The following is a 110,588-nucleotide window of genomic DNA, read 5'->3' on the forward strand; positions in this document are numbered from 1 at the left end:
AGCGCAATGCGCTGGGTATTCCCGCGTTTGGTCATGTGCAGTGGACGCCAGAGATGCTGGTGGCACTCGGCACAGACAGCGATGCCGCACTGGCCAAACGCTGGGGCATGAGCAAAGCCAGTGTGGTGGCCAAGCGCAAGGAGCTGGGGATTGCCTGCACTTCAGAGCAGCAAGGCGGTGCATTTGACTGGACCCCTGAAGCCGTAGCACTGCTGGGCACGGCATCGGACGCCAAGGTGGCTGAGCAGCTGGGCCTGAGCCGCCTGACGGTCTATAACGCGCGCATGGCGCGAGGCATTCCTGCCGCCGGGCGCAGGAAGGCTGCCGCGCCCGACAGCGGGCAGCTTACTTCCCGAACTGATACGTAAGGGCCAGGCCGTATCGCAGCTTGCGCGCAGGGTTTTGCGGGCTGCGGTCCCCCTGTGGCTTGGAGACGGAGAGGTCCAGGCTGTAGTAGCGCTGGTCGCCAAAGCGCACGCCCAGGCTGGTGGATCGCAAAGTCTGGTCGCGATAGGCCGACTCATGGAACCAGGTGCGCGCCTCTTCAAACAGCAGGTAGGGCTCCAGCGTCTTGATCCAGCGATTGCTGGGGGAGCTGAACATGCGGTTCATTTCCCGCTCCAATTTATGATCTACAGACATCCACTTAAGTCTGTAAGTCGTTGAAAACAGGGCCGAAAGGCCCTTTTTTCATTCCAGCAACGTCCACTGAAATCCACCTGTATCCGCGACTTTTTAGTCCATAATTTAGTCCATAAATACGGGTGAGCGTGGTTCCGCATTGGTGTGTCGTTTCGTCTCGCGTCCGGCATGAGAAACCCTCTTCATCTCCGTTTACCCTTGGGATTCCCCGGTACCGCGCCTGGGCGCATCACCCAGGCCCCTTATCGAACCTCCGTCAGCAAATGCCGGTTGAGCACCAGCACGTCTTCTTCCGAGAACCTGCCGGCGTAGAACTGCAACTTGGCGTAGGCCTGGACCCATTCCACGTAGGTGCGCAGCAAGGCCTGCCGGGCCTGGTAGGACTGGCGTTCGGCCTGCAAGGCGTCGGTGTTGGTGCGTTCCCCGCCGGCCACGCTCTTGCGCATGGCGTCCACCAGCGCCGTGGCGTCGCTCACGTTCTGGCGCAAGGTGCGTATGCGCTCGGCGCTGGTGCTGAACACGCGGTAGTACTGCTCCAGCGTGGTGATGGTGGTGCTGGCGGTGTGTTCGAGTTCGTAGCGCGCCTGTTCCAGCCGGTTGTAGGCCTGGCGCGTGCTGTAGTAGCTGGAGCCGCCGCTGAACAGCGGGATGGTGACCTGCAGACCGATGGTGTTGGTCTTGTAGTCCCGGCCGCGGTTGTTGGCGGTGTCCGAAACGATGCGCTCATGCGCCGCGTACAGCGACACGCGCGGCATGAACTGGCCCTTCTCGCGCTCCACCGTGAGGTCGTTGTAGCGCACCGCCAGGCGCGCGGCCTGAACCTCCGGGTTCTGCTCGCGGGAATCGGCCAGCAGCCGCTCCAGCTCGCCGTCCGGCAGCGGCGCAAGCATGGCCTGCTGATCGATGGCCAGCAGTTCGCCGGCGTGAACCGGCTGCCCCAGCAGCGCGGACAATTCGCGCAGCCGATCCGCCAGGTCGTTCTCGTAGCCCACCAGCTCCGACTGCGTGGCGCTCACCTGGCTGCGGGTTTCCAGGATGTCGATGCGCGTGCCTTCGCCTTGGGCCATCATGCGTTCGTTGCCGCGCAGCATGTCCTGGTACGCCCGCAACTGGTGCCGGGCCAGATCCAGCGAATCGCGCGCCAGCAGCGCGTTCAGATAGGCATCGATCAGCGCCACGGCCTGTTGCTGCAGTTGCAGCCGGTACTGCACCTCGGCGTACTCGGCCTGGGTCTTGCCCATGCGATAGGTGCTGATGGCGGAATAGTCGAACAACGTCTGTTCGATGGTCAGGCCCGCACGGCGGCCGAAGTAGCGGTAGTCGACGCTCTGCTGTCCGGCCGTCGTGCTGTCGTAATACTCGGTCTGGTTGGTGCGGTTGCGCAGGTAGTTGATCGAGGCTTGTGGCAACAAGGCGGCACGGGCAATGTTGCCGCTATCCCGCCCAGCGTCACGGGCCGCGCGGGCACTCAACACCTGCGGGTCGTTGAGCAGCATGCGCTCGTAAGCCTGAACCAGATCGAGCGATGGCGATTGGCTGGCCAAGGCGGTTGAGGCCTGCCCAACCCCTTGCGGTGGTGATGCCATTTGCAATTGATGCAAAGGCGAAACCGTAGCGGGTGTGGCCTGGGCCAATACCGTGGGCATGCCATCGACGTACAGATAGAAAGCCAGAGGCGCGACAATGATCAGCTTGAATGTGTGGCTGCGGCTCATCATTCCTCCGTCAGTGCCAGGCGAGCACGGTCGCGCAGCGGCTTGAGCAGGTAGCTTATCAAGGTGCGTTCGCCGGTCTTGACGAAAGCCGTCACCGGCATGCCCGGCTGCAACTGCAAGCCCGGCTGCACCTCGCGGCCCTTCAGGTCATCCACCGCGATCTCGACGTGGTAGTAGGGCATGCCCTGTTCGTCTTCCAGGCGGTCGGCGGAAACGGTCTTGACCGTGCCCGGCAGCTTGGGCGTGGAGGCGCGGTTGAAGGCCATGAACTCCAGCTCCACCGGCTGGCCGGCCTGCACCTTGTCCACTTCCTGCACCGGCAGGCGGCCTTCCACCAGCAAGGGCTGGTCCAGCGGCACGATGTCCATCAGCTTGTCGCCTGCGCTGACCACGCCGCCCTGGGTAAAGACCGCCAGGCCCGCCACGATGCCCTCGGTGGGGGCGACGATCTGCATGTTGTTCACTTCGTACTGCGCGCTGTCCAGGCGCGACCCAAGGTCGGCGGTGCGTGTGCGGGTTTCGGCCAGGGCCGTGCGCAGTTCCTTCTGGTAATCCTCACGCTGCTGAATCAGGCGCAGCTGGTACTCCTGCACCTGGCCCTGCAACTGCGCCAGGCGGCCCTGGTCATCGGCCACGGAACCGGCCAGTTGCAGGTATTGGCGTTCGGACTCCAGCAGGCGGTTGCGTGCCAGCAGGCCGTCATCGGCCAAGGAACGCTGCCCGGCCAGTTGATGCTCAAAGGTCTCGCGCTGGCTGCGGCGCGACTGCAGGATGCGTTGCAGGCTGTCGCTTTGCTCGCGCAGGCCGCGCAACGTGGCTTCCAGGCCGCCCAGGGTAGCCTGCTGGGCACTGCGGCGGCTGTCGAACAACTGCCGCTGCGCCTGGATGATCTCCGCGGCCTGCAAGTTGCCCTCGCGCTCGGCTTGCAGCAGGCGTTCATCGAAGCGGATGTCGTTCAGGCCGTCCCGCTCCGCCATCAGGCGGTTTTCCGTCGCCAGGCTGCTGAGAAACTGGAACTGCAAGGAATCCAGTTGGTTGCTTGCCACGTTCGGCTCCAGCACTACCAGCACCTGGCCTTCCTGCACCCGCTGGCCCTCAGTGACCAGAATCCGTTGCACCTTGCCGCCGCTGATGGGCTGCACCGCCTTGCGGTTGCCGCTGACCACCACCTTGGCATCGACTGGCACACCGGCATCAAGTGGTGCCAGCATGGCCCAGCCCAGAAAACCCACTACACCGACCAGAACGATCAGCCAGCCCAGCCGCACATAGTGGCGGTCATCCACCGACAGCAGATCATCCTTGGGGTCGATCAGGTCGGCATCCAGTGAAGAGGCGTCCATATTCATCGTCGTGCTCATGCTCCCTCCTTGCGTTGCGCAAAGTTCATCGCGGCCCCATAGGTGGGAATGGGCATGACCCGTTGCTGTGGTTGGGGTTGCCCGGACGTTGGCCTTGGCTGGGCACCGCGTTGCATGCGCTGCATCACCTCGGCCATTGGGCCGAAGTCGGCCTGGGCACCGGCGTGCAGGATCAGCAGCTTGTCGGCCTGCTTGAGGATGTTGGGCTTGTGGGTGATCAGCACCAGCGTGATGCCGGCCTGCTTGATACGGCCGATGGCCTCGGCCAGCATGGCGTCGCCGGCTTCGTCCAGATTGGCGTTGGGTTCGTCCAGCACCACCAGGCACGGCTCGCCATACAGCGCACGGGCCAGGCCCACGCGCTGGCGTTGGCCGCCGGACAGGCCCATGCCGTTTTCGCCCAGGCGGGTCTGGTAGCCCTCGGGCAGTTGCAGGATCAGCTCATGCACGCCGGCCATCTGCGCGGCGGCGATCACCTTGGCCTCATTCACCTCACCGAAGCGGGCGATGTTCTCGGCCACGGTACCGGCGAACAACTGCACGTCCTGCGGCAGGTAGCCAATCAGCGCACCCAGCGCTTCTGGCCGCCATTGGTCGAGCGGGGCGCTGTCCAGCCGCACCTTGCCGCGCAGCGGCGGCCAGGCGTTGACCAGGCAGCGCGCCAGCGTGGTCTTGCCCGCGCCCGAGGGGCCAATCACCACCAGGGTCTCGCCAGCGGCCAGCTTGAAGTTGATGCCGTGCAGCACCGGCTGTGTCTGGCTGGGCGGGGCGGCCAGCAACTGCTCCACCGCCAGGTGGCCGGCGGGCCGGGGAAAGTCCATGCCCTTGGCCAGCGGCGGGAACTCCTCCAGCAACTGGCTCAGGCGCCGCTCGGCTTCCTTCACCTGCGTCCATTGACGGGATGCGCCAATGATCTGGTCGATGGGCGCCAGGGCGCGGCCCAGCAGGATGGAGCCGGCAATCATCATGCCCGCCGTCATCTGGTGTTCCAGCACCAGCCAGGCCCCCAGGCCCAGGGCCAGCGACTGCACCGCCATGCGCAGCGCCTTGTTCCAGCCCTGAATTTTTGCCATGCGGGCACTGGCCAGGTTCTGCTCGCGCACGTAGGCCAGGTGCTGCTCGGCCCAGCGGCGGCGCAGGTTGGCCAGCATGCCCATACCGGCAATCACCTCGGCATTGCGCAGGTTGGCCCCGGCATCGCGGCGGGAATTGATCGCCAGTTCCCCTGCTTTTTTCAGGTGCGGGCGGCTGACCCGTTCGTTGATCCAGCCCACCAGCATCAAGAGCGCCGTGCCGCCCAGGGCGAACCAGCCCAGCGCCGGGTGGAAATAGAACATCACCAGCACATACACCGGGAACCACGGCGCATCGAACAGCGCGAATAGTGACTGGCCGGTGGCAAATTGGCGCAATTGCTGGAGATCGTCCAGTGGCTGGGCGGCATTGAGCTTGCCGGTCTTGAGGTTGGCGCTGAAGGCGGCATCGTAGATGCGCGGCGACAGCTTGCGGTCAAAGCCCGTGCCCAGGCGCAGCACGACCAGTGAGCGCACCCATTCCAGCCCGCCCATGAAGGCATACATGCCCAGTAGCATGACCGTGAGCATCAGCAGCGTCATTTCGTTGCCGGAGGCCAGTACCCGGTCATACACTTGCAGCATGTACAGCGCCGGGGCCAGCATCAGGATATTGATGACGCCCGAGAACACGCCAATGTGTACGAAACTGCGCTTGTAGGTCAGCAGAGCACCGGCCAATTCGCCGCGCGCACCCCCTGCCGGCCGGGATTTGCCTGCCGTCATCACATCACCAGCCCTTTTTACGGAAAAAAGAATCCCCCTCCCCACAAAGGCGGGGAAGCCGAAAAGTTGCCTGCAAGTTGCTTTTGCAGGTTTTCCCGCAAACCGCTAGAATTGACGGCTTCCGGAAAACGGAGCCTGGCCAAAACGCACCAGGCCCCGGTACTGCCCCGGTCGGGCGGTGGCTCTTCCCGTCAGAAAATCACCACCGTCTTTCCGGTAGACCTCCATGCATTTCTGGAATGGCTGCTTACGCGGCCAGCAGGAGGTCGCTTTCGACTTCTGCGAACGCAGTCGACGCCTCGACCGAGGAGAGGCTGCTCGGTGCGGTAGCGTAGTAGTCGAACGACACGCTGCTGCCGTTGGCACTCAAGTAGCTGTTGATGACGCTGATGTCGCTTGCGCTGGTGATTGCGCCACCGGAGAAACCACTCAGGTATGCATCCAGTACATACTCGAAAGTCGAGGTGGCAGCCGCCGCTTCATCGAACGTCAAGTCGTAGATGATGGCGGAGTTCAGCGTGACCTTGTCGTAGTACTGCGGGTAGCTGAAGAGGTTTTGATTGCCAGCATTCACCGTGATCTGCGCATTACCGTCTGCGACGCCGAAGGTGTTGAGCGCCACGTAGTCAACAACCACGTTGAAGTTGTTTACCACCAACAGCGGTTCAGCGGTGTCGAATGCGGTCAGCGTAGCCTGTGCCGGAGAGTAACCGCCATCGGCGGCGTAACCCAGCTTCAGGGTATTCAGGCTACCGCTGGTCTCGAAACTGTACTTTCCGCCCCCTGCATTCACCGTATCCCACGAAAAGCCATTCGTGGATTCCAGCACGAACTTGGAACCGAAGGCACCAGCACCGACGGAATCCAGCCCTTGCCCCGCATATACCTTGAAATCGTAGATTTCATACGGGAGGCTGCTATTGGGAACGTAGATGCTGTTGGGCTCTCCCGCTCCGCCGGTGTGGTAGTCATTCGCCACCGTCAGAATGGAGCCAATGCTTTTCGTGGCATTGGGGCCGGTCTGGTTACTGTTGTCATAGTCACCCAACCACGCAGTGACATTGCTTTTCAAAGACATGATGTCTTCTCCTTTTCACAAGCCGGTCGCCACACCGGCGAAATATGCTCTGGTCACCATGACCAAAGCGGCAAACCGTCAGAAACGGTATTCCAGATTGGCCGTCAAAGTGCGACCAGGGTAGAAGTTGTACCCCCATGCTGTGGGTGTGGCTTCCATTTTGTTGGTCACATTGGCCAGATAAATTCCGGCTCTTAACTGGTCGTTGAATTGGTAATTGACAAACAAGTCGAACTTGATGACTTTGGGCCAGAGATAGGTCTCAATAAACTGGCTTTGGCTTGGTATGGGCTGGGTTTGTCCTGCCTGCGTCCCAAGGTGATAATTATTCTGGACATCTCTGTCATACCAGTAGGCAGCGCGTTGCCTACCGCGATAATGCATCGTGCCTCCTAGCTCCAGCCTTCCCTGCATTGGGGTCAGTGCAGCAGTCAGGCTACCCCGAATGGGTTCAATCGTGCCTGCTTCCATCCAGTTCCAGCTCGAATAGCAAAGGCGTTCTCCTTTGCCAATATCGGTGTAGGAGTTTCCTCCATCACTTGTGGTCCCTGTTTGGTAGGCTCTACCACTAGGCACTTGCCAAGAGCAAAGCTTGTTGTCGTGTCGAATAGGCAGAGTCAGATTAGTCCGCACATAAAACAAAGGCTGCCGATACGCCAGATTCAGCTCAACGCCTTGACGAACAAAGGGATTGAGATTATTGACGCTGGCCTGATCATTGCCTATGCCTGGCCAAGGGTAGCCTTCAGCAACCATGGGCCCCCATGTGATGTAGTTGCGGATGCGATTGCGGTAGAAGTTCACCCCTACATCCAGGCGATCACTTGTGGAAAGCCAACCTTCCTTCTTGTAGTTCATCCCCAGTTGCAGCGAGAGATTTTTTTCTGGCTCAAGATAGGGGTTTGCATAGAAATCTGCCCGGTTGAGTTCTCCATGCATATACATTTCATTGCTGGTAGGCGCACGTTCGCTATATCCCGCTTGTGTATAGAAAGTCAGGCCAGTTCCAGGGGGACTATATGAAACGCCCACATTGGCAGACTTGAGGTCCCACTGATGATCTCGCCGTCCTCTAACGGTCCGGAGATTACCGTACTGTGGGTCAGTCTTAATTTTGGCTCCGCTTTCTGCTGTGGCTGCTGCCGCAAGTTCTTTTAACTCATTTCCGGAGTAACCCAAGCCGCGGTAGTATTTTCGCCAATACGATACGCCATAAACAACACCCTCTTGACTAATGTTCCCTTCCGTAAACACCGGGTTCAACACATCAAGCCAAACCCGTTGAAAGCCGATCCCTGCACTCGCTTGCCACGGGCCAGGGCCTTCCGTGCTCAATGAAAGGGCCAATCCCAGAGTGTCTGTACGTGAGTCAGGGTCAAATCGCATTATGTCGACATCACGCCCCTGCGTCTCTAACAGATATCTTTCGTAATACTCTGACTCTGTTTCGCTATCGACCTTTTTTCTGGCTTGCCTAAACTCCAATCCAGCATCTAGACGAAAAGGGCCGATAACTTCTGATTCCAAGCGACTTGTATTACTTAGTTTTATCCCTGTTGAGCCGACATCGGTGAAATAGTGAAGCGGTTGGTTTGCGGAAAAACCATCACTAGCTCCAGTCCAGTTTTGTTTGCGATCCTGTCTTTCATGGAAGATTTGCACTTCAGGATTGAATATCTCTGAAAAGCTACCTTTCCATTTTAAGCTGGCCACTTGATTTCTCAGCTGCGTTCGGACAGACCAAGGATAGTCATGCCAAGAAGCCTCACCATCAACCCACCAGTTATCCTTGGTAGAGTTTTCATTGACGGGAACCCAGATGGACGGCTGTTGGTCTGTTTCGTATTTGGCTTTGCTTGAGAATACAAATAACTCCAGACTCTGGTCATGGTCATCATTGAAATAATGCCGCAGCCTTAACATCTGCGAGTCGGTTTCTTTTTGCGTTCCCTTTAATGGATTTTTGGCGGCTTGTTTAAGCCACTTTGCTTGATCTGTAGTTAGGCCACAATTGCTCATCCCTACATATCCATTCGCATGGTAACGGCAAGGACCGTGCTGATTAATATCGTGAATTGAAGAATCTGCACCGTGGTAAAACCACAGATTTCTACCGTGAATGCCATGCATTAGCTCGTCGTTGCTAATGTTGTCGCCAATTTTATAAAAGTCGTTTTTGCTGTGCGACGCACCGACCATTGCCTCCCAGCGCTCATTGCGCCCACCAAGGAAAAACGACCCAGATGGTTCTTGACCATTGCTATATTTACTGAAGCCGGTTGAACCCCGAACCATGCCACCAAAATCTTTGCCTGGGCGCAGAATATCTTCCAGATCGAGATACTTGAAATCTACCGAACTTCCCAGGCTACCCAATGCACCAGTTCCTGAACTTCCGCCTCTTGTGACCTCAATGCTCTTCAGAAACTGCGGATCAATAAAAATGGAGCCGGTCTGGCCGATGTCACGGGTGAATGCATGAAAATTCTGGTTAATACCTTCAAGCGACTGAGAAACACGCCCATGCCCCGCAATCCCCTGCACCCCTACAGACACTTCCGGCCTGGCATACAAACTGTTGACCGACGTCCCTGATATCTGGTCAATCAGGTCGCTCATGTGGCTGGCACCGCGCCGCTCTACATCTTCCTTGCTGGCCCCGGTGGTATTGCCGATCTTCTTTTCCTGTTCTTCAGCGGTGCCGGTGACGGTAACCGTATCCAGGGTGATGGCTGCACTACCTGGGTTTTCGTGAGAGCTGTTCTCTTCGCTGGTACTTGTGGTTGTCGCCAGGCCTGATGACGAGGGTAGAGCGGTCTGCGCAAGTGCGGCTTGGCTCCCCAATGCCAGGGCCATCGCCAAGCACAAGCGCTTGGGCCGGAAACGCATGGTGTCTCCGTTAGACACGCGCTCTGACCGAACCTTCTGAGGCTGATTGCGCCTCCCCATCTCCAACCGCAAAGCCATTGACTTTCTCCCTTTTAATGCTAATAAAAGTGCGAATGAGAAGCAATTACCTCGATAAAAAAAGAAACCTGCGAACCGGCCAAGACCGGCCCCCCCAAGTCACGCGCTCCTTCAGGAGTGGTGATGGGTCAAAACATGCAAGTTGAAGTTGCGTTTCGCGCAGGAGCTTACAGTCCGCTGTAATCCCACTTCTCTGGCTAAATCATCCCCAGATTCCGCAAACCTTGCTAACGGGTTCCGGAAAAAATTTGACATATCGAGGATTTTTGTTGCAGTGCGATCTTCGTGGCGAGAAGACGCTTCACAGCACGTCGTGCTGGCCATCGTCGTTGCCCGCCATGAGGGTGCCTGCGCAACGCACGGCGCCCTGCGGTATGGCTCGACGGATCAGAGCAAAAACGGGGGAGCGTCTTGCTGAACAATGCGCGGGCTGATGCCCAGGGCGCATTGCTTGGGCGAGATGCCGGTGTGGCCGCGGAACATGCGGCTGAAATGGCTGAGGTTGGCGAAACCGCAGCAAGCGGCGGTCTCGGTGACACTAGTGCCGCGTTTGAGCATGGCGACCGCAGCGTTGAGCCGGATGCGCGTCAGGCAGGCATGTACCGAGCAGCCGTAGAGCGCAATGCGCTGGGTATTCCCGCGTTTGGTCATGTGCAGTGGACGCCAGAGATGCTGGTGGCACTCGGCACAGACAGCGATGCCGCACTGGCCAAACGCTGGGGCATGAGCAAAGCCAGTGTGGTGGCCAAGCGCAAGGAGCTGGGGATTGCCTGCACTTCAGAGCAGCAAGGCGGTGCATTTGACTGGACCCCTGAAGCCGTAGCACTGCTGGGCACGGCATCGGACGCCAAGGTGGCTGAGCAGCTGGGCCTGAGCCGCCTGACGGTCTATAACGCGCGCATGGCGCGAGGCATTCCTGCCGCCGGGCGCAGCAAGGCTGCCGCGCCCGACAGCGGGCAGCTTACTTCCCGAACTGATACGTAAGGGCCAGGCCGTATCGCAGCTTGCGCGCAGGGTTTTGCGGGCTGCGGTCCCCCTGTGGCTTGGAGACGGAGAGGTCCAGGCTGTAGTAGCGCTGGTCGCCAAAGCGCACGCCCAGGCTGGTGGATCGCAAAGTCTGGTCGCGATAGGCCGACTCATGGAACCAGGTGCGCGCCTCTTCAAACAGCAGGTAGGGCTCCAGCGTCTTGATCCAGCGATTGCTGGGGGAGCTGAACATGCGGTTCATTTCCAGACTCACGCCTACGCCCTGATCGCCAGCCGCTTCACCCGCCAGATAGCCGCGGCCAAAGCGCCAGCTGCCATAGCTGACGCGTTCGGATGTGGGGACGGTGTCAGGCGACATCTGGCCGTTGATGGCAAAGCCTGCCCCCCACAGGCTTTGGGTGCGCCAGCGTGCTTCATAGTCCAGATTCAGGCGGCTGAAGTTGAACTTGGCCGTGCTCGGCAGCAGGCCTGCTGTCTCGGAGCTGCCTGCTCCCAGCGCGTTCAGGCCCTGGGTGAAGGCCAGTCTGGCATTGTGAGCCATGTATGTGCTGGAGCGTTGCCAGTGGATGTGGGCTTGCAGCGCGCGGACTTTTTCTTCATAGCCCAATTCCTCGTCAAACGCCTGAAAGTAGTAGGCCTTGCGGTAGTTCAGCCCGTACAGATTGGCCCCAATGATGGTGCTGCCCTGTGCAGACAGTTGCCATGGGTGGCTGATGCCCAGATCCAGCTTGCGCTGGTAGGTGGTGTCGTCATATGCATACTGAAAGTAAGAGGAGTTGTCGCTGCCCTTGAAGTCTGAAAAGCTCAGGCGCATGGTCGTGCCCTTGGCGTTGAGCCACTGGTTCCAGGCGGCAGAGATAAAGCGCTCCTTGTCTGGATTGTCGAGCAGGGCAGCAAACTGCAGCTGTGAACCAGTCCACAGCGGTTCGTTCAGGGTCAGATTGGCAATCGCTTTGGGGTCATCCTTGTCGACGTCTGCACTCAGGTTAAACACCACAGGCTCACGCTCGACTTCCAGCACCAGGGGTGTGCGCCATCGGTGTTCTGAGGCAGATTGGCCTGAGCCTTGACCTTCAGGTGTGACATGCGTGACATCAGCAATGTCTGGCGGGTAAAGACTTCGCCTTGCAGCGGCTTGTCGTCCAGAATGGGCTGTGCCATGGCCTGCAGCATGTCTGCAGACCTCCCTGGGTCGCCTTCGATGCGCACTTGCTGTACATAGCCCTCGACCGCAATCACGCGCACGATGCCGTTTTCAAAAGTCTGCGTGGGCAGATAGACAAAGGACAGGGGGTACCCCGCCTTCTGGTACAGCTGAGTGGCAGCCTGAGCTGCCAGCGCCAGATGGGCAATGCTGACCGGCTTGCCTGCCAGTGGCTGAAACAGGGCAGCAACTTCTGCAAAGGCAATGGCATTGACGCCGGAAATATCAATGCGCTGTGGAGTGATCAGTGTGGATAGCTGCAGCTGTCGTGCATTGAGCTGCTTTTCAGTTTGCAGCGCGGTATCAGGGGCGATGGTGGCAGGCTGTGGTGCTGGCTGCGGTGAATGAATGGGGGGTAAGGTGTTGAGAGGGTTGCCGCCAGTGCTTTGCGCAAAGCTGAGAACGGGAAGCGCCAAGGTGCTCAGTCCGACGATAAATCGCACCTGGTGGGTATGCATAGGCTGATCCTTCAAAAAAATATGGATAGCGGCTCCGATGAAGGGCATCGGTCGCTATCCATAAATGATTGCAATATTTAGTTACAACTCTTGTCAGTCAATGGATGATTTGCATCCTTTTTCTGATCGAGTAATGGGGCAGTGGCTGACAGCCGGATCAACGGCGGCTGAGCAGGCCTCCCAGCAGGCCGCCTAGCAAGCCACCATTTTGTGTGGTGGTTGTGTTGCCGCTAGGTGCGGAAGTCGCAGGGGCGCTACCTGTAGCAGTTTGGCCACCGCTGGTCAGGCCGGAGGTCAGGGGCGTGAGCACACCGGCGAGCAGGCCACCAGCAGGGGCTGTGGCGCCTGCCTGGCTGCCACCGAGTACACCGCCAAGCAGCCCACCATTGCCGCCGAGCAAACCACCGACCAAGCCTGCATTGGGATCGAGCAGTCCACCCACCAGACCGCTCACAGGTGCAGTTGCGCTACCAGCTTGGTCGCCACCGAGCACACCGCCGAGCAGGCCACCATTGCCGCCGAGCAAACCACCGACCAGACCGGCATTGGGATCCAGCAGCCCGCCCAGCAGACCACCTGCGGGTGCAGCGGTGCCGTCTTGGCCACCACCTAGGACTCCACCAAGCAAGCCACCGTTGGCGCCACCGAGCAAGCCGCTGGAGCTGCCTGCTGCGTCACCGCCTGCAATGCCGCCTAGCGCGCTGACCACATGGCCCAGCTGGCCTGTCAGAGAGCCAACAGGTGCAACAACTGGCAGACCTGTGCTCTGGACGGTGTCGCCCACGTTGGTGACCAGGCCGCCCACCGTGGTGAGCAGGTTGTTCACGGGCTGTGCCAGGCCTGTGGTGGTGCCTACGTTCTGCACTACGCCCAGCACTGTGCCGGCGACGGGTGTCACGGTATTGCTGAGGGTAGAGGTCAGGCCGGCTACAGGGGCGCTGGTGATGATGTCACCCGCGGTGTAGCCCACATTGGTGACCAGTTGACCCACGCCACCAACCAGGTTGCCAGTCAGGTCTGTCACTGCGCCGACAGGGCCCAGCTGAGAGCCAAGGGCCTGTACCAGGCCGCCAGCTTCAGTAACGGCATGGCCTGTATGCACGAGCAGGCCTTCTGCGCCAGTCAGCGTGGTGCCAATGGGGTCTTCAGCTGTTCCCAGCTGACCAAGGCCTGCGCCAATGCTCATTGCCAGCGAATCTACGCCATCACCCAGTTCGGATAGTACGGGCGTGACACCGTGCCCTTCGGGCAGGAGTGTGGATGTCAGCAGCCCATCGGCTACACCACCCAGATCGGTAAGTGCGGTGGGAAGCGCACGAACACCCGTGGCAGTTTCTTGTACGGCGTTTTCTACAGGCGTAAAAGCAGTAGGTGTCGGCTGTGCAGGAAGGTTGGGATTTGTTCCTGGATTTGTGCCTGTTCCGGGGCCAGTCCCTGTGCCAGGGTTTGTGGGGGTGGAACCGCTTGTATCGCCCATGGATGTTTTGACAGATCCATTGCTGCCGCATGCAGCAAGACTCAGAACCAGGCTGGAAACCGCTACCATCTGGATAGTTTTCCGCCAGGGAGATGGGTCAGAAAATTTGCTCATGATTAACTCCGTATGAAAGTTCGTACGGAATGGTCACATTTTGAAAATATTCTGCCTAATTAGCTTTTTTAAATGGATAGTCAATACGATTGAAGGTTAGAAAGAATAGAAAAATATTTTTATAAGAGATTAAATGTTTGATAGAAGAAATTTAAATATATAAGCGAATTGGTGCTTATTGAGTGATTTTTCGCGAATGCTATCACCGTAGAAAAAGCTTGCTTGTCAGACAGCGCCTATTTGCAAGAAGGTTAAATTAGGTTCGTATAATTCGAAACGAAAGGTAATTTTTATGGATTTCGCACAACGTTTGGACAATGTGGAAACCTCCGCCATCCGTGAGCTGTTCAAGCTGCTGGGCAAGCCCGGCATCATCAGCTTTGCGGGTGGCTTTCCGGACAGCGCCATGTTTGATGTGGATGGCATTACGCAATCCTCACAGAAAGCACTGCAGGAAAATGCCGGCATGGCGCTGCAATACGGCGCGACCGAAGGTTTTGGTCCACTGCGTGAGCAGCTGGCGGCTTTCATGGCCACCAAAGGTGCCAAGGATGTCGCGCCCGAGCAGCTCATCGTCACCACAGGTAGCCAGCAGGCGCTGGATCTGCTGGGCAAGTGCATGGTCAGCCCTGGCGACAAGGTGATTGTGGAAGGGCCTACCTTCCTGGCCACCATCCAGTGCTTCCGTCTGTATGGTGCAGAAGTCATCAGCGCCCCGGTAGATGGCAACGGCGTGATCGTCGAAGCGTTGGAGAAGCTGATCGCTGAGCACCAGCCCAAGCTGGTCTACCTGATTCCCACCTTCGGCAACCCCAGCGGTGCCACACTGAGCCTGGAGCGTCGCAAGCGCGTGCTGGAGCTGGCCGTGAAGTACCAGACACTGGTGGTCGAGGACGACCCCTATGGTGATCTGTACTTTGATGCGCCGCCTCCTGCCAGCCTGCTGGCGCTGTCGCCGGAGGTGCCCGGCAGCCGCGAATGGCTGGCGCACTGCGGTTCGCTCTCCAAGGTGCTCAGCCCCGGTCTGCGCATTGGCTGGCTGATTGCCAACCCTGAGCTGCTGGCCAAGGCCGTGATGTGCAAGCAGTTCAGCGATGCCCACACCAGCACCTTTGCCCAGGCTACGGCAGCGCAATACCTGCAGGCAGGCCATATGCCAGCGACCTTGGCCAAGGTGCGCAAGGTCTACGCATCGCGCGCCAAGGCCATGATGGATGCGCTGCGCAGCGAGCTGGGCGATGCCGTGGAATTCACCGAACCCCAGGGTGGTCTGTTCCTGTGGGTGCACCTGACAGGTAAGGGCGGCAAGCTGGCCGATGCCAACGAGCTGGCCAAGCGCGCTATCGAGCAGGGCGTGGCTTTCGTGCCCGGTGCTCCGTTTTTCAGCCAGAACCCTGATGTGTCCACGCTGCGCCTGTCGTTTGCGACGGCCGATGAGGACAAGATCCGCGAAGGCGTAGCCCGTCTGGCAAAGGCTTTGAACGCATGAGTGACACTGCCTTGGAAGCGCTGGAGGCGCGCGTGATGGAGCTGGAGGTCAAGGCCAGCTACACGGACGATCTGCTGGAGCAGCTGAACATGACGATTTATCGCCAGCAAAAGCAGATCGATGTGCTGGTCGATGAATTGCGTGAACTGCGCAAGCGCACGCCAGAGGCTGCGCCCGGCGCTGGCGTCAGCATGCGCGACGAAATTCCGCCGCATTATTGACGGCTGCTTCCATAGAAAGAGCGCCTTGCGCTGATATATAAAGGGTTTCAGATAGAAAACTATTTGAAACCCTTGCATATCAAGCGCTGGGCGCTCTTTTTTTATGCAGACTTATTCCTGCAGCATCTGAATCAGCTGCTTTTCAATCTGCAGCTGTTTGGCGCTGTTGCTCAGGTGCTCGCCCTGCACCAGAAAGCTGTCTTCCACCCGCTCACCCAGTGTGGAGACCTTGGCCAGCTGCACATCCAGCCCATGCTCGGCCAGGATGCGTGCCACGGAATACAGCAGCCCTGCGCGGTCGCTGGCAGAAATGCTGAGCACCCAGTTCTGCGCTTTTTCATCGGGCGTGAGCGAGACGCGCGGCACCATGGGGAAGCTGCGCACACGGCGCGACAGGCGGCGCTTGATGGGCGCTGGCAGTGGCTCCTGGCTCTGGATGGCCTGTGGCAGGCCGTTTTCAATCAGCGTGGTCAGCTCCCGGTAGTGGGTCTGCAGCTGTTCATAGGCAATCTGGAAGGTATCCAGCGCATAGCCATTGCGGGCCGTGTGGATGCGCGCGTCCAGAATCGTCATGCCAGCGCGGTCAAAGTAGCCGCAGATGCGGGCGAACAGATCGGGCTGGTCCGGGGTGTAGACCACGACCTGCACCCCTTCGCCCAGCAGCGACTGGCGTGCACGCACAATCGGCTCCTTGGTGCCCACATGGCGCGAGAGCTGGCGGGTGTGCCAGGCAATGTCTTCGGGCTCATGCCGCATGAAGTAGCTCACATTCAGCGTGTCCCACAGCGCCTGGTGCGAGGCATAGGGCTGCGCCGTCAGCGCCAGCAGTCGCAGCGCATCGCGCTTGCGAGCTTCTACGGTGGACTCCGCATCGGGCGCACGGCCGCCCAGCACGCGCAGGGCGTTGTGGAACAGGTCTTCGAGCAGCTTGCCCTTCCACGCATTCCACACCTTGGGGCTGGTGCCGCGAATATCGGCAACGGTGAGCAGGTACAGGGCCGTCAGACGCCGCTCATTGCCGACTTTCTCGGCAAAGGCGCGGATGACGTCGGGGTCAGAGGTGTCCTGCTTTTGCGCCACCGTACTCATCAGAAGGTGGGTGCGCACCAGAAACTCCACCAGCTCAGCGTCGTCCTTGCTCATCTTGTGCTGGCGTGCAAAGCGCTTGACCTCAATGGCGCCAATTTCAGAGTGGTCCCCCCCGCGGCCCTTGCCAATGTCGTGGAACAGGCAGGCCAGGTACAGCAGCCAGGGCTTGTCCCAGCCGCTGGCCAGCTGCGAGCACAGCGGGTATTCGTGCGCGTGCTCGGCCATGAAGAAACGCCGCATATTGCGCAGCACCATGAGTGTGTGCTGGTCCACGGTGTAGACGTGGAACAGGTCGTGCTGCATCTGCCCCACGATGCGGCGGAACGACCACAGATAGCGCCCCAGCACCGAGGTGGCATTCATCAGGCGGAAGGCATGCGTCTGCCCGCTGGGGGCCTGCAGAATCTGCATGAAGGTCTGGTGGTTAACCGGGTCCTGGCGGAAGCTGTTGTCCATCAGATCACGGGCACTGTAGAGCGCGCGCAGTGTGCGTGCAGACAGATCGCGCAAGCCGGGCGAGCGCTGGTAGGTCAAAAAGGTGGCCAGAATGGCGTGTGGGTCGCGCTGGTAGAGATCGTCGCTGGAGACTTCGACCAGTCCGTCCTTGTCATAAAAGCGCTCGTCGATATATTTGAGTCCGGCGTTGTTCGGGTAGAGGTATTCCTGAATATTGAGTAGCAGAATCTGCTGCAGCTGCATGACCGCCTTGGCGGCCCAGTAGTAGCGGCGCATCAGCACCTCACTGGCACGCACGGGAATGGTCTTGCCCGCAGGTGTGTGGTTCTGAATGCCAAAGGATTCGGCCAGCGTGGTCTGCAGGTCAAACACCAGGCGGTCTTCGTGGCGGCCTGCAATGGCGTGCAGCTTGGCGCGGATCAGGCTGATGGTTGCCTCATTGCGCTCCAGCTGCATGGCTTCATAGTCCGTGGCAATACCGCTGGCAGCCAGCTCGCGCCAGCTATTGCCCAGGCCTGCAGCCTGCGCCACCCACAAGATGGTGTGCAAGTCTCGCAGACCGCCGGGTGACTCCTTGCAGTTGGGCTCCAGCGAGTAGGGCGTGCCTTCATGCTTGATGTGGCGCTGGCGCAGCTCCAGGGTCTTGGCCGTGAAAAAGTCCCGTGGGTTCAGCGCTGCGCGAAACTGCTGCTGAAACTCGGCAAACAGGGCGGCATCGCCATCAATCAGGCGCGCTTCCAGCAGCGAAGTCTGCACCGTCACATCGTTTCTGGCTTCGGCCACGCATTCGCTGACCGTGCGCACGCTGGAGCCAATTTCCAGCCCCGCATCCCAGCAGTTGCCAATAAAACGCTCCAGATCTGCCTTGAGGTGCGGGTGGGCTTCGGTATGCTCACCGGGCAAAAGCAGCAGCACATCGACGTCTGAGGCGGGGAACAGCTGTTCACGCCCGTAGCCGCCCACGGCAATCAGGCTGACTTCCGCAGGCAGCTGCGCCGTCTCACGCAGGGCGCGCAGGTGCTGGTCCGTCAGGCGCGAGAGTTTTTGCAGCAGCGAACGAATGCCACGGGTGTTGGCAGCAGGGGTGCGCAGCACATCAGTGATGGCCGCTTTTTCCTGGCGATAGGCTGTGCGCAGAGCGCCGATTTCAGAGTTCATGGGTGATTACAGACAGTTTCAGCAGACGCACAGACAAGCAAGAAATATGCGCATTCCTGCACCTGGCAGGCTGCCCGAGGATGCTACCCCAAGCCCTGACAGCGCAAAGCCAGTGCTGTTTTGCCAGATGCCGTCTACCTGCGCTGCAGGAAGCCTGCGCGATGTCGCCATCTTTTTGGCTGAAGGCTGGAACTCGTTGCACAATCTGCGCTATGACCGATTCGATCAATGTGGATCCAGCCGAGCTGGAAAAATTTTCAAGCCTTGCGCATCACTGGTGGGATCTCAACAGTGAGTTCAAGCCCTTGCACATGATCAATCCACTGCGTCTGGCGTGGATTGATGAGTACGCTGCGCTGCAGGGCAAAGACGTGCTGGATGTGGGCTGTGGCGGCGGCATTCTGGCCGATTCCATGGCGCGCAAAGGTGCCAAGGTCATGGGTATTGATCTGGCCACCAAATCACTGCGCGTGGCGCAGCTGCACGCGCTGGAGACCGGCACGCCCAGTATTCAGTACCGCGAGGTGGCTGTGGAAGCACTGGCGCAGGAGTGCCCCGCCAGCTTTGACGTGGTGACCTGCATGGAAATGCTGGAGCACGTGCCCGATCCTGCCTCCGTGGTGCGTGCCTGTGCAACCCTGGTCAAGCCCGGCGGCTGGGTGTTCTTCTCCACCATCAACCGCAATCCCAAGTCCTACGCATTGGCGATTGTGGCGGCGGAATATGTACTCAAGATGCTGCCTCAGGGCACGCATGAGTTTGACAAGTTCATTCGCCCCAGCGAACTGGCCGCTTTCTGCCGTGAGGCCGGTTTGGTCGTCAAACACTCCAAGGGCCTGCAGCACAACCCGCTGACGGGCCGCTACTGGCTCAATGACGACTGCAGCGTGAACTACATGATTGCTACGCAGCGCCCCGCCTGATGTCGAGCCAGATTCTGAATGCAGATGCCGTGCTGTTCGACCTGGACGGCACGTTGCTCGACAGTGCGCCTGACCTGGGCTTTGCCGCCAACCAGCTGCGCATTGCGCGTGGCATGGAGCCACTGCCGCAGGCCAGCTACCGACCCTTTGTGGGCACAGGCGCGCGCGGCATGCTGCGCATTGCGCTGGGCGTGACGCCCGAGGCACCAGACTTTGAGCAGCTCAAGGAAGCCTTCTTCGTCGCCTACGAACAATGCATGGGCCAGCACTCCCAGCTGTTTGCGCAGGTACCGCAACTTGTCGCGGCCTTGCAGGCGCAGGGCATCGCCTGGGGCATTGTCACCAACAAGTCAGAACGCTTTACCTTACCCATTGTGCAAAGCCAGCCCGTGCTGGCTGCAGCGCATGCCGTGGTCTGTGGTGATACGACGGCGCATTCCAAGCCCCATCCAGAACCCTTGCTGGAAGCCGCACGGCGTGCAGGCATTGCACCCGCACGCTGCATCTACGTGGGTGATGATGAGCGAGACATGATTGCCGCCCGCGCCGCAGGCATGCAGGCCATTGCTGCAGCCTATGGTTATCTGGGGGGTGTGGACAGTGTGACGGCCTGGAAGCCAGATTTCAGCATCAATTCACCGCTTGAGCTCACACAGCTGCTGGGATTGGCATAGAATAGACAGCTACGGGGCTGTCCTGGTTTCGACGTGGGTTCGGGATCAGTGTGGTGCATGTCGAGCTTGAGTCACGCTCGTAAATCTCGGTTCACAAAACTAACTGCAAACGACGAACGTTTCGCACTCGCCGCTTAAATCCGGTGAGCCTTGCAACAGCACGCTGATGGGCTGGGCAAAGGGGTAGCAATACCTCTCGGCTGCAAGGGAATTCACATCAGCTGGCTTGGCACTGGGTACCTTAGTGTTGGGCAAGATCCAAGGGTACTGGCCTTGTCTGCAGCGTGTGTCTGCGCGGCGTACAGGGTGAGATTCAAATCAGAACACTAAACATGTAGATCTGCCTGACGAAGGCTTGCGGACGCGGGTTCAATTCCCGCCAGCTCCACCACCCACCACAAGGCCACACAATGAGAAATCACTGTGCGGCCTTATTTTTTGCTCTTTTTATTGTGTGTCGTTGTGCTGAAATTCACACCGATTTCACACCGAATTCACACCGATGCTATTTCACGGCTTTCAGCGTCGCCCTGGGCTTCTGGAAGTCTTCGCGGATGAACTTGCCGTAGGTCTTGAAGACCATGGTCACATCGGCGTGCCCCATCTGGTCTGCGATGTACCAGGGGTTCGCCCCAGCGGTCAGGCGCGTTGAGGCGTAGGTGTGCCGGATCTGATAGGGGTTGCGGTACTTGATGCCGGCACGCTTCATCAGCGGCAGCCAAGCTGTTTTGCGCACCTGGGCATCTGTCTCCCACGGCTCCAGCGTGCGCTGGTTGAGCCACACCCGTTTCCCGCGCATGAAGCTGATGGGCTTTTGTGCCTTGAGGGCTTCCAGGGCATCTGGGCTGAGATCTACGGTGCGCCTGCCGGATTCAGTCTTTGGACCCTTGATAACGCCAGCGACCTGGTTCTGCTCAATACGCACGATGGCATGCTCAAAATCAATATGCTGCCACTCCAGCGCCTGCAACTCTCCGGGGCGCAGGCCTGTTTCAAACCAAAATTGAAACATCGGCCATTCATCAGCACGGCAGGATTGCAATATGGCAGCACGTTCTTCGTGCGTGAATGGGTCAACCACATAATCGCTGGCTTTGCTGGTTTGTCGAATCAGTTTCGATAATGCAATACGCTCAAATGGATTTACTGTGATCAGCCCATCGTTGAGTGCATCCTCAAATATCGATCGCAGCGGGATCAGCATATTGCGGATGGCCTTGCTTGTGCAGTCCATGTCGCTAACCCAGTCACGCAGGGCGGAAGGTGTAACGTCTCCCAGTTTCCAGCCGTGCCAGTGGCGCATGCGCTCGCCGGTGATGCTCTTGTAGTAGCCACGGTAGGTAGAGGGCGACATCTGGCCGTTGGCAACCTGCTTCTCATAGAGGTGCAGCTGGTTGTTCAGCATGTCCTCCATGAGGCAGAGTTCTTTTTTCTGCACCTGAGCTTTGGGACTTTCAGGGAAGTAGGCAGCATACTCAAAACTACCATCTGCGATTTTTCTCCTGATTTCGTTTCTCAGGTTTTCTGCATAGGTAATCGCTGCTTTGTTGATGGTGCAAGGTGGCAATAATTCCCGGCACTGCTGCCCGTTCCATGAAAAGGCAATCTGAATTCGTGGACCTGAAACAAGCTCACGAATCAAAATGCCCGGCGGGGTTTTGATATTTGGCTTTTTATCCATTCGTCGGCCTTTTTGACATTTACATAAAGGCGGCGGCCTATGACAGCGCAGTGTGTGCCATCAAGCCATTTGCCTTCTTTCCTGCGTTGATGAATGGCCATGGGGGTGACGCCAGTCAGCTCCTGGTACTTGCTTGCCAACACCCATTCCGGTTCGATAGAGGTCTGCACAGTAGTGCTCAGTGGCGTTTCACTTGTTTCTGTGTGTTTCATGGTTTGGGCAATAAAAAAGCCCCTTTTGGGGCGGTTCAGTCTTCGTCGCTGGGCTCATTCCAGCGGTCGCGCTTATCTCCGCGCTCACGGGCGCGGCGGCTGGCTTGGGTCATGTGCTTAGCTCCTGGGTGGTGCGCAGTGGATTGCCTGCAAGCCCTTTGCGCTTAAGGTAGTCCAGTGCTTTCTCTGCAGACTCATTGCCTGGTGAGGCTTTGCGCAGCTGTTGGACTAGCTTGCGCGTGAGCATGGCCAGTTCGTCCAGTGTGAATTGCTGCGCAGCGAGTAGCGGGCGCACTTGGTGCTCTGTGTAGAGCGCAGTCCATCCCATGCCAATGCGGTCGCTAGGGTAGAAGCTAGTTGCCGTGGAGCCGTATTCTTCAGTTTCAAACCGGAATGCAACAGCGACAGGCTCCGGCATCTGCACAGGCGCTGCCTCTGTTGAATCAACAGCTTGCGCCATGTCGGCGACATCAATGTCATCGAGTTGCGCTGCCACTGGCGGCTGGGGTGCTGCGGCAAGCATGGCTGCGTAAATGTCCCGCGTTTGGTGCTGGCGTGTTACATGCTTCAGTGCTGCTTGCTGCATAGTCACCGTCGGCTCCACTGGCACCAGCTTCCATCCTTCTGGCGCACCCTGCTGCGCTGCTGCCAGCTGCTTGATGGCCTCCACGGCGCGCTGGGTCGTTGTGCCGATGGCGCGGTCTTGCCAGCCTTGCGCAACATCTTCCAGCGCGTTGCACACCTCGGCAAAGAACTGGCACAGGTTTGCTTGCCCCTGCTTCAGTCGTTCGTTTTCCGCCTGCACCGCGCGCAGCATGTCGTCCTTGCTGGCGTATTGGCTCATGCTGTGGCTGGGTTCACTGATCTGATACACCCCATCCTTGGGCACATCGCAGCCTTGGCACTGCAGGGCTTGACGGACGCTGACCAGGGCCTTGGCTTCGCTCGTGACTTCAACGTGGTGGCCTGGGTCGCGCTTCAGGATGCGCTTGATTGCCAGCTCGAGTGCTGCTTCTGCTTCGCGCAGGGCTTCAATTACGTTGGGTTGTGTGCACACATCTCTCTCCAGATAAAACAAAACCCGCGCTCAGGCGGGTTGCAGGTGTGGTGGGTTCAGGCCGTGCCAGGCGTCACCCCGTAGCAATGGACTCGGCGCTGGCCGTGGGTCGTGCTCCCATGGCTTTTCCAGCTCCTCAGCCTTGATGACTTCCAGAGCCTCGCGCCTGCCCATGGTCTTGAGTAGCTGCTCGATGCGCTCGCAGCGCCAGCGGATGTAGGCTGGGGTCATGGTCAGGCCTTGATGGCTGGAAGCTGCTTGTTGCCCATCTGCTTGAGCAGCACCTTGCGCACGACTTCAGCGGCCATCTGCATCTGCTTGGGGCTGCTCTTTTGCACAATCTCGTCATGTGCCTCGATGGCGTAATCCATGGCTTGGATGCCGATGCCATCGAAGCCGAAGCGCCCGCGCTTGAGGTAACGCTCGCGGCAGCGGTTCATGGCGTCCTGGGCTTTCTCGATTTCATTGGCAAGAAACTCGCTGATTTCCATGGCCCGAACCTTGGCCATATTGATGGCCAGGCCAACAAGCAGAAAGTCGTCTTCGTCTGCAGTGCCATCTTTCAGGCGGTCATAGGCAAAGCGGACCTTCACGATGTCCAGATCCACCTCACCCTCGCGGAATGGGCGGCAGTCATTGAGCAAAACAATGGGCTTGAGCAAGTGTGCATAAGCTTCTTTCTGGCTGGCAAAGCGTTTGGTCGCTGCCGGTGGCTTGCGCTTGGCTGCCTTTTCAGCAGCACGGCGCTGGGCACGGTTCATAGGGATCTGTTCTTGTGCAGGTGCAAGCATGTCGGTCTCCGTTGTCAGGGGGATCAGGACAGCACCCGGCTGGGCGCTGTGCTCATGCCTCTGGAATGCAAGCCATTCTTTGTGTAACCTTGTTAATTTCTAAATCAAAGATTTTGAAATGAAAAAACACAAGGTAAATATTTCTTCAATGACCTCGAATCAGTCTTTTCTTGCCGCGACATTGTTTGTTGCGGCACTTTTTTTAATAATATTAATTACAGCAATTGGAGATAAATTGCTTTGCTGGATTAATGAGAATTCAGGACTCGCTTCATGGGTCCAAGCAATAGGCTCTGTTGCTGCAATCGGTGGAATTTGGTGGCAAACCAAGGAGAATTATAAAAATAACCAAAAAGATAGAAAGGTGGATCTGTATGGCGTGCAGCTTGAAGTTATGGCGGGAATTACTATGCTAAATAAGAGATTTAACAAATTTCTTTATGATTTTGATGCTGGGTTGCTAAAGATATGCGACTCTAGTGGAAATATAGATTTAAATAATATTAATTTTTTTGTTTTAGAGAGAAATGTTGCAAGCTATTTTCGTGAATTCTCTAAGTTTGCCAATAGCTCATCCGGTGCTATAAATGCTGAGGCGTTTATTGGGGAAATATGTTTTGAATTAGATGTTATGGCTGTGAAGATCAACAAAAGATTTCCTGTTGATGAAGTTAGAAAGAGTATTAAGATGCTTAAGGAAAAATCAGAGGGGTTGAACTATTGGGTACCTCTTGAAATAAGGCAGCTGAAGGATCTATTAGGATATAAATAATCAGTTTTTACGCATCTGCCCGCACAAGGCGGGCCGCTGTTGAGTTGATGGAAATCAGTGCACAGCCTCAGCCGCACACGCATCGGCCAGCGCCTGCTCAGGCGTCAGCGCCGATGGGAATGGGTTCTCCTTGCCGGCTCGAGAGATTCATGGATTCATTGCCAAAAAAACGGGCTATCGCCAGATGCTTCTAAAAGGCAAGAAGGTGAGTGTGCATCGTCTGGTGGCTGCGGCATTTTGCGAAAAGCCAGAGGGCTGTGATGTTGTCAATCATCTGGATGGCAACCCGCAGAACAACATGGCTACCAATTTGGAGTGGACGACTTTTGCTGGCAACAACTTGCACGCATTCCGGGTCCTTGGCCGCAAAGGCACGTCGCTTGGCAAGTTTGGTAGCGAGCACCATACAAGCAAGCCTGTTGTGGCCAAGTGCTTGCTGACTGGTCGAGAGGTGTTCTATGCCGCAGCAATGGACGCTGTGCGCCAAGGCTTCTGTAGCGCAGGCATTACTCACTGTTGCAGAGGGCGGCAAAAGTCGCACAAGGGCTATGCGTGGCGTTATGCAACTGAGCACGAAGTCGCCTTCATGGCTTACAGGGAGGACGCATGACCACTTGCGTGCACTGCAAGCACTGGAACCCCAAGGCTACGGACACCAACATGCTGCGCTTTGGCTTTGCCCGCTGCGACAGGAAGGCACTGCCCGGGCACACATTGAGCGCCAAGGCCCAGGCCTGCGGTGAGTTCAAACCTCTGGAGGCAGAGAAGGTGCAGGCCCGTGTGGCCTGGCTGAAGCAGCGAAAGGCCATTGCATGAACAACCAGCTGACCAAAGCCGAACGCGAGCACCTTGCCCGCATCAAATCCTTACCCTGCGCAGTATGCGGGGCAGGAGGCGAATCAGAGGCGCACCACATCGAGCAGCACAAGCAGTACCTGTGCATTCCACTCTGCGAGAGCTGCCACCGGAGCAATTTCAACGGTATCCACGGGCAGGCACGCATCTGGAAGGTGCTCAAAAAGACAGAGCAATCCTGCCTAAACGACACCCTGGCAAAGCTTTTCAACTATTAAAACTGGAGCAGTAATTGATCGAAACCCAAAGCATCGACACCACAGTCAACGAAATCCTGAAGGAGTGGCACGTCTGGTCTGCTGCAGATGGGTGGGGCAAGGGCTACGGCAGCCGCTCCGCATCGTGCAATGACGGCACGGGCGGCACGACCGAGTGGGAGATTGCCGACATGCAGACGGTGGACGCGGTGATCGACGCCATCCCGCAGCCGCACCGCACGGCCATCGCGTTCATTGCACGCAACCTGGCCACGGGCGCGAAGGTCTGGTCAAGCCCACGCCTGCCCAGCAACCAGGCAGAGCTGCAGGTGCTGAACCTTGAAGCGCGCAACATGCTCACGCGGGGCTTGATTGAAAAGGGCGTTCTGTGATATTGACGCACTCGAGATTTTTGGCACAATAGCCACCGGGTCGGGATAGCCGCGCCCAAAATTTCCAAAGCCTCAGCCACACCGCTGGGGCTTTTTTGTTTCCAGTGCTGTGGAGCAGCAGGTAGCTCGCCAGCCTCATAAGCTGGAGGTCGCAGGTTCGAGTCCTGCCGGCGCATCCAGTTGTCTCCTGACTGATCTTGGTCAGCACCTGCCCACTCCGGTGGGCTTTTTTCATTCTTGGAGTCGATATGCCCAAACGCAAATCCCGCAATCAATCACTGAAGCAGCGAGTGAAGACGCTGGAGATGCGCTTAGGCGTGAGCAAGCTCAATTCCAAGCACAGCCTGAAAATGGGCCGGACTGGGGAAATCGAAGGCTTTGGTATGGCTTATGGTGCCCTTGCTGCTGGGGCAATTGAATGTGAGATAGCTGCGCGGGCGGCTGATGATGCCGAGTTATCCAAGAGCTGAGCGCGCATTGGGTGATACCAAGTCGCGGATGGTTTTGTTGTATTCATCAATGCTGGCATCGGACATTGTGGAGTTCGTATAGTTTGAGTCGCGTAGGTTGTGCAGCTTTTTGAGAGCTTCTATGAAAGCGGGGTTTGAGTCATTCGCATCGGCAAGCGCTCTAATGACGGCATGCTGAGCTTGAATGTTCGCAATGATCCATTGCTCACGACCTTCTGCTGTACTGATGTCCACCATTTCATCTCCTCAATAGGTTGGTTGTGTAGGAGCTTCCAATCCTACTGAGGCGATGTTGTGAATATCTGACGCCACCTTCGGGTGGTTTTTTGTTTCTGCCACCCCCAAGCCCACCCGGCAAAGCATACCCATCGGCATGGGGTGCAGTCCTTGGTGGTGGCTCCCGCATTCCTCCCCCGAGTCAGCCGGGGTCGCGCCTGAGTGGCCTGATGGCGCGAAAAATCGGCCGCGAGCTGTCGCGGAGCTGGCACACAGCGAACAGGCAGCACCCTGCGCTTCGGCGTAAGACCTCAAGGGCGCCCAGATTCTTTTACGCCAGCCACACCGAGCAACGCCCACACGCCTCAAAGCGCCCAAGGGTTCACGCTTGGCTGTGGCTGGCACCAATATTCGAGGACGTTCATGGCCCGCACAGACATCATCTGCATGGATACCGGCGAAAAGCTGCAGCACGTCACCAGCGTGGATGTCGAGGCTGGCATTGTGTGGCGCGCATATCAGCCCATACGCATAAGCCTCAGAGACCTGGGCGAGATTGATGTATACCCAACGCGCTTTCGCTCGGTGTACCCGATCTATGCGGGCGACTTCTGGCCGCACTTGGTGCATTGCTATGGAAGACAGGATTGATAAGATAAAAACCCATCCACATACAGGGGGCGTTCATGTCAGGATTTGGGGTAATTGAGAATGAGTGGCGCAAAGTCTCCAATTGCGCGGATTCTTTGGAAACAGTGCAGGCAAAGTACCGGCGTCTTATTGATCTGATGGTGAAAGTTGCGAAGGAGTACGCTACCTATGTACCAGGGTTATCGCTAGTTTTTGATGAGAAGGCTAACACTGCTGAACTTAGATCGTTTGCAGGGGTTTCCAGCATTCGGCTTGGATGGGATGCCACTGGCATAGACCTTGCGGGAGTGATGATTTTTTCCAGCATGAAGTCCGGTGCGAATGAGCCAACAGTAATTCTTAAGGTCTACATGCCTACATATTCCTCAAGTGCACGACTCCCGCTTGAGGATGGTTCTGAGGTGACAATGGATTCCTTCCATCCCAGCAACTTTGCTTTTACTGTTCTGATGAATGCGATAAGAAAGCAAGTCGACCTTAGCTCTCAATAATTGTTTTAAGCCACCTTCTGGTGGTTTTTTCATTTAAGGCCCAGCCATGGCAACCAAACCGGCAAAGAAGGCTGCGCCGGTTAAGAAAGCGACTGGCCGGCCGTCACGCTACAAGCCTGAATACGCAGAGCAGGCCAAGAAGCTGTGCAAGCTAGGGATGATCGACAAAGAGCTGGCCGAGTTCTTTGGCGTCTCCGAGCAGACCCTTAATGCTTGGAAGAAAGCGCATCCTGAGTTTCTTGAGTCCTTAAAGGGTGGCAAGGCCTTGGCTGATGCTGAGGTGGCCGCCAAGCTGTTTCACCGGGCAACAGGCTATGAACACCCGGACAGCGACATCAAGGTCATAAACAACAAGGTGGTGATCACCCCAATGGTGAAACACTACCCACCAGACACCACGGCGGCCATCTTCTGGCTGAAGAACCGTCAGCCCAAGAAGTGGCGCGATAAGCCTGAAGGCACGGATGGCGAAGACGACAAGCCCATTCCCGCCAAAGTGGTGGTCAACGTAGTAGACGCGAGGGCCGACGATGCCGACGCTTAACGTCCCTCAGTCCAAGTTTTTGGCGCTGGAAGCCAAGTACCGCGCCTTTGTGGCGGGCTTTGGCTCTGGCAAAACATGGGTGGGCTGCGCTGGCCTGTGTGCCCATGCGTGGGAGTGGCCGCGCATCAATGCAGGCTACTTTGCCCCCAGCTTTCCGCAGATTCGGGACATCTTCTACCCAACGATTGAAGAAGTGGCACATGACTGGGGGCTGCGCGTAGACATCAAGGAGTCCAACAAAGAGGTGGACTTCTACTCGGGCAGACAGTACCGCGCCACGGTGATCTGCCGCTCGATGGATCGGCCGCAGTCGATTGTGGGCTTCAAGATCGGGCATGCCTTGGTGGACGAGCTGGACGTGATGGCCACGCCCAAGGCTGAGCAGGCATGGCGCAAGATCATTGCCCGTATGCGCTACAAGGTGGATGGGCTGAAAAACGGCGTGGACGTGACAACAACCCCTGAAGGGTTCAAGTTCACCTACCAGCAGTTCAAGAAGGCGCCAGCTGAGAAGCCTTCGCTGGCCGGGTTGTATGGCTTGATTCAGGCCAGCACCTACGACAACGCCAAGAACCTGCCTGCGGACTACATTCCATCGCTGTTTGAGAGCTATCCCAAGCAGCTGATTGCGGCGTACCTGCGCGGACAGTTCGTTAACTTGGCCTCGGGCAGCATCTACCCAGACTTTGACCGGGTGCTGAACAACAGCCTCGAGTCCATCCAGGAGGGTGAGCCCTTGATGGTGGGCATGGACTTCAACCGATTGAAAATGTCTGCGGTGGTCTACGTGGAGCGTGATGGCTGGCCGGTGGCTGTGGAAGAGATCACGGACGGGCGCGACACGCCCTACATGGCAAGGCTGCTGCGTGACCGATTCCAAGCCAAAGGGCATGCCGTGACGGTGTACCCGGATGCCTCGGGCGGCAACAGCAGTTCCAAGAACGCCAGCGAGTCAGATCTCTCGATCCTGCGTGAGCACGGCCTGACGGTGCGTGCCAACCCGACCAACCCTGCGGTGGCTGACCGCATCAACGCTGTGAACGCCCTGATCTGTAATGGTGACGGCGTGCGGCGCCTGAAGGTCAACACACTGCGCTGCCCCAAGCTGACCGAGTCGCTAGAGCAGCAGGTTTATGACAAAAACGGCGAGCCTGACAAGTCCAATGGCCTTGACCACTTGAACGACGCGGCAGGCTACCCGATCGCTTACCTGTGGCCCATCGTCAAGAAGACAGCTCAGGTGCAGCAATTCCGAATGTGAGTCCCTATGGCACTGCAAGTACATGAACGCGACCCCAAGCTGGACGCGATGGCCGCGCATTGGCCCAAGATTGACGCTTTGCTGGGTGGCACTGCTGCCATGCGCGCAGCCAAGACAACCTATCTGCCGCAGCAACCCAGCGAGAGCGATGAGGATTATGAGTACCGCCTCAGCACTTCTACGCTGTTTCCTGCCTTTGAGCGTACCTGTGGGGTGATGGCAGGCAAGCCGTTTTCCAAGGAGTTGACGCTGAACGGCGTACCTGCTGCTGTGGAGGCTTTGCTGGATGACATCGATGGCGAAGGCCGCAGCCTGCATGCCTTTGCTTCGGATGCCTTTACCGTTGGCGCAATTCAGTATGGCTTTGGCGGCATTCTGGTGGACTTCACTCGCACTGATGGCGAAGTCAAGACCAAGGCTGACGAGGAGCGCTTAGGGGCGCGGCCCTATTGGGTCTATGTGCGGCACGATCAGATCCTGGGCTACAAGGCGGCCATGCAAGGCGGGCGCGTGGTATTCACCCAGCTGCGCATCAAGGAAGTGCAGGAAGAGAAAGATGGCGAGTACGGCACCAAGGCTGTGAACTGCGTGCGCGTGCTGTACCAAGGCCGCTGGGAGCTGTGGAGAGAGCGTGCAAACAGCGGCAAGGCTGCCTATGTGCTGGAAGAGGACGGCGTTACCACGCTGCCCTATATCCCGTTTGCGCCTCTGTATGGCACGCGCCTGGGGTTGATGCATGGCATGCCGCCATTGCTGGGGCTGGCTGACCTGAACATCAAGCACTGGCAGCACCAGTCTGACCAGGACGATAGCGCACGCTTTGCTCGTAAGCGCCTGCTGGTATTCACCGGCCTGACAACGGATGACAAGATCACCATTGCCTCTGACATGGCCCTGCGTTTGCCGCCAAATGCTGATGCGAAGGTGGTGCAAGGCTCTGCCGAGGCTGTAACCGTGGGCCGCACTGAGCTGGAGGCGCTGGAGCAGCAGATGATCCAGACCGGCGCGGAGCTGCTGGTGGCAACACCCGGCCAGCGCACAGCAACCGAGGCCAGCAACGACGCCGAAGCCAACAAGAGCCAGCTGCAGCGCATTGTGGAGAACTTCGAAGACGCACTGGATCTGGCTCTGCAGTTCACTGCAGACTGGATAAGCGCGGGTGGGGGTGGTTCGGTGGCGTTGTTCAAGGACTTTGCAGCCAATAGTCTGTCTGATGCATCGGCGCAGCTGGTCGTGACCATGGCGCAGGGTGGGCTGATCACCAAGGTGACGGCGCTCAAGGAGATGCAGCGAAGGTCTGTATTGAGCCCTGATCTGGATGCAGACACAGAGGCTTCACTGGCGAAAGAGGCCGAGCCATCGCTGGGAACCAGAGGAATTGAGTAATGCCAAGCATCAACGACCTGCTGCAAGACGAATCCATTCGACACCAGGTCGCCTTGCAGGGCTACACGACTGGCGTGCTGCATCGCCTGCTGGCCGTGCTCAACCGCTCAGATGCCCGGCTTATGGCAGAGCTGGCTGTGGCTTTGGATGGCATGGATGCCACGACCTTCACCATGGAGCGGCTGGAGAGCCTGCTGACCAGCGTGCGCATCATGAGCGCGGCAACGTACAAAGAGCTCGGCCAAGAGCTGAACAAGGAGCTGGAAGCCTTTGTAGCCTACGAGGTGAGCTACCAGGCGCAGATGCTGGCCGAGCATGTCCCTGTGGGCGTGCATGTGGCATCTGTCAATGTGGCGCAGGTCTATAGCGCGGCCTATGCCCAGCCATTCCAGGGCGTGCTGCTGCGCGATGTGTGGCAGGACTTGGACGCGACCAAGATGAAGCGCGTCAAGCAAGCCATCGCTCAGGGCTTTGTGGAAGGCAAGACGACCGACCAGATCATCCGAGAGCTGCGCGGCACCAGAGCAAAGGGCTACGAGGATGGGCTGATCCAGAAAGACCGGCGCGACGTGGAAGCTGTGGTGCGGACTGCCGTGGGCCACTATGCGGGCAAGGCACAAGACAAAGTGATGGAGGCCAACAGCGATCTGATCAAGGCGCTGCAATGGTCGGCAACGCTGGATCTGCGCACATCGCCTCAGTGCCGCATCCGTGACCGCAAGCTCTACACGCCCGACACGCACAAGCCCATCGGGCACAAGGTGCCATGGGGCGCTGGGCCGGGAAGGCTGCATTGGCGCTGCCGCTCCGGGCAGGTGCCGGTGCTCAAGAGCTTCAAGGAGCTGGGCATCGACATTCCAGAGATCGTGGTGGACGGCAAGACACGGGCAAGCATGGACGGCCAGCTTCCGGCTGACACCAGTTATGCGGACTGGATAAAAAAACAGTCTGCAGCACGCCAAGATGAAGTGCTGGGGCCAACCAGGGCGCGACTGCTGCGCGATGGCAAGCTGGGCATGGCTGATCTGTATAGCGCCCGCGGCGAACTGCTGACATTGGATGACCTGCGAAAGCGCGATGCGGAGGCTTTCAAGAGAGCGGGGTTGTAGGCACAATGGGCTGATGGCCCTTTACCTAGTCCCGCCAGCTCTGCCGCCTGATCGCAAGACCACGCTGGTCGAGCGCATCAAGGAGATGCCGCGCCCTGATGGCATGTTGCAGTGCAGTCGCTGCGGTGGGCGCGACACCATGACCATCCGTAGCGGTGACATGGTGGTGGATGGGCGAATCAAGCCCGGCAAGGTGATCGAGCAGGGCATCTGCCCGCATTGCTACAAGCGCGGCGTGATCGTTGACCTGATCCCGCCAAAGCCGAAGATCGTTAAAGAGCCAAAGCCAAGGCGACCAAAGCTGAAAGAGGCGAAGTGATGCAAGAGCAGCATGAGTGCAGCCACTGCCAAGCCGTCCTGTCTTGGTATAGGGGTGAGGTCTACGGATGGGAGGATGGCCAAGGCGGCTATCGCTGCATGGCCTGCGAGGCCCTTCAATTTCAAAAGGACGCTGCCGAGCTAATGGGGCAAGTCCAGTAACCAAATAACCCAAGCCAGCCGCGTGCTGGCTTTTTTATTACAGAGCTGCCAAGCAGCCGTTAAGCAACCGCCCACCGAGGCGGTTTTTTCGTTTCCATCGTTGAAAAGGTAATCCAATGAGCAAACTGACCTTCAATGGTTTTGAGTTCAATGTCATCCAGCACAGCGGCCAGCCGTACTTGACGCTGCAGGATGTGGCCCGGGTGCTCTACGCCAAAGGGGGTGATCAAAGTGATGCACCCTTTGACAACGGTGTACGGCAGATGAACACGCTGTACCGCCGCCACGCCGACGAATTCCGCTCAGATATGACTGCTCTGGTCAAGATGCAGACCGCTGGCGGCATGCAGGAAGTGCGCATTTTTAGCCTGCGTGGCTGCCATCTGCTGGGCATGTTTGCCCGCACTGCTGTTGCCAAAGAGTTCCGGGTGTGGGCGCTGGATGTACTCGACGAACACCTGAATACAGGCAAAGGCTGGCAGCAGGAGTTCAACAAGGCTTGGCTGGAGTACACCAGCGAAAAGGCCATGGCCAGCTTGTGCGGTCGCGGCCTGAATCAGTGGCGCTTGCGCAAGAGCCCACTGGAGCAGCGTGTTGAGCATCTGGCAAGCCAAGCGCAAGTAGCGCTGCCTCTCTGATTACTTCTCGCTGGAAACGAGTTGACCACCTTCGGGTGGTTTTTTTATTCCCACCCACTTGGAGCAATCCCGGTGGGTTTTTTCATGCCCGAACACGGTGGATGCCAAGTAGGGCGCATCGGGCTGGATAGCCCAAAGCACAGGCCGGATGGCCGGAAAGAGCAAGCAGATGAAACTCAAGCTGGACGCGCAAGGTCATGTCGTCGTGCAAGACGGCAAGCCTGTCTATGTCACCGACGACGGCCAAGAGGTGGCCTTTGACGCTGTGGAGACTACCGCGGCTATCAAGCGCTTGAACGGCGAGGCCAAGGGCCACCGCGAACGCGCTGAGGCGGCCGAAAAGGCGCTCAAGGCGTTTGAAGGCATTGACCCGGAGGCCGCAGCCAAGGCGCTGGACACTGTAACCAAGCTGGATCAGAAGAAGCTGATTGACGCTGGCGAGGTGGACAAGGTGCGCGCTGAGATCACCAAGAACTGGGAAAGCAAGCTGTCGGAAGCTGAAAAAGCCAAGCAGGCTTTGGAGCAGCAACTGCACAACGAGCTGATCGGCGGTAACTTCGCACGCTCTAAAGTGATTGCGGAGAAGCTGGCCATCCCCGCCGACTTGGTGCAAGCAGCCTTTGGCTCTGCGTTCAAGGTCGAAAACGGGCGTGTTGTGGCCTACGACAAGAACGGCCAAGCCATCTACAGCAAGGCGAACCCCAGCGAGCCTGCCGGGTTCGACGAGGCGCTGCTGTCACTGGTCGATGCCTATCCCAACAAGGAGCACATCTTGAAGGGTTCTGGCGCAAGCGGCTCCGGTGCGGGCAGTTCATCTGCGGGCAAGACAACCATGACGCTCACTGAGCAACACATGGCAGCCAAAAACCGTTAATGACAAAGGAACACTATGGCAACGACAAAACTTTCTGACTTGATCGTCCCTGAGCTGTGGACGCCCAACTTCCTGCTGGAAGACCCCGCGCTGATTGCCTTCTTCAATTCTGGCATCGTGGCGCAGGACAATGTGCTGGCAAGCCTGGCCTCTGGTGAAGGCTCGACCTTCCACATTCGTCACATGAACGACCTGGGCAACGACACTGAAAACTCGTCCAGCGACGACGATACTGAGAAGTCCACACCCAAGAAGGTCACTGGTGGCGAGCAAATCGCGGTCAAGCTGATGCGCAACCAGTCCTGGTCCAGCATGGACTTGGTGGCAGCGCTGCACAGTCCTGACCCTGTGGCAACCATCCGCTCGCGCATTGCCAGCTACTGGGCTCGTCGCTTCCAGGCTGCGGCCATTGCTGTGCTCAATGGCGTGCTGGCTGGCAACACGGCCAACGACAGCGGCGACATGCTGTACGACCACAGCGCATCTACGGCCACCGACAAGACCATTGCCGGTGATGCCATCATCAACGCGACTGCCACCATGGGTGATCGCCTGAATGACCTGGACAGCATCGCCATGCACTCGGTGCAGTACGCCAACCTGCAAAAGCGCCAGCTGATCCAGTACCTGCGCGATGGTGAAGCCAATATCAACTTCCCCACCTACCTGGGCCGCCGCGTGATTGTGGATGATGGCCTGCCTGTGACTGGATCTGGCACAGAGGCAGATCCATTCAAGTACCTGGCTGTGTTGTTCCAGTCCGGCACGCTGCGTATGGGCTTTGGCACTCCCAAGAACCCCATGGAAGTGGAGCGCGTGCCTGATGCTGGTAACGGCGAAGGCCAGGAGATCATCTACAGCCGCCAGCACTTCATCCTGCACCCCGCGGGTTTCAAGTACAAGGCCACCACCTTCAACCCCAGCAACACAGTGCTGGCTACCGGCACAACCTGGGATCGCGTGTTTGCACGCAAGCAAGTGCCGGTTGCATTCCTGCGCACCCTGTAAACCAAGGCCCTTCGGGGCCTTTTTTCATGGAGGGCGTATGCCTGAACTGATCGATATGATTCGCGCCTCTGTGTGGCAGCAGCCTATGAAGCCTGCGCAGCCTGAGCCAGAAGCGCCCAAGGCCAAAACCAAGGGTAAAGCCAAGCAGGAGCAGGTTGCATCTGAGCAGCAACCCGTGCAGCCTGAGCCAGAAGCCACCAAGGAGTAAGCCATGGCACTGATCGTCGCGCCCGATGTGGGCTTTGATTCACTGGTGAGCCTGGAGGATGCGGCGCAGTACATGGTGGACTTCGGGCACGCCTGGACAGAGGATGATGCCAAGGGCGAGGTCGCCTTGCGCAAGGCCACGCAGTTTCTGCTGACCAGCTATAGCATCAAGCCTGAGTGCCTGGACCCTGTGCACACCAGCGTAAAAGCGGCGTGCTGCGAGGCTGCTGCGCGTGCGCTGAAGGGTGATTTGGTCAAGGACACCGATGGCCGCGTCAAGACCTCTCAGACCGTGGGTCCCATCACCACAACCTGGGCAGAAGGGGTGCAAGGCGGCAAGACCGCCTACCCGGTGATTGATGCGCTGCTCAAGGGGCTGACCGAGGGTAATGCGCTGGGTGTGAAGCTGGTGCGGGGGTAAGCCATGGCTATCGACTACGACGAAATCGCAGCCGATGCGCTGGCAGCCATCGAGGAGGCAGGGCAGGCGGTGACGCTGAACATTCCCGGCACTGGTGGCGGCTACGTCCCTGGTGTGGGCGTCGTGCCAGCCAATCCATCAACGACTGCTGATGGCATTGGCGTGCTGCTGGACTACACCCAGCGGGAAATCGACGGCACCAACATCCTGCACGGCGACCAGAAGCTGCTGCTGGCTGCGCAGATCGCGGTCACGCCCAGCACGGCGCATACAGTCACGGCTATGCACCTAGGGCAGAGCAAGACCTTCACAGTCGTGAACGTGGGCGCTGTGGCTCCTGCAGGTGCTCCAGTGCTCTACATCCTGCAGTTGAGGGGGGTGTGATGGGGTTTGCTGCTGATCTTCGCAGGCTGTGCGAGGCCGCGGGCGACAAGGCTGAAGTGGTGGTGCGCAAGGCGGCGCTGGAGATTGGTGGGCAGCTGATTGACCGCTCGCCGGTAGACACTGGGCGCTTTAAGAACAACTGGGTGACGTCCATGGGCTCTATGTCTACGGCCACAGGCGGAAATGCGGACCCATCGGCAGGAACAGCTAGAACCCTGCTCAAGACGCAGGTGGATGGCTGGAAGCCAGGGCAGACCATCTTCATCACCAATAGCCTGCCGTATGCGATGCGCCTGGAGCATGGCTACTCCAAGCAGGCCCCTGCTGGCATGGTCAAGCTGACCGTGCAGAACTACGCCCAAGCGGTGGCTAAGGCCGCCAGAGAGCTGAAATGAACCCAAACTTCATCGACAAAGCGCTGGAGGATCACTTGTTGACCCTGCCGGGTGCGCCGTCCATTGCTTGGGAAGACGTGGAGTTCACGCCCACAGTCGGCCAAGCGTATTTGCAAGTCAACCAGCTGCGCAACACACCCATCGACCATGCTGAATCGCTGGACGTTCGGGAAGATCGCGGCATCTTGCAAGTGACGGTAGTTCACCCGGCAGGGGGTGGCAAGGTGGCGGCGCTGGAGCTGGCTCACAAGATTGCCCAGCACTTTGCCCTTGGCACGCGCCTGGAGTTCGCTGGCGGCGCTGTCACGGTGTACCACTCCCCAGACATTGGCACGGCTTACCCCGATGAGGGGTGGCTGCGCATTCCTGTGTCCATCCGCTGGACGACGGCCTAGCCGACTAGCTGCCCGCAAGGGCTTTACCCAATCCATGACCCGCCTTGTGCGGGTTTTGTTGTTTTAGAAGGAGGCAAATATGCCATCTTTGCCCACTGGCGCACGTCACTCGCTTTGCACAGTCTTTGCTGAAGAAGTCGCAGTGACCGCCATCTCGAACGCCACCGAGGCCGTGTGCACCGCTCCCGGTCACGACCTTGCCGCTGGTGACATTGTGCTGATCGAGTCGGGCTGGTCACGCCTGAACAATCGCTCGTTCCGCGTCAAGTCGGTGGATGCCGATACCTTCACACTTGAAGGCAAGAAGGCCAATACCAGCAACACGGAGTTCTACATTCCGGGCGGCGGCGCTGGCTCGGTCAAGAAAGCCATCACATGGGTGGACATTGACCAGGTGCTCAGCACCAGCACCAGCGGTGGCGAGGCCAAGAAGGTCACGTACCGCTATGAAAACGATGAGAACGAGTACGAAATCAATGATGGCTGGACCCCGGTGTCCCGCACCATGGAAATCGACTCGGACGCCATCGACACCCCCGGCTACAACGCGCTGCTGGACCTGACCGAAGTGCAGACCACAACCATCATGCGCACGATCAACCGCAATGGCTCGATCACGCTGCTGCCTTGCACTGTGGCCCTGAACGAAGAAGAGATTCGCCAAGAAGGCCAGATCAACCGCGTTCGCGTGGATGTGTCCGGCAAGGCGCGCTCCATTCGCTACAAGTCGTAAGGCTTACCCCTTTGCGCCTGACCGTGCCACTTCCCTTTGAGCGGGGAGGGTGCGGCAGGCCTTTTACTTTCCGCTCACAAGGACAAGACAATGACAGACAAGACTCGCCCCAAGTTCACGCTGGCCGCAGAAGCCTCGTTCACACTGCCTGTGCTCATTCCCCGCTTGGGCCTGCCTGATGCCGAGCTGCAGGTGAATTTCAAGGCCCGAAGCCCTGAAGAAATGGCCGCGCTGGACAAGAAATTCCGCGAAGAAAAGGTGGCTGATGTGGCAGCCGTGCAGGAGGTGGCCAGCGGCTGGGAGCTGCCGGACGCATTCACTGCCGAGAACATCGCTGCAGCCCAAGCCAAACACCCTGGCTTTGCAGGCGCAGTCATCAAGGCCTACTTCCGCGAATACGAGCGCGTGCGACTGGGAAACTGATGGATGTCGGGTGGGTGATGTGCTGGCAAGCGCCAGAGGTGGCCGAAGGCTTTGAGCTGGAGGATTACCTGCCCGACGATGTGGCGGTGTGGCCCTGCCACTGGCAGGCGGTTCTGTTCTTTAAGGACTTTTGCGAAACGCAGTGGCGCACGGGTGCAAACGGCATCACAGGCCTGGACTACACCGCTGTGCTGGCATGCATCAAGAGCCTGGGCCTCAAGAAAAAAGAGCAGCACAAGCTGTTTGCAGATGTGAGAGCTATTGAGCATGGCGCGCTGGTTGCCTCGCACAAGAAGGGTGAGCAGACGCCGCCCTGGAGACTTGGCGAATAGCGGCATGGCTTGTAGCATTGCGCCTATCTGATAGGAGGCGTGATGGAAATATTCCTGCTGTGGTTGTTGCTGTCTGTTGCGGTTGGAGTCTGGGCCAGCAAGCGCGGCAGGTCGTTTTGGGGCTGGATGCTGTTTTCGCTGCTTTTGTCCCCGCTTGTTGGCTTTGTATTCGTGGCAATCGCCGGAAAAGCAGGCGATGCAGCATGGCCGCGTGACGAGCTTGGTCAGCCGATAACCCCGGAAACCCATGTTCACTGCCCTGATTGCCGGGAGCTTGTGCGCAAAGATGCGCGCAAGTGCAAGCATTGCCAGACGGCACTCATACCTCAAACATAAACCGCGCCGCCTCCGGGTGGTTAAATTTTCCCAAACCCGCTTCGGCGGGTTTTTGCATTTCTGGAGCGCTTATGACGCAAGACGTAGCAGCCATTGGCATCAAAGTTGACACAGACGGCGTAGAGCGCGGTATTAAAAGCCTGGAGCAGTTGATTGGCGTTGGCCCCAAGGTTGAGCAGTCGATGGATCGGGTCAATGCCGGCGCGCGAAAGGCTGGGCAGGGTCTGCGGGGTATAGATGGCGACGATGCTGCGCGAGAGCTTGGGCGTGTTTCTGGTGCAGCACAGAAGTTGGGCGGTGCACTGACAGCCATTTCTGCAACTGCTGCGGCACTGGCGGTGCGTGAGATCAGTGGCGCGGCAAAGGAGATGTTTTCCGAGCTGTACGCCGCGAGCGCGCAGCTTGAGCGCTTCAAGATTGGTCTTGATTTCGCATCTGGAGGCAATGGCGCGGCAGAGCTACAGTATTTGCGCAACATCACCAAGGACCTTGGCTTGGAGTTTGCCAGCACCGCCCAGGCGTACCAAGGCTTTCAAGCAGCTGCTAAAGGCACTGCATTAGAAGGGCAAAAGGCAAAAGACGTATTTGAATCCATTGCCAAGGCATCAGCTGTAATGGGTTTGTCAGCCGACCAAAGCTCAGGCGTGTTGCTGGCATTGCAGCAAATGGTGTCAAAAGGCACTGTGCAGGCCGAGGAGCTGCGCGGGCAGCTGGGCGAACGCCTGCCTGGGGCATTCCAAATCGCCGCAAAAGCGATGGGTGTTACTACCGCCGAGCTTGGCAAGATGCTGGAGCAAGGGCAAGTCGTGGCAGATGACTTTTTGCCAAAGTTTGCCGATGCATTGAATAAGCATTTGGGTGATGCAGCAGAGAAAGCAGCCAATCGCCTGGATGCGGCAACCAATCGCTATGCCAGTGCCATGGATCGGATGAAGGCGAACCTTGGCGATTCGGGCGTGAGCCAGTTTTGGGAAGGACAGATCAACATCCTGACGGATGCCATGGATGATGTCTCCCTCTCCATGGAGCAGGCGCGCAAAGATGGCGATGGATTCACAGGGCAGATGCTCTCCGCAGCGGGTGCGGTAATGCGATTCCTGAATCCGGTCAATGCTGTGAGCTATGAGGTCCAAAATGTAAGCGTGAAGCTAAAGGAGGCGGAAGATCGCCTAGCTGCCCTTGCTGCGCGTGGCGCGCAAAAAAGCAGCAATTTAATGCTGCGTGAGGCATACAACGACGCTCAGCGCTATGTTAACAAGCTGCGCGAGGCCAAAGCTGCGCAGGATGCCCTGACTGGCACGGTGTCTACCTCTGAGGCACTCCGCGATGCCGAGGCAGGCAACACACGCGGCAATCGCGTTAACTACTATCGAGAGCTGAATGCCGCTCAGCAAAAGCTCCTGGACATCTCTGCCCGTGACAATGGCATCACCAAGCAGTTCACCGACGACCTGAACACCTACGCAAAGGCGCTAGAGGTCGGCGCTATGTCGCACGAGCAGTACACAGCAGCCGTGACCAAGCTCAACGCCGAGCGCGCAAAGAGCCTTCAAAGGCGCAATGGTGGCAACGACGGAGCCAGGGACGCCGACCGCCTCAATGCCGCCTTGCACCAGTCTGCTGTTGCACAGATTCAGTCCTCCCTGCGTGAGCTGACCAGCGCTTACAGCGTGTCTGAATCCGTCATGGAGGCCAGCCGCAGCGCTGGCTTGATGAGCGAGAAGGAATACTACGATGCCAAGCGCAGCTTTATTGAACTGAACAAGCAGGCGCAGCTTTCTGCTCTGGCCGAGGAAAACGCCGCACTGCAGGCGCAATCACTGGCTGGCGCAGAGGCTGTTGCACGTGACCAGCGCATTGCAGAGAACCGCTCCGAGATGGCGCGCATTGCGCTGGAGGCTACAGGCAAGCTGCAGGTGCTCAATATTGAGCAAACAGCGTCTGCCAAGCAGCAAGAGGCGGCGCTGCTGGCTGCAAAGCAGGCGGCAGATGAGTACATCGACTCGATCAGCCGCGCTAGCTCCATTGCTGTGAGAGGCGTTGGGCGCGGGGACCGCTGGCGCTCGGATGAGCAGGGGCGGCTTGGTGTGGCGGATCGCTTTGCAAATGATCGGCGAGACCTCGCAAACCAGCGCGCCCTTGCAGAAATGCAGGCCGGGGGCGCACTTACTGCCGAGGTGGCAAAGCAGTACGACGACCGCCTTGCCATCATTACAGCAGCAGAGCAGCAGGCTTTGGCGGTTTACGAGCAAGGCGTAGCTGCACGCATTGCCGCCGAGTCCGACTGGCGCAACGGCGCAACCAGAGCGTGGGAGAACTACGCGGACACTGCAGCCAACGTCGCAGAAAGCACGGCCAGCTTATTCACCAAAGCCTTTCAGGGTATGGAGGATGCGCTGGTGTCGTTTGCAATGACCGGCAAGATGGACTTTACAAGCCTTGCCAACTCGATCATTGCAGACATCATCCGCATCCAGATTCGTGCCGCCATGGTGGGCAGCGATGGGCAGGGCGGCCTGCTTGGCACTGTGATGAATGGCGTGATGAGTATGTTTGGCGGCGGCGCTGCGGCTACGGCGACATCGGGCGGCAATGCAGGCCAAGGGCTGAAGATGCCTAAAAACCTTTGGACTGGTGGCTATACCGGTGATGGCGGCAAGTACGAGCCTGCAGGCATCGTGCACAAAGGTGAGTACGTCATCAACGCTGCTGCCACCAAGCGCCTGGGCCTTGGCTACCTCAATAGCCTCAATGGCTATGCCAATGGCGGGTTGGTTGGGGGTGGTGGCAGTGCTGCAGCGCCTGGGCAAATCGCAAAGGTTGAAATCATCAACAACGGCGAGCCTATGCGTGTGCAAAGCGCTAGCTTGGAGGCTGGCGTGATGCGAGTGGTGGTAGAGCAGGCAGCAGCGCTGGCTGCCCCCATGGCTGTTCGCGCTGCAGCATCACAGGTAGCGGGGCGGCATGGCGATATGCACCAGGCACTGCTGCAGCGAGATCGTGGTTAATCGTTTTTTACAAGCGTCAGTCCATCTGGGCCGCGACCAAATTCTGCATTGACGATTGCGATGTCAATTGGGCCTGTGGAATGTTCGCTCGGCGTGATTCCAAACATTTGCCCCGGCAAGACGGTGATGTGAATCTTTGTGCCATCCCCCATCGTGAGCTCGTAGTCGGTCTTGACGTTTGTACGGATGTACGTCGTTTCGCCTATTTTGAATTCATGCGACCCAGTGAGATTGGCTTTATCAGTCATGGCTTGAATGGAGAAAAGGGATAAATATGGCAGCACTACCAAGCTATGTAAAGCTGCTCAGAGACGGTGCCGGGCGAGAGTTTGACCCCGGCGTTGTTGTTTCTGAGATGGAAAAAGGCCTGCCCAAGATGCGGGTCGGGCAAAGCAGGGTGGTCGTCCATGTGGCGGCCACTTTGTTTTTTACGACCCGGCAAGACGCGGTGGCGTTTGAGGACTGGTACTTCGACGCCATCAAGCGCATCGGCTGGTTTGACTGGTACGACAGCCTTTATGGCATCACCCGCAGCGTGCGGTTCAAGGGCGGGGACATTGGGCAGCTGCAGCCGCTGGCAGCCCGTTACGGTCACTCCAAGCGCTCGGTGACACTGGAGTACCTGCGATGACAGAAACCTTTCGCACTCGCAACCAGCGCCTGCATGACGACGTGGGCTATGTGGAGCTACTGGAGGTGACCAACCCCAGCTTCTCTGGCCCCATGCATATCTGCAATGACGTGCAGGACTTTGTGAGCCGTGGCACCAGCTACATCGCGCTGCCGTTTCGCTTCACGCTGCCAGATGACGTATCCGGTCAAGCGCCGCGCATGCAGCTACAGATGGACAACGTGGGCCGCGGCTTCAGCGATGAGCTGGAGCGCTTGCAGCCGGGCACAACCACCATGGCCAAGCTGATCATCGTGGCGCGCGACCGGCCAGATGAGCATGTGCACACATTCTGGCTGCCCATGACGCAGATCAGCATCACCGGCGCTGCCGCATCTGCCACCTGCAGCGTGGACCACCTGAGCCGCCAGGCCGCCTGCAAAGTGATTGCAGACCCGTTCACCTTGCCGGGGATTTTCTGATATGGACCTGGACCGCTTTATTGGCTTGCCGTACTGCCCGCGCCGCATGGACTGCGCCGACCTGGCAATCCTTGTGCAGCGCGAGCTGTTCGGCAAAACCGTGTTTCTGGCTGGCAAGCGTCCACGGCCTTTGCACCCTGCAGAGCAAGACGCGGCCATTGATGCCTACCGCGACCAGCTGGCCGACCCCGTAGAGCACCCGCAAGACGGCGACGCCGTGCTGATGCGCGAGCCGGGCGCAGCCACCGCAGGCCACATTGGCACCTTTTTCTTTATCAACTACGCGCCGCACGTGTTGCACACAGCCGCCTGGATGCAAGGGGGCAGCACGCTGCACCGCTTGCAGGACTTGTCCAGCCTTGGGCTGACTGTGGAAGGGTATTACCGATGGAAGTGACCAAAGCTGAGATTGACGCCGTGCTGGATGCACAGGGCCGCTTTGTCTGGACACCCAACGCGCTGACGCTGGACGGCCAAAAGAATATCCCCTGTGATCTGCAAGAGGGTGAGAGCCTGCTGGCATTCCTGCGCCGTCACGTCCCCGGCATTGAGTCTGGCGCGTGGGCTGTGAGCATTGGCGGCGCTGTGGTGCCGCGCCGTATGTGGGCCAAGACTTACCCCAAGAACGGCATGCACATCGCGTGTCGTGCAACCGTGGGCAAGCAAGTTGTGCAGCTGGTGGCGGTTGCTGCGCTCGCATGGTTTGCACCTTGGGCTGCGGGAAAATTGGCTTTGACAGGCTTTGCTGCATCGGCTTTTTCTGCTGGTGTTTTTATTGCAGGCTCTATCGTCATTAACAAAGTTCTGGGCCCCAAGGTTCCGAAGGCAGGCGATGGCATGGCCGCTGCACGCGAGGTGCACAGCCTGCGCAGCCAGCGCAACAGTGCCCGCGCCTATGAGCCCGTGCCAGTGCTGTGGGGCGAGATGCGCGTCACGCCGGACCTGGCCAGCCAGCCCTACACCTGGCACCAGTCTGAAGATCAGTACCTGAGCACCATCTTGCTTGGCGGCATCAACGTGCACAGCGCGGCTGATCTGGCCATTGGCGACACACCCATCAGCAGCTACCAAGATGTAGATGTGTACTACAACGGGTTTTCTGGCATGCCAAACCAGAAGATCCCCTTGTCCAGCAACATGGACAGCCTGGCTGGTGGCGCCATTGATGATGATGAAACCTGGGTCACGCGTACCAGCTCGCCTGGCGCAGTCCAGCTGGCGGTTGACCTTGAGTACGTCATGTACTTGCAGGGGAACAAGGGCTTGCTGTGGGCGCACTCTGACATCACAGTGCAATACCGCAAGGTAGGCACGTCTGAATGGCGCGTGCTGACAGGTTCTGTCAAGCGGATTGGCAACAACAAGGCAGAGCCCCGCCGCGTGACGTGGCAGCAGCCTGTTGATGAAGGCCAGTACGAAGTCCGCATGAAGCAAAAGAAGGTGGCGCGCACTGACCAGAATGGCACGAATGGCTTTCGCCAAGTGTCCTGGGTGTCGCTGCGCTCTACGCAGCCAGACAATACGGACTACAGCGCATTTGGCCGCATTGGCATAAAGATCAAGGCCACTGGCCAGCTGTCGGGTGCACTCGATACCGTGCGCGTCACCTACCGCGCCAAGCCAATGCCCGTCTGGAATGGCTCGGCATGGGTGACAGCAACCACGCGTGAAAACGGCCTTTCCAACCCTGGCGCCATCATCTTGCAAACCCTGCGCGGCATTTGGCACAAGGGCAAGCTGCAGTTTGGCTTTGGCCTGAGTGATGACCAGATTGACATGGATGGCCTGAAGGCATTCATGCTGCATTGCACGGCCAAGGGCTACACCTACGACAAGTGGATCACCGGCAGCATGAGCCTGCAGGAGTTCTGCCAAGAGGTGGCATTGGCGGGCATGGGGGAGTTTTCATGGACGGACGGCAGCCGCCCCACCGTGGTGTTTGTCTCTGCGGGCCAGCCTGTGTCTGCTGTGGTCAATATGGCCAACATGCTCAAAGCCAGCTTCAGCGTGTACTACGCGCTGAGCAATGCGGCTGACGGTATCGAGTACCAGTATGTGGATCGGGCGAAGAACTGGGAAACTCAGACACTGCGCGTAGCAGCGCCCGGCGTTACCACGGCGCTCAATCCCGCGCGCATCAAAGGCGAGGGCGTGACCACCGAGGCCCATGCCGCCATCATGGCGCGCTACCACCTGGCGCAGTCGCTGTACCAGTACAAGACCATTCACTTTGGCGCAGACATTGAGCACCTGGACTACCGCCGCTTGAGCGTTCTGTCTGTGAGCCACGACCTCACCCAGTGGGGCTACGGTGGCCGCGTGATGGGTGCTTGGCGCAGCGGTGGGCAGGTGCTCATCCAGCTGGATGAGCCTGTGCCGCCGCTGCCCTCGCCACACCTTGGACTGCGTTTGCCCGGCGACCGCGACTACCGCGTGTTTGCCGTGCAGGCGCTGGCACAGGCCAGCGACACACTGGTGCTGACTACCGCATGGCCTGCTGGCGTAGCTCTGCCCGGTGAGAGTGACGATGCGCACGACACGCTGTGGTGCTACGACTTTAAAGCCACCCCCGGCTACCGTGTGCGAGTGGTCGGCATGGAGCCTGAGCAAGACCTCAAGGGCGCCAAAGTCACCTGTGTGCCAGAGGGCCCAGAGTTCTGGGACTACGTGCTCACCGGCACTTATGTGCCTGCGCCCAGCCAGACCGTGCTGCCGCAGCATGCCCGTGCGTCTGTCAAAAACCTGCGCGTGACAGAGCATGTCAACGTGCAGGGTGACACCGAGTGGTACGAGCTTTCAGCCCTGTGGGATGCGGAAGGCGACTACGACCACGCCCAGGTGTGGGCAGGTGTGGACGGCTCAGAGCTGCAGCTGGTCGATGCCAACGCCGTGGGCAGCCGCACACGCTTTCGTATTGATGGGCCGGGTGAGTGGCTGGTAGAGGTGCGCCCCTTCAATGCTGGTGGCCAAGTGGGGCAGTCTGCTGCGGTGCTTTACATCACAACTATGGTGCAACGTGCTCCGCGCAATGTGGATCAGTTCACTGTGCAAGAGCTGGCCGGTGGTCTGCGCCGCTTTGCGTGGCAGTACACAGGCGACAAGCCGCCAGCACTTGCAGGCGTGCAGATTCGCTATGTGCCTGGTGACGTAGCACTGAGCACGGCCATGTGGGATGACATGACCCCGCTGGGCCAGCCTGACGATGTATACAAAGCGCAGTTTGAGACCACCCGCCCCGAGGCTGGTTTGTGGACCTTTGGCATCCGAGCCATTGACACTGCGGGCCAGCTTTCTTCTGGGGTGGTGCGCTTTGTAGCCAACCTGGGCGATAGCTTTGAGCAGGTGCAGCAGCCAGACGTGACACCGCCACCTGTGCCAACAGGCCTGGCTGCCACTGGTGCATTTGCCACGGTGCAGGTGAGCTGGGATGCGCCGGACTACACCCAAGGCCACGGGCACAGCCGTACTGAAGTGTGGGCTGGCGCGACAGCAGACCGCGCGGACGCCACTAAGGTTGCGGAAGCCTATGCTGGGCCTGCATCGTTTGAGTGGACGCTGGGCAGCACTGCTTATGTCTGGGCGCGCAATGTCACGCAAGACGGTGTAGCTGGCGACTGGGCAGGCCCGGTGGCTGCGCAGACCGCGCAAGACGCGGCTGCCCTGGGTGAGGTGCTCAAAGGCCAGATCACCCAGAGCCAGCTGCATGAAGACCTGTCTGGCCGCGTTGACATGATTGACGTGCTTGATGTAGGGCGGCCAGAGCTGGGTGTTGCCACAGGCTTGATTCAAGCCACGGCCGCCCTGGCTGCTGCCGATGTGCAAAAGCGCGACGAGATTGACGCTGCAGCCCGGCAAGCACTTGAGGCATTGCTGATAGCAGACAGGGCGCTGGAGCGCATCACGGACGCTGGGGTTTATGTAGACCCAGACACCGGCACGGTAAAGATCGCAGGGCTTGAAGCCACGCGTGATGAGGTCACGCAGCTGGAGGTGCTGCTGGATGCAGTGCAGGGCCAGTTGGCGCTCAAAGCCACCACCGCATACGTAGACGGCAAGATTTCTGAAGCAGTACTCAGCCCCGCAGACCTGCTGCTGTACGAAGGCCTGGATGCACGCGTGACCTCGGTGACGCAGGCGCTCAACAGCGTCAACGGCCAGCTGGCTCAAAAGGCCAGTGCGGCAGAGCTGACGCAAGCGCTGGTGCGGCTGACCACGGCTGAAAACAATCTGGATGCCCTGTCTGGCCAGATCGCTTTGCGCGTTACACGCTCGGAGTGGGAGTCTGCGCAGCAGGGGCTTGAAAACCGTATATCTAGTGCAGAGGTAACTCTCAATGCGCTAGATGTGCCAAGCATTACGCAAACTGTGATTGCCACACGTCGCCTGGACAAGGCGGCAGAGGCGCTGCTGCGTGACATTCTGACGGGTGAGCGCAATCGCTCTGAGGCAGCAGAGGCTCTGGCTTTTGCGCGGACTGAGCTGAGTGCGGCCATCACCGAAGGTTTGCAAGCTGAAGCGCAGCAGCGTCAGCAATTAGCCGCAAGGCTGGATCAGGAGGACGCCGCGTTGCTTGCCCTTGTCGAGCAGGAGCAGCAGGCCCGAGTAAGTGGCGACCAGGCAGAGGCTGCTGCACGTCAAACACTGGCTGCCACCGTCTCCAGCAATCACAGTGCTGCCTTGGCTGCTGCGCAAGCGGCAAGTGATGCAGCAGGCAGCAAGGGCAAGGTGATCTTCGGGTCGTCTGCACCGGCTGTGGCTGACCGATTGGCGCAAAACTTGTGGATTGACACCACGGGTGGTGCCAATACGCCCAAGCGCTGGAATGGGTCTGCATGGGTAGCAGTCACTGACAAGGCGGCCACCGATGCGGCTGCCGCGGCGGCACAGGCGCAAGCCACTGCCAACAACGCTGTGGCTGCCATTCAGACGGAGCAAAGTGTGCGCGCAAATGAGACGGGGCACTTGGGTGCTCAGTACACCGTGCGCATGCAGCTTGGCCAAGGTGGGCAGCAGGTAATCGGCGGCTTTGGCTTGTCGGGCACCTCCAGCCAGACCGCAGGCGCGCGTATCGATTTCGGCGTGCTGGCCAACAGCTTTTGGGTGGCAGCACCTAACGGCTCCGGCGTGGCCAACGTCAAGCCCTTCAGTGTGCAGACAACAGCGCAGACCGTGAATGGCGTGGTTGTGCCAGCTGGCGTCTATATGGATGCCGCGTACATCAACAACGTCACTGCACTGTGGGGCCGCTTCGGTACGCTGGTGGCTGACAAGATTCAAGCCACCGCCATCAGCGCTGGCCAGCTCACGGCAGGCAATGGCGTCATTGGTGGCAGCTTGAAGTCGTCCAACTATGTGTCTGGCTCTAGTGGCTGGACATTGCGCCCAGACGGCGTAGCAGAGTTCTCCGGCGTGATCGTGCGCGGGACTGTCTACGCAACCTCTGGCACGGTGGGTGGGTGGAGCATTGGCTCTAACTACTTGCGCTCCAGCAACTACCAGGCTGGCGTGCGCGGAGTGAATTTCGGCAGCGATGGCTCTGTGGAGATCCGCAGCACTGATGGCACTCGCGCGTTCAACCTGCAGGCCACGGGCAGTCAGCCTGTGCTGTCTGTGCCGGGGCTGTCAATCCTTGGCAATGGCTCGGCCAGCTTCTCAGGTGCGCTCAGCGGCGCAAGCGGCAGCTTCAGTGGCACCTTGACTGCTAGCAACATCATCAACACATCACATTTGGTGAATGGCGCTGTATCAAGCTCTGTGGCTTCATATGAAACGGCCGTCTTGAGCTTCCGGTACGACACGGAGACCACTGTCGCGACAGTGCATGTGGGCACGTCTGGGGGCAAGGTGCTGATCTTGGCGGGTCTAAGTCTTGAAGTGGCCAATGGTCGCATCACCAGCTCCTACAACCCGCGCTGCACGGTGCGCTTGAGGCGTAACGGCTCGGAGGTGCGCAGGCTGGAGATTCGTGGAGAGTACGGAGCAGCCAGTCAGCTGGAGGCCCCGTCTATGCGCTACGGGTACGCCACTTGGATCAAAGAAGGGCCTGTGGCATTGCTGCCCATGGTCGATACACCGCCCAGCGGCACCAACACCTACACCATCACTTTGACGGTCGCAGGTATGGACACAGACGTAAACATCACCGTGCGGCACCGCAGCATGTCCGCGATGGAGCTAAAGCGATGACACAAATTTGCATCACCGTACTTGATGCACATGGTGCGCCCGTGCGCGAGCTGTCTGGCTCCGTTGATCAAGTGGCGCTCAACCTTGAGCCAGGCAGCACCTTTATTGAGGGGCACGCTGCAGGCGACTGGTGGGCAGATGGCGTGTGGCACACCAAGCCGGAGCGCCCCAGCCCTTTGGCCACTTGGGACTGGCAGACACATCAGTGGGTGACAGACGCTGATGCAGAAGCCGCAGCCGCTTGGGAGCATGTGAGAGCACAACGCGACCAGCTGCTGGCTGCTACCGACTGGCGCGTCGTCAGAGCGCAAGAGCATGGCGTGCCGCTTGATCCTATCTGGATCGTCTACCGGCAGGCCTTGCGCGACATCACGCTGCAGACAGATCCGCACAACATCATTTGGCCGCAAACACCGGCAGAAGGGAGTGAGTAATGGGGTGGTATAGAACCGGCACCGCAACGGTGACCAACAACAGTACTGCAGTCACGGGCGTGGGCACAGACTGGCTAGAAGGCGCAGCCCTTGGCGAAACCTTCCTCGGCCCCGACGGCCAGTGCTACGAAATCACGCAGATTTTGAGTGCGACCAGCATGCGCATCAGCCCCAACTACAAGGGCTCGACAGCCGCTGCACAGTCTTACGCCATCATGCCCACGCGAGGAGACTTGGCAGAGCTCACAGCCGATGCTGCAGAGCTGATTGCCAGTTACGCAGCCATTCGGGATGGCGCAGGCAAGGGCAAGTTCGCCGCAGGCACAGTAGCCGCCCCCAGCTTGCGCGGAACTGCTGATGAAAACACCGGCATCCGCTTTGCCGGTAACGACATCCTGCAGCTCATCACCGGCGGCGTAGTGCGGCTACAGATTGCAGCGGATGGCACGCCCACCGGGGTGTTTGTGGAAAAGCTGCCTGTGAGCACCGCCACGCAGACCGCCATCGACAACCTGGCTGCAGCCTGCGTTGCGCTGGCGAATGTGGGCTCAGCTCCTGGTCAGCTGCCCAGCAATCAGCATCTGGGCACCTTGGCGTTTCTCGATGTGCTTGGTGCCACGCAAGTGACACAGCACACCCGCGATAGCCAGCCCGGTGATGTATGGCATGAGTGGGTCAGCAACACCCAGCTCAGAAAGAAGTTCCACGGCCTTGACGGAGTGATCCGCACCCTCACGGAGACTTACGCATGACAGCGATTGCAGATTTGCCAGATATTCGCCCCAGCCTGCTGCTGGATTTTGCAAACTCCGGGCGTGTTGACCCGCGTATTCAATGTACCCGCGCAAGTAGCGCTACGTGCTATGGGCCTGACGGTAAATTGCGGGTAGTGCCTGCGAATACGCCGCGCATTGATTATGACCCTGAGACGGGGAAATGCTTGGGGCTTTTGGTGGAAGAGTCGAGGACTAACCTCGTCTACCCTTCAGTTATCCCTTCAGGAAAGGGTGTGGTATTCAGGAAGGTACAGCTTAATGGTAATACAACGGCAGTAAGTGGCATTCCTTCACCTGACGGTTCAAATAATGCTGTTTCAATTACTGGCGCAAGTAATAGTACAAACAGTTCTGGTATGGATAATCTTCGATTACTGGCCGTTATTCCTCTGGAGAATGTTGGTTATTCAGTAAGTTTCTATCTTAAGTCTGCAGTCACAGTAACCGTAAGAGAGGCGTCAAGTGGGACGAATGTATCTTTCGCACCAAGTAGCAAGTGGACCAGAGTAAGTGCCGTTTTTACACCAACATCTCCTAATCAAAACATCATCATCACCTCAGCAGGTGGTGCTGAGTTTTCGTTATTTGGACTACAGGTAGAGGTCGGCTCCTTCCCCACAAGCTACATCCCCACAGAAGGTAGTGCAGTGACGAGAGCTGCTGACTCGGTCAGTGTGCTGTATGCGCAGTCGAAGGTAAAAGGTGCAATGCTGGTCAGTGGCCAGTTTCTTGGTGCCCCTAGCTCGGGCTTTTCATTCCCTCTACGTGCCAGAGGCCCAGTTGCTCAAGCGTATATTGGTGCCCCTTACGTAATTGCCTCAAACAACTCCATGGTGAGAAGTGGCTATACACGGGGCGTAGAAGGCGGCGCGGTTAGTGCTATTCCACCAGGAGCTGCAGTCACGCGAGGAGGAGACTTCCGTGCATGCATCTCTTGGGGCGACGATGTAATCAGGTCTGGGTTTCTTGGGGCAGTTTCTCCAGACGTAGCAGCTACTAAAGCTATCGAAGACACAACCCACCTAGACCTTATGACAAACTCGCCAGCGGCAGGGGTGGCTGGTGCTATTTATATTTCAAGAGTTGCTCTGTACAGCAGAACACTAACAACTCAGAACGTGCAAAGGCTCACAGCATGAAATTCCTACGCTTTATTTCCGAGTCCGCAGCCCGCGCCGCATTCTCTGAATATCTGACTGAAGATAATGATTGGCCTGCATATATTGGCAGTGCTGCAGTCGATGTAATTGGAGTTATTTGCCGCCCTACAGGTGTAATGCTTAAATCAGCAGAGGGTGAATATTCAGAACTGGCACCGCTGCCGGGCTTTCACATCAACTTGAGCGACAGCGTGCCTGGGCTTGAACAATATGAGATCGAGCAGCCCAGCACACCAGCGCGTGTTTTCTTTGGAGCTGCATGATGGACTTCACGCCTCTGATTCACGCCCTGATTGCAGTTGCTGCACAGCTTGCAGTCGGAAAAGTCACCGGCAACTGGTGGCTGGGCGGTGCTGCTGCCTGCATCTGGTGGATAGCCCGTGAGCACACGCAAGCCGAGTACCGCTGGATAGAGCAGTTCGGCCTCGGCCTGCGCGCCAATATGCCTCAGTGGGGTGGTTTCGACCCCCGCATCTGGAATGTGCCAAGCGTGCTGGATTGGCTGGTGCCAGTCATAGCCTGCCTTTTGATCTACGCACTCATGCGCAACAAGTAGCCCGCTCAAAGCGGGTTTTCTTTTATCCATGCCCCGCATTGCCGGGGCTTTTTCATTTCAGAAAGATGAACATGGAACCAACTTCAAGCGCGGCCGGTGGCGTCATCGGCTGGAAGCTGCTGGCCTGGGCCTTTGGGGTCGGAGGTGTTGCTGCAGGCTTGGCCACTATCGTCGTCATGTGCATGACAACGCCGCGCAGCATGCGCGAATGGGCAGTGGCGCTGATCAGCACGCTGGTGTCGAGTCTCTCGCTGGGCTCGCTGGTGGTGCTGTGGCTCGACGTGCACGAAGAACTGCTGGTGCCGGACCCGACAGCAAACATGCTGGCCATGGTGGCTATCGGCGGGATCATGTTCGCCTGCGGGCTACCGGGCTGGGCCATTGTGCGCATGGCATTCACTGCGATCGCAAAGCGGGAAGGGCGCGACTTGGTCGAAGTGATCCAAGAGCTGCGCAGTGTAAAGAAAGGTGGTGACGCATGAGCACTATGACACTCGGCCAGAAGCAGCGCCTGTTCACCAAGCTGGTGGCGCAGCTGATCCAGTATGCATACGCGCAGGGCTATGAGCTGACCCTGGGTGACGCATACCGCGATCCACGTGTGCACGGGGATGTGGGCGTGAAGAAGTCGTACAGCTCGGCCAACTCTGCGCATAAGCAGCGCTTGGCCATCGACTTGAACCTGTTCAAGGGTGGCGTGTACCAGACAAGCACTGAGGCACACAAGCCGCTGGGCGAATACTGGAAGTCGCTGCACCCGGAATGCCGCTGGGGCGGGGACTTCAGCACGCCGGACGGCAATCACTACAGCATGACGCACGAGGGGCGGGCATGACCAAGGCAAAACTGATCTGGGCCGTCGTTCTGGCGGCTTTTCTTTTTGGGGCAGGGTGGGTGAGCAATGGCTGGCGGCTGTCTGACCAGCATGCCCAAGAGCTTGCCAAGCGTGACCGGGAGGCCTTGGTCATGGCTGAGGCAGTTAAGCAAATCGGCATCGAGGCAGGCAAAGTCATTGCCGCTGCTGATGCAAAAGGGGTGAAGGAGATTGCAGATGCGAAAGCTGAAACTGAGCGTGTGCGCAGGTGCATCGCTGCTGGTACTTGCGGGGTGTGGATCAAATCCAGTGCAGCCGGTGGTGGCGTGCCCGGTGATTCAGGCTCCGGCAGCCTGGGCAATGCAGCCAGCGGAATCACCGGCGAAGCTGCAAGCCGTGTTCTCGATCTCTGGGATGCAGTCGACACAGATGCCGCAAAGCTCGGCTACCTCCAAGCCTACGCCGAACAGTGCTGGCGGTCTGGGGTTGAAGCCAGCAAATTGACCAAATAAGAAACCCCTCTGGCTTCGGCTGGAGGGGGCTTTTTTGTTTTGTGGGTTGTCACTAACAATTACAAATTACCCGCCATCTTGCAATGTGCGGACGCTGGTTCAATTGAGTAGAGGGGAATTGAAGCACACAAGCTTGTGTGTTGTTGTGCTGCTTTGTGGGTGCAGAATGGCGAAATCACACCGATTTCACACCGATGGAGTTAAGTGCTTGTTTTTATTTGAATGCACGCGGGTTCAATTCCCGCCAGCTCCACCACTATTTGAAAAACCAACCGTTCTCGGTTGGTTTTTTTTCGCCCGTTCCCCCCAGTGTTGGCGCGGTTTTCGGGCCTGGCCTCGCGAGCGCTCTCGAGGAACATCCCTTATAAATCAATGACTTGAGACGCTATGTTTTGGAATGGCTACTGGTCTGGAGAACCGAGAAAAAATATGAAGCCGCGTCCGCAAGCTAACAGGGCTGCCACCAAACCAATGGCCGCTCACACGGGCTTTTCTGGCCGGTAGTGCTCGCGCAGCAAGGTTTCCCAGCCTTGTTGGCTCCACCGGAGCTGCATCTGATCGGGATACAGAGTGACCTGCTGGACAAGGTTCAGCATCAGTTGCGCTTGGGTCTTGTCGATGAACATGCCCCAAACGTCATCCAACTGCTTCATGGCGGCCAGGGCGAGGTTTCTGTCGAAAACCGGCTCGCCCTGGTGCCCGTCCAACAACGTGTCCAACAACAGCGACGGGTCGCGAAGCCGCTGCCGAATCTGGTCGGTGACGATCTCGTGCAGCACAGCGCACGGCAGGTTTTTTGGATGAGGTTCTGAGTCATCGGGCTGATCGCCAGTTGGTGCCGTGTAGTAGCGATAGCGTTTGCCTTTGCGCGACGAAGATTCGAAGCAGCCGAACGCCCGTCCGTCATGCCAAAACAATCGCCCTGCCAGAGGGAAGTCCAGAAGATCGCGGTCTTGATTGGATGTCCCTTTGCGACGCGCCCGTTGTTCCATCACTTCGTGCACTCGATTCCAGAGCGCTAGATCCACAATTGGCCGGTGCTGGCCACGGTGCCACTCACCCTCGTAATAGACCTCGCCGATCAGCACCCGGTTGTTTAGCAGACGGTAGGCTGCGTTGCGATCAAATAGCCCGCCACCGCGTTTTTTCCGATCCCGGGTCACCCAGCTTTTGGTCTTGTAGCCACGCTGTTGCAGAAATTCGACCAGCGCACTCATCGAGCCCAAGTCAAGGAAGCGCTGGAAAATGTCGCGCACCATCGCCGCTTCGGCGTCGACCACGGCGAGGCGTTGCTCGTGGTCAATCCGGTATCCGAGTGGTGCCGCAGAGCCCTGCCAGCGTCCGCTGGCGCGGGTGGCCGTCAATTTCTCGCGCGTGCGCTCGCCGATTAGTTCCCGTTCAAACTGAGCGAAGCTGGTCAGCAAGTGCAGGCTCAGCCTTCCCTCGGGCGATTTGGTATCCAGCGGTTGAGTCACACTGACCAGCCGGATACCGGGGATGGTGAACAGGGGCAGTAAAGTCTCGAGGTCGAAAATGCTACGGCTCAGGCGGTCAAAACGATGTACCACGACCACATCGATCTGGTCGGACTGCATGTCATCGAGCAGGCGGCGCAGTGCTGGGCGTTGCAGGTTCCCCCCGGAGTAACCGTTATCGGCATATACCCCATCGAGGGCCAGCCAGTTTTTGTGACGGTGCGCTTCAATGAAGGCCCGGCAGGCTTGGGTTTGCACCTCGATGGACGGCATCTGCTTATCCTGCCCGTCCTCCACCGACACGCGCGCATACACCGCGCAACGCAGCGGGCACGGCGCGGTGGGTCGGGCAAGGGCGGCGAGTTCATCCTCCATGAACAGCATCATTCCAGATCATGGGAGTAGCAGCCAGCAATGGGTCAAGACATGGATTTGACTCCATATGGCATTCAAGCCATAATTCCCCGCATGACTTGGACCGTTCTCTTTCATGACGCCTTTGACACGGAGTTCAGCGACCTGAAAGAGGATCTGCAGGACGAACTGCTGGCGCACGCCCGGTTGTTGGCCGAATTCGGTCCGAACCTGGGACGCCCCACGGTCGATACGCTCAAAGGGTCGCGCCACACCAATATGAAGGAGTTGCGCTTCTCGTGGAACGGTCAGGTCTGGCGGGTGGCATTCGCGTTTGATCCCCAACGACAGGCCATCCTGCTGGTTGGGGGCGACAAGGGCGGCGCGGATCAGCGCCGGTTTTACAAACGCTTGATCCAAGTCGCCGATGAGCGCTACGACGAACACGTGGGCAGTTTGGCCCAGCAGAGCAAGGAGAACCATCATGGCAAGAAAACTCGATGAGGTCATGGCTGCGCTGCCCAAAGAGCGCCAGCAGCGGGTGGAAGCGCGCGCCATGGAACTGGCCACCCTCAAGGATCTGCGCCTGGCAGCTCAGCAAACGCAGGAGCAACTGGCCGCCACGCTGGGCGTGGGTCAGGACACCATCTCGCGGCTGGAAAAGCGTAGCGACATGCTGCTGTCTACCCTGCGTCACTACGTGGAAAGCATGGGTGGCAAGCTGGAGCTCGTGGCGCAGTTTCCCAACCGCCCGCCAGTGGTGATCGAGCATCTCGGCGTGGATGCAGGCCGAGATCACAAGCCGGCTGGCGCTGGTCGCCGGGCTCGAGCAACGGCCTGATCTCCGGGCTTGCGGACGGTTTCCGACAAGCTACGGACGGTGATTCATATTCGGAATTGCCACCATTTACCAAAATCCCAACCCTTATCCGGTTGGGATTTTTTTGCCCGTTCCCCCTGTGTTGGCGCGGTTTCCGGTCCTTGCCTCTTGAGCACGCACCTCCGGAAGTCGCAGTTACCGGTGGACTTTTCGCCCTTTTCCTTTCTCTGTTCTCTGTTGCCCTCTTGAGCATTCAAGACCCAAATTCGTGGATTGACGCGGGTTTGCGGGTCGTTGGTTTGTTTCTTAGCCTGTTCGGGAGTGCGCGACCGAACCAGCGAAATACGCCTGCATTCTTTAGACCACAGTCATGTGCGTCTGGAAGAAGGGGCGAAAACTGCTTTCGGAGGAGTCGAATACCACTAAGTTTTTTTGCGCGCGGGTGATCCCCGTATACACCATTTCAGCTTCATCCTCTGGCGCGAGGATGCAGAACACGGTTTGCGCTTCTAGTCCCTTGAAGCTGTGAATGGTCGAGAGCTTGATCAAACCCGAGCTCTGCATGAAAAAGCACTTCTTGCGACGCCTGATCGTGTCAATTTCTTCCTTAAATTGCTCCGATTCCGGGTCCATCCTGGCAGTAAGTGCTGTTCTCTCTGCATCTTCCTCAAACATGACCTTTGTTTTCTCAAATTTTTTAAATGCCTCGTTCAGGGGTATCAGCCATTCCACTTTTGAACTGACCAACGCGATGTCATTGGGGTGCAGTTGGTATTCGCGGATGTAATTCTGGATTTTTTCGAAGATGAAGGCTGGGTCATAAGCTTTCCCGTATGTCTCATAGTTCAGTAGGTCATAGCGCATGCTGGCCTGGGTTGCTTTGACATCAAAGATCTCGGAATCAGCATATTTTCGGATCAGGTGCTGCATTTGGAAATTTCTAAACAAGTCTAGCAGAGCAGCATCTGCTGCAGATCGGTACGACTTTGTTAGTCGGACCCAACTTCCGAAGCCCAAAGCGATGGGAGATTCGCGGCTATCACTTGGCCGGTCGTAGATGTTCTGCGACTGATCCCCAAACAAAATCATTTCCCCGTTCTTGGCCAAGAAACAGTCACGAACGAGTTTGATCCATTCGGGATCGTAGTCTTGGACTTCGTCGATAAGGATCGTCTGATACTTCTCTGTCTCTACGCCTTTGAACAGACTCTTCATACCGAAAATTGTGTCGAGGTTGGTGCGCTGGGCTGGAGGGAGTTCGTCTATCTTAGATTTCAGGTTAATGCCGTAATTGTTCAGCTGGGAGCTGATGAAAGCGTGATAGTGGATGACTTCGTAAAAATCCCCGCTGCCACCCTGTAGTCGGCTGATCGTGTCGCGGATGTAGTGCCGCAGGGTAATGTTGAAGGTCAGGATCAATACCTGACTGCGGTGACGCGCATGAGCATTGATCGCACGCTGCGCGAGGATCGTTGTCTTTCCACAACCCGCAACTCCCTTGACTTTCGCGAACCCAGGCTTGCTCACGGTTAAGGCCTGCTGTTTCGCATCGAAGGCGACCATGATCCCTTGTTGCTGAGTGTGTACTGGGGGGCGCAATCTACGCGTGAAATCCTCGTAGATTTCCGGAGTGAACAGTGGGTGCTTCCCCCGCTTGTCAAACAGACCGATCTTCTTAGCAACATTGTCGTATCCCCACGACATTCCTAGATCCCGCTCCAGCTTGAAACGCGCGCGATTACACCAATCCATCTGTTTGTCATACTTAATCTGGCCGATGCTCTGCCGATCTTTGTTAAGTGACAGAGTACGCTCACGCACCTCGTCAAGCGCATTCCTGTAAAAAGCGTTTAACTGCTCACGACTCGCGCAGTGAAAGTAGACGCCGACCGCGATGAGGTTGTAGAAATTAGGATTCGTGAGATGTTGTAGCCCGAGAACAGGAAGGTGTAGGTTGAAGAGATTTTTTTTGTAGCGGAAAGCCTGTTGCTGAGGTGAACGAATCACACTGGTTTCGTAGCGCCATCGATTGTTGATATCGACTTCGTAGTGAGCCAGGTTCCAATCTTTGACCTCAATGACCAGGGCACCGCAGCCTGGTTTGATCACGATCACGTCGGGTCGGTCACCATCAAGGTAAGGGTTGAAGTAAACCTCGCACGTTTCATCAAGTGTGCTACTCAGAAGCATGAGTAGATGTCGTTCACCATCGGTGGGAGGGACTGTGAGCCTGTCTATGTTTTCAAGATCGGGAAAAAGTTTTGCCATTGGAGCAAAGAATTTATTGAGGATGAAAAAGATGATGAAACGTCTACTGGTAAGCGCGCTTTTGGTTATGTCGTCTTCAACGTACGCGGATTTGTTGCTGTTCGGCGGGAAGGGGCACGACGTTTTCTTGGGCTGCGTGGATTGCTCCTCTTACGACTCAAACTCCATTTGCAACGAGTACGGACAGTACGGCAGTGAGTATCGCGATTCCATCTGGAATGCGTACAGAGACTACGGGAGCGAGTACCGAGACACAAGCCCTTGGAACGAGTACACCACGAGCAAGAACGTCCCCGTTTTGGTAAGTAAGAAAGGGGATTTTTACGGCTACTTTACAATTAACGAGCATCGAGGAGACGCGGTGAGTTTCGCCGAATCCATGAAGAAAATGTTCGAGTATGCCAAGGGCGATCTGACTGTCGTCCGCAATCTTCTATGTGACGCTTTGCATTGAGTGACGGTGATTGCCGGCGTCACGCCTTTTGCGAACCCCCAGAGCCTAACCAAAAGGGCCCCACATGCGGGGCCGAAACACTGCTGAACGTACAATGCGTCCTGCGCTTGCCCCGTCTGTCACGATAGATGCCCGCTCATTTAATCGTTATATTTGAGAGGGTGGACGGAGTAATCCCAGAGGGTAGCCACTGGGCGACGCAGGACTGCGTCTAATGAAACCTCAGCAGAGGAGAAAAGGCGCTCAATTGTACAGGGCGCCAATAACGTCAACCGCATGACCCGACGCACCTGCGTCACGTCCATACCTTCGATCTGGGCTATCTCGGCCACAGACGCCACCCTCCCATCCTCCAGCAACCGCCGCCAGTAGTGCGCCAACCCCAGCGCCCGCATCAACGCGGTGTCCTGCGCGGTCGACCGGGCTTCCCGCTCCCGGGTGGCCTCGGACAGAAATTCCTGCGGCGCGTCCAAGGGCGTGATGACCTGCTTCTTCAGCCCCCGCTTCACCAGCGTCCAGGGCACGAAGGTTTCCAGTTGCACGCCGCCTGCCGGGTTCGGCAGTTGATAGGTGACCGGATCACCCTTGAACCGGCCCCGGTGCTTCTTGCTCATGCGTCCTCCTCAAAGCGCTTCACGATCTGGCGTTGCACCTCCCAATCCACCGGCAGCGGGTTGCGCTGGAACCAGATCAGGTTCATCCGGCGAGGCTGCCGCCCGGCCATCAGCAGTTCGAGGATGTCAGGCGCGAGCAGGGTCAGGCGCATCAGCTCGTTGGGCACCGATGGGTGCAACCCTTCTGCCCTGGCGATGTCCGATCCGCTCTTCATCACGCAGGTGTCCACGAGGCGCTGCCAGTAGAAACCGCGTGCCACCCCCTCCAGCAGCGTCACATCGTGGACGTGGCGCTCGTCGGCGGCCACGCGCCGCGCGCCCCGGCGGCGAAACGTCAGGGGCACGAAGGTTTTCAGTGTGTCGTCCATCAGGCTTCGACCTCCACCAGTTCCGCGCCGATGCCCCTTGGGGCAAACTCACCGACCAGGGCGTCCCAGCCCAGTTCACGCCACTTCACCTTGATGCCCTGCACCTCGCCGACGTGGACGAGGTCGATGCGCTCGATCATCAGGGTGGCGATGCGGTGACGCTCGACCGGGAACAGCTGATCCCACACGTCGTTGAGCCGTCCCATCGCCATCACCGTGGTGGCCTCGTCAACCTGTCCGCCGTTGCGCTGGATGTGGCGCACGACTGATGCGATGGATTCCGGGCTGGTCAGCACCGTGCGGATCTGGGCCACCACCGCTGCCTCGATCTCCGGCGCAGGCAGGCGCTCGTAGCTCTTGCCTGGTGCCCCGAACCGGCTTTCCGACTTGGACACGTAGTAGTGGTACTTGCGCCCGTTCTTGCGCGAGTAGGTCGGGTACATCCGTTCGCCCGAGGGGGCGTACAGCAGGCCGCGCAGCAAAGCGTCGGTGCGCGACCGGATCTTGGTTTCCACCGACCGGGCGTGCCCATCCCTGGCCAGCACCGTGTGGACCTTGTCCCAAAGCTCCTGGTCGATGATCGGCGGGTGAGCGCCGGGGTACCAGTTCCCCTTGTGCGACAACTTACCCAGGTAGATGCGGTTGCGCAACAACTTGTGCAGGTACTTCTTATCGATGCGCGTGCCGCTGCGGGTCTGGCCCTCCTGCGTCGTCTAGGCCTTGGTCGTGATGCCGTCGGCAGTCAGATTGACGGCGATCTGGGTTGGAGAACCAATGGTCAGCATCTCCTCGAAGATGCGACGCACCACCGCCGCCTCGGCCTCGTTGATGACCAGGAGGCGGTTATCGACGTCGTAACCCAGAGGCGGGACGCCGCCCATCCACATCCCCTTGCGCTTGGCGGCGGCGATCTTGTCGCGGATGCGCTCGCCGGTGACCTCCCGCTCAAACTGGGCGAAGGACAGCAGTACGTTGAGCATCAGCCGACCCATCGAGGTGGTGGTATTGAACTGCTGGGTGAGCGCCTTGCGCTCGGTGTACTTGATGTACTCCAGCACGTCGCGGCGCAGTGTGCGCTTGGCGAAACTGCCGAGACGCTCGCGCAGTTCGTCAAGGCCTGCTCCACTGTTCATGAACTGCTTGCGAAAAGCAGTTTCGTCGCCGAACAGGTGCTCGTCAATCAGCGTGGACAGGCCGTACAGCTCCATCAGCGAGTTTTGCAACGGCGTGGCGGTGAGCAGCAGCTTCCTGCGGCCTTGCAGTGCGCGCTTGAGCGCCTGCCCAGTGCGGTTACTGGCGCGGTGCGCATTGCGCAGCTTGTGCGCTTCGTCGATGACCACCACATCCCAAGGCACGGCCCGCAGCTCGGCTTCCAGCTTGGCAGCAAACTGGTAGGACATGATGATGACTGCCTTGCCAACTTGCCGTTGCAGGGTGGCGAACATGTCGCCAGCGGACTGCTTGCGCAGAGAAACGGCATCCACCACGGTGGTGGGCACGGCGAACTTGTCATGCAGCTCCTGCGCCCATTGCTTGCGCAGACTGGCCGGGCATATGACCAGCAGCCGACGACGGCGCTCGGCCCAGTACTGGCAAACTACCAATGCGGCTTCGATGGTTTTGCCAAGACCCACCTCGTCAGCCAGCAGTACGCCTTCCTGCAACGGGTTCCGAAGTGCGAACAGCGCCGCCTCGATTTGATGCGGGTTCAAATCGACGCTGGCATCGAACAGCGATTGGGAGAGGCGATCTACGCCATCGGCGGCGTGTCGCCGTGTCAGCTCGTGGGCGTAGTACTTGGCGTGGTAGGCGGAGATCAATCCTGACCTCCATCTGGCTCCCGACCAGGAATTACATAGCCTGGCGCCAACACCGCATTCTTCGCTCCGTAGAGCGCAAGATGGTCTTTCAGCCAAAGCCGGTACTCATGCCCGCGCAGGCTGTGGTCAGGAGAGCAGTCGACACTCCATTTGCGCAGGATGTATCCAGCCGTGGCAGCGCGCAGCTTCATCCGCAGCACGCCGTCGCGCATGCCGTAATCCATTTCGGTGATCTCCGGCTGGGGCTGGTCTGGGTGCGGCGCCAATTCCAGCTCGACGATTCGTGTCCACTGAATGTCCTGATCGCTCATCTCGTGGGGCTCTACTGACTGCCCCTTGAGCACCATCGGGCGCTTTATCCTGGTGATGACGAAATCCCGGAACTCCTGAGACTTCCGGTCGAAGGCGCGGACGTGCCAACGAAGGCCGTTGTCGATCAGCGCGAACGGGACGATCTCCCGCTCGGTACGGCCACTGGAAATGGAGTGGTACTCAATACCGAGCGGACACTCCTGGTGAATCGCACGTGTCACGCTCGCCAGCACATCCAGATCTGGATGCGTGAGCCGTGACGGGCTCTCGCTGGCCACCCACGCCTTTAGCCGCATCGGCTCGCCGTCGCCAAAGCCCTGGGTCAGCCACGACAGCACCCGCTCCGGGGGGAAGTCGAACACGGGCCGGAAGTCCGGCCCCAGGATGTAGGACTTGCCCTTGGGGTCGTAGTCGATGTTGCCCGGGGCCAACTCCTTGTACAGCGCCAGATCCCTGGATGCGGCGGCGGACTGGATGCAAAACCGCATGACCAAGTCCTGACGGCGTATCTCCCCGATGAAGCGCACGCGCAACTCCACGAACGCGAGCCGGTCGCGTTGTGGCTGGGTCAGATCTGCAAGCTGTTCGTTCGACATCCTGGCTGGCTCGTTCGGGTTAGCGAATGCTTTTGCTGGTTATTGCGGAAAGTATATGGTCTGCCCTAGAATCTGTCTATGAATTGATTTTGATGCGTGTATACGTCGCTTTGTGATAACCACGAAGCAGGCGGGGCCCGCACTTTGGAGCGTGGGAGTGAAAGCAGACAAAGCCATCGCGACCTACCGGCGCATGCGGGCGCAGCCGCTGTGGCGCCTGCTTGCCTCGAACACTGGGCCTACCGTCATTGGCCTGCTTCAAGCCCATCTCTACGAGAGTGAGCGAAGCCTTCCTGCCTCCATTTTTCACGAACGAATCACAAGGGATCTGGAAGAGCTGCGCGCCCAAGGTGAAGACTTCCCCCAAACGGCACAAGCGTATGTCGCCAGCTGGCTCGCCGATGGGTATCTGGAGCGACGATTCCCGGCTGGGGCTTCAGAGGAGGAATATGAACTCTCCACGGCCGCCGTCGAAGCCATTCGATTTGTCTCTGGCCTGGCGCAGCCGCACTCAGCCGCAACCGAAAGCCGCCTGACGCTCGTTATCGAGGCACTGGCCAGGCTTGCAGAGGACACCGACACCGATAAATTCCGCCGCATCGACCGGCTCATGGCCGAGCAAGCCCGCATCGACAAGGAAATAGACGCCATCCAGAAGGGGCAGATGCGCGTATTGCCCCATACAACCGCACTTGAGCGCACGCGGGAGATCATCACGCTGGCCGACGATCTTGCAGGCGATTTCCGCCGCGTCCGCGATCAGTTCGACCAGCTCAATCGAGATCTCCGTGAACGCATCATGGACAACGATGGCAATCGCGGGGACGTGCTGGATTCGCTGTTCGCCGGAATCGACCTGATTTCAGAAAGCGACGCGGGAAGGACTTTCTCCGCTTTCTGGCGATTGCTTACGGACCCAGAGCAAGCCGCCACGCTTGATCAGGCGCTTGATAGCGTCATGTCGCGGGAGTTCGTGGGGCAACTCGAAGCCAAGGAGCGACGATTCCTTCTGCGGCTGACACGGACCCTTCTCGAGCAGGGCGGCATGGTTCACGAGGTGCTCCAGACCTTCGCGCGCAGCCTGAAGCACTTCGTCCAGAGCCGTGAATACCTCGAGCAACGCCGACTCAATCACCTGCTGAAAGATGCTCAGCGAGCAGCACTCGCCCTGAAGGACGAAGTCAGGGCCACAGAAACCCTCCAGTACACGCTTGAGCTCACGAGCAGCCGTTTGCGCTCCTTGTCTCAATGGGTGCTGTACGACCCCTCCCTACAAGCTTTGCCCGGCCAGATGGCGGAAGGGGACGCCCCGCCAATCGACCTGGAGTCTGTCAGTGAACTGGTCGCCCAGTCCGAGATCGACTTCCGAACATTGAAGGCTAACGTGCTGGCGGTCCTGGAGCAACGGTCCCAGGCATCGATTGCCGACGTGCTGGAGCAGTTCCCCGCCGCACAGGGTTTGGGCAGCGTCGTCGGCCTGCTTGCATTGGGCAGTCGGCATGGTTTCAAAGCCGACCATAGCGAAACCGTAGGCTGGGTTGGAGGCGACGACGAGCTTCGTAGCGCCCGAATTCCAAAGATCTTCTTTTTGAGGGAGCGGGCCAATGAACTGGTCTGAGAACGACGAAGCGGCAATGCCAGCCGAAGCACAAGCGCCAGATGCTGCGCAGGCACCTGCCAACACCCTTTTCATGGGTGACAGCGGCGAGTTGGCGCTGGATACCCGGCGCGCCCTGGTGCAGCTGCTGGCAGGGCCATCGCTCGACGGACGTCGACATCCAAAACTCTGGCCGATATTGGTGCGAGACGAAGCGGTGATACGTCGGCGTCTTGCCGAACTGTTTCTCGAACTGGTCATCGACCGGGACGTACAAGTTGCCTTCACCCGTCAGGCAGATACCGGCGACCTTGAAGTGCCACTCCTGCTGCGTCGCGCGCAGCTGACCTTCATTGACTCCATTCTGCTGCTCCACCTTCGCCAGCGATTGACCCAAGCGGACTCGCAGGGCGACCGTGCCGTGGCATCGACTGACGAGATCATGGAGTTTCTTACCCTCTATGAGCGTGCCTCCAACACCGACCGCGCAGGATTCGTGAAACGTGTTCATGCATCCATCGAGAAGATCAAGAAGCACAGCATCCTCCAGAAAATTCGCTCGAGTGAAGATCGTTTCGAGATTTCGCCAACGCTGAAGCTCCTCTTCTCTGCAGAAGAAATACAAGCCCTGACCCACTTGTATCAACGCATGGCCGCCGGTGAGACGCCAGCGCAACTGGCTCAGACTGAGTCCGATGAGGAGGCCGACCAATGATCTCGGAACCCCAAACCGCGTCCTTGTTCGCCCGGGAGCAATTCCGGATGACTCGCCTGCAGGTTTACAACTGGGGCACTTTTTCTGGCCTGCATGACGTACCGATCAGCGAACGAGGCTTTCTGTTTGTCGGTCGATCAGGGGCGGGAAAATCGACGCTTCTCGACGCTTTTTCGGCGTTGCTGGTGCCACCTCGCTGGATTGACTTCAACGCTGCCGCGCGCGAGGCTGACCGCAGTGGCCGTGACCGAAACCTCGTCACCTACATACGCGGCGCGTGGGCCGAACAGAAGGATGGAGAGTCGGGTGAGATCGCCACCCGCTACTTGCGCTCGGGGACAACGTGGTCTGCCCTGGCACTGACCTACCAGAACGCACTGGGCCAGTCTGTGGTGCTGGTTCAGGTGTTCTGGCTTCGCGGCAATGCGAATGGAAGCACCGACGTCAAACGCCACTACCTTGTCCTGGAGCGGGCCTTTGACCTGCGCGAGCTGGAGGACTTCGGCCAATCCAACTTCGACATCCGAAAGCTCAAGCAGTCTTTCCCCGAGGCGTTCGCTCGCGACGAGTTTCGTCCCTATTGCGAACGATTCTGCCGCCTGCTCGGTATCGAGAGCGAAATGGCGTTGCGTTTGCTGCACAAAACCCAGTCGGCCAAGAATCTCGGCGACCTCAATACCTTCCTGCGCGACTTCATGCTCGACAAGCCCGAGACCTTCGAGGTGGCGGATCGCTTGGTCAGCGAATTTGGTGAACTCAATGCTGCCCACCAGGCGGTAGTGACAGCTCGCGAGCAGGTTCAAACGCTCGCGCCAGCGCGGGAGCAATATCAGCGCAGAGATTCGTTGACGCTGCAACGCAATGGGCTGGATGAGCTTCGGCTGGGCGTTGATGGCTACCGGGAAACCCGCCGCATTGAACTCCTCAAGCAGCATGTCGAGTCCCTGGAGGTGCAAGCCAGCGGCTCGGAAGGTGAAGTAAGTCGACGTCACAGCATCCTGGATAACCACACCACAACCTTGCGCGATCTGGAGCGACAGCACCGTGAAGCAGGCGGTGATCAGATCGAGCAATGGGAAGCAGAGAAATCTGGGCTGGAGGGCCAGCGCACGGATCGCCTGCGCAAACGCGGCCAGGCTGAAGATGCGTGCAAGAAGCTTGGCTGGAGTCTCCCGGATTCGCCTCAGGCCTTCGCTGAACTGTTGGGCAACGCTCGGCAGGAAGTCGAAAACTGGGAGCAGCGCAGCAACGAGAACCGCGAAGAACAGTTCCGCTTGGCAGGTCAAAAGAGAGACGCTGCGACGGCATTTTCGCAAGCGGTGAAGGAGGTGCAGGCACTCCAGCGCCAGCCATCGAACATTCCTGCCGATATGCTCGAAATGCGCCGAGACATCGCCGCAGCTATTGGGGTAGCAGAATCGGCTCTGCCCTTCGTCGGCGAACTCATTGAGGTGAAGCCTGACGAGGCCGAGTGGCAAGGTGCCATCGAGCGCGTACTGCACGGATTCGCGCTCTCACTCTTGGTGGACGAACGGCAGTATTCGGCGCTGGCCAATCACATCAACAACACCCATCTTGGGCAACGTCTGGTGTACTACCGAACTGGTCGCCCGGAGACCTGGCAGGCGAAGCCCATCGGCGCTAACTCGCTCGTCCTCAAGTTGAACGTCAAAGAGGGTACGTGTGCCGACTGGCTGCAGGCCGAGCTACGGCAACGCTTCGATTACGCGTGCGTCGACTCCATTCAGTCGTTCAGGAGCGCTGATCGAGCCATCACCCGTGAGGGCCAGGTCAAGCACAGCAAAACCCGGCATGAGAAAGACGACCGGAGAAGTGTCGGTGACCGACGAAACTGGGCGCTCGGGTTCGATAACCGCGAGAAGCTTGCGCTCTTTCAAGCCCAGGCCCAGGAGCTGGCTGCCACGATTACGCGCCTCGGAGGAGAAATCGAAACCCTCGCCGACCAAGACAAGAATCGTGCGACCCGAGCGATGCAGTGCCAGACCTTGGTGAATCTCCAGTGGCAGGAAATTGATGTAATCCCGTTGCTAGACCGCATTTCCACCATCGAACGGCACATTCGCGAAGCGCAGGAAGGCAATACAGCCTTACAGCAAATCAGTGAGCGGATCGACAAGCAAAAGAACTTTGTTGATCAAGCAGACAAGGACCTCCGAGAAGCCAAGGTCGCGCACGACTCAGTTCTCAAGCAGATCAACGACAGCACGCAGAAGCTGGAATCCCTCCTTCAAGATGCTTCCAGAGTTCCATTGACTCCCCATCAGATGAAGGGGCTCGACGAACGCTTCACCAAGCAGTCAGACGCGGTCAGGCTCGAAAGCCTCGACAAGGTAGCAACCGCTGTTGAGAGGGGGCTCAACACAGAAATCGGTGAGATCAAAGATGAGATCGGCGATTGCGAGAAGGAAATAGAAACACGCTTTGCCGATTTCAAACGGCAGTGGCCAATGGATGCTGGCGACATGGACACGAGCCTCGCCAGCGCACCGGACTTTTTCGCCAAGTTGGTTCGACTGGAAACGGATGGCCTGCCCGCCTATGAGCAGCGATTCTTTGAACTGCTGCAGAACCAAAGCCACCAGAATCTGGCAGCACTCTCCACCTACCTGAACGATGCGCGTAAGGCCATCCTAGAACGGATGGATCTGGTCAACGACAGTCTTGGCCAGGTGCCGTTCAACCAAAGCGCCAATCAACGCACCTATCTCCACATCGACGCCAGTGACCGGCAACTTGCTGACGTCAAGGAGTTCAAGCAGGAGATCCAGCAGGCACTTAGCCATGCGTGGACGGAGGACCGCGAGTTTGCCGAGGCACGGTTCCTGGCCCTGCGCCGACTTGTTGATCGACTCGCCAGTCAGGACCCCGAGCAAAAACGTTGGCGTGAGACTGTGCTCGACGTTCGACAGCATGTTGAGTTCATCGGACGGGAGATCGATGAAGGCGGCGTTGAGGTGGAGATTTATCGCAGCGGCGCTGGTAAGTCTGGAGGCCAACGCCAGAAGCTGGCCACCACGTGTTTGGCCGCAGCCCTGCGGTATCAACTGGGAGGGAACGACCACGGCGTCCCGATGTATGCACCCGTCGTGCTTGATGAGGCATTCGACAAGGCTGACAACGAGTTCACCGCTTTGGCGATGAACATCTTTACCAATTTCGGTTTTCAAATGGTCGTCGCTACGCCGCTGAAGTCTGTCATGACCCTCGAACCATTCATCGGCGGCGCCTGCTTCGTAGATATCAGCGACCGGCGAGTGTCTGGCGTCCTGCTGATCGAGTACGACGGTGATCGTCAGCGGTTGAAACTGCCGGAGCACGCTCGAGAGGAGGCTAGCGTTGAAGCTTCCTGAAGATGTCAGACAGTTTCTTGTCCGTCGCTTTCAGAGCAAACACCGCGAGTGGTTGATCGGTGATGCTGGCGAGAGCCAATGGCCACTGGAAGTTCCGCTCGGCATACCGACGGAACAGGCTGCTCTGCGGCAAGTCGACGGCGTCCGCGCTTGGGTAAGCGCATGGCAACACTGGCAAGGAATCGGCACCCTTTCCTGGTGTGAGCGCCGGTGGAAAGCGCTTGGCGTCCAGCGACTGCCAGAAAAACTAGCGTTACGCGGTCCTGAAGATGTTGCCAGGTGGATTGGTGAATCCAGACGGTGGGAGCGAGCCCAGTCTCGTTACCAAACGCTCACTGCTCGCTGGCCGGTTCTGGCGCAGCAGTTGCCGAGGTACTTTGACATCCTCGCTGACTACAGCGATACCGATTTTCGCCGGCTGGCAGAGATGCTGGATTGGATCAATCTCAATCCGAAATCCAATCTCTACCCACGACAAATTCCGGTTGCCGGTGCCGACAGCAAATGGTTGGAATCGCGCAAGGGGCTTATCTCTGATCTGGTTGCAACGATTCAGAATGACCCAACAGGGGATCGCGACTTCTTTAGGCGCTGCGGTTTGAGGCCGCAGCCGCCGTTAATGCGCATGCGCGTTCTGGACCCAGAGCTGAGAGCCCGTTTGGGCGGCCTTGGCGATATCTCTGCACCTTGTGAGGATGTGGCAAGCATTGGCATACAGCCAACGAATGTCTTCATTGTTGAGAACCTTCAAACCGGACTTTCCTTTGATGAGCTGGCAGGGGCTGTTGTGATCATGCGACTGGGTTACGCGGTTGACGTTTTGGGGCAGCTTCCATGGCTACAACAGGCGCAATGTATCTATTGGGGTGACATTGATACGCATGGCTTTGCCATTCTTAATCGAGCCAGAACATACATCCCTAGCCTGAAGACTGTGCTTATGGATGAGTCAACGCTGATGAATCATCGAGATTTATGGGTGGAAGAGAAGGACCAGCATCTTTCCATCGAACTCCCATTACTCACCAGCACAGAACAAAAGCTCTATCAGTTGCTGAAGAGCAATACCTGTGGGCAACAAGTCCGCCTCGAACAGGAGCGGGTGCGCTGGGATGCGGCGTGGACAGCCATACAGGCAAGTATTCGATGACTCAGGATCAGGGAGGGCCTTGATGAGCGGAAATCGATGGGACCAGCCGGGTGTGCCCCACAAAGGGTGGCAATGCGTGGATGTGGTCGACCTGCGGGCTGACGGCGAGTCGGCGGACGACACCGATTACGCGACATGCCAGATGTGTGGCAACGAGAAGATCCGCTACGTCCACGTCATGGAGCACCCGGATCTGGACGAGAACTTCGACGTCGGGTGCGTCTGCGCTGAAAAGATGAGTGGCGACTACGAGGGGCCGAGGCGGCGCGAAGCTAAGTTGCGGAACCGGGCAGCCCGCCGGACCCGCTGGCTGCAGCGCAAGTGGCGGGTGTCCGCCAAGGGGAACAGCTTCTTGAACATTGATGGCCACAACCTCGGCGTTCACATGAACAAGTTCAAACGGTGGGGCTACCGGATCGGTAGCCGGTTCAGTGCCAAGACCTACGCAACCAAGGACGAAGCCAAGCTGGCGCTGTTCGATGACTTCTGGGCCGCGACCCAGGACGACGATCGGCTGTGGGCTTCGGACTGATTCCAGCAGGCTGGCGGACCAGTCGTAGACCAGGACACATCAAACAATGAAAACAGACTTGATCGAAAAGTACGCGCCGATTCTTTGTGGGCCGACGCCTCCGGTGGTGCGCGATCCGCGCCTATTGATGGATGCAAGCGGCGACGTGAAGATCTATTACGCGCCATTCGAGTACATCAACCCCAGTGCGCGGATCGTTCTGGTCGGGATCACACCGGGCCCGACCCAGATGGTCAATGCCAACAACGAGGCGCGGCGCGCGCTTCAGGCCGGCAAGTCCAGCACGGAAGCGATCCAGGCCGCCAAGAGCGGCGGCGCGTTCAGTGGCGAGCCGTTGCGGAGCAACCTCATCAACCAGCTCAACCATTGGGGCTTTCACAAGTGGCTCGGCCTGGGCAATTCGGCCGACCTGTTCTCCACGTCGCGCCACTTGGTGCAGACCACCTCCCTCCTGCGCTATCCGGTGTTCGTCAAGGACGACGATTACCGTGGCTCACCAGACATGACCAAGCACCCCTTGCTGAGGAAGTACCTACTGGAGAACTTCGCTGCGGAGGTCGAGGAGCTGAAGGATGCCGTGTTCGTCGGACTCGGGCCCCAGGTCCAGAAGGTGTTGGAGCGTCTGATCCAGGAACGGGTCCTGAAACCCGGCCGGGTGATTGGCGGCATGCTGCACCCATCCGGCAACTGCACCTACCGGATCAATTACCTCATCGGCGACAGAAGTGCGCCGGTCCCGCACGCCACCAACCCTGTGCCTTACGACCAAGGCCGGCGAGCGTTTCGGGAGCGGTTCGTCACCGCCTGATCGAAAGTCGGGTGAGTGGATGCGGACGCGGGTTCAATTCCGCAAACGGAATCGAACTGGCGGCTGGTTTCAGGCACATCGCTGATGCCAACCGCAGGTGGGAACTGGTAGGATTGCCAGCAACAAGGGCTGGATTCCGCACCTTTCCGCAGGAGCTCGCAGCGGTTCTAAGGCGCTGAGTTACATAGGTTTGGCGCAGGGTTCCACCCCACCCAGACCCCGCAGGAGTTCGAATCTTTCCGCACGAACCCGCAGAAACCCTCACCAGCCCGCACGGCCTGATGCTAGGACGTTGATTTTCAACAAATCGCTCGATCGATCCGCGCTTGCGGACTGCGGACTTCCAATGGGCCAGAAATCTGGCTCGTCCAGACGGCTCTCGGGACTGACACGTTGCAAACAGTCGGTACTTCTCGATAACTACCCGACGAATTGGAACATCTCAGCTCGCCCTAATGTTGCCCCTGCTTGCTGACGCAGCTTGGAAGTTCTGGCTGCAATATCGCCCCCCCAATCGCTGTGGAAGGTAGCTCCCTGGGTAAGTGCAATTGGAGGAGACGCTGCGTAGGGCCGTGTGACCCCATCCTGCAGCATGACCTGATTGGGTCAAGGTCGAGTTGTCATGCAGGCAGTTTGGCTGCAAGCAGTTCGACCTTCTCGATATTGGGCGGAGAACTGAGCAAGGTCGCTGCGTTGGCCATCAAGGCCGCGGCGATCTGGCCGTTCAGATGTGCCTGGCGACCTGCCTCATCGGCAAAGGCATCGAACACACCAAACGTCGAAGGGCCAAACTTCAATGCGAACCAGGCAGTGGTGCCGGACTCGGCGTTGGCGAGCGGCAGTGCGCTGGCCAGGAAGTCGGCAAGCGCAGCCTCCTGGCCGGGTTTAGCTTCGAGGCGAACAAACAGGGCGAGCTTGGTCATGCTGTATTCCTTTGGGTAAATGGAAAAGTGGGTGAAGGGATCGAAGAGACTGCAGTCTAAGTCTTCATGACAGACATCTCTATAGGCAATAATGACAACATTGATATCATTGTTGCCATGAAACTCCACCTCCTTGTTTGTGATGGCGTGTTTGATCTGGGGCTTGCGGCGCTCACTGACACAGTGGGCTTAGCCAATGCGATGGCGGGCTCGCTGCCACAGGCTCCCGCGCACATAGAGCTCACGCTGGTGGGCGTGCGGCGTCGCATCCGAACTGCGCAAGGCTTGACGGTCCCCGTGGTCCCTGCGCGTGGTGTGCCGGAACCAGACGTCGTGCTCGTGCCAGCGTTTGGCGACAAGATGCCTGACACGCTCTCGGCTCGTCTCACACGCCCCGATGTGTCCGATGCGGTCGCGGCGCTACAGCAGTGGTCCACCGCTGGCGCGCACCTAGGTGCCGCTTGCTCCGGTAGCTTCTTGCTTGCAGAGAGCGGCCTGCTTGATGGGCATCGTGCGACGACGTCATGGTGGCTGGGGCCGATGTTTCGGCAGCGCTATCCGAACGTCACGCTGGACGAGTCACGCATGATCGTGAACTCGACACGCTTCACCACCGCGGGTGCCGCTTTGGCCCACGTCGACCTGGCCTTGCGCATCATCCGGGAGCGCAGTCCGGCGCTGGCGGCCCTGGTGGCACGCTATCTGCTGGTCGAGACACGCAGTTCGCAAGCCGAGTTCGTGATTCCCGACCACCTTGCGCATGCAGACCCGATGGTAGAGCGCTTCGAGTGCTGGGCCAGAAGTCAGCTCGCGCAGGGGTTCTCGCTGGCCGAGGCGGCCAGCGCCGTGGGCACGAGCGAGCGCACCTTGGCGCGGCGGCTGCAAAGCGTTTTGGGAAAGACACCGCTGTCGTATTTCCAGGACCTGCGCGTGGAGCATGCCGTCCATCTCTTGCGCACCGGGAACGCCAGCGTCGACCAGGTCGCCGCACAGGTCGGGTACTCGGATGGGGTGACCCTGCGGGCCCTGTTGCGCCGCAAGCTGGGCCGAGGTGTTAGGGAGTTACGACGCGGTGGATGACCAAAGGCGTTTGGTGCATGTACGGCTGGAGACCGCCGGGAAACTGACGCAGGCCAAACGGCGCATTTGGACCTGACAAAACTACTGCCCGCCACGGCGCGCAAGCTCCAGTTTGACCCCGGACAAAGTTTTGCTGGCAATGTCGTGGTTGAGCAAATCAATACCTTGATTGAGCAACGCTGTGCACTGACGATTCGGTGGCTCACCGACCCCGCCGCCGACAATGATGCAGCTGCCGAGCCCACCGTTTGAACTACCGTGCGGACACGGGTTCGATTCAGGGTTTGGGAGTTGAACCGACATCCCATCGCAGACGAGTTTGATGCCCGTTTCCGGCGACTGAATCGCCCAGATGGCCGGCGGTGCCGCCGACGTTGCAAATCGTCGGTACTTGTCGATATCTACCGACGAATTGGAACATTTCTCAGCTGACACTGACCTGGGCCACCACGGTCTTGGTCGAGGTCGCCAGGCACGACTCTTCGTAGGCCTCAATGTCGGCCTGCCGGTAGAGCACGCGCCCGCAGAGCTTCAGAAACTTGGGGCCGATCCCCGCGCTGCGCCAGCGCTCCAGGGTGGCCTCACTGATACTCCAGCGGGCAGCGAGTTGTTTTTGATTGAGGTGAGCGACTTCCATCTTGGTCTCCGTCCGAACGAGTTGGCAGGAGTCCATGAAGGCGCTGTTCCGGCCGCGAGCCAAGGCAATTCCAGGAAGCGCCGCTACTCGGGCAGATCATTCAGCTCGTAGCTGGTGCTACGCCCGCCGGCATCCGATTTGCGCAGCACGCCCCGCGTCAGCAGATCGTTGATGTCGCGCAGTGCCGTGTCCGGCGAGCATTTGGCGATGGCCGCCCACTTGCTGCTGGTGAGCTTGCCCTCGAAACCATCGAGCAGCTTGTTCAGCAATTTCACCTGCCGCTCGTTCAACGGGGTCGTCGCCCAGCGCTGCCAGAACCGCGCTTTGGTCAGCACGGCATCAAGCGTGTGCTGCGCATGGTCGAGGGCGCGATGAAGCGTGTCGAGGAACCACGCAAGCCACTCGGTGACATCCATCGACTGCTTCTGCGTCCTCTCCAGGATGTCGTAGTAAGCCTTGCGTTCGCGCTGGATCTGCGCCGACAAACTGTAGAAGCGTTGCGGGCTGCCATCGGCACGCGCCAGCAGCAGATCGCCAATGGCCCGGGCGATACGGCCATTGCCATCATCGAATGGATGCAGAGTGACGAACCACAGATGACCAAGGCCTGCCTTGAGCAGTGGCGGTTCGTTTGATGTGCCATTCAGCCAGTCGAGGAAGCGGCTGGTTTCGGTCTCGAGGCGATCGGCCGGCGGTGCTTCGAAATGCACCCGCTGGCGGCCGATGGGTCCGGACACCACCTGCATCGGGCCGGTGGCATCGTCGCGCCAGCTGCCGACGTTGATCTTGGAGAGCCCAGAATAGCCGGTAGGAAACAGTGCGGCATGCCAGCCGAACAGACGCTCACGCGACACCAGTGCCTGGCAGTTGGCGGTGGCATCAAGCACCATCTCGACCACGCCTTCGACATGCCGATCGACCGGAGCGAGCGCGCCGATGTCAACGCCCAACCTGCGGGCGATGGACGAGCGCACGGATTCAACATTGAGCTGCTCGCCTTCGATCTCGCTGGTCTTGACCACGTCCTCGGTGAGCGCCGCGAGACTCGCTTGGTCACGCAAGGCCATGCCGACGTCAGCCAGACGCCCCATCAAGAGCCCTTGGGCACGACTGACCTCAGCCATGGGCTCGGCCAGCGCCGCCAGGTCGAAGCGCCAGTTTGGCCAGTCACTGGCCTGCCAGATGTATTTGTATTCGCCGCTATTCATGCGGAGATTATGGACTGCAATCTCCGCACGCGCAAGCCAATCGCCGCACATTGTGCGGTGAATGTGGTCACCATTCGCCGCATGACGGATCGCCTTGCCCCAGGAATGGGTGTAAATGGGTGTGTTATTGGCTGTGGCAACGGACGCGGGTTCAGTTCCCGTTTCGGGAATTGAACAGGCCACGGAAAGCAGACGAGGTTGAGGCCGTATTCCGACTACCAATCAGTCCGAAAAACCTGCTTGATCGTCCACTGCCGACGGGCGTACCGGCAGGCTTTTCGCTCCGGTTCGCACTGGTTCGCAGCAACCCGCAGCGCTTCGATTCCGTACTTTCAATAGTCGTTTGGTGCGGGGTACCATCCCACCCAGACCCCGCAGGAGTTCGAATCTTTCCGCATGAACCCGCAGGAACCCTCACTAGCCCGCACGGCCCGATGCCAGGCCGTTGATTTTCAACAAACTGCTCGATCGGTCCGTGCTTTCGGACTGCGGACGTTCAATGGGCTGGAAATCTGGCTCGCCCGGCCGACAGCTAGTGCCGCCACGTTGCAAAACGTCGGTACTCGCTAATATCTTCCGACAAATCGGAACATTGCTCAGCCGGCACTGACATGCGCCGTGACCGACTGGCTAGTTGAAATCTGCAAGCACGACTCCTCGTAGGCTTCGATGTCGACCTGGCGGTAAGCCACCCGACCGCAGAGCTTCAGGAATTTTGGCCCGATCCCGACGCTGCGCCAGCGCTCCAGGGTGGCCTCGCTGATATTCCAGCGGGCAGCCAGTTGTTTTTGGTTGAGGTGAACGACTTCCATTTTGGTCTCCTTCCGAATGAGTTGGCAGGAGTCCATGAAGGCGCTGTTCCGCGCGTGAGCCAAGCGATAGTTGGCGCTGATCCGTTCGCCGCAAAGAAGAGGTCGTGGCGCATTTCTGAAAACCGCGCCACATTCGGTGTAAATGGGTGTCAATTTGGAATCGAGATCGCTACCGTTTCCCGATCGGGAAATAGCAGGCCGAATCACGCCCCAACCACACCTAACATTCCCGATCGGGAAATATCGCTTGCACTTAGTCCGGTTGTGGCTGATAATTTCCCGAACGGGAAACTGAGCAAGCAATGACATCCATTCGATCACCTCAACAACTCGGCGATGCGCTGCGTGCCGCTCGCAAGCAGCTCGGGCTGACGCAGCCCCAGTTGGCGCTGGCGGCTGGGGTGGGGGTGCGCTTCATTGTCGACCTTGAGGCCGGCAAGCCCACATTGCGGCTGGAAAACGTGCTGCGGGTCATTGATGCCCTAGGCGGTGAGGTTCAGTTGAGTGGATTGCCGTCTGCTGCTTCCGACGATCAACGAGAGGATGACGGCCATGGCGCATGAGCTGGAAGTCTGGCTTTTCGCCGAGCGTGTCGGCACCTTGGCGCTGGTCGATGGGCGACTGAGTTTTTGCTACGCACCCGATTGGCTGTTACATAAAGACGCCGTTTCCTTGTCGGCCTCGCTGCCCCTGCAAGCGGAGCCGTTCGACGATCGTAAAACGCGTCCTTTCTTTGCTGGTCTTCTACCTGAAGGGCAGATGCGCCGCTTGATTGCGCAGCAGTTTCAGGTGTCTGGCCAGAACGACTTTGCGCTGCTGGACCACATCGGCGGCGAATGCGCCGGGGCCGTGACCTTCCTTGAACCCGGGCAGGCTTTGCCTATGCCGACCCGCAGCGATGACGTTCAATGGCTGAGCGATGAGGAAGTCGTGGCCATCCTGGATGAATTGCCGCGTCGACCTATGCTCGCAGGCAAAGACGGCTTGCGGCTTTCCTTGGCGGGTGCCCAAGACAAGTTGCCAGTGGTTTTCGATGGTGCGCGCATCGGGCTGCCCCTCAACGGTACGCCGAGCTCCCACATCCTGAAACCGGCTATCCACGCCGTCGACGACAGCGTGATCAACGAAGGATTCTGCATGGCACTGGCTGAGGCCATGCAGTTCAAGCCCGCAAAATCGAAAGTACACCAGGTATTGGATCGCTCGTTTCTGCTGGTTGAGCGCTACGACCGACTGATCGATGCCCATGGGCATCGACAACGCCTTCATCAAGAGGACTTCTGCCAGGCACTGGGCGTGGTGCCAGAAATGAAGTACCAGAATGAAGGTGGTCCGGATCTGGCGCAGTGTTTTGATCTGGTGCGCAGTGCAACCCGCCCCAGCGCGCCGCAAGTCCTGCGACTACTCGACTACGTGATCTTCAATGCGCTGATCGGCAATCATGATGCGCATGCCAAGAATTTCTCTCTGCTGTACTCGGGCAAGGCCCCCGTTCTGGCTCCGTTTTACGACACGCTCTCGACGGCCGTGTATCCAACACTGACGCAGAAGATGGCGATGAAAATCGGCAGCAAGTACAAATTCAGCGAAGTCCAGGCGCGACACTGGGAACAGTTCGCCGAAGGCGTCGGCTTTACCAAGGCGCAGGCCAAACGGCGCATTCTGGAGTTGGCAAAGTTACTGCCAGCGACGGCGCGCAAGCTCCAGTCAGACCCCGGCCACAGCTTTGCTGTCAATGCCGTGGTTGAGCAAATCAATACCTTGATTGAGCAACGCTGTGCCCTGACGATTCGGCGGCTTACCGATCCCGCAGCCGAAAATGACGCAGCCGCCGAACCCTCGATCTGAACCACCATGCGGACGCGAGTTCGATTCCTGGTTTGGGAACTGAACTGGCCTTGGAATGCAGACGAGGTTGAACGCCATTTCCGGTGACCAATCAGGCCGAAAAACCTGCTTGATTGTTCGCAAATTCGCCTGTCAACCCCCGCTTTTCGCACTGGTACGCAGGGCTTCGCAACTTGCCAGAACGCCGGTATCGCGTACTTTCAATAGTCGTTTGATGCGGGGTACCATCCCACCTTCAAGGGACAAATGGCCGAAATGGTGGACTTTGGGCCAAAAGAGGGGACATTTGTTCAGGTTACTGAACGGAATCGAACTGTTCTCTGTCCAGTTCCCGCGCGAGCTCATGCCATCGTGGCACGCGCGATAGTGGTGCAGGCTCTGGCTCCGTATCTGGTGGTCGGGGTGCTTTGGGCTCCGGCGGTCGACCGACTGTGCTATGGTTTTGCTCCCATTCCCAGATGGCCTGCAGCGAGAAGCGGATGCTGCCAACTAAGGCAAGGTGAGGAACCTGCTTCCTGGCGCGGTATTCAGGGGTCGTGAACCAGTATTTTGGCAGTCCGGTCGCCTCAATTACACCCTGGGCCGTGATGTAGAACGCCCCGGCATCTTCCTCCGTTTCAATCTGTTCCTGCGGCGGCCGAGTTACGACTTTGGGCACGCGTTCCCCGTCGCCGAGAATCGCTGTCCAGTGCTGCGCGCTCTGTCGTTCGAAATCGAGGACGTCAGCTTCGTGGTAACGGACATATTGGAAAAATTTGTGCCAGGTTGGCCCTTCGTCTTCGGCACGCCAGCGCCGCAGGGTTTTCAGGCTGATCTTCCAGCGGAAGGCAAGTTGCCTTTCGGTCATCACAGGGTAGTGCATCTTCTTCTCCAAAACGGATGCCCCCATGACAACGCTATTCAACGTGGAAGCCAAGTTCCGTGATCGATGATCATCGCGCGGCCGTCTCCGCAATCAGCACGTCGGCCGGGATGCCCAGGCTCTTGTGCAGCCTGCGGATCATGGCCAGCGTCAGCGGGCGCTTGCGGCTCAGGACTTCGTAGACGCGGTTGCTTTTGCCGATGATCGGCTCAAGATCTTTGACGGACAGACCGCTCTGATCCATCCGGAATTTGATGGCTTCCACCGGATCTGGCGCGGTGATGGGCACGTGCTTGGCCTCGTAGGCTTGCACCAGCGTGGCGAGGATATCCAGGCGATCCCCCTCTGGCGTGCCCAAATCAGGGTCGGACTCCATCAAGGCCGAAATCTCTTTGAGCGTGGCCTTGTAGTCTGCTTCGGTGTGGATGGGGCGGATGTCCATGTTTTTCCTCCGTGGCCGGTCAGGCCATTTCAACGGTTTCTGCGTCCACTGCGTCGTACTCCTTGTGGGTGCCGACGAACTTCACGTAGACGATCTGCAACTTGTACGCAACGGCCACGATCAGCCGGTAATCATTGCCTTTGATGTTGAAGACCACGCGACGGTTCTTCAGCACGCTGGCGCTGCGGTACAGCGCCTTGATGTCTGCGGGCTGAGTCCAGGTCGCATTCGTTGCTTCCTCATACCAAGCTTTCAGCGGCTGCTCGGCGTCGGGATGGCGCTCCCAGAAGGCTCGAAGGGTGGACACAGCAATCACTCGCATTGGTCGGAGTTTAGTCCCATTTTGGGACTATTGCAACGGCAGGCTGGCCCAACAGGGGGTTCCCACGATGCAAAACGGCCATTTGATAGAGGCGAGCACCCTCAAGATCAGTGCTTTTCTAAAGAACCTCATATGCGGGCGCGGGTTCGGTTCCGTATTCCGCCACCACCCACCACAAGGCCACACAATGAGAAATCACTGTGTGGCCTTATTTTTTGCTCTTTTTATTGTGTGTTGTTGTGCTGAAATTCACACCGAATCACACGGGTGTTCACACCGATTCACTTTACGAGCTTCAGAGAGGCTTTGGGCTTCTGGAAGTCCTCGCGAATGAAGCGACCGTAAGTGTTGAACACCATAGTGACGTCAGCGTGCCCCATCTGGTCAGCGACATACCAAGGGTTTGCGCCTGCGGTCAGCAGTGACGACGCATACGTGTGACGGATTTGATAAGGGTTGCGGTATTCAATGCCCGCAGCCATGAGTTCTTTCTGATCTGGGCGTCGGTCTGCCATGGCTCCAACGTGGCCGGGTTCAGAAACACCCTGCCATCACGCAGCATGCTGATTGGCTTTTGAGCGCGCAGGGCTGCCATGGCCTCTGCATTCAGATCCACGGCGCGGATGCCTGCAGCGGTCTTTGGCGTCTTGATAACGCCTGCAACCTGATTTTGCTCAATGCGTGCCGTGGCCTTGTCAAAATCAATATGCCGCCATTCCAGTGCCTGCAATTCACCCGGGCGCAATTCAGTGTTGAACCAGAATTGGTACATCGCCAATTCATCGGAGCGACAGGCATTCAAAATAGCTTGCCGCTCTTCGTGCGTGAAGGGCTGAATCGCATAATCGCTGGCCTTGCTAGTTTGGCGAATCAGTTTAATCAGCGCGATTTGGTCAAACGGGTTTGAAACAATAATCCCGTCATTGAGGGCATCTTCAAATACGGATCGAATCGGAATCAGCATATTGCGGATGGCTTTGGATGTGCAGTCCATCTCAGACACCCAGGCACGCAGAGAGGCTGGCGTGACTTCCTCCACATCTTTGCCATGCCAGTGCTGCATGCGCTCTCCAGTCAGGCTCTTGTAGTAGCCCTTGTATGTGGATGGTGAGAGCTTGCCGTTGTCCACCTGCTTCTTGTAGCGTGCCAGCTGCATGGCCAGCAAGTCTTCCATCTTCGTGGAGGTGGCTGCGGACTTCTTGGCCTTGGGGCTTTCTGGGAAATAGTCGGCATATTCAAATGTGCCATCAGCAATCTTGCGGCGAATTTTCATCCGTAGATTGGCTGCATAGGCAATTGACGATTTATTGACAGTGCAGGGCGGTAATAACTCCCTGCACTGCTGTCCATTCCACGAAAAAGCAATTTGAATCCGGGGGGCTGAAACAAGCTCTCGGATCAAAACGCCCGCTGGGGTTTTGAATCCGCCGGGCAACCTCAGTTCCCTAAGAGCCAGACCGATGCCTTTATATAAGCTGACTCAGCGCAGCCTTTAAATCTCAGGCTGCGCTGGGGTTGCACACACAAAAGCAGTTCACTGAATATGAGTGTGCTCAAAGATAAGCTCCTTATTTCATTTAGTTGTTGTATTGAACCCAAGTATTGGAGCCGGAAGGACGGACCCAAAAACGTTGGTCATTAGTTTGCATAATAGTGGCAGAAGCACTTTCAGAAACAAACTGAGTTCCTGCAAGCTTTTGTACGCGTGAGGAAAGAGGCGTTGTGGATGCTGTAAACGGGCTATTTGTCAACATGTCGTCAAGTAAGGTGTATAAGTCAAAGTAACTCATCATTTCGTTTACTACGACAGGGTATTTTGGAATTGAAGGTGCATTGAGTACATATACCAAGGCTGGGCCTAGTGTGATGTTGGGGGATGGAATCTCTCGTAATCCAGCAATTTGCATCGCATCGCCACGAAGATTGGCACCATGTTCTGGTACTAGCACCATAATCGTAGGTCGCCCGCTAGCTTCAACATTTTGTTTGAAATGCTCAAAATCATCGAGCATTTTATTAGCACGTGGTAAATAGGTGTTGAGGCTATCTCTATCGGTACTACTAATGCTGCGCACGCCATCGTGCATGGTAATGCTGTTGTAGTAAAGGGCCGATGGCTTGGAATTTGGTTTTATATTTTCAGCATGCCACTTGGAGAGTACATCGTAGTCTCCGTAAATTAAACTGTTGTCAAAACTGCGCAAGGTGGCTCCTGGGCCAGATGGCAACTCTAATTTCCCGCGTAAGCCACCGCGATCTTCTAGTTCTTTTCCAAAATTATCAAATTTCCCATCGTGGTTAAGCAAGGCATGGGTTTGGAAGCCAGCCGTTTCAAGAGATGGAAAAACGAAACAACTGGCATCAGAGCTGCTATAGAGGTCACTGTGTTTTTGTTGGCCGCAATTTCCGTGCAGAACGCGCAAAGAGGCTGGTCCGCTATAACTGGTTGCCGTATTAAACTGCTTAAAAATGATATTGGCTTTGCTAATGAAAGGGTGGTCACTTAATTGAATAAAAGCTAAATCATCCCAAGATAGTGAGCACACATGTAAAAGTATGACATCAAAGTTTTTGACGCTGCTATTATTAAAGCTCAAGTGTTTTAAACGCTCTTTATCAAAAAAATTCTCAAGCTGTGTATTGCTGGCTGAAATGCTGGTTGGCTCAATTAATAATGTTTCGTCGTGTTCTGTATGTTCTGTATTTGCACGTTGTGCAGCGAAGTTTTGTGGTTCAGGATCGTTATGCCATAATAAAATAGATAAAAAACCCAGCCAAACAAAAGATGCAAAACGGACGCGGCGGCCAAGTACAATATAGACAATCACGCAGATGAGTATGGCTAATAGTATGTAATAGTTCACCATACGTGCTGCCAATTCCAGTAAGTATTCCAGACTGAAGCCGCTAAGCAGCTTTAGTTGTTGGAATGCATAAAATGGATGGGGTAATGGAATTTCACGCCAAAGTAAAATTAAAGCAGCAAGGCTGCCAATTATCAAGCGTAGCCGTCGTAGATTTTTGCTTTTGATGGGCCAATATACGTATACGGCAAGTAAAACATTCCAACCGAGTTGCACTTTGAGATAGCCCAAATGGTGCAATACGATGGTGGCTAAGAAATAAAGACTCCAAAAACTCATGATCGTAATGGCTTGGTTACTTAGTGTCCAGTTGTTGAGGTTCTACTGGTTTTATCGGTAGAAATTTTCGTAGTTGATCACCCAGGACATTAAGGATTGATTGGTAATTCAACCAACTAATTTTTAAAATACGCACTATTGTGTCTTTGACGGTGTTCGGCGCTTGAACTTCATTCCAGTGGTCCCAAGCATCCATACGTGCAAAAGTACATTGCACATATGCAAGTTTTTGCTGGGTGTCCATTTCGAGTAATTCCAAACCTATCATTCCTTTAGCACTATGGTGCATGACACGTGCCGGGAAGGCGTGTTCGATCTGATTGCTGTAGAGGCTCACTGAAATTTCAGTTTCTCGGGGTAGGTGTTCCAAGCCTGTGAGTTGTAATCCTAGGCCAGTCATAGAGAAATCGTAACAACGCGCATGAAACACACGGCCATCAGATAGATACAAGCTGGCGGGTAGATCATCTGTAACCCGGTGGGTGTGGCGGACTTGACGTGTTTCGGATGCTACTGCAATTGCGGCACCTAAAATAATTATGCTATATAGGCACCAAATAAGATTGATGATTATGGCAAAGTCTTCATTGCTTTGTGTGAAGAATAATTTCCAGCATCCATAGGAAAATCCAATAACATTTAACCCTACCAATATTCCGTAAGGAACAGAAATTCGCCAGTCAAAATATGGTTTGTCTATCATGCCTCCTTTGACGGTGACATTGAATTTTCCGAGTTTAGGAGCAAAAAGAGCTATTGTGGTTGGAATTGTAATGTACCAAGCTAAAACAGTCTCATAGACTTCTGCCCATAGTGTATGACGATATTTTCCTTGGATTCGTCCATTTGCAATGTTTGATTGAAGTATATAGGGTATTACATACAAAAGAAGAACTGTCGATAAAGTAGAGATGACACTGAGGTCGAATAATAAGAATGCTAAAGGCGCGGTTAAAAAAATCAAGCGGGGAATGCCAAATAAAAAATGAAGCATTGCATTTCCGTAGCATATTCTTTGAAATATGGAGAGGCCTTTCCCAAGGAATGGATTGTCAAGTCTAAATATTTGAGTCATACCTCTAGCCCAACGAATACGCTGCCCAATGTGGGCAGACAGGCTTTCTGTCGCTAGACCCGCAGCTAAGGTTTTATTGATATAAGCAGTGCGCCAGCCTAAGCGATGTAGCTTGAGTGCAGTATGTGCGTCTTCGGTGACCGTTTCGACTGCAATGCCGCCGATTTCATCCAGTGCGGTACGACGAATGACTGCACAAGAGCCGCAAAAGAATGTCGCATTCCAAAGGTCATTTCCATCTTGAACCAACCCATAAAACAAAGCGCCTTCGTTGGGAACCTTCTTGAAGGAGCGAAGGTTCCGCTCAAATGGATCTGGTGAAAAAAAGTGGTGTGGTGTTTGGACTAAAGCGCATCGGGTATCACGATAAAGCCATCCACATGTTTCTTTGAGGAAGCTTTTGACAGGGATGTGGTCACAGTCAAAAATTGCAATTAATGAGCCATTGGTGACTGTCATTGCATGATTTAAGTTACCTGCTTTGGCATGATTATTATTGGTGCGTGTGATATAGCCAACGCCGAGTTCTTTTGCTAATGCTTGAAAGCTTTCTCTTTTACCATCATCTAAAATATAGACATTAATTTTATCTTTAGGCCAATCTAGTCCCATAGCAGCTAAAACAGTCGGCTGCACAACGCTCAATGGTTCGTTATAGGTTGGGATATAAACATCTACACTGGGCCACAGAGACTGGTCTTCAGGTAATGGTAGAGGCTTTCTTTTGAGAGGCCATGCGGATTGTATAAAACCCAGTACAACGACCAGCCATGTATACGCTTCGGCAGCAAGCAGACCGTATCCTAAAAATGCTTCTAAAAAAGTATCAAAGTCCAGGGTGTTATTAATTCGCCACCAAGCATAGCGGCACATGCTGATGAGACTCAGTGATGCTAAAGCGAGAGAGGCAAAACGGCCATTAATATGTAAAAGAATAATCGATATAGCCCATACAATCAGCATAAAAATGCCTTGATTGATAGCGCTTAAGGGAGTCGTCATGATCTCCCAAAGAATCAATAATCCAGCTGAAAAAATGAGCCAAGGCACACTGCGGTGCAATTGAATGGATTGTTGAGTGACTGCATCGACTTGAACGCCTATGCGTTGATGATCGATTTTTTTACCAAATAGGCTTAGCCAATACATGGCTTGGTTGATAGGCCATGAAAGTATCAACCACAGAATTTGTATCAAGTGAGTGAGTAAATATTTTATGACGTGAAACAAGTAGCTGAAAAACCGCTGAGCCTGGCGGGTATAGGCTGTATTTGGGCTGGGTATGAACCAAAGCCGCAAGAACCACATCCATACAGGTGCCGATGGTTGAATCTGCAGGCTCTTAGCTAGCCATAGCGCTAAATTTGGAACCTGTTCAGGCTGAAAATCTTTCCAAGGCGTGCGCGGGTTATGTATCCAAAAAAGACTAAGCAGCCAGCTGCTTGGATTTTCTGGATGTTTTACCCGCATCTGGTTGGCAAACCAGGTGGTCCATTGATGATGCCAATGCATCATAAGCAGGCCTCCTTGCTGTCTGGTGTATCCAGCAATTTCATGAGGTGGTGGCTCACGCCATGTAAGTCATGAGCGACCTGTGCTTGTGGGTAGCACTCATGGACAGGGATGCCTTGTGCCATGCTGAGTGCCAGGTGCTCGTCCTCATGAATCGTGTCGATTAAAAATAAATCAGGCCATGTACGCATCATCTGCGATAGCGCATCTTTTTGACTAGGGCGGCGAACATCGTATCTATTGGCTAAGATTCGCAGGGTACACGGCCTACTTTCACATTTGCTGAGTTCGCGGAGCATGTGTTGCAGTTGCTGCTGAGCATAGGCTTGCGCACGGGTGCAGACGATAAGTACATCCGTCAGAGGCAAAAGATCAGGGGCATAGGTGGCTAGGTTTTGCCCAACATCGACGACACAGACGTGGTCTGATGTGGATAGTAGCTGATAGAGGGATGTTGGCACCGTCGTTGTGTGCATTGCATGGGGTGCCCCATGAGGCAGTAGGTGCAGACCATTCGGCGCTTGCAAAACTGCTGATTGCCAACTATCACTGTCTTCGCGTTGTGGTGGTGAAGTGGTCCAGCCGGACTCAGGAATTTCCGCTAAGCCTAACGCGAGGGCTAAACCATTATTCATGCAGAAATCTATGGCCAAGCTTGGGCGGCCCATTTGCTGAAATAGGTGTGCACAGTGGGCTGCTGTTGCACTGCAGCCTACACCACCAGCAGATGAGGCAAAAACAATCAGAGGCATGCGTGGTCGCTTTATATTTTTTGGGTGAATGGTTTGAGATAAACTTTTCTTCGACTTAATTTTCGTGAAAGATATTTAAATCTATCATTCTTTAAAGAAAGTGCTCCAATGAGCAAACCGAAGCAAATAAAAAATAAGAAAGGCAAATATCCCATCATTTTACCTCTTTGTTGCTTTGCACCCACTCGGTACGCTTGTTATGGTATATGTTTTGGTTTTTTGAATTTATAGAAAGAGGAAATTCTTTTTTTATTTCTTCTGTTGAATTAGTATCCTCTTTAATTCTATTTTTTAGAGATAATGCATTTGATTTTTCAAAAATCATTGAATAATCTGGCAAAGAGAGTTTTTGTAAGGAAATTTTCATCTTTATCAGATCGTGATTGATGTCCTCTGTTAGGTGAAAACTTTCTTGACTTTGAAATATGGATTCAATGGGTGATTGAAAAATCCGAGAAAGCACATTGTCCATATCGGCTTCTCGACATGCATATAAAAATATAACAATTTCGCGGGAATAATTTGTGAATAATTCACCAGGTCGACTAATTTTTAGTTGTTGTAATGCCATGGTGTGGGAGACCGTTGGCAGTAAATGCAGGTGTACCAAACTATGACTTAAGTGGGCCCGCAGTGGGTTCTCCAGAAAATTTCGGAGCGTATGGCAGAATTTTTCTGGACTGTGGTAGCCGTATTCTGCAATTGGAGTGAGTGCATCCAGGATTTCATCGACACTCTCCGGAACTTTTCCATAAAACCATGTATGTTGCAGCTCTGTGAGTTTTCGTACAGTTCGGGAGAATTGACTGCCTTTATATATCACTGTATTAATGCCCAGCTGAGCGAGAGCTTCTTCCGTATGAACGCGCAAATGATCACTGGTTTCTTTGACTGCAATCTTGAAACTAGCTGGATGAGTAATACGGAGACGATGTACCAAGGTCGCTAAGGCCTTTAGGTTGTCTGAGGTGCCTGCATCAATCAGCACCGTAGCTGCAATAGCGGACTGGCATGCTTGCTCCAAGGATTCCCAGTTGGGCAAAACTATCCAGTTGGGAGGGAGTAATCGAATTCCCGGAACACAGGCTTGCGTCGTATATACCGTGGGAAGATCTGCAGCCACGATCGTTTGTTGGCTGTCGTGCATATAGACCATGCTGCCATTCGCGCGAAGCCTAGGAGATGCTTCGTGTTCCGGCTCTAAACCATAGCGGGTTTGAAAAACGGCACCCTGTGCGCTGTTCCAGCGGTTGATATGCAGACTGAGACCTTGATGCTCCATTTGCAAAGTTGCTGCATAAGGGAAGGCGTGAGATAAAAAGCTACGCCGCTCCATAGATGGCTGGAAAGCACCGCGGAATAGTAAAAACCAGACGCTGGGCTGCTGGCGTTTTCGAGCCCATTGCCGCAGAAGCCGGTCAAGGTGTGAAAGGTGCTCTAAGGCGGTGTAATGAAAAATAGGAAATAAATCTAAGCACAATAGGGCGTGGTTGGGCTTCAAACCGACGGCATTCAAATCGAGTAAAAAATCGAAAAATCCATTGGATTTCGCAATTTTCTGCTGATCGGAATCGCTCAATATCCAAATTTTTAAATGCCCTTTGCGCAGTGCTTGCGCAAAGTCAGGTTGATTGGCAATCGCTTGTGCTTGTTGTGCATCTGGTGCCAAGACTAAGACGGGTGCCTGTACCAGCATTTCACGCAAGACGCTGTATTGCCATATTCGCATGGCTGGAATGTCTTGACCCCACAAGGCGGTGTTGCATGTGGATGGCAATGCATCCAGCCTTTGGGGCAAATTTTCAATTGCCAGAGTGGCTCGTGGAGCACTGGTGGTTACTTTTCGATGCCACAAGTTTTGAAAAAAACGTTTGAGTGACATGACCTAAAACTCCGAATAGGGCGTAACTTGGCGTGGTTGGTTTTCTAGCAACCGACGCACAGGGTTCAGCGCATAACGCAAATAAATTTGAAACTGGTTCGGTGCGAAGTTTTCCGATCGATCAATACCAAGTTTTGCGCCAATAGCGACATTGTTGTTGAGTTGTCTTTCTATGGCTGCTTGGAGGGCCCAGCTCGTTCCACTACCGCCATTAGAGCTGTAGTAACCGGACTGGTTGGACAGCGCGAGTGGGTGGGCCGCCCCAGGATATAAATCGGAGCGACTGCTCGATGTGTGCGAGACGCTGGCACTCCCTTGCAAACGCCACGTCCACGCTTGAGCACGCCCGGTCCATTCAATGGGTAAAGATAGGGTGACACTGGATTTGGGGCTGTAATAGCCCCCATGGCCCCAGCTGTATTCCGCCAAATTTTTGTTATGTGCCAAATATTGCAAGGTGACGCCAGCATAAATTCGCTGCTTTGCTGCACGCCACATGTCTTTGCCTGTAGAGAGTCTTAGCCGTGTGCGCGTGTTGTGTGCAACATTTTTTCCCGTGATGACTCCGAGAGAAAGATCGGCTGTTTGATCCCAAGCGCCTTGCTGCTGGGTCGCACGCAGTGCTGCAAAGGTATGCACCACGCCACCCCAAACAGCTCCTGTGACGGGGTCCTTGGCTCCTGAATATGACAGCAAGCTGCCAGTGATGGGCCTGCGGCCGAGGGTTAAGCGCCAGTCAGTCGTTGGTGTTTTTGCAATCTCAAAGCGTGCGCCACCCACGACATTGGTCACGGGCATACCGAGCCCGGTTAAACCAATATCCCAGTCATAACGGTCACCCTGAAACCCGAGGCCCACATTAAAACCGTTGGTTTTGCTGTGCATTGGACCTTGATATGCATTGGGGAGCAGGCCTGAGGCCGTTGCAGCGCCAATTTGTCCATAGTCTTGGGATTGGATGTCGCTGGTGCTGAGTGTGCCTGCATCCAGTGCAAGACGGTCTACGTGTAAGAAGTGGTGACCGTCTAACTCAGGACTGGCTTTCCAAGCCACCATGGGTATTTCCCAGCCTTTTAAGGCAGAGATGCCGGCGGTGCCACTTTTGCTCAGGCGCTGGGCTGCAATTTCAACCCACGATTGCCTGCGCGCTTCCACCGCTTGGTATTCCTCCCAAATGCCGGCTTGTTGGTTTGCAGGGGCACGTTGCAGCGCCGGGCTATGTGCTACGGTTGAAAAAGCCTCTGATGCTTGCTGGTACTGGCGTTGATTGAGCGCTAAGCGTCCTTGGTGGAGCAGTACCTCATTGGGATCTGCTTCAGGGTTGCTTTGTAGTTGGGCCAGCAAGTTTTGTGCTTTTTGTGGCTGATCCAGCCGTTGCCACAAGCGTACCAAAGCAAGCTGTTGCCAAGGGGGCTGGCGCATGGCGGTTGCTTCCGCATGCTGCGCCAGCGCGGTAGCAGACGTCAGCTGGCCTGTACGGGCATAAGCGTTGGCCGTGTCCAGCGTCAACACAAAGTCATGAGGCTGCTTTTCTAATGCACTTTGCAGCAAAGGCAGCGCGGCAGACCAGTCTTGTGCGGCTGCCAGCAAGCGCCCCCGCACCGCCAAAGTGTGGCCTTGATCAACATGGGGTAAAAACGTATCTCTAGCCAGATTGGCTGCTTGTATTGGGTGCCCATCGGAGAGCAGGGTGGCAATACGTTGTTCTGCTTGGCGTGCGTACAAATCCAGCAGCTCCTGCTGTTGGGGTTGAGACAATGCGTCTTGCTGCTCCTTCAAGGAGTGCAGCAGAGGCATCAAGGCAGGATTCTCTTGGGGAGCGGCACTCAGCGCTTGGGCATACGCGAGTTGCATGGCAAGTGGTAGCGGGTGTTGACGACCTTCAATGTGCTTCCACATCGCTAATGCTTGGTCGTTATAGCCTGCTCGCTGCCAAATATTGGCCAACTGTGCTTGTGTCTGCACATCTTGCACTTGTATGGAAAGAGCCCACGCTCGTTCTAAAGCGGCTTCTTGTTTTTCTGTGTTTTCGGCTGTTATCGCTTGCTGTATCAGCGTATTTAGCTGCATTTCTGAGAGCAGCTGCTGCATGGATGAACTGCGCTGGGTCTCAGGTATGTGGGTGAGGTCTGATGCAGCCTCAGACCATTGGTCTTGTGCGGCTCGAATCAGGGCACGCGCATAGCGCATCTCGTTGGCATCTGGAGTCAGGGTAATGCCATCATCCATGGTGCTGTTGGCCAAGGCAGGTTCATTCATGGCCAGATAGAGCCGAGCAAGCTGGTGGCGCAGCCATGGGTTTTGTGGCGTTAATTGCAGTGCCTGCTCAAGCAGGCGCAACGCGGGGGCTTGCTTGTTTTGGGCCAGCAAGAGCTGCGCTTGCCCTTGGCGAATCTCTGCTTGCAGAGCGTTTGCATCGCTATCTGTTGGGGGCAGCTGCGCGGCATATTCCTTCAATACTTGGCTTGCTGCATCCCATTGCTGCTGTTTGATGAGCATCTGCACCAGTTGATTCAGTGCAGGCAGGTATATGGGTACCTGTTTCAAAGCAGCTTGATATGTATCTTGTGCCAGCTGGTACTTGCCTTCGAGGTTCAGCGCTTGCGCTTGCAAGGTCATGGCCTGCGCATGGTGGCTGTCGATGGCTAGAATTTGCTGCGCAATGGCACGCATGACCACCGTATCTTGGCGGGAGACGGCGGCATCTGCTTGTTGCAATAACGAGTTGATGTGCGCCGTATTCGCGAGGCGCTTCCAATGGGGTGCTTTGTCAAAGTGATAGGCTTTTTCAAAAGCTTCTTGGGCGGCTGCGTATTGTGTTTTGCGCGATGCGATATATCCCAGCAAACCCCAACCTTCTGCGTCATTGGGCTGGATGCTTAGAATTTTTTGGGCTTGGGCTTGGGCTTCATCGAGTCGAAGGTTGTCTAAGGCTTGATTGCCTTTGCGTTTTGCAACATTCAGCGGCGATTGCTCAATACGTTCAGCTTGGGCGCGCTGTCGCCGTGATTCTGCAAGGTACGCTTGCATCGATTCGTCTTGGGGAAAACGGTTCAAAAAAGCTTGTGCTGTTTCTGGCACGGCCTCCCACGGTAGCTTGTGCAGCGCCCAGCGCCAAAGGTCTTTGGCGGTGTGGTCGCCTGATGGCGCTGCGACGGCGAGGCGTTCTATCTCACGCAACAAGGTGCTAGACGGTGGTGCTGCCTCCAGCTGCCTTTGAATCCATAAATATTTGTATTGCACATTTTGTGTGCGTGCATATTCCTCTTGAAGGGCAGCATCTAGTTTGGGATTGGGGCCTGGTGCTGTCGCCAAAGCACGGTAGTAATCGAGCTGGAAGTTACCCAACGCCAAAGGCCCTTCAGGAAATAGTTTGCGTGCTAAGGCCGTGGCTTCTGCCGTGCGACCCGATTGCGTAAACAAGCGCATTTGCGTGAGCTCTTGTTGTGCTTGGGGGGTGTAGAGCTTGAGTAAAGCCTGCAGTTGCGCAATTGCCTGGGGATTGGCGTTTAGGGACTGCAGCTTTTGTAGGAGTTGCTGGGCTTCTGCCTTTTTGTCCTCTTGCAAGGCAATACTGGCCAGCGTAGCTATGCCCCACGCAGAATTGGGCTCAATGAGCAATAACTTATTGACTTGTTGGCGCGCTAAATCCGTGCGGTATTGGCTTTGCCAGAGCTGTGCATTGCGCATTATTTCGCGCTCTGCATCACTGTTGGTTTGGACCATCCCGAATGCGGTATGAACGCACAGGCTTGCCAGTAAGTTGCTGCTGATGAGAGAAAAGTGAAAAAATCGTCGGTACATGTGTACAAGCTACCCTTCGCCACCAAGACGCAATTGACCCTGAGGGCTAAAGCTATAACTGCCTCTGAGCCACGCGGCACTGAAGAAGTTCAAACATTGCTGGTAGTAGGACGTTGGGGGGACGGGGTATTTTTGTAAGCGCTGCATCTGTTGATGGAGCACTTGCGTATCGTTAGATGCCTGCAAAAAAGGCAACAAGGCAGCGCTAAAACCAGAGGGGCCTTCGCCCTGTGTTTGCAATGTCCAAGGGTCAATAAACTCTGGGGGAATGCCGGCTTCTTGGACTTGATGGACCATGGGCGCTAATTGCTTGATGAGTTGCGTGCGCAGGGGTGCCTGTACATTCAACAGTCCGGCCCACAAATAAACGCGTATGGCGTTATAGCCACCGCGCCCTTGTGCCTCGCCTTGGGGGTCTTGGCTGAAGCGCTGACCATCAAACCAGATCCAGTCTGCACAGATGCCGCGTGGACTAGACCCTGTAATCACTTTCATGGATGACTGTGCCACAGACAACCATGCAGGGTCTATGCTTCCTAAGGCTTGCAGCACTTGCAGAGGGGAGTAGCTGGCATTGAGTTTGTAGCGCCCATCACTGACGAATCCCACTGAGCCTGGCAGGAGGCTGAGTCCTAAACCCGGAATCACCACACATTCTTTGTCCAAAATACGTTGGGACAAGGCCTTGCCAATTGCCGTGTAAGCACGTTGGTTCCATAAGCGGCCCGCTTCCATGAGCGTGTATGCGATCCAGACATCGGCATCGGACGCGGAGTTCGGATCCAAAACCCCCCACTGCTGATCTTCGCGTTGCCCCCATAACCACGCGGGTAAGTGGCTCGCGATATCGCCTTGGCAGAGATTGTTTTCAGTCCATGCCAAGATGCGTTCAAAAGCGGAGCGGTCTTCGGAGATGAGCGCAAAGAACAGTGCGTATGCCTGCCCCTCTGAATAGGTTTGATTGCGTGCCCCGTCATCCGAGACCACACGCCCATCTTTTTGAATGAATTGTGCTTTAAACGCTTTCCATGCATGTGATTGCAGCTTATCTTTTTGATTTTTTGACGGCGCAGCCCATGTATAGAGTGGCCATAGCGTTGCTACAGACACCATGCTGAGTGTCTGTAGGCAGCTACGTCTGAGCGGTGAAGCTGGGCGCATCATTACATTTGCTCCAATCGGCGTCGCGCAAAGTATCGCAAGCCGGTGTAGATAAAGAAGCTAAGTAGCAAGCCCAAGAAGCTTCCCAGAATGGCCATGGTCACCGGATGCTCATGCAGCTTGAACCACAAGCGTTGTGCCAAAGAGAGCTCACCCACAAAGTAGGTTTGCTGGACCCGGAAGCTGGCAATATCTTTGTCGTTGAGCAGCGTGAGATCACCCATGAAGCGGGTGTTTGTCACGTTGTTGCTGATGTTTTTTGCAATCAAATCTAACGCTGGGGCACTGTTGCCCATCAATGCCACCACACTGCGTTTTTTGTGCAGGGGTGACTCAAATCCAGCGACTGCGGCCAAGGGGCCTGAGCCTTGAAAGGTTACATGGCCTGAGCTGGGGGGCGCCTTCTTTTGGCCTTGCCATAAATCGAGGAATTTACCCAAAGCACGCTGTGAAAGCGTGATGGACTGTGCGCTTGCTTCTACCAAAGCGGGCAGTTGTTTCTGCCATTTCTCAAGCAGGGAAGAGGCTTGCCCATCCGAAATCAATAAAACATCGGAGTCGCCAATTGCATCGCTGTCTTTGTCGTTGACCAGTTGGAAGCGGGTGCCCGGATAGCCTGTGATGCCAGAGATATGGGCAATGGCGTTCAGGTAGGCTTCTGTGGCTGCCGTGCTGTGAGCGGTTGGAAGTACCACCGTGGTTTCACGTAAATCAGCCAAACGGCTGAAGGGGAAACCGCCTTGCGCATAAGCCTGCAAATCGGGCATGGCAATGTAGTGAGGCAATCCAGACAAATCGATGGTCGATTTGGGGTCCAACTCTGCGCGCACTTCCACCGGAGCAGTGGAGAGGCAACTGCCCTGTTCTTGCGCAGGCATTTGCACTTCAAAATCTAGCCGATTGCTCGCGTGAATCCACTCCGCAGGGACATAAAACTTTTGCGATACCTGATCATTCTCATAACCGAACTTCGGAAAAAGACGGTTCTGACTTTTTTTGGAGTTCTCCAAAGGGAAAGAGTTGGCCAAATTTTGATTTAGCAACATGGACACCATACCGTCTGCAGAAACAGTCGTAGGGGTATAGCGGTACAGCAGATGTACCGGGATATTTTTACTATTCCATGTGAACAAATCTGGGGCCACACGCAAATAGGTGGTGATTGAAGAGTTCAGGGCATAGCCTTTGACTTGCAGCTGTTGCGGTGAACTGACCAAGTCTGCAAATTGAATAGGCTGCTCGGTATTGCGCCAGCGAGGGGCGTCGTACGCTTTGCGTGGGGCAGGAAGCTCCAAGCTCTGGATACGGGTGACATCACCAGTTAAAGCCACTCTGCCCAGTGCTAAAGCTTGCGCCGCAGTTTCTATTTGTGCGGCGTCCTTACCCATGACCAACAGCAATTGGTAGGCGCTGTTACTGGGGTGTTCAATGAGCTGCAGCGTAGGCTCTTGGATATTTTTAACCAGCGTTTTGAGAAACGCCGGTGCATCTTGTGCGCTGGCAAAAACAATCGCATTCCCATTGGGCAATTGATTGTTTAAGACCTGAATTTGACTACTGCGGAAATCTGCTTTGGCCCCTAGCCAACCCGCCATAACACCCGCTGCTTTGAGTCCACCGAGGGAGGGTGTCTCAGAAAACACAAAATGAGTCTGGACTTTACCGGTATCGCGGGGGTCAAAAAATGGCAGCGGTAACTGCGCCAAATTGTTAGGTAATTTGACTTGCCTGAGGGTGATTTGCAGCCGGCTTTCATTGCTCACTTGTGCCCACAAGCTGGAGTTTCCGGGGTTTTCGCACTCAAGGGTGTAGTGCCCCACAAAGCGAATTTCTAGCTTGTTGTAGTCAGAGAAAAAACGGGCATCAATGGGAATGTCAATGCTTTGTGGCTTGCCTAGTTGTGCCTGAGGTAATCCGATGGATTGCACCATTTGGCCATTTAGCAGCACTTGCAGGTGCGAAAGCTGTGGCAGTAGTGCTGGCGAGAGGGTGTACTCAAGGTGAAAAGAGGCAGATTCGACAACCTCATCTTGGCGAATACCAAAATTGACCTGCCCGCTGCTATCGGTGCCTCTTAGGGTGAGAGCATGCTCTAGTCCTAAGTTGAATAAGCTTTTATTCAGCGTATGGGTGGGTAATATGAGGGGGGCTGAGGCCGCAGCAGGGGCACTTGCCGTCGACCCCGCTGGGTTGTGGGGTTGCGCATGACCGGATAGGGCGATGAAACTTGCAACGATCGCCAGCGTTGCCTTAGCTACGGGAGAACGATTGATGAATGGGTTCGGACGCTTAAGGATGTGCTTCTGCGGTTGAACGAAGTTCATATAAAAGCTATGGAGAGAAGGGTGTGAGCATCGTTACGCGAATCTAGGGTCTTCTGCGATGACGGCGCTGCTGACAGTTCGTGTTTCAAAGATAGAGAGGTGGTCCCGCTCGTTTGAACAACAATCCTCTGTTGTTAAGCGAGATCCCTTCGGTCATGCAGCTTGCATTTTTGCAAACGGCAATGCTGCAAAGTAAGCCTCATCTGGGGTGGCTTGGCCGTGTGCCTGATGAGGTCGCTGTGCATTGCAGAACTGCAAGTATTGCGCGTAATCCCATTGCGTGCGGCACGCACGCTGTCATAGGCTTTGAGATAGATCTCCTCGTACTTGATGGAGCGCCACAGGCGCTGAGGGTGTCCGAATTTTTGTGTAAACGGTTCGGACGTCAGTTCGCGGAGAGTCCGTCTCCAAACTCAATCGTAAACCGATTCAGAGCTGCCTTCCCATCTCGGATGGGCATCGTCCACTTGCGGCTGATGTTGTGCAGTGCCAAGTAAAACAGCTTGAGCAGTGCCTCATCGCGTGGGGCGTGGCTGGCCTGCAGGCGCTGCAAGAGAGTATCGCAGCGCAAGGCCAACGCTCCGGTGTGCGCTGGGTCGATGCCTTGTCCTGCACCGTGCGGCCGGCGATCACGTACTGGTTCATGGGGCTGTACTGCGCCGCTAAAACTGCTGCGTTTGCCCTGGCGTGGCAGCAAGGCTTTAACCTTGCTGAATCAAGCTTACATATCTGGTCTGAGAGTGATCAAGCCATGTGGGCGGGGGTCTTGAACTTTTGGTTCCTCGGCCGTGTGCTGGAACGCAAAGGGCGCTGAGTATGCAAGCGGATACGCAATCAGCAATCCAAGTGCCCAAAGCTGCAGTGGATCTCGCCAAACGGTTTGAGGGCTTCCATCGGGTGCCCAAGCACGACCCTGCAAGGGCCTATCCGTACCTGTGTCCTGCGGGCTATTGGACGATCGGGTGGGGCCACTTGTGCAGCAAAGACCATCCGCCCATCGACCAAGCACAGGCCGAGATCTACCTCGAAGCCGACCTGCGCATTGCACTCAATGCCACTTTGAAATTCTGCCCAGTGCTGGCCACTGAGCCGGAGGCGCGGCTCGCGGCCATCGTTGACTTCACGTTCAACCTTGGCGTGGGGCGGTTGCAGACGTCGACGCTGCGCAGGCGCATTAACCAGCGGGACTGGTCTTCTGCTGGGCAGGAACTGCGGCGATGGGTCTATAGCGGTGGAAAAGTACTGCCGGGACTGGTCACACGGCGTGAGGCTGAAGCCGCTTGGCTGCTCAACGCCGCATGAACCAGAGATTCAACTGAATCAAATCCCGGGCTGCAACTCCACCTGCACCTCTCGCGATTTGCCGGCCCGATCCACGGACAAGACTACGACATCGCCGACCTTCCTGTCGTCTAGCCGCGCGAGCAGCTTGGCCACATCGTCCGTTGCCTTGCCATCAACACCGATGATGCGGTCGCCGGGCACGATGCCTTGTGGGGTAATCTCGACCCCAGCGAGCCCGGCTTTGTGCGCTGCCGAGCCGGGGGTGACACGCAGCACGAACACGCCCTTGCTTCCCGTCAGCGCAAGCAGGCGCTGATTGAGCTGTTCGTCCACCTCGATGCCAAGCGCCGGGCGGATGTATCTGCCGGTCTTGATGAGTTGCGGCACTACCCGCATGACGGTGTCCACCGGCACGGCAAAACCGATCCCAGCCGAGGCGCCGGAGGGGCTGTAGATCGCCGTGTTGATGCCGATGAGGCGCCCGGCCGAATCGAGCAGGGGGCCACCCGAGTTGCCGGGGTTGATGGCGGCGTCGGTCTGAACCAGGTGATCAATGGCCGGGCCGCCCGCTTCTCCCGGTAACGAGCGGTCGAGCGCGGAGACGATGCCGGTGGTGAGCGTCCAGTCCAAGCCAAAGGGGTTGCCGATAGCAAACACCTTCTGTCCCACCTTGAGGTCGGCGCTGGTGCCGACCGGCACGGCAGGCGGGCGTTTGAAGCCGATGCCGATCTTGAGTACGGCGATGTCGTGTGCTGGGCTCGCCCCCACCAGTGCGGCCTGGTAGTCGCGGCCATCGGCGAGTTTGACGGTGGCTTCGGACGCGCCCTGGATAACGTGGAAATTGGTGACGACGTGGCCGGCGTCGTCCCAGATGAAGCCCGATCCCGTGCCACGAGGCACGGAGAAGACATTGCGCGTCCAGACGTCGCGCACCAGCTGCGCGGTGGTGATGTAGACCACCGAGGCGCGTGATTTTTCGAACAGTTCGATGGTGGCCTGTTCGTCAGCGGCCAGATCGTCACGCGGCGTGACGGTGCGCTCAGCGGCTTGGCGCGGGCTGAACCAGGCTTCGATGGCGGGCAGGAACTGCCAGAACAGCATGAGTGCTGCAACGCACGCAGTGATGACGAGCCACCGCCGGACGAAATGATCAGGAGCTGGGCGTTGTGGGTAAGGACCGGGGGAAGACATGACGGAGGCTCCTTTCGAGTGATTTAGCGCCAAAGGCCGCTCAGGCCCCGGCGTGGTGGGCACATCGGGGCGAACGACCTTGGCACGAGATAATCCGTTTGTGTTGATTTCCACGCAGAACTGACCCGCAGCGCAGGCTAGTGGGTCACTTCTGGGAGGAAATCAACACCGTTTGGAACGGCAGGGTCTGCGATGGCTGAGACGTCAACTCCATCAGGCGCGCGATACGATCCTCTGCACGCCGTATGCGTGCGCAACCAAGACGGCTCGGGATTTCCCCAGCCGGGCAGACCATCCGTGAGAGCAATGGAGGCAAGGCGCCTGGAGCCGTTGGCAAAGGCATTGACATTGACGATGCCGCTGGGCACGTAGTGCGGCACCGGCGTTGCGGGCACACCGGCACGGACGGACAGCTCGCGCAACATGGCCCAAATCTCGGGGCTTCGTGCGGGTGCAGTGCCCGCGCGCGATACAGGCGCAGGGTCAGCGCCGACGCTGCTGCCGGCTCCAGCAGCAGCGCGCCTGCAACGGCAAACAGCGCGAGCCAAAAGCCGCCTTCGCCGAACAACAGGCTCCCCGCAGCGGTTGCAATCCCGACCAGGGTCAGGACCAGCAACCCCGTCTGCAGGCGGTTGAGCCGGCGATGTTGCAACAACGCCGCGCGCAGGTCACTGGGATGATGACGGGTCATGCTCAGATGTCTCGGCGGCGCGGCCGTCGCGCTCGCGCAGCAGCCAGTAGGTCGCACCCAGAGCCAGCGTGGCGCCTGCCAGCGCGGCTATCTTTGCGGGGCTCGCGTCGGAGTCGAGGATCACGAACTTGCGGGAGAGTGCGATCAGCGCGATCAGGACCACCGTCTTGACCTGGATGATGCTTTCCTTACGCAGCGCCACGCGCACGATGGAATGCTTGAACTCCATCGCGATCAAAAGCGTCATGATCATGCCGAACACGCTCTGGAATACCTTGTGGTCCAGGGGATTGAAAGCATCGAGAACCAGCAGCGTGAAGACGATGGCGATGAGCTGGAACAGCGACACCACGATGATGACGGCAATTACCGCCGACAGAACGAGGGCGACGACCTGCTCGAAGCGCTCGTAAAACGTCATCAACCGCCACTGGGAGCGTATCTCGTCAAGGGCCGTGTGGCCAGATTCTTTATGCATAAGCGTTGCTCTCTTTCAATGAAACGTTAATGGAACGGGGAGTCCGAGAAGACGACTCGATTACACCTGGATTGCCGAGGCAATTGCGAAGCCACCCAGCGCATAATATCCTGCGCGCCCGTGGCGCCGCCGATGGGTGGATCAGCCTCTTGCACGTCAACCCTTTGTCCCATGCATGGCATCAATCCGGCTTCTGGTCCGGCGGCAGCAATCCCAGCAGATCCGCCTGCAAATGTTGCAACTTGTCGATGCCAGCCCTCAATGCCTCGACACGGCCGGCATTTTTCATTTCACTCAGGGTGTGCGCTAACTGCTGGATGCTCTGATGCAGGACATCGACCTGATCATCAGGATCCTTGCCGAAGAACGCAGGGCGGCCACTTTGATCCCGCCAGTATTGGAGTGCTTCGGGTTGAGGCGGCACTTGGGTCTTACCTGACAGATAGTCGATCATCTGGGAAATCCAGACCCGGTGGTCGACGTATGTGAACGGCACGGGCAGCGCGGAGCGACTGTCAGGTTTGAATCCCTTCCAGGATAAGGGTACCTGCCAGGTGTGTAGCCATTGCTCGAATTCATGCGCCGGCATCGGATGCCCGATGGCATAACCCTGGCCCCACTCGCATCTCATACGCAGCAGCATTTCACCATGCTGAATGGATTCGACTCCCTCCGCGATGCAGTTCCTGCCAAACGACCTTGCCAGTGCCAGTAGCGCATCCAGGATGGCGATATCGTCCGGATCCTCGAGCATGTCGCGTATAAAACCTTGGTCGATCTTGAGCAGGTGCGCGGGCAGGCGCTTCAGATAGGTCAGCGAGGAATAGCCGCTGCCGAAATCGTCGAGGGCAAAACGCAATCCCATCCTCTCGCACAGCGCCATCAACTGAGACACTTGAACGAAGTCCTCCACGGCGCTGGTTTCGAGGATTTCCAGTTCAAGGTCTTGCGGCTGGGCGCCGGGATGTCGTGACAACATACCCCGTAGATGCGTGATGAACCAAAACTTTAGCCGCAAGGCGAAGCTCTTCCGCGGATCTTCTGCGTGAGGTGACATCATGGATATAGCCGTGCCAGAGGATGCTCCCATCAGGCATGGCTTCAGGCAACGCCTCGCCTTCGACCCAGATCACCCGACCGTCTGGAAACTGCACCCGGTACTCGTCATGCCAAAGCGCGAGTGACTGCCCCGACGCCCGTATGGTTTCATGCACACGGTCGCGGTCTTCAGGATGGAGCGCAGCGAACACAGGAGTGGCATCTTCAACAACATCCTCCGGTGTAACCCCGTATATTTCCTGTATCCTCGCGCTGGCATAAGGGAAGTGCGAGCTGCCGTCCGGACGAAGACGGTATTGGTAAAGCATACCGGGAACGTGGCTGGCCAACTCTTCTCGCTGTCGGCGCATAACGTTCAGCGCCTGCTCGACCCTCTTGAGGTCGGTGATGTCCTCTACCGTCGCTGTGGTCAGCTCGATGGGTTCTCCGGTGAACAGCGGGTGCTGGCACCGCCCGCAATTGGGCTTCTCTGCCAACTTGTTGGCTGGCTCGCGATTGAGGGATTGGTAGTGTGGGCAGACGATATGAATGCTGTCCTCATGAGGTGGATCCTTGGGACACGGAGGAAGTAATGGCTCCGGCAGTTGGGCCGCTGTGACATGGGGATTCGAGCTGTAGCCCTTGCGTCAGTTGCCGGAAGCTGTATGCATCCGGCGTTTCCCGTGCGAGCAGTTCGCGCGCGCAGCGCTCCAGCACTTCTCGGTTAATTTCGATAATTCGGTATGCACGATCAAACACACCCATCACGATGTCACGGATGGCTTGGTCGATGCGTGCCTGGTCGAGGATTTCGGGGCGGTTGGTGGCGGCGAGGATGATCAACCCGACCGAGCTGTCGAAGCCGTCCATCTCTGTGAGCAGCTGGTTGAGGGTCTGCTCGCGCTCGTCGTGGCTGCCGACGCCGCGCGCATGAGCCCGGCGCAGCGCATCGACGAACTGCGCCCCGATGCCTTGGCTATCGAAGACGTACGAAGCCAGCGCAACGCTGTGCCGCGCCGATTCGATGGCAGCGAGCATGGCCGGGTAGGCCTGCTCGCCATCGATGAGCGGCTCGATGCGGTTGCCGCTGGTCAGCGACTGGCCGGTGGCGCGTCCCACCAGGTGCGCCAGGCCGGCAAGCGGCGGCGATACGGGCTCGGGCACCGTGGGCGAGAGGGTGACTGCCCATGTCAGCCGTTGGGGTCGGACACGACAGCCCCCATCGCTCAAGATTCGCCGCCCGCTGACTTCTTCTTGCGCGCAGGCTTGCTCGCGTCGCTCGGCGGTGCCTTGGCCACGTTCGCGGCATCGGGCTTTTCAGGCTCGGCTGGCTTCGCAGGTGGCTCCTGGCGCTCGAAGACCACCCGTTCGGCCTTGTCGTCCCAGCGGGCGCTGGCGTGATCGCCCTTGCCGATACCGCCACCCAGCATCTCGCGCGCCAGTGCCGTCTCCAGCTCGCTGCGGATCAGCCGCTTGAGCTCACGCGCGCCGAACTCGGGCTTGTAGCCTTCCTCCGCGAAGTGATCGATCAAGGTCTGATCGAAGGTCAGCGTCACGCCCTGGCTGGCGGCGTTGCGGGTCACACGATCGAGCTGCAGGCCGACGATATGGCGGATCTCCTCCTTGCCCAGCGCATGGAAGACGATGATCTCGTCGATGCGGTTGAGGAACTCGGGGCGGAAGTGTCCGCGCAGCACATCCATCACCTCGGACTTGGTCTTCTCGTATTCCTCACCGGCGGCGCCACCGGCCTTCAGCCGACGCTGGATGATGTCCGAGCCCAAGTTCGAGGTGGCGATGATGATGGTATTGGTGAAATCCACCACCCGGCCCTTGCCGTCGGTGAGCCGCCCGTCGTCGAACACCTGCAGCAGGATGTTGTAGACGTCAGGGTGAGCCTTCTCGATCTCGTCCAGCAGCAACACGCTGTAGGGCTTGCGACGCACCTTCTCGGTGAGCTGGCCGCCCTCGTCATAGCCCACATAACCCGGAGGCGCACCCACCAGGCGTGCCACGGTATGGCGTTCCCCGTACTCGGACATGTCGATGCGCAGCAGCGCACCTTCATCGCCATAGATGGACTCGGCCAGCGCCTTGGCGAGCTCGGTCTTGCCCACCCCGGTCGGGCCCAGGAACAGGAAGGTAGCCACCGGTTTGCTGCCTTCGCGTAAGCCCGCGCGAGACAGCCGCACGGCATCGGCCACGGCACGGACCGCCTCGTCTTGTCCCACCAGGCGCTCGTGCAGCCGTTGTTCCAGGTGCAGCAGCTTTTCGCGCTCTTCCACCGTCAACTCGTTGACCGGAATGCCGGTCAGGCGCGAAACGATCTGGGCCACGTGTTCTGCCTTGACTTCGGCACTGCCGGAGGCCCGCTCCCGCTCCCAGCCCTCGATCAGCTTCTTGAGCTCGGCCTCCTTGGCCTCGATGCGCTTGCCGAGCTCGGCGGCCTTGTCGTACTGCTTGCGCGCGGCCACGTAATCCTGTTCACGCCGCAGCTGGTGCAGTTCGGACTCCAGCTCCTGCACGGCCACCGGCCGGGCCGTGGCCGACAGTTTCACGCGCGCGGCCGCTTGGTCGAGCAGGTCGATGGCCTTGTCAGGCAAAAAGCGGGCGGTGATGTAGCGGTCGGACAACTCAGCCGCCGCGATGATCGCATCCTCGGTGATGCTGACCTTGTGGTGCGCCTCGAAGGTGTCGCGCAGGCCGCGCAGGATCATCATGGTCTGCGCTACCGTCGGCTCGGGCACCATCACCGGCTGGAAGCGACGCTCCAGCGCGGCGTCCTTCTCGATGTACTTCTGATACTCGTTGAGCGTGGTGGCGCCGATCAGGTTCAGTTCGCCGCGCGCCATCATCGGCTTGAACACGTTGGCCACGTCCAGCCCGCCTTCGCCGCCACCCTGGCCTGCACCGACGATGGTGTGCACCTCGTCGATGAAGAGAATCAGCTCGCCCTGGTGCTCGGTCACTTCCTTGAGCACCTTCTGCACGCGCTCCTCGAACTCGCCGCGGTACTTGGCGCCTGCCACCATGGCGTTGATGTTGAGTTCGACCAGACGCTTGTCGCGCAGCGTCTCGGGCACTTCGCCGGCGACCATCCGCTGCGCCAGTCCTTCGACAATGGCGGTCTTGCCGACGCCGGGCTCGCCGATCAGCACCGGGTTGTTTTTCTTGCGGCGGGCCAGCACCTCGATGGTGGTCTCGATCTCCTGCGCACGGCCGATGACCGGATCGAGTTTGCCCTCGCGCGCCATCTTGGTGAGGTCGCGCGAGTATTTATCCAGCTCGGGCGTGTTGGTCGGCGTCTCGGCGCGGCCATCCTCGGCCCCTTTGCCGACCACCTTGCTTACCTGCTGGCGTAGCGCTTGCGGCGTGAGGCCGTAACGGCGCAGCAGGTTGGCCGCCAAACCTTCGCCTTCCTCGGCGAGCCCGATCAGGAAATGCTCCGGCCCGACATAAGAGTGGCCGAGTTCGTTGGAGGCCACGAAAGCGCGGCTGAGCGCATCCTTCACGCGCGGCGACACGCCGATCTCGCCCTCGAACGGCTTGTCCCCGCGCTTGGCCTCGGACTCGATCTGGCGCTTGAGGTCATCGACCTTGATCTTGAACTGCCCCAGGATGGTCTTGACCACGTCGCTGTCGGCCAGCGCCAGCAGCAGATGTTCGGTATCCACCTCGGAGCGGCCAAATTCGGCAGCGTGTTTGGCGGCCTCCTGCAGCAGGGCTTCCGACTGTTCGCTGATGCGGCTGGCCAAACCACTGCCGCGACGGCGCGGCGCACCCGAACCTGCGGCGGCGGGCTCGCCGAACGAGGCATCGACCACGTCATCGGTATCGGCGGCCATCGGCGTCGCGTCGTCGCCGATGCGGAAGAAGTCGCTGCCAAGGAAGTCTTCGAACAGGCCGCTGCGCGAGCCGAACAAGGCTTCCAGCGGCGAGACGGTGCGCTTTTGCTGGCGCACCAGTTGACGGTAATGGTCGTCACACAACAGCATGGTGCTGTGACGACCGTTGAGATTGGCTTCCACCCGCACGGTGGCGGGTTGGCCGCAGACCTGGCATTGTTTTCTGGCCATGCTGATGCTCCTGAGAAGGATGAGGCGACGAGGCATCGCGAGTCGCGACACCTCGTCTCGTGCTGGTTTTTTCTTGTGACGAACGAGCCGGCGACGTCAGCCGTTGATCGGAATCGAGCGTCCCTGCTTCGGCGCACTGACCTCGCGCTTGTCGATCGTGACCGTGAGCACCCCGTTCTTGAACGATGCCTTGATCGAATCCTGGTTGGCGTCGTCAGGCAGGTTCAAGGCACGCTGAAAGCTGCCGTAGGAGCGCTCCACACGGTGGAAGCCACCTTCCTTTTTCTCCTGTTCCTGGCGCTTTTCGCCACGCACCACCAGCACGTCGTTGTCGAGGGTGATCTGGATGTCCTTTTCCTCGACACCGGGCACTTCCAGGGCGATCTTGTACTGCTTGTCGGTTTCCTGGATGTCCAGGGCCGGCTTCAGCATGCCCGACCAATCGGATGGCAGCCGCGGCATGGCCAGCGCCGGAAAACCGAAGCCCCGGAACGCATCATCGAACAGCCGATCGATCTCGCGATGCAGTTGCAGGATGGGACTGACGGGACCGCCTGCCACCGGCAGGTCATTGCGCTGCACGGGCAGCGAGGCAGTGCTCTGTTGTTCTTCCTGCTCTTTCTTAAACCAATTCCAGGGAGCCAATTTCTTGAAATCAATATCCATGTCATACCTCCAGAAATCAATTGAAGACTCACTCAATCCGTTTGCCCGCGGCTATGTACAGCGCGCCCTGGCGACACGGGATGTTCCGCTGACTTTCGCTGCTTATCTGTGCGTATCACCTCCTTCTTTCTGCCTGCTTGGATCTGATCATTGATCCATCGATCGATTTCACTTTGACGAAACCGCCACGTCCCGCCCACCTTGAAGGCCGGAATTTCCCCGTTCGCGGCGAGCCGGTAAAGCGTCCGCTTGCCGACTTTCAAGTAGGCAGTCAACTCGTCGAGTGTGAAGATCGCCTGCTGGCGCGCTGTCATACCCCCCCCAAAAAAAAAGTTCCGTCGTCACGCGGCCTCGCTCGAGGAAATTCTTGCAAGACTTTGCAAGATATTGCGCCAAACATGCCGAAAGTCAAGAGTCAACATCCCGCGACCTGCTGGGCGATTGATGTGACTCCAATTTCCAGAGAGGGGGTGCTGGGGCAGTCCGATCCGGCGATAGGTAAAGGTTTGATCGGGAGCCTACAAGTGCTGTGGGCAGCCGCAGCCAAACGCCGATCCTCACGTTGTAACCGAGCGCCCGCAGCCCCTTGCTCGTCCGCATGTTCCTTGGCGGAAACTCGTCTGGACGCGCCCAGCCGACGATTTCCCCGAGGCTGCTCAGACCAATGTGCGGAATTGCCCAGTCGTCGCTGCGGATCGCGTTCCATAGCCGGGCCGAAACACTGCCGTTGCCCCAGACGACGTAATTCAACAGATCAAGCACAGTCCGCCCTTGGCGGGATCGCTGCCGCCAGAGCCACTCGCCGAACTTTTCCACCTTGTCGTCGCCGGTCTGCGGTCGATCCGGCAAGCCCAAGTGCTCGTTTTCCTGCTTAATGGCGTGGTCTCGGATCGCGTGCACCCGGGAAACGGCATCCACGAATTCCTGCTCCGTCAGTTTGAGAATGCGATCGCGTGCCAGTAACTCGCGCAGCCGGGGCGACCACTCGTAGATGGTGCGTTCTTCAAACGAGTGGTCGAAGTCGGCGTCATGCCACCACTCCAGCGCGTCGCGTAACGCCAGCTCAGGATTTTTTCGAGTTCCTGTCGAAAAACTCCTCGTAAGGATGGCGGTTTCCATCCTTGACCTGCTTGTAGTAGTAGGCGTGCAGGAATTGGTCGGCTTGAACACCTGGAGCCACCGACGCATCGATCCAGTCGGGTTTGGCGTCCGGCGCGGAGACCCTGGATGCGATGGAACGCATCACTTGCAGCGTGTCATTCCAGTCCTGCTCGAACTTCTGGAAATGCTTCTCAGACGACCGCTTGGTGTCGACGAAGACCAGCCCCTGATTCTTTGGCAGCAAGCGATCCTTGTCGAACTGTTGCTCAAACCCGTATTCGCGCTTCGACAGTTCGGACCGTCGGTCCGCCAGGCGAAGCTGCTCTTGGTAGATCAACGACCCGTGCCCGCTCGTCCTGCGCCAGCGCGAGCAAGGGCTTGTACAGCGACGCACGCAGCCGTCGCTGCTCGTCGGCATTGACCGAGGCATTCGGAAAACGCCCGAGCAACTCTTCGGCGTCCTTGGCCAGCGTCGTGAGGTCGATGCCCACCGTCTTGACGGCAGCATCGTCGCGCAGCACCCAAGCCACGGCGAAGGCGCGAGTGGACAGGCCGCTGTCGCGCGCCGCCTTCATCGCCGCTTCCTTCTCCGCAGCCAACGCCGCCAGCTGGTCCATCGCGGCAGACCGGTCGTTTTGCGCGCTTCCAGATCCTTCAGGATGCGTTCGGCACGATCCTTCAGCGGTTGCAGCACCGGTGCGGCGGCGGGGTCTTCGTCAATCTCGTGCTGTAGACCGCGCACAAGGTTGAACACTTTGCCCTCGTCGGACCCATCCTCACCGCGCAATGACTTCAGCGTTGCCACGTCAAAGGTCACGGTCTTGGTCAATCGGCCAAGACCATGTTGCTCTGCGCTTTCCTCGATCAGGCGCCGCGTCTTGTAGGCAAGATCGGCCACAAAACCGACTTTTGCGGCGTAGGCATTGCGCACGGCCGCATACAGCTGGCTGAGCTGCTTGTAGGTCGCGATGTGGTCACGCAGCGCAGGATCAGGCGAGAGGATTGGGGTCACCCCTGGCCCGGATGAGTCTGACCGTGGCACGCGACACGCTGGAACGCGCGCCGCTGCCGGGTGACGTGTTCCTGCTCAACTGGCCGCGCTTGGGCATCGACCAGATGGTGGTCCGCGTGACCGGCATCGATACCGGCACACTGGGGTCATCTGAGTGGCGCATCGAAGCGATGGAGGATGTGTTCGGGCTGGATAACGCAGTGCTCGCCCCGCCGCCACCCATCATCGATGAGCCGACACTGGAGCCGCTGCCGCCTGCACAGATCGTGGCGGTGGAGATTCCGTACTGGGAACTGGCGCGCACCTTGTCGCGTGCTGAACTGGATTACCTGACCGACACCGATGCCGCAGTCGGTGCACTGGCCGCTGCCGGTGGTGTGGGGCAACTGAACTGGCAGCTCGCCACCGGCGCGTCCGCAGGCGAGATCGCCAGTGTGGCCAGCGAGGACTACGCGCCATTGTTCACGCTCGATGCGGCCTTGCCTGCCAGTGAGGCCGATGCCATCGGCTTGCCGGTGACCGCCATCAGCCAGCCGGAAAGGCTGACCGTGGGCGACTACGCCTATCTGGTCGATGGCAGCGGTGAAATCCGCGAATCCGTCGCTGTCCTGCGCTCGTCGAGAACATGCTCCTCTTGCGCCGCGAGGACTTTGACGATCTGCTCGACCGGGCTGCCGAACGCGGAGCCGAGCGTTGCCTTGCCTTGCCTTGCCTTGCCTTGCCTTGCCCATCTCGGGCTGGAGAACGGCAGTGCCGCGAAGGACATCCGCGAACTGCGCGATCTGCTGGAAGCGTGGCGAGATGCCCGCCGCACGGCGTGGCAGACCACCATCAAGGTCGTAACCACCGGCATCCTGGCCGCGCTGCTGGTGGGGGCCGCCATCAAATTGAAACTGATGGGAGGCGTGCAATGACTGCCAAGCCGAAGATCTGCCTTCTGGACGACTGGCAGCGCGTGTTGCGACGGGCCTGGAGCATCCGCTTCTCGCTGCTGGCCGCTGCCTTCACGGCGGCGGAAGTCGTGGTGCCGCTGTTCGGGGACGTACTACCGCGCGGCGCGTTCGTGCTGCTGGCCTTTGCCGCCAGCATCGGCGCAACCGTAGCTCGCATCGTGGCTCAGCCGGAGATGCACCGATGACCCGGCCACCATCACAAGCGATGCGCAGGACGGTGGCCGGACTGACGCTGTCCGCTGCCGCCCTAGTTGGCATCGTGCTGCACGAGGGCTACACCGACCGTGCAGTGATCCCCGTCAAGGGCGATGTACCGACCATTGGTTTCGGCACCACCACTGGGGTGAAGCTGGGCGACACCACCACGCCGCCAAAGGCGCTGGCTCGGGCACTTACCGACGTGCAGCAATTCGAGGGGGCGCTCAAGCAATGCGTGACCGTGCCCCTGGCCCAGCACGCGTACGACGCGCTGGTGAGCTTTTCCTACAACGTCGGCAGCCGCGCGTTCTGCCAGTCCAAGCTGGTTAGAAAACTCAACGCCGAGGACTACGCGGGAGCCTGCGCCGAGCTGCTGCGCTGGCGCTTCTTCCAGGGCAAGGACTGCGCGCTGCCCACCAACGCGCGGCTGTGCGGTGGGCTCGCTACACGGCGAGAAGCCGAATACCGGCAGTGCATCGGGGAGGCATCGTGAGCGTGATTCCGTGGCCGTACCGGCTGCTGGCCCTGGCAGCGCTCGGCGTCGCCCTAGTCGGCTTTGGCTGGATCAAGGGTGCGAGCCACGTCCAAGCGCAATGGGATGCCGCCATCCAGCAACAAGCCCTACAGACCGTCGCCGTCCGCGAACGACAGGCGCAAGCCATCGTCAAGGTCGTCACCCAGTACGTCGACCGCATCCGCGTCGTCAGAGCGAAGGGCGACACCATCATCAAGGAGGTTCCCGTCTATGTGCCCGGCTTGGTTTCATCCACTGGCTGCGGGAACTGGCGGATGATGGCCATGGTCGCCGAGAGATCGCGCCGGTGCCAGAGATGATCGCGCAAGGTCGCCGTCTGCCAGAGCAATTGGGTGAGCGCCGTGCGCCGTACCGTGACGGGTTCAGTGGTGGAGCCGCCCGTCGCGATGTCGAAGGTCTTGCCGTGGGCGCGTGGATAGGTGGTGGCCCGTAGGCCATCGGCCTGCGTTTGCAGATCGGTGCGCGTCAGCAACGGAATCTCGTGCCAACGGGCCAGGTCGTTGGGTAGGCGCTCGCGATAGAAGGCGCAGTGGCGGCGCGCGTGGTCGAGCAGCGCACCCAGCTGCCGATCCTGTCGTTCCCGCAGCGCCTCGGATGACATCCACTGGGTGCTTTCCATCTGGAACAGCAAGGCCAGCACGGCGGCATCGCGTGCTCCCACCACGGCAGGCCAGCGGATGCCGTGTACCTGGCTGGACAGTGCCTCCGTCAGTGACGACGGCCGTCGGGCATTGCTCATCGCTCTCGACCGGCCTCGTGCCAGGCTTTTTTCACGGGTGAGAGCAGGTACTCCGCCACCGTACGGTCGCCCAGCAGGATTTCCGCCGTGGTCTGCATGCCCACCGACAAGGGATACTGCACCCCATCCATCTCCAGCGCGTTTGCGTCGAGCGCCACCAGGGCTTTGTAGCGCAGCGGCCGCTGGCCGCCCGCCAGCCCCTGGTCTCGGGCTTCTTCCTCGCTCTGGGCATCGGCACTCACGTGCTCGACGGTGCCCTGTCCCATGCCGTACTTCTGGAAGGGATAGGTGGCGAACTTGAGCTTGACCGTCAGTCCCGGCCGCACGAAGCCGATGTCCTCGTTGGAGACCCAGACCTCGGCCTTGAGCTTTTCTTCGCGAGGCACGAGGCTGGCCAGCACGGTACCCGGCTGCACCACGGTGCCGGCGGTGTGGGTGGCCAGGTCCTTGATCACCCCGTCCTGCGGGGCTTTGAGTTCCAGCAGCGCGCGCCGGTGCTGCTGCTTCTCCAGTTCCTTGGCCAGCTTGTCGATTTGTGCCCGCGCCTCATTGCGCTCGGCGTGCAGCTGCCGCAGATAGTCCGCCTCGATCTGCTTGAGTTTTTTGAGCGACTGGTCGATGCTGGCCTGGGCGGAGGCGATCAGGTGCTTTTGCGTCTTCAGCTCCTGTTCCTTTTCGATGCGCTCGCGGCGCTTGTCCGAGCCCGTCAAGGTTCCGGCAAAGCCGTCTTTGACCAGCTTCTCGTAGGCCTTGTCCTGCTCGCGGTAGTGGGGCAGCACCGATTCCAGTCTCTCCTTCTGCTGGCGGGCGGCGGCCAGCTCCTGCTGCGCCTTGGCCAGGCGGCTGCGTTCCTCGGCCAAGGCGGCGGCCAGGGCATCGCGGTTGGCCTGGTATTGGGCGGCGGTCTCGCGCAACAGCGCCGCCGGTGCCTGAACGTCCGGCTCAAAGGGCTTGCCGGTGAGCTCCGCATCAATGCGGGCCAGTTGAAGTTGCTTGCGGGCGTATTCGGCGGCGATGGCCTCGAGATCCGCCTCGGTGATCAGCGCATCCATGCGCATGAGCACCTGACCGGCACGCACCGTCTCGCCCTCGCGCACCAGGATGTCCTTGACGATGCCCGCTTCCGAGGGCTGCACGATCTTGAGATAGCTGGCGGGCACGAGTTTGCCGTCGGCCACTGCCACGATGTCCAGCCGTCCCAGCAACGCCCAGACGATGAGAAAGGCGACCAGCGCCAGGATGGCCCACAGCACCCGCCGCCCCTGCGGATTGGGCGCGCGGTGTTGCAAACGGACGAGCGGAGGATGGAAATCCAGCGGGTCGCTGTGGGCCTGCTGGAGGAGGGATTTCAATGCAAGCATGCCGGGGGACTCTCTTGTGGTTCTGGGGTCTTGCGGGTACGGTCAGTGTTCCAGCCTTCAAGCATCGCGCGCTCGATGGCGAACAGGCTTTGTTCGATGGCCTCGCTGGGCGAGTAATCGGCATGACGATCCCGGAACGCGCGGGCGGCCTGCCGATACGTCGGGTTGCCGAGCAGTTCCTGCAATGATGTGGTGACGCTGTCCACATCGATGCGGCCACTGAGCAACTTGCCCGCACCCAGTTCCTCCACCCGATGCGCAAAAAGTGTCTGCTCGACATGCCGAGGCCGCATCGCCAAGGGCACGCCTGCGAGCAGTGCCTGGGTCGAGAAGCCACTGTTGCCGTAGCCGAGCGCCAGATCGGCATGTGGAAGCAAAAGAGACAGATCGATCGGTGCGAGTGCAATGCGCAAACGCCGCGTCGCGCACCGTTTCGCTGCCTCGGGGCGTATCCCGGGCGCGATGCACAGCACCTCTGCATCCAACCGGGCGAGCGCCTGCAAGATCGATTCGAAGCCCGGTACAGCAGGACGCAGGTAGGCCAGTACCCTGCAACCCTCGCGGTTTTGCCAGCCAACACGCAAGGCTTGGGGCACCGAGACGATGGGCCCGACATAGCGCCCATCCGGCCGCGCGCCGTAGTGGTCGAGTTCGGCAAAAGTGTCCAGGATGTCGTGGGCACCAAACAAGTCGCGCATACGCACTGCGCTTGCATGGCCCAGTGCTTTCTGCGCGGCCTCCAGCACCCGGTCGAGCCTTTCCTCGGCAGCCATGAGCGCCTGATCGGACACCGCCTCCCAGGGCCGGATCGACGGCCAGGGAGAAACAGCCGGAGGGATCGCAAAGCCGTTGCCGATGGACAGATGGGGAATATTGGCAAGCCGTGCCGCCAGCAAGGCCGTCGGCGCATGGTCGGCGACCAGCACGTCAGGCTGGGCCAAGGTCAAAATCCCCCGCCAGGCGTTGAGCCGAGCGACCACGTCCTGCGCTTCGGCAAAACCGCTGACGCGCAGCACATCGGCGTAGTTCACTGGTGGGCTGCTGCCCGTGCCCGCCTGTGGGGTCAGGGGCGCGGGCAGCACGGTGATGCCGGGTGCCGGGCGCTGTCCGGCGGGTAGCCGCACGTCCTTGAGCGCCAGGGTCACCCCGTGCCCGCGGGCCAT

The 110,588-nt window shown here is 57.9% G+C and carries 114 protein-coding genes, 1 tRNA gene, 1 other RNA gene and 10 pseudogenes (1 of these 126 running past the window's edge); 67 read left to right on the forward strand and 59 right to left on the reverse strand.

The features are described 5' to 3' along the window. A partial coding sequence (locus F7P80_RS10930; protein ID WP_151044719.1) for a hypothetical protein occupies positions 1-368 on the forward strand: 368 nt, incomplete at its 5' end. Here F7P80_RS10930 and F7P80_RS10935 read toward each other — a convergent pair. From F7P80_RS10935 to F7P80_RS17415, 7 genes are all read right to left on the reverse strand, one after another. After that, positions 346-612: a hypothetical protein gene (locus tag F7P80_RS10935; protein WP_151044721.1), complete on the reverse strand. Its 267-nt coding sequence runs from the start codon at positions 610-612 to the stop codon at positions 346-348. The two genes, F7P80_RS10930 and F7P80_RS10935, sit on opposite strands and share 23 nt — an antisense overlap. A 272-nt stretch (positions 613-884) precedes the next feature. Beyond that, positions 885-2,357 (reverse strand): TolC family outer membrane protein, encoded by a 1,473-nt coding sequence (locus tag F7P80_RS10940; protein ID WP_170265363.1) that lies wholly within the window; start codon positions 2,355-2,357, stop codon positions 885-887. Beyond that, positions 2,357-3,718, reverse strand: a complete 1,362-nt coding sequence (locus F7P80_RS10945) for an HlyD family type I secretion periplasmic adaptor subunit (RefSeq protein ID WP_211372017.1) — start codon at positions 3,716-3,718, stop codon at positions 2,357-2,359. Before F7P80_RS10945 ends, F7P80_RS10940 begins: the two co-directional genes overlap by 1 nt. Then, on the reverse strand, positions 3,715-5,517 hold the full coding sequence (locus tag F7P80_RS10950; RefSeq protein WP_151044725.1) for a type I secretion system permease/ATPase: 1,803 nt from the start codon (positions 5,515-5,517) through the stop codon (positions 3,715-3,717). Before F7P80_RS10950 ends, F7P80_RS10945 begins: the two co-directional genes overlap by 4 nt. Before the next feature lie 247 nt (positions 5,518-5,764). Further along, positions 5,765-6,595, reverse strand: coding sequence for a hypothetical protein (locus F7P80_RS10955; protein ID WP_151044727.1), 831 nt, complete (start codon positions 6,593-6,595; stop codon positions 5,765-5,767). A gap of 78 nt (positions 6,596-6,673) precedes the next feature. Then, the gene (locus F7P80_RS10960; protein WP_170265364.1) at positions 6,674-9,484 is read right to left on the reverse strand and encodes a TonB-dependent receptor plug domain-containing protein; all 2,811 of its coding nucleotides are present in this window, start codon (positions 9,482-9,484) and stop codon (positions 6,674-6,676) included. A 465-nt stretch (positions 9,485-9,949) separates the two neighbouring features. Then, positions 9,950-10,213: a helix-turn-helix domain-containing protein gene (locus F7P80_RS17415; protein WP_151044731.1), complete on the reverse strand. Its 264-nt coding sequence runs from the start codon at positions 10,211-10,213 to the stop codon at positions 9,950-9,952. 24 nt (positions 10,214-10,237) lie between these two features. Between F7P80_RS17415 and F7P80_RS17420 the strand changes: the two genes are divergently transcribed. Further along, a complete protein-coding gene (locus F7P80_RS17420) occupies positions 10,238-10,546 on the forward strand; it encodes a hypothetical protein (protein WP_428840868.1) in 309 nt (102 codons plus the stop codon). On the opposite strand, the gene F7P80_RS10975 is transcribed toward F7P80_RS17420, so the two are convergent. The 3 genes from F7P80_RS10975 to F7P80_RS10985 form a co-directional block, all read right to left on the reverse strand. Continuing rightward, complete coding sequence (locus tag F7P80_RS10975; protein WP_151044733.1) at positions 10,524-11,570, reverse strand: ShlB/FhaC/HecB family hemolysin secretion/activation protein; 1,047 nt, start codon at positions 11,568-11,570, stop codon at positions 10,524-10,526. The two genes, F7P80_RS17420 and F7P80_RS10975, sit on opposite strands and share 23 nt — an antisense overlap. Continuing rightward, positions 11,531-12,211 (reverse strand): POTRA domain-containing protein, encoded by a 681-nt coding sequence (locus F7P80_RS10980; RefSeq protein WP_170265365.1) that lies wholly within the window; start codon positions 12,209-12,211, stop codon positions 11,531-11,533. Before F7P80_RS10980 ends, F7P80_RS10975 begins: the two co-directional genes overlap by 40 nt. Positions 12,212-12,368: 157 nt before the next feature. Beyond that, complete coding sequence (locus tag F7P80_RS10985; protein WP_170265366.1) at positions 12,369-13,688, reverse strand: collagen-like triple helix repeat-containing protein; 1,320 nt, start codon at positions 13,686-13,688, stop codon at positions 12,369-12,371. Between the two features lie 406 nt (positions 13,689-14,094). Between F7P80_RS10985 and F7P80_RS10990 the strand changes: the two genes are divergently transcribed. Further along, positions 14,095-15,291 (forward strand): aminotransferase-like domain-containing protein, encoded by a 1,197-nt coding sequence (locus F7P80_RS10990; RefSeq protein WP_151044739.1) that lies wholly within the window; start codon positions 14,095-14,097, stop codon positions 15,289-15,291. Then, positions 15,288-15,512 (forward strand): SlyX family protein, encoded by a 225-nt coding sequence (locus F7P80_RS10995; protein ID WP_054067813.1) that lies wholly within the window; start codon positions 15,288-15,290, stop codon positions 15,510-15,512. Before F7P80_RS10990 ends, F7P80_RS10995 begins: the two co-directional genes overlap by 4 nt. A 111-nt stretch (positions 15,513-15,623) precedes the next feature. On the opposite strand, the gene F7P80_RS11000 is transcribed toward F7P80_RS10995, so the two are convergent. Next, on the reverse strand, positions 15,624-18,215 hold the full coding sequence (locus F7P80_RS11000) for a [protein-PII] uridylyltransferase (RefSeq protein WP_151044741.1): 2,592 nt from the start codon (positions 18,213-18,215) through the stop codon (positions 15,624-15,626). Between the two features lie 46 nt (positions 18,216-18,261). Between F7P80_RS11000 and F7P80_RS16910 the strand changes: the two genes are divergently transcribed. The 4 genes from F7P80_RS16910 (at position 18,262) to ssrA (ending at position 20,203) form a co-directional block, all read left to right on the forward strand. Continuing rightward, positions 18,262-18,510, forward strand: coding sequence for a hypothetical protein (locus tag F7P80_RS16910; protein ID WP_211372028.1), 249 nt, complete (start codon positions 18,262-18,264; stop codon positions 18,508-18,510). Continuing rightward, on the forward strand, positions 18,428-19,138 hold the full coding sequence (ubiG, locus tag F7P80_RS11005; protein WP_077344751.1) for a bifunctional 2-polyprenyl-6-hydroxyphenol methylase/3-demethylubiquinol 3-O-methyltransferase UbiG: 711 nt from the start codon (positions 18,428-18,430) through the stop codon (positions 19,136-19,138). Before F7P80_RS16910 ends, ubiG begins: the two co-directional genes overlap by 83 nt. Next, positions 19,138-19,812 (forward strand): HAD-IA family hydrolase, encoded by a 675-nt coding sequence (locus F7P80_RS11010; RefSeq protein ID WP_151044743.1) that lies wholly within the window; start codon positions 19,138-19,140, stop codon positions 19,810-19,812. The genes ubiG and F7P80_RS11010 overlap by 1 nt, the downstream gene beginning before the upstream one ends. Before the next feature lie 13 nt (positions 19,813-19,825). Then, positions 19,826-20,203: a transfer-messenger RNA gene (gene ssrA, locus F7P80_RS11015) on the forward strand. A gap of 114 nt (positions 20,204-20,317) precedes the next feature. Here ssrA and F7P80_RS11020 read toward each other — a convergent pair. From F7P80_RS11020 to F7P80_RS11040, 5 genes are all read right to left on the reverse strand, one after another. Continuing rightward, a complete protein-coding gene (locus F7P80_RS11020) occupies positions 20,318-21,493 on the reverse strand; it encodes a site-specific integrase (protein WP_151044745.1) in 1,176 nt (391 codons plus the stop codon). Next, positions 21,451-21,705 (reverse strand): excisionase, encoded by a 255-nt coding sequence (locus F7P80_RS11025; protein ID WP_114070966.1) that lies wholly within the window; start codon positions 21,703-21,705, stop codon positions 21,451-21,453. Before F7P80_RS11025 ends, F7P80_RS11020 begins: the two co-directional genes overlap by 43 nt. A 109-nt stretch (positions 21,706-21,814) precedes the next feature. Next, the gene (locus tag F7P80_RS11030) at positions 21,815-22,762 is read right to left on the reverse strand and encodes a hypothetical protein (protein ID WP_151044747.1); all 948 of its coding nucleotides are present in this window, start codon (positions 22,760-22,762) and stop codon (positions 21,815-21,817) included. Between the two features lie 30 nt (positions 22,763-22,792). Further along, positions 22,793-22,993: a hypothetical protein gene (locus F7P80_RS11035; RefSeq protein WP_151044749.1), complete on the reverse strand. Its 201-nt coding sequence runs from the start codon at positions 22,991-22,993 to the stop codon at positions 22,793-22,795. 2 nt (positions 22,994-22,995) lie between these two features. After that, positions 22,996-23,553, reverse strand: coding sequence for a hypothetical protein (locus tag F7P80_RS11040; protein ID WP_151044751.1), 558 nt, complete (start codon positions 23,551-23,553; stop codon positions 22,996-22,998). A 118-nt stretch (positions 23,554-23,671) separates the two neighbouring features. Here F7P80_RS11040 and F7P80_RS11045 point away from each other — a divergent pair, with 118 nt between their 5' ends. The 7 genes from F7P80_RS11045 to F7P80_RS11075 all read left to right on the forward strand — a co-directional run bounded on the left by F7P80_RS11045 (position 23,672) and on the right by F7P80_RS11075 (position 26,239). Beyond that, positions 23,672-24,325 carry a hypothetical protein gene (locus F7P80_RS11045; protein WP_151044753.1) on the forward strand — a complete coding sequence of 218 codons (654 nt, stop codon included), beginning with the start codon at positions 23,672-23,674 and terminating at the stop codon, positions 24,323-24,325. A 130-nt stretch (positions 24,326-24,455) separates the two neighbouring features. Further along, positions 24,456-24,935 carry an HNH endonuclease family protein gene (locus F7P80_RS11050; RefSeq protein ID WP_249041444.1) on the forward strand — a complete coding sequence of 160 codons (480 nt, stop codon included), beginning with the start codon at positions 24,456-24,458 and terminating at the stop codon, positions 24,933-24,935. Then, positions 24,932-25,141, forward strand: a complete 210-nt coding sequence (locus F7P80_RS11055) for a hypothetical protein (RefSeq protein WP_151044755.1) — start codon at positions 24,932-24,934, stop codon at positions 25,139-25,141. The genes F7P80_RS11050 and F7P80_RS11055 overlap by 4 nt, the downstream gene beginning before the upstream one ends. Next, complete coding sequence (locus F7P80_RS11060; protein ID WP_151044757.1) at positions 25,138-25,398, forward strand: hypothetical protein; 261 nt, start codon at positions 25,138-25,140, stop codon at positions 25,396-25,398. The genes F7P80_RS11055 and F7P80_RS11060 overlap by 4 nt, the downstream gene beginning before the upstream one ends. A 14-nt stretch (positions 25,399-25,412) precedes the next feature. Then, on the forward strand, positions 25,413-25,769 hold the full coding sequence (locus F7P80_RS11065) for a hypothetical protein (protein WP_151044759.1): 357 nt from the start codon (positions 25,413-25,415) through the stop codon (positions 25,767-25,769). A 103-nt stretch (positions 25,770-25,872) separates the two neighbouring features. Beyond that, positions 25,873-25,948 (forward strand) — tRNA-Met (locus F7P80_RS11070). 69 nt (positions 25,949-26,017) lie between these two features. Next, positions 26,018-26,239, forward strand: coding sequence for a hypothetical protein (locus tag F7P80_RS11075; protein ID WP_151044761.1), 222 nt, complete (start codon positions 26,018-26,020; stop codon positions 26,237-26,239). On the opposite strand, the gene F7P80_RS11080 is transcribed toward F7P80_RS11075, so the two are convergent. Then, complete coding sequence (locus F7P80_RS11080; protein WP_151044763.1) at positions 26,225-26,476, reverse strand: hypothetical protein; 252 nt, start codon at positions 26,474-26,476, stop codon at positions 26,225-26,227. The two genes, F7P80_RS11075 and F7P80_RS11080, sit on opposite strands and share 15 nt — an antisense overlap. Positions 26,477-26,878: 402 nt before the next feature. Between F7P80_RS11080 and F7P80_RS11085 the strand changes: the two genes are divergently transcribed. From F7P80_RS11085 to F7P80_RS11175, 20 genes are all read left to right on the forward strand, one after another. Further along, entirely contained in the window at positions 26,879-27,106 is a 228-nt protein-coding gene (locus F7P80_RS11085) for a hypothetical protein (protein WP_151044765.1), read from the forward strand. 35 nt (positions 27,107-27,141) lie between these two features. Next, positions 27,142-27,597 carry a hypothetical protein gene (locus F7P80_RS11090; RefSeq protein WP_151044767.1) on the forward strand — a complete coding sequence of 152 codons (456 nt, stop codon included), beginning with the start codon at positions 27,142-27,144 and terminating at the stop codon, positions 27,595-27,597. Between the two features lie 46 nt (positions 27,598-27,643). After that, positions 27,644-28,141, forward strand: coding sequence for a terminase (locus F7P80_RS11095; protein ID WP_151044769.1), 498 nt, complete (start codon positions 27,644-27,646; stop codon positions 28,139-28,141). Continuing rightward, complete coding sequence (locus tag F7P80_RS11100) at positions 28,128-29,402, forward strand: terminase large subunit domain-containing protein (RefSeq protein WP_151044771.1); 1,275 nt, start codon at positions 28,128-28,130, stop codon at positions 29,400-29,402. Before F7P80_RS11095 ends, F7P80_RS11100 begins: the two co-directional genes overlap by 14 nt. Before the next feature lie 6 nt (positions 29,403-29,408). Beyond that, on the forward strand, positions 29,409-30,788 hold the full coding sequence (locus tag F7P80_RS11105) for a DUF4055 domain-containing protein (RefSeq protein ID WP_249041445.1): 1,380 nt from the start codon (positions 29,409-29,411) through the stop codon (positions 30,786-30,788). Then, entirely contained in the window at positions 30,788-31,897 is a 1,110-nt protein-coding gene (locus F7P80_RS11110; protein WP_151044773.1) for a phage minor head protein, read from the forward strand. The genes F7P80_RS11105 and F7P80_RS11110 overlap by 1 nt, the downstream gene beginning before the upstream one ends. Positions 31,898-31,910: 13 nt before the next feature. Beyond that, entirely contained in the window at positions 31,911-32,216 is a 306-nt protein-coding gene (locus F7P80_RS11115; protein WP_151044775.1) for a hypothetical protein, read from the forward strand. A gap of 277 nt (positions 32,217-32,493) precedes the next feature. Further along, positions 32,494-33,015: a hypothetical protein gene (locus F7P80_RS11120; RefSeq protein WP_151044777.1), complete on the forward strand. Its 522-nt coding sequence runs from the start codon at positions 32,494-32,496 to the stop codon at positions 33,013-33,015. A 169-nt stretch (positions 33,016-33,184) separates the two neighbouring features. After that, a complete protein-coding gene (locus tag F7P80_RS11125) occupies positions 33,185-33,889 on the forward strand; it encodes a DUF6651 domain-containing protein (RefSeq protein ID WP_054067878.1) in 705 nt (234 codons plus the stop codon). Positions 33,890-33,904: 15 nt separating this feature from the next. After that, positions 33,905-34,897, forward strand: a complete 993-nt coding sequence (locus F7P80_RS11130) for a major capsid protein (protein ID WP_151044779.1) — start codon at positions 33,905-33,907, stop codon at positions 34,895-34,897. A 37-nt stretch (positions 34,898-34,934) separates the two neighbouring features. Beyond that, positions 34,935-35,105, forward strand: coding sequence for a hypothetical protein (locus tag F7P80_RS16765; RefSeq protein ID WP_170265367.1), 171 nt, complete (start codon positions 34,935-34,937; stop codon positions 35,103-35,105). A 3-nt stretch (positions 35,106-35,108) separates the two neighbouring features. After that, positions 35,109-35,525: a DnaT-like ssDNA-binding protein gene (locus tag F7P80_RS11135; RefSeq protein WP_151044781.1), complete on the forward strand. Its 417-nt coding sequence runs from the start codon at positions 35,109-35,111 to the stop codon at positions 35,523-35,525. A gap of 3 nt (positions 35,526-35,528) precedes the next feature. Beyond that, positions 35,529-35,909, forward strand: a complete 381-nt coding sequence (locus F7P80_RS11140; RefSeq protein WP_151044784.1) for a hypothetical protein — start codon at positions 35,529-35,531, stop codon at positions 35,907-35,909. Beyond that, positions 35,909-36,304 carry an HK97 gp10 family phage protein gene (locus F7P80_RS11145; protein WP_054067849.1) on the forward strand — a complete coding sequence of 132 codons (396 nt, stop codon included), beginning with the start codon at positions 35,909-35,911 and terminating at the stop codon, positions 36,302-36,304. Before F7P80_RS11140 ends, F7P80_RS11145 begins: the two co-directional genes overlap by 1 nt. Continuing rightward, entirely contained in the window at positions 36,301-36,699 is a 399-nt protein-coding gene (locus F7P80_RS11150; protein WP_151044786.1) for a DUF4128 domain-containing protein, read from the forward strand. Before F7P80_RS11145 ends, F7P80_RS11150 begins: the two co-directional genes overlap by 4 nt. 79 nt (positions 36,700-36,778) lie before the next feature. Further along, entirely contained in the window at positions 36,779-37,432 is a 654-nt protein-coding gene (locus tag F7P80_RS11155; protein ID WP_151044788.1) for a phage tail tube protein, read from the forward strand. A 90-nt stretch (positions 37,433-37,522) separates the two neighbouring features. Then, the gene (locus tag F7P80_RS11160) at positions 37,523-37,855 is read left to right on the forward strand and encodes a phage tail assembly chaperone (protein WP_151044790.1); all 333 of its coding nucleotides are present in this window, start codon (positions 37,523-37,525) and stop codon (positions 37,853-37,855) included. Continuing rightward, the gene (locus F7P80_RS11165) at positions 37,855-38,187 is read left to right on the forward strand and encodes a DUF1799 domain-containing protein (RefSeq protein WP_151044792.1); all 333 of its coding nucleotides are present in this window, start codon (positions 37,855-37,857) and stop codon (positions 38,185-38,187) included. Before F7P80_RS11160 ends, F7P80_RS11165 begins: the two co-directional genes overlap by 1 nt. A gap of 42 nt (positions 38,188-38,229) precedes the next feature. Next, a complete protein-coding gene (locus tag F7P80_RS11170; protein ID WP_151044794.1) occupies positions 38,230-38,523 on the forward strand; it encodes a zinc ribbon domain-containing protein in 294 nt (97 codons plus the stop codon). Positions 38,524-38,594: 71 nt separating this feature from the next. Beyond that, a complete protein-coding gene (locus tag F7P80_RS11175) occupies positions 38,595-41,531 on the forward strand; it encodes a phage tail tape measure protein (RefSeq protein WP_151044796.1) in 2,937 nt (978 codons plus the stop codon). On the opposite strand, the gene F7P80_RS11180 is transcribed toward F7P80_RS11175, so the two are convergent. Then, the gene (locus tag F7P80_RS11180; protein ID WP_151044798.1) at positions 41,528-41,779 is read right to left on the reverse strand and encodes a ligand-gated ion channel; all 252 of its coding nucleotides are present in this window, start codon (positions 41,777-41,779) and stop codon (positions 41,528-41,530) included. The genes F7P80_RS11175 and F7P80_RS11180 overlap by 4 nt on opposite strands. 26 nt (positions 41,780-41,805) lie before the next feature. Here F7P80_RS11180 and F7P80_RS11185 point away from each other — a divergent pair, with 26 nt between their 5' ends. The 12 genes from F7P80_RS11185 (at position 41,806) to F7P80_RS16770 (ending at position 53,061) form a co-directional block, all read left to right on the forward strand. Next, positions 41,806-42,162: a hypothetical protein gene (locus F7P80_RS11185; protein ID WP_249041446.1), complete on the forward strand. Its 357-nt coding sequence runs from the start codon at positions 41,806-41,808 to the stop codon at positions 42,160-42,162. Beyond that, a complete protein-coding gene (locus F7P80_RS11190; RefSeq protein ID WP_054067860.1) occupies positions 42,159-42,623 on the forward strand; it encodes a DUF1833 family protein in 465 nt (154 codons plus the stop codon). Before F7P80_RS11185 ends, F7P80_RS11190 begins: the two co-directional genes overlap by 4 nt. Position 42,624: 1 nt before the next feature. Continuing rightward, positions 42,625-43,020: a hypothetical protein gene (locus F7P80_RS11195; RefSeq protein WP_151044800.1), complete on the forward strand. Its 396-nt coding sequence runs from the start codon at positions 42,625-42,627 to the stop codon at positions 43,018-43,020. After that, positions 43,011-48,809, forward strand: a complete 5,799-nt coding sequence (locus F7P80_RS11200) for a host specificity factor TipJ family phage tail protein (RefSeq protein ID WP_151044802.1) — start codon at positions 43,011-43,013, stop codon at positions 48,807-48,809. Before F7P80_RS11195 ends, F7P80_RS11200 begins: the two co-directional genes overlap by 10 nt. Beyond that, positions 48,806-49,243, forward strand: coding sequence for a phage tail assembly chaperone (locus F7P80_RS11205; protein WP_151044804.1), 438 nt, complete (start codon positions 48,806-48,808; stop codon positions 49,241-49,243). The genes F7P80_RS11200 and F7P80_RS11205 overlap by 4 nt, the downstream gene beginning before the upstream one ends. Then, positions 49,243-49,995: a hypothetical protein gene (locus F7P80_RS11210; RefSeq protein WP_151044806.1), complete on the forward strand. Its 753-nt coding sequence runs from the start codon at positions 49,243-49,245 to the stop codon at positions 49,993-49,995. The genes F7P80_RS11205 and F7P80_RS11210 overlap by 1 nt, the downstream gene beginning before the upstream one ends. Then, a complete protein-coding gene (locus tag F7P80_RS11215) occupies positions 49,992-51,158 on the forward strand; it encodes a phage head spike fiber domain-containing protein (protein ID WP_151044808.1) in 1,167 nt (388 codons plus the stop codon). The genes F7P80_RS11210 and F7P80_RS11215 overlap by 4 nt, the downstream gene beginning before the upstream one ends. After that, complete coding sequence (locus F7P80_RS11220; RefSeq protein ID WP_151044810.1) at positions 51,155-51,442, forward strand: hypothetical protein; 288 nt, start codon at positions 51,155-51,157, stop codon at positions 51,440-51,442. The genes F7P80_RS11215 and F7P80_RS11220 overlap by 4 nt, the downstream gene beginning before the upstream one ends. Next, positions 51,442-51,735, forward strand: a complete 294-nt coding sequence (locus F7P80_RS11225; protein WP_151044812.1) for a hypothetical protein — start codon at positions 51,442-51,444, stop codon at positions 51,733-51,735. The genes F7P80_RS11220 and F7P80_RS11225 overlap by 1 nt, the downstream gene beginning before the upstream one ends. Positions 51,736-51,800: 65 nt before the next feature. After that, complete coding sequence (locus F7P80_RS11230) at positions 51,801-52,217, forward strand: hypothetical protein (RefSeq protein WP_249041447.1); 417 nt, start codon at positions 51,801-51,803, stop codon at positions 52,215-52,217. Next, on the forward strand, positions 52,214-52,570 hold the full coding sequence (locus tag F7P80_RS11235; protein ID WP_211372018.1) for a M15 family metallopeptidase: 357 nt from the start codon (positions 52,214-52,216) through the stop codon (positions 52,568-52,570). The genes F7P80_RS11230 and F7P80_RS11235 overlap by 4 nt, the downstream gene beginning before the upstream one ends. Next, on the forward strand, positions 52,567-53,061 hold the full coding sequence (locus F7P80_RS16770) for a lysis system i-spanin subunit Rz (RefSeq protein ID WP_282959035.1): 495 nt from the start codon (positions 52,567-52,569) through the stop codon (positions 53,059-53,061). Before F7P80_RS11235 ends, F7P80_RS16770 begins: the two co-directional genes overlap by 4 nt. Positions 53,062-53,540: 479 nt before the next feature. Here F7P80_RS16770 and F7P80_RS11245 read toward each other — a convergent pair whose 3' ends face one another. Then, positions 53,541-54,911: a recombinase family protein gene (locus F7P80_RS11245; RefSeq protein ID WP_170265369.1), complete on the reverse strand. Its 1,371-nt coding sequence runs from the start codon at positions 54,909-54,911 to the stop codon at positions 53,541-53,543. Between the two features lie 93 nt (positions 54,912-55,004). On the opposite strand from F7P80_RS11245, the gene F7P80_RS11250 reads away from it, so the two are divergent. Then, complete coding sequence (locus F7P80_RS11250; RefSeq protein WP_170265370.1) at positions 55,005-55,394, forward strand: type II toxin-antitoxin system RelE/ParE family toxin; 390 nt, start codon at positions 55,005-55,007, stop codon at positions 55,392-55,394. Continuing rightward, positions 55,375-55,731, forward strand: coding sequence for a helix-turn-helix domain-containing protein (locus F7P80_RS11255; RefSeq protein ID WP_127774814.1), 357 nt, complete (start codon positions 55,375-55,377; stop codon positions 55,729-55,731). Before F7P80_RS11250 ends, F7P80_RS11255 begins: the two co-directional genes overlap by 20 nt. A 336-nt stretch (positions 55,732-56,067) precedes the next feature. Here F7P80_RS11255 and F7P80_RS11260 read toward each other — a convergent pair whose 3' ends face one another. After that, on the reverse strand, positions 56,068-57,978 hold the full coding sequence (locus F7P80_RS11260; protein WP_151044818.1) for a nuclease-related domain-containing DEAD/DEAH box helicase: 1,911 nt from the start codon (positions 57,976-57,978) through the stop codon (positions 56,068-56,070). Here F7P80_RS11260 and F7P80_RS11265 point away from each other — a divergent pair. Continuing rightward, entirely contained in the window at positions 57,935-58,432 is a 498-nt protein-coding gene (locus tag F7P80_RS11265; protein ID WP_211372020.1) for a hypothetical protein, read from the forward strand. The two genes, F7P80_RS11260 and F7P80_RS11265, sit on opposite strands and share 44 nt — an antisense overlap. 140 nt (positions 58,433-58,572) lie before the next feature. Here the strand turns inward: F7P80_RS11265 and F7P80_RS11270 are convergent, their stop codons facing one another. The 5 genes and pseudogenes from F7P80_RS11270 to F7P80_RS11285 form a co-directional block, all read right to left on the reverse strand. After that, a complete protein-coding gene (locus tag F7P80_RS11270; RefSeq protein WP_151044822.1) occupies positions 58,573-59,046 on the reverse strand; it encodes a hypothetical protein in 474 nt (157 codons plus the stop codon). Continuing rightward, positions 59,043-59,414, reverse strand: a complete 372-nt coding sequence (locus F7P80_RS11275) for a site-specific recombinase resolvase (protein ID WP_151044824.1) — start codon at positions 59,412-59,414, stop codon at positions 59,043-59,045. The genes F7P80_RS11270 and F7P80_RS11275 overlap by 4 nt, the downstream gene beginning before the upstream one ends. Continuing rightward, positions 59,414-60,436, reverse strand: a pseudogene (locus F7P80_RS16915) (recombinase family protein); the annotation flags it as partial. The pseudogene F7P80_RS16915 and the gene F7P80_RS11275, both read right to left, overlap by 1 nt. 42 nt (positions 60,437-60,478) lie before the next feature. Then, positions 60,479-61,330, reverse strand: a pseudogene (locus F7P80_RS16920) (DEAD/DEAH box helicase); the annotation flags it as partial. Further along, positions 61,231-62,142 carry a helix-turn-helix transcriptional regulator gene (locus F7P80_RS11285; protein WP_151044826.1) on the reverse strand — a complete coding sequence of 304 codons (912 nt, stop codon included), beginning with the start codon at positions 62,140-62,142 and terminating at the stop codon, positions 61,231-61,233. The gene F7P80_RS11285 and the pseudogene F7P80_RS16920, both read right to left, overlap by 100 nt. 193 nt (positions 62,143-62,335) lie before the next feature. On the opposite strand from F7P80_RS11285, the gene F7P80_RS11290 reads away from it, so the two are divergent. The 6 genes from F7P80_RS11290 to F7P80_RS11315 are packed head-to-tail and all read left to right on the forward strand — an operon-like array spanning position 62,336 to position 70,315. Then, on the forward strand, positions 62,336-63,760 hold the full coding sequence (locus F7P80_RS11290) for a DUF3375 domain-containing protein (protein WP_211372026.1): 1,425 nt from the start codon (positions 62,336-62,338) through the stop codon (positions 63,758-63,760). Further along, entirely contained in the window at positions 63,747-64,454 is a 708-nt protein-coding gene (locus F7P80_RS11295; RefSeq protein ID WP_151044830.1) for a DUF4194 domain-containing protein, read from the forward strand. The genes F7P80_RS11290 and F7P80_RS11295 overlap by 14 nt, the downstream gene beginning before the upstream one ends. Then, positions 64,451-67,825, forward strand: a complete 3,375-nt coding sequence (locus tag F7P80_RS11300; protein WP_151044832.1) for an ATP-binding protein — start codon at positions 64,451-64,453, stop codon at positions 67,823-67,825. The genes F7P80_RS11295 and F7P80_RS11300 overlap by 4 nt, the downstream gene beginning before the upstream one ends. Beyond that, entirely contained in the window at positions 67,812-68,975 is a 1,164-nt protein-coding gene (locus F7P80_RS11305) for a DUF3322 domain-containing protein (protein ID WP_151044834.1), read from the forward strand. The genes F7P80_RS11300 and F7P80_RS11305 overlap by 14 nt, the downstream gene beginning before the upstream one ends. A 22-nt stretch (positions 68,976-68,997) precedes the next feature. After that, a complete protein-coding gene (locus F7P80_RS11310; protein WP_151044836.1) occupies positions 68,998-69,507 on the forward strand; it encodes a hypothetical protein in 510 nt (169 codons plus the stop codon). 58 nt (positions 69,508-69,565) lie between these two features. Further along, entirely contained in the window at positions 69,566-70,315 is a 750-nt protein-coding gene (locus F7P80_RS11315; protein WP_211372021.1) for a hypothetical protein, read from the forward strand. Positions 70,316-70,935: 620 nt separating this feature from the next. Here F7P80_RS11315 and F7P80_RS11320 read toward each other — a convergent pair. Continuing rightward, a complete protein-coding gene (locus tag F7P80_RS11320; protein WP_007182542.1) occupies positions 70,936-71,238 on the reverse strand; it encodes a putative quinol monooxygenase in 303 nt (100 codons plus the stop codon). Between the two features lie 66 nt (positions 71,239-71,304). Between F7P80_RS11320 and F7P80_RS11325 the strand changes: the two genes are divergently transcribed. Together F7P80_RS11325 and F7P80_RS11330 are read left to right on the forward strand one after the other, a co-directional pair. After that, the gene (locus tag F7P80_RS11325; protein ID WP_151044838.1) at positions 71,305-72,318 is read left to right on the forward strand and encodes a GlxA family transcriptional regulator; all 1,014 of its coding nucleotides are present in this window, start codon (positions 71,305-71,307) and stop codon (positions 72,316-72,318) included. Between the two features lie 66 nt (positions 72,319-72,384). Continuing rightward, the gene (locus F7P80_RS11330) at positions 72,385-72,570 is read left to right on the forward strand and encodes a hypothetical protein (protein WP_211372022.1); all 186 of its coding nucleotides are present in this window, start codon (positions 72,385-72,387) and stop codon (positions 72,568-72,570) included. A 172-nt stretch (positions 72,571-72,742) separates the two neighbouring features. Here the strand turns inward: F7P80_RS11330 and F7P80_RS11335 are convergent, their stop codons facing one another. The 3 genes from F7P80_RS11335 to F7P80_RS11345 form a co-directional block, all read right to left on the reverse strand. Next, entirely contained in the window at positions 72,743-72,955 is a 213-nt protein-coding gene (locus tag F7P80_RS11335; protein WP_041357364.1) for a helix-turn-helix transcriptional regulator, read from the reverse strand. 83 nt (positions 72,956-73,038) lie between these two features. After that, positions 73,039-74,163, reverse strand: a complete 1,125-nt coding sequence (locus F7P80_RS11340) for a Fic family protein (RefSeq protein WP_151044840.1) — start codon at positions 74,161-74,163, stop codon at positions 73,039-73,041. A 596-nt stretch (positions 74,164-74,759) separates the two neighbouring features. Then, on the reverse strand, positions 74,760-74,975 hold the full coding sequence (locus F7P80_RS11345; RefSeq protein WP_151044842.1) for a helix-turn-helix transcriptional regulator: 216 nt from the start codon (positions 74,973-74,975) through the stop codon (positions 74,760-74,762). 302 nt (positions 74,976-75,277) lie between these two features. On the opposite strand from F7P80_RS11345, the gene F7P80_RS11350 reads away from it, so the two are divergent. Together F7P80_RS11350 and F7P80_RS11355 are read left to right on the forward strand one after the other, a co-directional pair. After that, positions 75,278-75,538, forward strand: a complete 261-nt coding sequence (locus F7P80_RS11350) for a helix-turn-helix transcriptional regulator (RefSeq protein WP_151044844.1) — start codon at positions 75,278-75,280, stop codon at positions 75,536-75,538. After that, positions 75,528-76,823 (forward strand): type II toxin-antitoxin system HipA family toxin, encoded by a 1,296-nt coding sequence (locus F7P80_RS11355; RefSeq protein WP_170265372.1) that lies wholly within the window; start codon positions 75,528-75,530, stop codon positions 76,821-76,823. The genes F7P80_RS11350 and F7P80_RS11355 overlap by 11 nt, the downstream gene beginning before the upstream one ends. A 295-nt stretch (positions 76,824-77,118) precedes the next feature. Here F7P80_RS11355 and F7P80_RS11360 read toward each other — a convergent pair whose 3' ends face one another. The 14 genes and pseudogenes from F7P80_RS11360 to F7P80_RS11415 form a co-directional block, all read right to left on the reverse strand. Continuing rightward, positions 77,119-77,712, reverse strand: a complete 594-nt coding sequence (locus F7P80_RS11360) for a hypothetical protein (protein WP_211372023.1) — start codon at positions 77,710-77,712, stop codon at positions 77,119-77,121. A 43-nt stretch (positions 77,713-77,755) separates the two neighbouring features. Next, positions 77,756-78,127, reverse strand: a complete 372-nt coding sequence (locus F7P80_RS11365; protein WP_151044850.1) for a helix-turn-helix domain-containing protein — start codon at positions 78,125-78,127, stop codon at positions 77,756-77,758. Between the two features lie 19 nt (positions 78,128-78,146). Continuing rightward, on the reverse strand, positions 78,147-78,449 hold the full coding sequence (locus F7P80_RS11370) for a type II toxin-antitoxin system HigB family toxin (RefSeq protein WP_128313642.1): 303 nt from the start codon (positions 78,447-78,449) through the stop codon (positions 78,147-78,149). A gap of 281 nt (positions 78,450-78,730) precedes the next feature. After that, positions 78,731-78,964 carry a tyrosine-type recombinase/integrase gene (locus tag F7P80_RS17305; protein WP_346265189.1) on the reverse strand — a complete coding sequence of 78 codons (234 nt, stop codon included), beginning with the start codon at positions 78,962-78,964 and terminating at the stop codon, positions 78,731-78,733. Further along, positions 78,865-79,884, reverse strand: a complete 1,020-nt coding sequence (locus F7P80_RS11375; protein WP_249041448.1) for an Arm DNA-binding domain-containing protein — start codon at positions 79,882-79,884, stop codon at positions 78,865-78,867. Before F7P80_RS11375 ends, F7P80_RS17305 begins: the two co-directional genes overlap by 100 nt. 142 nt (positions 79,885-80,026) lie before the next feature. Beyond that, positions 80,027-81,592 carry a cellulose biosynthesis protein BcsG gene (gene bcsG / locus F7P80_RS11380; RefSeq protein ID WP_151044852.1) on the reverse strand — a complete coding sequence of 522 codons (1,566 nt, stop codon included), beginning with the start codon at positions 81,590-81,592 and terminating at the stop codon, positions 80,027-80,029. Positions 81,593-81,608: 16 nt separating this feature from the next. Further along, entirely contained in the window at positions 81,609-84,182 is a 2,574-nt protein-coding gene (bcsA, locus tag F7P80_RS11385) for a UDP-forming cellulose synthase catalytic subunit (protein WP_151044854.1), read from the reverse strand. Next, positions 84,179-84,931, reverse strand: a complete 753-nt coding sequence (locus tag F7P80_RS11390) for a cellulose synthase operon protein YhjQ/BcsQ (RefSeq protein ID WP_151044856.1) — start codon at positions 84,929-84,931, stop codon at positions 84,179-84,181. The genes bcsA and F7P80_RS11390 overlap by 4 nt, the downstream gene beginning before the upstream one ends. A gap of 154 nt (positions 84,932-85,085) precedes the next feature. Next, positions 85,086-86,813 (reverse strand): BcsE family c-di-GMP-binding protein, encoded by a 1,728-nt coding sequence (locus F7P80_RS11395; RefSeq protein ID WP_151044858.1) that lies wholly within the window; start codon positions 86,811-86,813, stop codon positions 85,086-85,088. 3 nt (positions 86,814-86,816) lie between these two features. Beyond that, positions 86,817-90,539, reverse strand: a complete 3,723-nt coding sequence (locus F7P80_RS11400; protein WP_170265374.1) for a cellulose synthase subunit BcsC-related outer membrane protein — start codon at positions 90,537-90,539, stop codon at positions 86,817-86,819. Positions 90,540-90,626: 87 nt separating this feature from the next. Beyond that, a complete protein-coding gene (bcsZ, locus tag F7P80_RS11405; RefSeq protein ID WP_170265375.1) occupies positions 90,627-91,730 on the reverse strand; it encodes a cellulose synthase complex periplasmic endoglucanase BcsZ in 1,104 nt (367 codons plus the stop codon). Between the two features lie 50 nt (positions 91,731-91,780). Continuing rightward, complete coding sequence (bcsB, locus tag F7P80_RS11410; protein WP_151044865.1) at positions 91,781-94,102, reverse strand: cellulose biosynthesis cyclic di-GMP-binding regulatory protein BcsB; 2,322 nt, start codon at positions 94,100-94,102, stop codon at positions 91,781-91,783. 153 nt (positions 94,103-94,255) lie between these two features. Continuing rightward, positions 94,256-94,452, reverse strand: a pseudogene (locus F7P80_RS17145) (integrase core domain-containing protein); the annotation flags it as partial. Positions 94,453-94,487: 35 nt separating this feature from the next. Continuing rightward, positions 94,488-94,628: pseudogene (locus tag F7P80_RS11415) on the reverse strand (IS256 family transposase); the annotation flags it as partial. Here F7P80_RS11415 and F7P80_RS16775 point away from each other — a divergent pair. Both F7P80_RS16775 and F7P80_RS11420 read left to right on the forward strand, forming a co-directional pair. Next, positions 94,623-94,916: pseudogene (locus F7P80_RS16775) on the forward strand (hypothetical protein); the annotation flags it as partial. The pseudogenes F7P80_RS11415 and F7P80_RS16775 sit on opposite strands and share 6 nt — an antisense overlap. Before the next feature lie 2 nt (positions 94,917-94,918). Next, positions 94,919-95,404 (forward strand): lysozyme, encoded by a 486-nt coding sequence (locus F7P80_RS11420; protein ID WP_151044867.1) that lies wholly within the window; start codon positions 94,919-94,921, stop codon positions 95,402-95,404. An 18-nt stretch (positions 95,405-95,422) separates the two neighbouring features. Here F7P80_RS11420 and F7P80_RS11425 read toward each other — a convergent pair whose 3' ends face one another. The 13 genes and pseudogenes from F7P80_RS11425 to F7P80_RS17175 all read right to left on the reverse strand — a co-directional run bounded on the left by F7P80_RS11425 (position 95,423) and on the right by F7P80_RS17175 (position 105,639). Further along, complete coding sequence (locus F7P80_RS11425; protein ID WP_054066625.1) at positions 95,423-96,577, reverse strand: S1C family serine protease; 1,155 nt, start codon at positions 96,575-96,577, stop codon at positions 95,423-95,425. A gap of 287 nt (positions 96,578-96,864) precedes the next feature. Then, positions 96,865-97,268, reverse strand: a pseudogene (locus tag F7P80_RS17150) (Zn-dependent protease); the annotation flags it as partial. Beyond that, positions 97,246-97,746 (reverse strand): heat resistance protein PsiE-GI, encoded by a 501-nt coding sequence (psiE-GI, locus tag F7P80_RS11435; RefSeq protein WP_151044869.1) that lies wholly within the window; start codon positions 97,744-97,746, stop codon positions 97,246-97,248. The gene psiE-GI and the pseudogene F7P80_RS17150, both read right to left, overlap by 23 nt. Before the next feature lie 181 nt (positions 97,747-97,927). Beyond that, positions 97,928-98,725, reverse strand: coding sequence for an EAL domain-containing protein (locus F7P80_RS17155; RefSeq protein WP_249041449.1), 798 nt, complete (start codon positions 98,723-98,725; stop codon positions 97,928-97,930). After that, positions 98,685-99,389 (reverse strand): PAS domain-containing protein, encoded by a 705-nt coding sequence (locus F7P80_RS17160; protein ID WP_428840870.1) that lies wholly within the window; start codon positions 99,387-99,389, stop codon positions 98,685-98,687. The genes F7P80_RS17155 and F7P80_RS17160 overlap by 41 nt, the downstream gene beginning before the upstream one ends. 190 nt (positions 99,390-99,579) lie before the next feature. Then, a pseudogene (locus F7P80_RS17425) lies at positions 99,580-99,960 on the reverse strand (AAA family ATPase); the annotation flags it as partial. A 50-nt stretch (positions 99,961-100,010) separates the two neighbouring features. Then, the gene (clpK, locus tag F7P80_RS11450) at positions 100,011-102,860 is read right to left on the reverse strand and encodes a heat shock survival AAA family ATPase ClpK (RefSeq protein ID WP_151044873.1); all 2,850 of its coding nucleotides are present in this window, start codon (positions 102,858-102,860) and stop codon (positions 100,011-100,013) included. A gap of 96 nt (positions 102,861-102,956) precedes the next feature. Continuing rightward, positions 102,957-103,526 carry a small heat shock protein sHSP20 gene (gene hsp20, locus F7P80_RS11455; RefSeq protein ID WP_151044875.1) on the reverse strand — a complete coding sequence of 190 codons (570 nt, stop codon included), beginning with the start codon at positions 103,524-103,526 and terminating at the stop codon, positions 102,957-102,959. 32 nt (positions 103,527-103,558) lie between these two features. Next, complete coding sequence (locus tag F7P80_RS11460) at positions 103,559-103,840, reverse strand: helix-turn-helix transcriptional regulator (protein WP_054066621.1); 282 nt, start codon at positions 103,838-103,840, stop codon at positions 103,559-103,561. A gap of 94 nt (positions 103,841-103,934) precedes the next feature. Beyond that, positions 103,935-104,645 (reverse strand): hypothetical protein, encoded by a 711-nt coding sequence (locus tag F7P80_RS17430; protein ID WP_428840869.1) that lies wholly within the window; start codon positions 104,643-104,645, stop codon positions 103,935-103,937. Next, positions 104,590-104,964 carry a hypothetical protein gene (locus F7P80_RS11470; RefSeq protein WP_151044877.1) on the reverse strand — a complete coding sequence of 125 codons (375 nt, stop codon included), beginning with the start codon at positions 104,962-104,964 and terminating at the stop codon, positions 104,590-104,592. Before F7P80_RS11470 ends, F7P80_RS17430 begins: the two co-directional genes overlap by 56 nt. Continuing rightward, positions 104,894-105,244 (reverse strand): hypothetical protein, encoded by a 351-nt coding sequence (locus F7P80_RS17170; RefSeq protein ID WP_240183943.1) that lies wholly within the window; start codon positions 105,242-105,244, stop codon positions 104,894-104,896. Before F7P80_RS17170 ends, F7P80_RS11470 begins: the two co-directional genes overlap by 71 nt. After that, positions 105,199-105,639 (reverse strand): hypothetical protein, encoded by a 441-nt coding sequence (locus F7P80_RS17175; RefSeq protein ID WP_240183942.1) that lies wholly within the window; start codon positions 105,637-105,639, stop codon positions 105,199-105,201. The genes F7P80_RS17170 and F7P80_RS17175 overlap by 46 nt, the downstream gene beginning before the upstream one ends. Between F7P80_RS17175 and F7P80_RS11480 the strand changes: the two are divergent. The 5 genes and pseudogenes from F7P80_RS11480 to F7P80_RS11500 form a co-directional block, all read left to right on the forward strand. Continuing rightward, positions 105,624-106,250 (forward strand): annotated as a pseudogene (locus F7P80_RS11480) (phage tail protein); the annotation flags it as partial. The gene F7P80_RS17175 and the pseudogene F7P80_RS11480 sit on opposite strands and share 16 nt — an antisense overlap. A 14-nt stretch (positions 106,251-106,264) precedes the next feature. Continuing rightward, positions 106,265-106,553 (forward strand): annotated as a pseudogene (locus tag F7P80_RS11485) (DUF6127 family protein). Next, positions 106,550-106,777 (forward strand): DUF7940 domain-containing protein, encoded by a 228-nt coding sequence (locus F7P80_RS11490; protein WP_054066618.1) that lies wholly within the window; start codon positions 106,550-106,552, stop codon positions 106,775-106,777. The pseudogene F7P80_RS11485 and the gene F7P80_RS11490 overlap by 4 nt, the downstream one beginning before the upstream one ends. Continuing rightward, a complete protein-coding gene (locus F7P80_RS11495) occupies positions 106,774-107,283 on the forward strand; it encodes a lysozyme (protein WP_054066617.1) in 510 nt (169 codons plus the stop codon). Before F7P80_RS11490 ends, F7P80_RS11495 begins: the two co-directional genes overlap by 4 nt. Further along, positions 107,280-107,540 (forward strand): annotated as a pseudogene (locus F7P80_RS11500) (hypothetical protein); the annotation flags it as partial. The gene F7P80_RS11495 and the pseudogene F7P80_RS11500, both read left to right, overlap by 4 nt. Here F7P80_RS11500 and F7P80_RS11505 read toward each other — a convergent pair. The 3 genes in view from F7P80_RS11505 to F7P80_RS11515 are tightly spaced (each overlapping or abutting the next) and all read right to left on the reverse strand, a layout consistent with a single transcriptional unit that may run on beyond the window. Further along, positions 107,534-108,064 (reverse strand): phenylacetate--CoA ligase family protein, encoded by a 531-nt coding sequence (locus tag F7P80_RS11505; RefSeq protein ID WP_054066616.1) that lies wholly within the window; start codon positions 108,062-108,064, stop codon positions 107,534-107,536. The pseudogene F7P80_RS11500 and the gene F7P80_RS11505 sit on opposite strands and share 7 nt — an antisense overlap. Beyond that, entirely contained in the window at positions 108,061-109,425 is a 1,365-nt protein-coding gene (locus F7P80_RS11510) for an HlyD family type I secretion periplasmic adaptor subunit (RefSeq protein ID WP_054066615.1), read from the reverse strand. The genes F7P80_RS11505 and F7P80_RS11510 overlap by 4 nt, the downstream gene beginning before the upstream one ends. Next, on the reverse strand, positions 109,413-110,588 hold the 3' portion of the coding sequence (locus F7P80_RS11515) for a glycosyltransferase (RefSeq protein WP_058879669.1). 81 nt of this gene lie beyond the right edge of the window; only the last 1,176 of its 1,257 coding nucleotides appear in the window; its start codon lies off the right edge, out of view; the stop codon is at positions 109,413-109,415. The genes F7P80_RS11510 and F7P80_RS11515 overlap by 13 nt, the downstream gene beginning before the upstream one ends.

The organism is Comamonas kerstersii (assembly GCF_008801935.1).
In the GTDB taxonomy this organism is placed as follows: Bacteria; Pseudomonadota; Gammaproteobacteria; order Burkholderiales; family Burkholderiaceae_C; genus Comamonas; species Comamonas kerstersii.

Excerpts from the sequence above, each read along its gene's own strand:
- F7P80_RS10935 (WP_151044721.1), bottom strand. The coding sequence starts at position 612 with ATGAACCGCATGTTCAGCTCCCCCAGCAATCGCTGGATCAAGACGCTG.
- F7P80_RS10940 (WP_170265363.1), bottom strand. The coding sequence starts at position 2,357 with ATGAGCCGCAGCCACACATTCAAGCTGATCATTGTCGCGCCTCTGGCT.
- F7P80_RS10945 (WP_211372017.1), bottom strand. The coding sequence starts at position 3,718 with ATGAGCACGACGATGAATATGGACGCCTCTTCACTGGATGCCGACCTG.
- F7P80_RS10950 (WP_151044725.1), bottom strand. The coding sequence starts at position 5,517 with ATGACGGCAGGCAAATCCCGGCCGGCAGGGGGTGCGCGCGGCGAATTG.
- F7P80_RS10955 (WP_151044727.1), bottom strand. The coding sequence starts at position 6,595 with ATGTCTTTGAAAAGCAATGTCACTGCGTGGTTGGGTGACTATGACAAC.
- F7P80_RS10960 (WP_170265364.1), bottom strand. The coding sequence starts at position 9,484 with ATGCGTTTCCGGCCCAAGCGCTTGTGCTTGGCGATGGCCCTGGCATTG.
- F7P80_RS17415 (WP_151044731.1), bottom strand. The coding sequence starts at position 10,213 with ATGACCAAACGCGGGAATACCCAGCGCATTGCGCTCTACGGCTGCTCG.
- F7P80_RS10980 (WP_170265365.1), bottom strand. The coding sequence starts at position 12,211 with ATGCATACCCACCAGGTGCGATTTATCGTCGGACTGAGCACCTTGGCG.
- F7P80_RS10985 (WP_170265366.1), bottom strand. The coding sequence starts at position 13,688 with ATGGGCGATACAAGCGGTTCCACCCCCACAAACCCTGGCACAGGGACT.
- F7P80_RS10990 (WP_151044739.1), top strand. The coding sequence starts at position 14,095 with ATGGATTTCGCACAACGTTTGGACAATGTGGAAACCTCCGCCATCCGT.
- F7P80_RS10995 (WP_054067813.1), top strand. The coding sequence starts at position 15,288 with ATGAGTGACACTGCCTTGGAAGCGCTGGAGGCGCGCGTGATGGAGCTG.
- F7P80_RS11000 (WP_151044741.1), bottom strand. The coding sequence starts at position 18,215 with ATGAACTCTGAAATCGGCGCTCTGCGCACAGCCTATCGCCAGGAAAAA.
- F7P80_RS16910 (WP_211372028.1), top strand. The coding sequence starts at position 18,262 with ATGCGCATTCCTGCACCTGGCAGGCTGCCCGAGGATGCTACCCCAAGC.
- ubiG (WP_077344751.1), top strand. The coding sequence starts at position 18,428 with ATGACCGATTCGATCAATGTGGATCCAGCCGAGCTGGAAAAATTTTCA.
- F7P80_RS11010 (WP_151044743.1), top strand. The coding sequence starts at position 19,138 with ATGTCGAGCCAGATTCTGAATGCAGATGCCGTGCTGTTCGACCTGGAC.
- F7P80_RS11020 (WP_151044745.1), bottom strand. The coding sequence starts at position 21,493 with ATGGATAAAAAGCCAAATATCAAAACCCCGCCGGGCATTTTGATTCGT.
- F7P80_RS11025 (WP_114070966.1), bottom strand. The coding sequence starts at position 21,705 with ATGAAACACACAGAAACAAGTGAAACGCCACTGAGCACTACTGTGCAG.
- F7P80_RS11035 (WP_151044749.1), bottom strand. The coding sequence starts at position 22,993 with ATGACCCCAGCCTACATCCGCTGGCGCTGCGAGCGCATCGAGCAGCTA.
- F7P80_RS11040 (WP_151044751.1), bottom strand. The coding sequence starts at position 23,553 with ATGCTTGCACCTGCACAAGAACAGATCCCTATGAACCGTGCCCAGCGC.
- F7P80_RS11045 (WP_151044753.1), top strand. The coding sequence starts at position 23,672 with ATGAAAAAACACAAGGTAAATATTTCTTCAATGACCTCGAATCAGTCT.
- F7P80_RS11055 (WP_151044755.1), top strand. The coding sequence starts at position 24,932 with ATGACCACTTGCGTGCACTGCAAGCACTGGAACCCCAAGGCTACGGAC.
- F7P80_RS11060 (WP_151044757.1), top strand. The coding sequence starts at position 25,138 with ATGAACAACCAGCTGACCAAAGCCGAACGCGAGCACCTTGCCCGCATC.
- F7P80_RS11075 (WP_151044761.1), top strand. The coding sequence starts at position 26,018 with ATGCCCAAACGCAAATCCCGCAATCAATCACTGAAGCAGCGAGTGAAG.
- F7P80_RS11080 (WP_151044763.1), bottom strand. The coding sequence starts at position 26,476 with ATGGTGGACATCAGTACAGCAGAAGGTCGTGAGCAATGGATCATTGCG.
- F7P80_RS11085 (WP_151044765.1), top strand. The coding sequence starts at position 26,879 with ATGGCCCGCACAGACATCATCTGCATGGATACCGGCGAAAAGCTGCAG.
- F7P80_RS11090 (WP_151044767.1), top strand. The coding sequence starts at position 27,142 with ATGTCAGGATTTGGGGTAATTGAGAATGAGTGGCGCAAAGTCTCCAAT.
- F7P80_RS11095 (WP_151044769.1), top strand. The coding sequence starts at position 27,644 with ATGGCAACCAAACCGGCAAAGAAGGCTGCGCCGGTTAAGAAAGCGACT.
- F7P80_RS11100 (WP_151044771.1), top strand. The coding sequence starts at position 28,128 with ATGCCGACGCTTAACGTCCCTCAGTCCAAGTTTTTGGCGCTGGAAGCC.
- F7P80_RS11105 (WP_249041445.1), top strand. The coding sequence starts at position 29,409 with ATGGCACTGCAAGTACATGAACGCGACCCCAAGCTGGACGCGATGGCC.
- F7P80_RS11110 (WP_151044773.1), top strand. The coding sequence starts at position 30,788 with ATGCCAAGCATCAACGACCTGCTGCAAGACGAATCCATTCGACACCAG.
- F7P80_RS11115 (WP_151044775.1), top strand. The coding sequence starts at position 31,911 with ATGGCCCTTTACCTAGTCCCGCCAGCTCTGCCGCCTGATCGCAAGACC.
- F7P80_RS11120 (WP_151044777.1), top strand. The coding sequence starts at position 32,494 with ATGAGCAAACTGACCTTCAATGGTTTTGAGTTCAATGTCATCCAGCAC.
- F7P80_RS11125 (WP_054067878.1), top strand. The coding sequence starts at position 33,185 with ATGAAACTCAAGCTGGACGCGCAAGGTCATGTCGTCGTGCAAGACGGC.
- F7P80_RS11130 (WP_151044779.1), top strand. The coding sequence starts at position 33,905 with ATGGCAACGACAAAACTTTCTGACTTGATCGTCCCTGAGCTGTGGACG.
- F7P80_RS16765 (WP_170265367.1), top strand. The coding sequence starts at position 34,935 with ATGCCTGAACTGATCGATATGATTCGCGCCTCTGTGTGGCAGCAGCCT.
- F7P80_RS11135 (WP_151044781.1), top strand. The coding sequence starts at position 35,109 with ATGGCACTGATCGTCGCGCCCGATGTGGGCTTTGATTCACTGGTGAGC.
- F7P80_RS11140 (WP_151044784.1), top strand. The coding sequence starts at position 35,529 with ATGGCTATCGACTACGACGAAATCGCAGCCGATGCGCTGGCAGCCATC.
- F7P80_RS11145 (WP_054067849.1), top strand. The coding sequence starts at position 35,909 with ATGGGGTTTGCTGCTGATCTTCGCAGGCTGTGCGAGGCCGCGGGCGAC.
- F7P80_RS11150 (WP_151044786.1), top strand. The coding sequence starts at position 36,301 with ATGAACCCAAACTTCATCGACAAAGCGCTGGAGGATCACTTGTTGACC.
- F7P80_RS11155 (WP_151044788.1), top strand. The coding sequence starts at position 36,779 with ATGCCATCTTTGCCCACTGGCGCACGTCACTCGCTTTGCACAGTCTTT.
- F7P80_RS11160 (WP_151044790.1), top strand. The coding sequence starts at position 37,523 with ATGACAGACAAGACTCGCCCCAAGTTCACGCTGGCCGCAGAAGCCTCG.
- F7P80_RS11165 (WP_151044792.1), top strand. The coding sequence starts at position 37,855 with ATGGATGTCGGGTGGGTGATGTGCTGGCAAGCGCCAGAGGTGGCCGAA.
- F7P80_RS11170 (WP_151044794.1), top strand. The coding sequence starts at position 38,230 with ATGGAAATATTCCTGCTGTGGTTGTTGCTGTCTGTTGCGGTTGGAGTC.
- F7P80_RS11175 (WP_151044796.1), top strand. The coding sequence starts at position 38,595 with ATGACGCAAGACGTAGCAGCCATTGGCATCAAAGTTGACACAGACGGC.
- F7P80_RS11180 (WP_151044798.1), bottom strand. The coding sequence starts at position 41,779 with ATGACTGATAAAGCCAATCTCACTGGGTCGCATGAATTCAAAATAGGC.
- F7P80_RS11185 (WP_249041446.1), top strand. The coding sequence starts at position 41,806 with ATGGCAGCACTACCAAGCTATGTAAAGCTGCTCAGAGACGGTGCCGGG.
- F7P80_RS11190 (WP_054067860.1), top strand. The coding sequence starts at position 42,159 with ATGACAGAAACCTTTCGCACTCGCAACCAGCGCCTGCATGACGACGTG.
- F7P80_RS11195 (WP_151044800.1), top strand. The coding sequence starts at position 42,625 with ATGGACCTGGACCGCTTTATTGGCTTGCCGTACTGCCCGCGCCGCATG.
- F7P80_RS11200 (WP_151044802.1), top strand. The coding sequence starts at position 43,011 with ATGGAAGTGACCAAAGCTGAGATTGACGCCGTGCTGGATGCACAGGGC.
- F7P80_RS11205 (WP_151044804.1), top strand. The coding sequence starts at position 48,806 with ATGACACAAATTTGCATCACCGTACTTGATGCACATGGTGCGCCCGTG.
- F7P80_RS11210 (WP_151044806.1), top strand. The coding sequence starts at position 49,243 with ATGGGGTGGTATAGAACCGGCACCGCAACGGTGACCAACAACAGTACT.
- F7P80_RS11215 (WP_151044808.1), top strand. The coding sequence starts at position 49,992 with ATGACAGCGATTGCAGATTTGCCAGATATTCGCCCCAGCCTGCTGCTG.
- F7P80_RS11220 (WP_151044810.1), top strand. The coding sequence starts at position 51,155 with ATGAAATTCCTACGCTTTATTTCCGAGTCCGCAGCCCGCGCCGCATTC.
- F7P80_RS11225 (WP_151044812.1), top strand. The coding sequence starts at position 51,442 with ATGGACTTCACGCCTCTGATTCACGCCCTGATTGCAGTTGCTGCACAG.
- F7P80_RS11230 (WP_249041447.1), top strand. The coding sequence starts at position 51,801 with ATGAACATGGAACCAACTTCAAGCGCGGCCGGTGGCGTCATCGGCTGG.
- F7P80_RS11235 (WP_211372018.1), top strand. The coding sequence starts at position 52,214 with ATGAGCACTATGACACTCGGCCAGAAGCAGCGCCTGTTCACCAAGCTG.
- F7P80_RS16770 (WP_282959035.1), top strand. The coding sequence starts at position 52,567 with ATGACCAAGGCAAAACTGATCTGGGCCGTCGTTCTGGCGGCTTTTCTT.
- F7P80_RS11245 (WP_170265369.1), bottom strand. The coding sequence starts at position 54,911 with ATGGAGGATGAACTCGCCGCCCTTGCCCGACCCACCGCGCCGTGCCCG.
- F7P80_RS11250 (WP_170265370.1), top strand. The coding sequence starts at position 55,005 with ATGACTTGGACCGTTCTCTTTCATGACGCCTTTGACACGGAGTTCAGC.
- F7P80_RS11255 (WP_127774814.1), top strand. The coding sequence starts at position 55,375 with ATGGCAAGAAAACTCGATGAGGTCATGGCTGCGCTGCCCAAAGAGCGC.
- F7P80_RS11260 (WP_151044818.1), bottom strand. The coding sequence starts at position 57,978 with ATGGCAAAACTTTTTCCCGATCTTGAAAACATAGACAGGCTCACAGTC.
- F7P80_RS11270 (WP_151044822.1), bottom strand. The coding sequence starts at position 59,046 with ATGAGCAAGAAGCACCGGGGCCGGTTCAAGGGTGATCCGGTCACCTAT.
- F7P80_RS11275 (WP_151044824.1), bottom strand. The coding sequence starts at position 59,414 with ATGGACGACACACTGAAAACCTTCGTGCCCCTGACGTTTCGCCGCCGG.
- F7P80_RS11285 (WP_151044826.1), bottom strand. The coding sequence starts at position 62,142 with ATGTCGAACGAACAGCTTGCAGATCTGACCCAGCCACAACGCGACCGG.
- F7P80_RS11290 (WP_211372026.1), top strand. The coding sequence starts at position 62,336 with ATGCGGGCGCAGCCGCTGTGGCGCCTGCTTGCCTCGAACACTGGGCCT.
- F7P80_RS11295 (WP_151044830.1), top strand. The coding sequence starts at position 63,747 with ATGAACTGGTCTGAGAACGACGAAGCGGCAATGCCAGCCGAAGCACAA.
- F7P80_RS11300 (WP_151044832.1), top strand. The coding sequence starts at position 64,451 with ATGATCTCGGAACCCCAAACCGCGTCCTTGTTCGCCCGGGAGCAATTC.
- F7P80_RS11310 (WP_151044836.1), top strand. The coding sequence starts at position 68,998 with ATGAGCGGAAATCGATGGGACCAGCCGGGTGTGCCCCACAAAGGGTGG.
- F7P80_RS11320 (WP_007182542.1), bottom strand. The coding sequence starts at position 71,238 with ATGACCAAGCTCGCCCTGTTTGTTCGCCTCGAAGCTAAACCCGGCCAG.
- F7P80_RS11325 (WP_151044838.1), top strand. The coding sequence starts at position 71,305 with ATGACAGACATCTCTATAGGCAATAATGACAACATTGATATCATTGTT.
- F7P80_RS11335 (WP_041357364.1), bottom strand. The coding sequence starts at position 72,955 with ATGGAAGTCGCTCACCTCAATCAAAAACAACTCGCTGCCCGCTGGAGT.
- F7P80_RS11340 (WP_151044840.1), bottom strand. The coding sequence starts at position 74,163 with ATGAATAGCGGCGAATACAAATACATCTGGCAGGCCAGTGACTGGCCA.
- F7P80_RS11345 (WP_151044842.1), bottom strand. The coding sequence starts at position 74,975 with ATGGAAGTCGTTCACCTCAACCAAAAACAACTGGCTGCCCGCTGGAAT.
- F7P80_RS11350 (WP_151044844.1), top strand. The coding sequence starts at position 75,278 with ATGACATCCATTCGATCACCTCAACAACTCGGCGATGCGCTGCGTGCC.
- F7P80_RS11355 (WP_170265372.1), top strand. The coding sequence starts at position 75,528 with ATGGCGCATGAGCTGGAAGTCTGGCTTTTCGCCGAGCGTGTCGGCACC.
- F7P80_RS11360 (WP_211372023.1), bottom strand. The coding sequence starts at position 77,712 with ATGGGGGCATCCGTTTTGGAGAAGAAGATGCACTACCCTGTGATGACC.
- F7P80_RS11365 (WP_151044850.1), bottom strand. The coding sequence starts at position 78,127 with ATGGACATCCGCCCCATCCACACCGAAGCAGACTACAAGGCCACGCTC.
- F7P80_RS11370 (WP_128313642.1), bottom strand. The coding sequence starts at position 78,449 with ATGCGAGTGATTGCTGTGTCCACCCTTCGAGCCTTCTGGGAGCGCCAT.
- F7P80_RS17305 (WP_346265189.1), bottom strand. The coding sequence starts at position 78,964 with ATGGCAGACCGACGCCCAGATCAGAAAGAACTCATGGCTGCGGGCATT.
- bcsG (WP_151044852.1), bottom strand. The coding sequence starts at position 81,592 with ATGAGTTTTTGGAGTCTTTATTTCTTAGCCACCATCGTATTGCACCAT.
- bcsA (WP_151044854.1), bottom strand. The coding sequence starts at position 84,182 with ATGATGCATTGGCATCATCAATGGACCACCTGGTTTGCCAACCAGATG.
- F7P80_RS11390 (WP_151044856.1), bottom strand. The coding sequence starts at position 84,931 with ATGCCTCTGATTGTTTTTGCCTCATCTGCTGGTGGTGTAGGCTGCAGT.
- F7P80_RS11395 (WP_151044858.1), bottom strand. The coding sequence starts at position 86,813 with ATGTCACTCAAACGTTTTTTTCAAAACTTGTGGCATCGAAAAGTAACC.
- F7P80_RS11400 (WP_170265374.1), bottom strand. The coding sequence starts at position 90,539 with ATGGTCCAAACCAACAGTGATGCAGAGCGCGAAATAATGCGCAATGCA.
- bcsZ (WP_170265375.1), bottom strand. The coding sequence starts at position 91,730 with ATGGTGTCTGTAGCAACGCTATGGCCACTCTATACATGGGCTGCGCCG.
- bcsB (WP_151044865.1), bottom strand. The coding sequence starts at position 94,102 with ATGAACTTCGTTCAACCGCAGAAGCACATCCTTAAGCGTCCGAACCCA.
- F7P80_RS11420 (WP_151044867.1), top strand. The coding sequence starts at position 94,919 with ATGCAAGCGGATACGCAATCAGCAATCCAAGTGCCCAAAGCTGCAGTG.
- F7P80_RS11425 (WP_054066625.1), bottom strand. The coding sequence starts at position 96,577 with ATGTCTTCCCCCGGTCCTTACCCACAACGCCCAGCTCCTGATCATTTC.
- psiE-GI (WP_151044869.1), bottom strand. The coding sequence starts at position 97,746 with ATGCATAAAGAATCTGGCCACACGGCCCTTGACGAGATACGCTCCCAG.
- F7P80_RS17155 (WP_249041449.1), bottom strand. The coding sequence starts at position 98,725 with ATGTTGTCACGACATCCCGGCGCCCAGCCGCAAGACCTTGAACTGGAA.
- clpK (WP_151044873.1), bottom strand. The coding sequence starts at position 102,860 with ATGGCCAGAAAACAATGCCAGGTCTGCGGCCAACCCGCCACCGTGCGG.
- hsp20 (WP_151044875.1), bottom strand. The coding sequence starts at position 103,526 with ATGGATATTGATTTCAAGAAATTGGCTCCCTGGAATTGGTTTAAGAAA.
- F7P80_RS11460 (WP_054066621.1), bottom strand. The coding sequence starts at position 103,840 with ATGACAGCGCGCCAGCAGGCGATCTTCACACTCGACGAGTTGACTGCC.
- F7P80_RS17430 (WP_428840869.1), bottom strand. The coding sequence starts at position 104,645 with ATGGAAACCGCCATCCTTACGAGGAGTTTTTCGACAGGAACTCGAAAA.
- F7P80_RS17170 (WP_240183943.1), bottom strand. The coding sequence starts at position 105,244 with ATGGACCAGCTGGCGGCGTTGGCTGCGGAGAAGGAAGCGGCGATGAAG.
- F7P80_RS11490 (WP_054066618.1), top strand. The coding sequence starts at position 106,550 with ATGACTGCCAAGCCGAAGATCTGCCTTCTGGACGACTGGCAGCGCGTG.
- F7P80_RS11495 (WP_054066617.1), top strand. The coding sequence starts at position 106,774 with ATGACCCGGCCACCATCACAAGCGATGCGCAGGACGGTGGCCGGACTG.
- F7P80_RS11505 (WP_054066616.1), bottom strand. The coding sequence starts at position 108,064 with ATGAGCAATGCCCGACGGCCGTCGTCACTGACGGAGGCACTGTCCAGC.
- F7P80_RS11510 (WP_054066615.1), bottom strand. The coding sequence starts at position 109,425 with ATGCTTGCATTGAAATCCCTCCTCCAGCAGGCCCACAGCGACCCGCTG.